At 55.4% G+C, this 115343-nt stretch carries 106 protein-coding genes (2 of these 106 cut by a window edge); 63 read left to right on the top strand and 43 right to left on the bottom strand.

Features of this window, described 5'->3' with window-relative positions; translation table 11 throughout:
* The 5 genes from PZBJ_RS10905 to PZBJ_RS10885 all read right to left on the bottom strand — a co-directional run.
* Positions 1 to 889 carry the 5' portion of an ABC transporter ATP-binding protein gene (locus PZBJ_RS10905; protein WP_101762506.1) on the bottom strand. It extends 182 nt beyond the left edge of the window, so the window shows 889 of its 1071 coding nt (coding positions 1-889); it begins with the start codon at positions 887 to 889; its stop codon lies beyond the left edge, outside the window.
* Positions 882 to 2651, bottom strand: coding sequence for an ABC transporter permease (locus PZBJ_RS10900; RefSeq protein WP_101762505.1), 1770 nt, complete (start codon positions 2649 to 2651; stop codon positions 882 to 884). Before PZBJ_RS10900 ends, PZBJ_RS10905 begins: the two co-directional genes overlap by 8 nt.
* 73 nt (positions 2652 to 2724) lie before the next feature.
* On the bottom strand, positions 2725 to 3813 hold the full coding sequence (locus PZBJ_RS10895; RefSeq protein ID WP_101762504.1) for an ABC transporter substrate-binding protein: 1089 nt from the start codon (positions 3811 to 3813) through the stop codon (positions 2725 to 2727).
* A 170-nt stretch (positions 3814 to 3983) separates the two neighbouring features.
* A complete protein-coding gene (locus PZBJ_RS10890; RefSeq protein ID WP_101762503.1) occupies positions 3984 to 4676 on the bottom strand; it encodes a response regulator in 693 nt (230 codons plus the stop codon).
* On the bottom strand, positions 4669 to 6309 hold the full coding sequence (locus PZBJ_RS10885) for an ATP-binding protein (protein ID WP_101762502.1): 1641 nt from the start codon (positions 6307 to 6309) through the stop codon (positions 4669 to 4671). The genes PZBJ_RS10890 and PZBJ_RS10885 overlap by 8 nt, the downstream gene beginning before the upstream one ends.
* Before the next feature lie 1022 nt (positions 6310 to 7331).
* Here PZBJ_RS10885 and PZBJ_RS10880 point away from each other — a divergent pair.
* From PZBJ_RS10880 to PZBJ_RS10865, 4 genes are all read left to right on the top strand, one after another.
* Positions 7332 to 8309 carry a glycosyltransferase family 2 protein gene (locus PZBJ_RS10880; protein ID WP_101762501.1) on the top strand — a complete coding sequence of 326 codons (978 nt, stop codon included), beginning with the start codon at positions 7332 to 7334 and terminating at the stop codon, positions 8307 to 8309.
* Positions 8310 to 8325: 16 nt separating this feature from the next.
* Complete coding sequence (locus tag PZBJ_RS10875; protein ID WP_101762500.1) at positions 8326 to 9633, top strand: oligosaccharide flippase family protein; 1308 nt, start codon at positions 8326 to 8328, stop codon at positions 9631 to 9633.
* Positions 9630 to 10625, top strand: coding sequence for a glycosyltransferase family 2 protein (locus PZBJ_RS10870; RefSeq protein WP_101762499.1), 996 nt, complete (start codon positions 9630 to 9632; stop codon positions 10623 to 10625). The genes PZBJ_RS10875 and PZBJ_RS10870 overlap by 4 nt, the downstream gene beginning before the upstream one ends.
* A 380-nt stretch (positions 10626 to 11005) precedes the next feature.
* Complete coding sequence (locus PZBJ_RS10865; RefSeq protein ID WP_101762498.1) at positions 11006 to 12295, top strand: HAAAP family serine/threonine permease; 1290 nt, start codon at positions 11006 to 11008, stop codon at positions 12293 to 12295.
* A gap of 45 nt (positions 12296 to 12340) precedes the next feature.
* Here the strand turns inward: PZBJ_RS10865 and PZBJ_RS10860 are convergent, their stop codons facing one another.
* From PZBJ_RS10860 to dbpA, 3 genes are all read right to left on the bottom strand, one after another.
* Positions 12341 to 13897, bottom strand: a complete 1557-nt coding sequence (locus tag PZBJ_RS10860; RefSeq protein WP_101762497.1) for a methyl-accepting chemotaxis protein — start codon at positions 13895 to 13897, stop codon at positions 12341 to 12343.
* A 441-nt stretch (positions 13898 to 14338) separates the two neighbouring features.
* Entirely contained in the window at positions 14339 to 15301 is a 963-nt protein-coding gene (locus PZBJ_RS10855) for a chemotaxis protein (protein WP_008105989.1), read from the bottom strand.
* Positions 15302 to 15442: 141 nt separating this feature from the next.
* Entirely contained in the window at positions 15443 to 16822 is a 1380-nt protein-coding gene (dbpA, locus tag PZBJ_RS10850) for an ATP-dependent RNA helicase DbpA (RefSeq protein ID WP_101762496.1), read from the bottom strand.
* A gap of 402 nt (positions 16823 to 17224) precedes the next feature.
* Between dbpA and PZBJ_RS10845 the strand changes: the two genes are divergently transcribed.
* The gene (locus PZBJ_RS10845) at positions 17225 to 17422 is read left to right on the top strand and encodes a hypothetical protein (RefSeq protein WP_039333073.1); all 198 of its coding nucleotides are present in this window, start codon (positions 17225 to 17227) and stop codon (positions 17420 to 17422) included.
* A gap of 123 nt (positions 17423 to 17545) precedes the next feature.
* On the opposite strand, the gene PZBJ_RS10840 is transcribed toward PZBJ_RS10845, so the two are convergent.
* Positions 17546 to 18907 (bottom strand): amidohydrolase family protein, encoded by a 1362-nt coding sequence (locus tag PZBJ_RS10840; protein ID WP_101762495.1) that lies wholly within the window; start codon positions 18905 to 18907, stop codon positions 17546 to 17548.
* An 88-nt stretch (positions 18908 to 18995) separates the two neighbouring features.
* Complete coding sequence (locus PZBJ_RS10835) at positions 18996 to 19856, bottom strand: LysR family transcriptional regulator (protein WP_101762494.1); 861 nt, start codon at positions 19854 to 19856, stop codon at positions 18996 to 18998.
* 87 nt (positions 19857 to 19943) lie between these two features.
* Between PZBJ_RS10835 and PZBJ_RS10830 the strand changes: the two genes are divergently transcribed.
* From PZBJ_RS10830 to yniD, 5 genes are all read left to right on the top strand, one after another.
* Positions 19944 to 21116, top strand: a complete 1173-nt coding sequence (locus PZBJ_RS10830; RefSeq protein WP_101762493.1) for a cyanate transporter — start codon at positions 19944 to 19946, stop codon at positions 21114 to 21116.
* A 176-nt stretch (positions 21117 to 21292) separates the two neighbouring features.
* Positions 21293 to 22060 carry a transcriptional regulator LldR gene (gene lldR, locus PZBJ_RS10825; protein WP_101762492.1) on the top strand — a complete coding sequence of 256 codons (768 nt, stop codon included), beginning with the start codon at positions 21293 to 21295 and terminating at the stop codon, positions 22058 to 22060.
* Positions 22057 to 23247 (top strand): FMN-dependent L-lactate dehydrogenase LldD, encoded by a 1191-nt coding sequence (gene lldD, locus PZBJ_RS10820; RefSeq protein WP_101762491.1) that lies wholly within the window; start codon positions 22057 to 22059, stop codon positions 23245 to 23247. The genes lldR and lldD overlap by 4 nt, the downstream gene beginning before the upstream one ends.
* Before the next feature lie 62 nt (positions 23248 to 23309).
* Positions 23310 to 23738 (top strand): OsmC family protein, encoded by a 429-nt coding sequence (locus PZBJ_RS10815; RefSeq protein WP_101762490.1) that lies wholly within the window; start codon positions 23310 to 23312, stop codon positions 23736 to 23738.
* Positions 23739 to 23817: 79 nt separating this feature from the next.
* Positions 23818 to 23925 (top strand): small membrane protein YniD, encoded by a 108-nt coding sequence (yniD, locus tag PZBJ_RS24360; protein ID WP_021507251.1) that lies wholly within the window; start codon positions 23818 to 23820, stop codon positions 23923 to 23925.
* Between the two features lie 114 nt (positions 23926 to 24039).
* Here yniD and PZBJ_RS10810 read toward each other — a convergent pair whose 3' ends face one another.
* Both PZBJ_RS10810 and PZBJ_RS24220 read right to left on the bottom strand, forming a co-directional pair.
* Positions 24040 to 24273, bottom strand: a complete 234-nt coding sequence (locus PZBJ_RS10810) for a hypothetical protein (RefSeq protein WP_101762489.1) — start codon at positions 24271 to 24273, stop codon at positions 24040 to 24042.
* A gap of 111 nt (positions 24274 to 24384) precedes the next feature.
* Positions 24385 to 24555 carry a hypothetical protein gene (locus tag PZBJ_RS24220; RefSeq protein WP_007887091.1) on the bottom strand — a complete coding sequence of 57 codons (171 nt, stop codon included), beginning with the start codon at positions 24553 to 24555 and terminating at the stop codon, positions 24385 to 24387.
* Between the two features lie 212 nt (positions 24556 to 24767).
* Between PZBJ_RS24220 and PZBJ_RS24215 the strand changes: the two genes are divergently transcribed.
* Positions 24768 to 24935, top strand: coding sequence for a hypothetical protein (locus PZBJ_RS24215; RefSeq protein WP_167391189.1), 168 nt, complete (start codon positions 24768 to 24770; stop codon positions 24933 to 24935).
* A 59-nt stretch (positions 24936 to 24994) separates the two neighbouring features.
* Here PZBJ_RS24215 and PZBJ_RS10805 read toward each other — a convergent pair whose 3' ends face one another.
* Both PZBJ_RS10805 and PZBJ_RS10800 read right to left on the bottom strand, forming a co-directional pair.
* Positions 24995 to 25801 carry a GIY-YIG nuclease family protein gene (locus PZBJ_RS10805; RefSeq protein ID WP_101762488.1) on the bottom strand — a complete coding sequence of 269 codons (807 nt, stop codon included), beginning with the start codon at positions 25799 to 25801 and terminating at the stop codon, positions 24995 to 24997.
* A 109-nt stretch (positions 25802 to 25910) separates the two neighbouring features.
* A complete protein-coding gene (locus PZBJ_RS10800) occupies positions 25911 to 26558 on the bottom strand; it encodes a CPBP family intramembrane glutamic endopeptidase (protein ID WP_101762487.1) in 648 nt (215 codons plus the stop codon).
* A 219-nt stretch (positions 26559 to 26777) separates the two neighbouring features.
* Here PZBJ_RS10800 and PZBJ_RS10795 point away from each other — a divergent pair, with 219 nt between their 5' ends.
* The 3 genes from PZBJ_RS10795 (at position 26778) to PZBJ_RS10785 (ending at position 30502) form a co-directional block, all read left to right on the top strand.
* Positions 26778 to 29366, top strand: a complete 2589-nt coding sequence (locus tag PZBJ_RS10795; RefSeq protein WP_101762486.1) for a bifunctional diguanylate cyclase/phosphodiesterase — start codon at positions 26778 to 26780, stop codon at positions 29364 to 29366.
* A gap of 347 nt (positions 29367 to 29713) precedes the next feature.
* Complete coding sequence (locus tag PZBJ_RS10790; RefSeq protein ID WP_101762485.1) at positions 29714 to 30013, top strand: I78 family peptidase inhibitor; 300 nt, start codon at positions 29714 to 29716, stop codon at positions 30011 to 30013.
* A gap of 171 nt (positions 30014 to 30184) precedes the next feature.
* Positions 30185 to 30502, top strand: coding sequence for a hypothetical protein (locus PZBJ_RS10785; RefSeq protein ID WP_101762484.1), 318 nt, complete (start codon positions 30185 to 30187; stop codon positions 30500 to 30502).
* A 12-nt stretch (positions 30503 to 30514) separates the two neighbouring features.
* Here the strand turns inward: PZBJ_RS10785 and PZBJ_RS10780 are convergent, their stop codons facing one another.
* Complete coding sequence (locus PZBJ_RS10780) at positions 30515 to 30766, bottom strand: biofilm development regulator YmgB/AriR family protein (RefSeq protein WP_101762483.1); 252 nt, start codon at positions 30764 to 30766, stop codon at positions 30515 to 30517.
* Between the two features lie 392 nt (positions 30767 to 31158).
* Between PZBJ_RS10780 and PZBJ_RS10775 the strand changes: the two genes are divergently transcribed.
* The gene (locus PZBJ_RS10775) at positions 31159 to 32463 is read left to right on the top strand and encodes a multidrug efflux MFS transporter (protein WP_101762482.1); all 1305 of its coding nucleotides are present in this window, start codon (positions 31159 to 31161) and stop codon (positions 32461 to 32463) included.
* On the opposite strand, the gene PZBJ_RS10770 is transcribed toward PZBJ_RS10775, so the two are convergent.
* A complete protein-coding gene (locus tag PZBJ_RS10770) occupies positions 32402 to 35482 on the bottom strand; it encodes a beta-galactosidase (protein WP_101762481.1) in 3081 nt (1026 codons plus the stop codon). The two genes, PZBJ_RS10775 and PZBJ_RS10770, sit on opposite strands and share 62 nt — an antisense overlap.
* A gap of 253 nt (positions 35483 to 35735) precedes the next feature.
* On the opposite strand from PZBJ_RS10770, the gene PZBJ_RS24210 reads away from it, so the two are divergent.
* The 7 genes from PZBJ_RS24210 to PZBJ_RS10740 all read left to right on the top strand — a co-directional run bounded on the left by PZBJ_RS24210 (position 35736) and on the right by PZBJ_RS10740 (position 42253).
* The gene (locus PZBJ_RS24210) at positions 35736 to 35876 is read left to right on the top strand and encodes a hypothetical protein (protein WP_167391187.1); all 141 of its coding nucleotides are present in this window, start codon (positions 35736 to 35738) and stop codon (positions 35874 to 35876) included.
* A 313-nt stretch (positions 35877 to 36189) separates the two neighbouring features.
* Positions 36190 to 36444 (top strand): anti-adapter protein IraP, encoded by a 255-nt coding sequence (gene iraP / locus PZBJ_RS10765; RefSeq protein WP_101762480.1) that lies wholly within the window; start codon positions 36190 to 36192, stop codon positions 36442 to 36444.
* Between the two features lie 102 nt (positions 36445 to 36546).
* Positions 36547 to 36849 carry a PsiF family protein gene (locus PZBJ_RS10760; protein WP_101762479.1) on the top strand — a complete coding sequence of 101 codons (303 nt, stop codon included), beginning with the start codon at positions 36547 to 36549 and terminating at the stop codon, positions 36847 to 36849.
* Between the two features lie 288 nt (positions 36850 to 37137).
* Positions 37138 to 38661 carry a sodium:solute symporter family protein gene (locus PZBJ_RS10755; RefSeq protein WP_101762478.1) on the top strand — a complete coding sequence of 508 codons (1524 nt, stop codon included), beginning with the start codon at positions 37138 to 37140 and terminating at the stop codon, positions 38659 to 38661.
* 1 nt (position 38662) lies between these two features.
* Entirely contained in the window at positions 38663 to 39436 is a 774-nt protein-coding gene (locus PZBJ_RS10750; protein ID WP_101762477.1) for a glucosamine-6-phosphate deaminase, read from the top strand.
* Positions 39429 to 40598 (top strand): N-acetylglucosamine-6-phosphate deacetylase, encoded by a 1170-nt coding sequence (locus PZBJ_RS10745; RefSeq protein ID WP_101762476.1) that lies wholly within the window; start codon positions 39429 to 39431, stop codon positions 40596 to 40598. Before PZBJ_RS10750 ends, PZBJ_RS10745 begins: the two co-directional genes overlap by 8 nt.
* Positions 40599 to 40723: 125 nt before the next feature.
* Complete coding sequence (locus PZBJ_RS10740) at positions 40724 to 42253, top strand: FAD-dependent oxidoreductase (RefSeq protein ID WP_101762475.1); 1530 nt, start codon at positions 40724 to 40726, stop codon at positions 42251 to 42253.
* Positions 42254 to 42406: 153 nt separating this feature from the next.
* Here the strand turns inward: PZBJ_RS10740 and proC are convergent, their stop codons facing one another.
* Positions 42407 to 43219, bottom strand: coding sequence for a pyrroline-5-carboxylate reductase (gene proC, locus PZBJ_RS10735; RefSeq protein ID WP_101762474.1), 813 nt, complete (start codon positions 43217 to 43219; stop codon positions 42407 to 42409).
* Positions 43220 to 43366: 147 nt separating this feature from the next.
* Between proC and PZBJ_RS10730 the strand changes: the two genes are divergently transcribed.
* On the top strand, positions 43367 to 43810 hold the full coding sequence (locus PZBJ_RS10730; protein WP_008106050.1) for a YaiI/YqxD family protein: 444 nt from the start codon (positions 43367 to 43369) through the stop codon (positions 43808 to 43810).
* Here PZBJ_RS10730 and PZBJ_RS10725 read toward each other — a convergent pair whose 3' ends face one another.
* Positions 43811 to 44503 carry a DUF2076 domain-containing protein gene (locus PZBJ_RS10725; protein ID WP_101762473.1) on the bottom strand — a complete coding sequence of 231 codons (693 nt, stop codon included), beginning with the start codon at positions 44501 to 44503 and terminating at the stop codon, positions 43811 to 43813. It abuts the gene before it with no gap.
* A 283-nt stretch (positions 44504 to 44786) separates the two neighbouring features.
* Here PZBJ_RS10725 and aroL point away from each other — a divergent pair, with 283 nt between their 5' ends.
* The 7 genes from aroL (at position 44787) to ppnP (ending at position 50484) form a co-directional block, all read left to right on the top strand.
* Positions 44787 to 45311, top strand: coding sequence for a shikimate kinase AroL (gene aroL / locus PZBJ_RS10720; protein ID WP_101762472.1), 525 nt, complete (start codon positions 44787 to 44789; stop codon positions 45309 to 45311).
* Positions 45312 to 45419: 108 nt separating this feature from the next.
* Positions 45420 to 45611 carry a YaiA family protein gene (locus tag PZBJ_RS10715; RefSeq protein ID WP_101762471.1) on the top strand — a complete coding sequence of 64 codons (192 nt, stop codon included), beginning with the start codon at positions 45420 to 45422 and terminating at the stop codon, positions 45609 to 45611.
* A 357-nt stretch (positions 45612 to 45968) separates the two neighbouring features.
* Positions 45969 to 46721, top strand: a complete 753-nt coding sequence (locus PZBJ_RS10710; protein WP_101762470.1) for an IclR family transcriptional regulator — start codon at positions 45969 to 45971, stop codon at positions 46719 to 46721.
* Between the two features lie 189 nt (positions 46722 to 46910).
* Positions 46911 to 48470, top strand: coding sequence for an OPT/YSL family transporter (locus PZBJ_RS10705; RefSeq protein ID WP_101762469.1), 1560 nt, complete (start codon positions 46911 to 46913; stop codon positions 48468 to 48470).
* Between the two features lie 15 nt (positions 48471 to 48485).
* Positions 48486 to 49418 carry a DUF1177 domain-containing protein gene (locus tag PZBJ_RS10700; RefSeq protein ID WP_101762468.1) on the top strand — a complete coding sequence of 311 codons (933 nt, stop codon included), beginning with the start codon at positions 48486 to 48488 and terminating at the stop codon, positions 49416 to 49418.
* Positions 49418 to 50095, top strand: coding sequence for an AroM family protein (locus tag PZBJ_RS10695; RefSeq protein WP_101762467.1), 678 nt, complete (start codon positions 49418 to 49420; stop codon positions 50093 to 50095). Before PZBJ_RS10700 ends, PZBJ_RS10695 begins: the two co-directional genes overlap by 1 nt.
* A gap of 104 nt (positions 50096 to 50199) precedes the next feature.
* Positions 50200 to 50484, top strand: coding sequence for a pyrimidine/purine nucleoside phosphorylase (ppnP, locus tag PZBJ_RS10690; protein ID WP_101762466.1), 285 nt, complete (start codon positions 50200 to 50202; stop codon positions 50482 to 50484).
* 127 nt (positions 50485 to 50611) lie between these two features.
* Here the strand turns inward: ppnP and rdgC are convergent, their stop codons facing one another.
* Positions 50612 to 51523 carry a recombination-associated protein RdgC gene (rdgC, locus tag PZBJ_RS10685; protein ID WP_101762465.1) on the bottom strand — a complete coding sequence of 304 codons (912 nt, stop codon included), beginning with the start codon at positions 51521 to 51523 and terminating at the stop codon, positions 50612 to 50614.
* Between the two features lie 145 nt (positions 51524 to 51668).
* Between rdgC and mak the strand changes: the two genes are divergently transcribed.
* A complete protein-coding gene (mak, locus tag PZBJ_RS10680) occupies positions 51669 to 52580 on the top strand; it encodes a fructokinase (RefSeq protein ID WP_101762464.1) in 912 nt (303 codons plus the stop codon).
* Between the two features lie 282 nt (positions 52581 to 52862).
* Here mak and eat read toward each other — a convergent pair whose 3' ends face one another.
* Positions 52863 to 54227 carry an ethanolamine permease gene (gene eat / locus PZBJ_RS10665; RefSeq protein WP_101762463.1) on the bottom strand — a complete coding sequence of 455 codons (1365 nt, stop codon included), beginning with the start codon at positions 54225 to 54227 and terminating at the stop codon, positions 52863 to 52865.
* Positions 54228 to 54486: 259 nt separating this feature from the next.
* On the opposite strand from eat, the gene PZBJ_RS10660 reads away from it, so the two are divergent.
* Positions 54487 to 55491, top strand: a complete 1005-nt coding sequence (locus PZBJ_RS10660) for a phosphotransferase enzyme family protein (RefSeq protein ID WP_101762462.1) — start codon at positions 54487 to 54489, stop codon at positions 55489 to 55491.
* A 151-nt stretch (positions 55492 to 55642) separates the two neighbouring features.
* Positions 55643 to 56734 (top strand): AraC-like transcriptional regulator QhpR, encoded by a 1092-nt coding sequence (qhpR, locus tag PZBJ_RS10655; protein ID WP_101762461.1) that lies wholly within the window; start codon positions 55643 to 55645, stop codon positions 56732 to 56734.
* On the opposite strand, the gene PZBJ_RS10650 is transcribed toward qhpR, so the two are convergent.
* The gene (locus PZBJ_RS10650; RefSeq protein ID WP_101762460.1) at positions 56664 to 57083 is read right to left on the bottom strand and encodes a cell envelope integrity TolA C-terminal domain-containing protein; all 420 of its coding nucleotides are present in this window, start codon (positions 57081 to 57083) and stop codon (positions 56664 to 56666) included. The two genes, qhpR and PZBJ_RS10650, sit on opposite strands and share 71 nt — an antisense overlap.
* A gap of 154 nt (positions 57084 to 57237) precedes the next feature.
* Between PZBJ_RS10650 and PZBJ_RS10645 the strand changes: the two genes are divergently transcribed.
* Genes PZBJ_RS10645 through PZBJ_RS10635 form a run of 3 tightly spaced genes read left to right on the top strand, consistent with a single transcriptional unit; the run spans position 57238 to position 58936 of the window.
* Positions 57238 to 57915: a CsgG/HfaB family protein gene (locus PZBJ_RS10645; RefSeq protein WP_101762459.1), complete on the top strand. Its 678-nt coding sequence runs from the start codon at positions 57238 to 57240 to the stop codon at positions 57913 to 57915.
* An 11-nt stretch (positions 57916 to 57926) separates the two neighbouring features.
* Positions 57927 to 58286, top strand: a complete 360-nt coding sequence (locus PZBJ_RS10640) for a DUF4810 domain-containing protein (protein WP_101762458.1) — start codon at positions 57927 to 57929, stop codon at positions 58284 to 58286.
* On the top strand, positions 58283 to 58936 hold the full coding sequence (locus tag PZBJ_RS10635; protein WP_101762457.1) for a DUF799 domain-containing protein: 654 nt from the start codon (positions 58283 to 58285) through the stop codon (positions 58934 to 58936). Before PZBJ_RS10640 ends, PZBJ_RS10635 begins: the two co-directional genes overlap by 4 nt.
* Positions 58937 to 59037: 101 nt before the next feature.
* Here the strand turns inward: PZBJ_RS10635 and PZBJ_RS10630 are convergent, their stop codons facing one another.
* Positions 59038 to 62721 carry an AAA family ATPase gene (locus PZBJ_RS10630; protein WP_101762456.1) on the bottom strand — a complete coding sequence of 1228 codons (3684 nt, stop codon included), beginning with the start codon at positions 62719 to 62721 and terminating at the stop codon, positions 59038 to 59040.
* Positions 62718 to 63935: an exonuclease subunit SbcD gene (gene sbcD / locus PZBJ_RS10625; RefSeq protein ID WP_101762455.1), complete on the bottom strand. Its 1218-nt coding sequence runs from the start codon at positions 63933 to 63935 to the stop codon at positions 62718 to 62720. The genes PZBJ_RS10630 and sbcD overlap by 4 nt, the downstream gene beginning before the upstream one ends.
* Before the next feature lie 197 nt (positions 63936 to 64132).
* On the opposite strand from sbcD, the gene phoB reads away from it, so the two are divergent.
* The 6 genes from phoB (at position 64133) to proY (ending at position 72152) form a co-directional block, all read left to right on the top strand.
* Positions 64133 to 64822 carry a phosphate response regulator transcription factor PhoB gene (phoB, locus tag PZBJ_RS10620; RefSeq protein ID WP_007887040.1) on the top strand — a complete coding sequence of 230 codons (690 nt, stop codon included), beginning with the start codon at positions 64133 to 64135 and terminating at the stop codon, positions 64820 to 64822.
* Positions 64823 to 64842: 20 nt separating this feature from the next.
* The gene (phoR, locus tag PZBJ_RS10615) at positions 64843 to 66153 is read left to right on the top strand and encodes a phosphate regulon sensor histidine kinase PhoR (RefSeq protein WP_101762454.1); all 1311 of its coding nucleotides are present in this window, start codon (positions 64843 to 64845) and stop codon (positions 66151 to 66153) included.
* 657 nt (positions 66154 to 66810) lie between these two features.
* Positions 66811 to 67737 carry a PstS family phosphate ABC transporter substrate-binding protein gene (locus PZBJ_RS10605; protein WP_101762453.1) on the top strand — a complete coding sequence of 309 codons (927 nt, stop codon included), beginning with the start codon at positions 66811 to 66813 and terminating at the stop codon, positions 67735 to 67737.
* 166 nt (positions 67738 to 67903) lie between these two features.
* A complete protein-coding gene (locus PZBJ_RS10600) occupies positions 67904 to 69007 on the top strand; it encodes a cobalamin-independent methionine synthase II family protein (protein WP_101762452.1) in 1104 nt (367 codons plus the stop codon).
* Positions 69008 to 69409: 402 nt separating this feature from the next.
* Entirely contained in the window at positions 69410 to 70729 is a 1320-nt protein-coding gene (brnQ, locus tag PZBJ_RS10595) for a branched-chain amino acid transporter carrier protein BrnQ (RefSeq protein WP_101762451.1), read from the top strand.
* 67 nt (positions 70730 to 70796) lie between these two features.
* A complete protein-coding gene (gene proY / locus PZBJ_RS10590; protein WP_101762450.1) occupies positions 70797 to 72152 on the top strand; it encodes a proline-specific permease ProY in 1356 nt (451 codons plus the stop codon).
* 333 nt (positions 72153 to 72485) lie between these two features.
* Here the strand turns inward: proY and PZBJ_RS10585 are convergent, their stop codons facing one another.
* The 3 genes from PZBJ_RS10585 to PZBJ_RS10575 all read right to left on the bottom strand — a co-directional run bounded on the left by PZBJ_RS10585 (position 72486) and on the right by PZBJ_RS10575 (position 75410).
* Positions 72486 to 73295 carry an inositol monophosphatase family protein gene (locus tag PZBJ_RS10585; RefSeq protein ID WP_101762449.1) on the bottom strand — a complete coding sequence of 270 codons (810 nt, stop codon included), beginning with the start codon at positions 73293 to 73295 and terminating at the stop codon, positions 72486 to 72488.
* Between the two features lie 190 nt (positions 73296 to 73485).
* Positions 73486 to 74736, bottom strand: a complete 1251-nt coding sequence (locus PZBJ_RS10580) for a mechanosensitive ion channel family protein (RefSeq protein ID WP_101762448.1) — start codon at positions 74734 to 74736, stop codon at positions 73486 to 73488.
* Positions 74737 to 74828: 92 nt separating this feature from the next.
* The gene (locus PZBJ_RS10575) at positions 74829 to 75410 is read right to left on the bottom strand and encodes an ACP phosphodiesterase (protein ID WP_101762447.1); all 582 of its coding nucleotides are present in this window, start codon (positions 75408 to 75410) and stop codon (positions 74829 to 74831) included.
* A gap of 183 nt (positions 75411 to 75593) precedes the next feature.
* On the opposite strand from PZBJ_RS10575, the gene queA reads away from it, so the two are divergent.
* The 5 genes from queA to secF are packed head-to-tail and all read left to right on the top strand — an operon-like array spanning position 75594 to position 81032.
* Entirely contained in the window at positions 75594 to 76664 is a 1071-nt protein-coding gene (gene queA / locus PZBJ_RS10570; RefSeq protein WP_101762446.1) for a tRNA preQ1(34) S-adenosylmethionine ribosyltransferase-isomerase QueA, read from the top strand.
* A 34-nt stretch (positions 76665 to 76698) separates the two neighbouring features.
* Positions 76699 to 77823, top strand: a complete 1125-nt coding sequence (gene tgt / locus PZBJ_RS10565; protein WP_061717469.1) for a tRNA guanosine(34) transglycosylase Tgt — start codon at positions 76699 to 76701, stop codon at positions 77821 to 77823.
* Between the two features lie 24 nt (positions 77824 to 77847).
* Positions 77848 to 78180: a preprotein translocase subunit YajC gene (gene yajC, locus PZBJ_RS10560; protein ID WP_008103990.1), complete on the top strand. Its 333-nt coding sequence runs from the start codon at positions 77848 to 77850 to the stop codon at positions 78178 to 78180.
* A 25-nt stretch (positions 78181 to 78205) separates the two neighbouring features.
* Positions 78206 to 80053 (top strand): protein translocase subunit SecD, encoded by a 1848-nt coding sequence (secD, locus tag PZBJ_RS10555; RefSeq protein ID WP_101762445.1) that lies wholly within the window; start codon positions 78206 to 78208, stop codon positions 80051 to 80053.
* Between the two features lie 10 nt (positions 80054 to 80063).
* The gene (gene secF / locus PZBJ_RS10550) at positions 80064 to 81032 is read left to right on the top strand and encodes a protein translocase subunit SecF (protein WP_101762444.1); all 969 of its coding nucleotides are present in this window, start codon (positions 80064 to 80066) and stop codon (positions 81030 to 81032) included.
* A 58-nt stretch (positions 81033 to 81090) separates the two neighbouring features.
* On the opposite strand, the gene PZBJ_RS10545 is transcribed toward secF, so the two are convergent.
* The gene (locus PZBJ_RS10545; protein ID WP_101762443.1) at positions 81091 to 81651 is read right to left on the bottom strand and encodes a SadB/YajI family lipoprotein; all 561 of its coding nucleotides are present in this window, start codon (positions 81649 to 81651) and stop codon (positions 81091 to 81093) included.
* A gap of 14 nt (positions 81652 to 81665) precedes the next feature.
* Complete coding sequence (gene lysM / locus PZBJ_RS10540; RefSeq protein ID WP_101762442.1) at positions 81666 to 82106, bottom strand: peptidoglycan-binding protein LysM; 441 nt, start codon at positions 82104 to 82106, stop codon at positions 81666 to 81668.
* Positions 82107 to 82311: 205 nt separating this feature from the next.
* Between lysM and nrdR the strand changes: the two genes are divergently transcribed.
* The 5 genes from nrdR to thiL all read left to right on the top strand — a co-directional run bounded on the left by nrdR (position 82312) and on the right by thiL (position 85892).
* The gene (gene nrdR / locus PZBJ_RS10535; protein WP_008103978.1) at positions 82312 to 82761 is read left to right on the top strand and encodes a transcriptional regulator NrdR; all 450 of its coding nucleotides are present in this window, start codon (positions 82312 to 82314) and stop codon (positions 82759 to 82761) included.
* Positions 82762 to 82764: 3 nt separating this feature from the next.
* Positions 82765 to 83868: a bifunctional diaminohydroxyphosphoribosylaminopyrimidine deaminase/5-amino-6-(5-phosphoribosylamino)uracil reductase RibD gene (ribD, locus tag PZBJ_RS10530; RefSeq protein ID WP_101762441.1), complete on the top strand. Its 1104-nt coding sequence runs from the start codon at positions 82765 to 82767 to the stop codon at positions 83866 to 83868.
* 90 nt (positions 83869 to 83958) lie between these two features.
* Positions 83959 to 84429: a 6,7-dimethyl-8-ribityllumazine synthase gene (gene ribH, locus PZBJ_RS10525; RefSeq protein WP_007887008.1), complete on the top strand. Its 471-nt coding sequence runs from the start codon at positions 83959 to 83961 to the stop codon at positions 84427 to 84429.
* Between the two features lie 19 nt (positions 84430 to 84448).
* Positions 84449 to 84868, top strand: coding sequence for a transcription antitermination factor NusB (gene nusB, locus PZBJ_RS10520; protein ID WP_007887007.1), 420 nt, complete (start codon positions 84449 to 84451; stop codon positions 84866 to 84868).
* A gap of 46 nt (positions 84869 to 84914) precedes the next feature.
* A complete protein-coding gene (thiL, locus tag PZBJ_RS10515; protein WP_101762440.1) occupies positions 84915 to 85892 on the top strand; it encodes a thiamine-phosphate kinase in 978 nt (325 codons plus the stop codon).
* Positions 85893 to 86058: 166 nt separating this feature from the next.
* On the opposite strand, the gene PZBJ_RS10510 is transcribed toward thiL, so the two are convergent.
* The 4 genes from PZBJ_RS10510 to xseB form a co-directional block, all read right to left on the bottom strand.
* Complete coding sequence (locus tag PZBJ_RS10510) at positions 86059 to 87033, bottom strand: aldo/keto reductase (RefSeq protein ID WP_101762439.1); 975 nt, start codon at positions 87031 to 87033, stop codon at positions 86059 to 86061.
* Between the two features lie 91 nt (positions 87034 to 87124).
* Positions 87125 to 88990 carry a 1-deoxy-D-xylulose-5-phosphate synthase gene (gene dxs, locus PZBJ_RS10505; protein ID WP_101762438.1) on the bottom strand — a complete coding sequence of 622 codons (1866 nt, stop codon included), beginning with the start codon at positions 88988 to 88990 and terminating at the stop codon, positions 87125 to 87127.
* A 19-nt stretch (positions 88991 to 89009) separates the two neighbouring features.
* Positions 89010 to 89909 carry a (2E,6E)-farnesyl diphosphate synthase gene (gene ispA, locus PZBJ_RS10500; protein WP_101762437.1) on the bottom strand — a complete coding sequence of 300 codons (900 nt, stop codon included), beginning with the start codon at positions 89907 to 89909 and terminating at the stop codon, positions 89010 to 89012.
* Positions 89909 to 90151 carry an exodeoxyribonuclease VII small subunit gene (xseB, locus tag PZBJ_RS10495; RefSeq protein ID WP_101762436.1) on the bottom strand — a complete coding sequence of 81 codons (243 nt, stop codon included), beginning with the start codon at positions 90149 to 90151 and terminating at the stop codon, positions 89909 to 89911. The genes ispA and xseB overlap by 1 nt, the downstream gene beginning before the upstream one ends.
* A 237-nt stretch (positions 90152 to 90388) precedes the next feature.
* Between xseB and thiI the strand changes: the two genes are divergently transcribed.
* Complete coding sequence (thiI, locus tag PZBJ_RS10490; protein ID WP_101762435.1) at positions 90389 to 91837, top strand: tRNA uracil 4-sulfurtransferase ThiI; 1449 nt, start codon at positions 90389 to 90391, stop codon at positions 91835 to 91837.
* 114 nt (positions 91838 to 91951) lie between these two features.
* Here the strand turns inward: thiI and yajL are convergent, their stop codons facing one another.
* Positions 91952 to 92560, bottom strand: a complete 609-nt coding sequence (yajL, locus tag PZBJ_RS10485) for a protein deglycase YajL (RefSeq protein WP_101762434.1) — start codon at positions 92558 to 92560, stop codon at positions 91952 to 91954.
* Positions 92514 to 93434 (bottom strand): 2-dehydropantoate 2-reductase, encoded by a 921-nt coding sequence (gene panE, locus PZBJ_RS10480; RefSeq protein WP_101762433.1) that lies wholly within the window; start codon positions 93432 to 93434, stop codon positions 92514 to 92516. Before panE ends, yajL begins: the two co-directional genes overlap by 47 nt.
* 125 nt (positions 93435 to 93559) lie before the next feature.
* Between panE and PZBJ_RS10475 the strand changes: the two genes are divergently transcribed.
* Positions 93560 to 94051 carry a YajQ family cyclic di-GMP-binding protein gene (locus PZBJ_RS10475; protein ID WP_101762432.1) on the top strand — a complete coding sequence of 164 codons (492 nt, stop codon included), beginning with the start codon at positions 93560 to 93562 and terminating at the stop codon, positions 94049 to 94051.
* Here PZBJ_RS10475 and PZBJ_RS10470 read toward each other — a convergent pair.
* Positions 94048 to 95820: a sigma-54-dependent Fis family transcriptional regulator gene (locus PZBJ_RS10470; RefSeq protein ID WP_101762431.1), complete on the bottom strand. Its 1773-nt coding sequence runs from the start codon at positions 95818 to 95820 to the stop codon at positions 94048 to 94050. The genes PZBJ_RS10475 and PZBJ_RS10470 overlap by 4 nt on opposite strands.
* 275 nt (positions 95821 to 96095) lie before the next feature.
* Here PZBJ_RS10470 and exaC point away from each other — a divergent pair, with 275 nt between their 5' ends.
* The gene (gene exaC / locus PZBJ_RS10465) at positions 96096 to 97616 is read left to right on the top strand and encodes an acetaldehyde dehydrogenase ExaC (protein ID WP_101762430.1); all 1521 of its coding nucleotides are present in this window, start codon (positions 96096 to 96098) and stop codon (positions 97614 to 97616) included.
* Positions 97617 to 97646: 30 nt separating this feature from the next.
* A complete protein-coding gene (gene adhP / locus PZBJ_RS10460; protein WP_101762429.1) occupies positions 97647 to 98687 on the top strand; it encodes an alcohol dehydrogenase AdhP in 1041 nt (346 codons plus the stop codon).
* Positions 98688 to 98720: 33 nt separating this feature from the next.
* On the opposite strand, the gene PZBJ_RS10455 is transcribed toward adhP, so the two are convergent.
* The 8 genes from PZBJ_RS10455 to PZBJ_RS10420 all read right to left on the bottom strand — a co-directional run bounded on the left by PZBJ_RS10455 (position 98721) and on the right by PZBJ_RS10420 (position 107525).
* Entirely contained in the window at positions 98721 to 100085 is a 1365-nt protein-coding gene (locus PZBJ_RS10455; RefSeq protein WP_101762428.1) for an MFS transporter, read from the bottom strand.
* A 130-nt stretch (positions 100086 to 100215) separates the two neighbouring features.
* A complete protein-coding gene (gene cyoE, locus PZBJ_RS10450) occupies positions 100216 to 101103 on the bottom strand; it encodes a heme o synthase (protein ID WP_008103945.1) in 888 nt (295 codons plus the stop codon).
* An 11-nt stretch (positions 101104 to 101114) separates the two neighbouring features.
* Positions 101115 to 101444: a cytochrome o ubiquinol oxidase subunit IV gene (locus PZBJ_RS10445; RefSeq protein ID WP_007886986.1), complete on the bottom strand. Its 330-nt coding sequence runs from the start codon at positions 101442 to 101444 to the stop codon at positions 101115 to 101117.
* Positions 101444 to 102058 (bottom strand): cytochrome o ubiquinol oxidase subunit III, encoded by a 615-nt coding sequence (locus tag PZBJ_RS10440; protein WP_007886985.1) that lies wholly within the window; start codon positions 102056 to 102058, stop codon positions 101444 to 101446. Before PZBJ_RS10440 ends, PZBJ_RS10445 begins: the two co-directional genes overlap by 1 nt.
* Positions 102058 to 104040: a cytochrome o ubiquinol oxidase subunit I gene (gene cyoB / locus PZBJ_RS10435; protein ID WP_101762427.1), complete on the bottom strand. Its 1983-nt coding sequence runs from the start codon at positions 104038 to 104040 to the stop codon at positions 102058 to 102060. The genes PZBJ_RS10440 and cyoB overlap by 1 nt, the downstream gene beginning before the upstream one ends.
* Positions 104041 to 104044: 4 nt before the next feature.
* On the bottom strand, positions 104045 to 104971 hold the full coding sequence (cyoA, locus tag PZBJ_RS10430; RefSeq protein WP_101762426.1) for a cytochrome o ubiquinol oxidase subunit II: 927 nt from the start codon (positions 104969 to 104971) through the stop codon (positions 104045 to 104047).
* 433 nt (positions 104972 to 105404) lie between these two features.
* Positions 105405 to 106892: a muropeptide MFS transporter AmpG gene (gene ampG, locus PZBJ_RS10425; protein WP_101762425.1), complete on the bottom strand. Its 1488-nt coding sequence runs from the start codon at positions 106890 to 106892 to the stop codon at positions 105405 to 105407.
* Between the two features lie 54 nt (positions 106893 to 106946).
* On the bottom strand, positions 106947 to 107525 hold the full coding sequence (locus tag PZBJ_RS10420; RefSeq protein ID WP_101762424.1) for a lipoprotein: 579 nt from the start codon (positions 107523 to 107525) through the stop codon (positions 106947 to 106949).
* A gap of 267 nt (positions 107526 to 107792) precedes the next feature.
* On the opposite strand from PZBJ_RS10420, the gene bolA reads away from it, so the two are divergent.
* The 7 genes from bolA to ppiD form a co-directional block, all read left to right on the top strand.
* A complete protein-coding gene (bolA, locus tag PZBJ_RS10415) occupies positions 107793 to 108107 on the top strand; it encodes a transcriptional regulator BolA (RefSeq protein WP_008103937.1) in 315 nt (104 codons plus the stop codon).
* 302 nt (positions 108108 to 108409) lie between these two features.
* Positions 108410 to 109714, top strand: coding sequence for a trigger factor (gene tig / locus PZBJ_RS10410; RefSeq protein ID WP_101762423.1), 1305 nt, complete (start codon positions 108410 to 108412; stop codon positions 109712 to 109714).
* A gap of 335 nt (positions 109715 to 110049) precedes the next feature.
* Complete coding sequence (gene clpP / locus PZBJ_RS10405; protein WP_007886971.1) at positions 110050 to 110673, top strand: ATP-dependent Clp endopeptidase proteolytic subunit ClpP; 624 nt, start codon at positions 110050 to 110052, stop codon at positions 110671 to 110673.
* 129 nt (positions 110674 to 110802) lie between these two features.
* A complete protein-coding gene (clpX, locus tag PZBJ_RS10400) occupies positions 110803 to 112074 on the top strand; it encodes an ATP-dependent protease ATP-binding subunit ClpX (protein ID WP_008103932.1) in 1272 nt (423 codons plus the stop codon).
* A 188-nt stretch (positions 112075 to 112262) separates the two neighbouring features.
* Complete coding sequence (lon, locus tag PZBJ_RS10395; RefSeq protein ID WP_101762422.1) at positions 112263 to 114617, top strand: endopeptidase La; 2355 nt, start codon at positions 112263 to 112265, stop codon at positions 114615 to 114617.
* A gap of 213 nt (positions 114618 to 114830) precedes the next feature.
* The gene (gene hupB, locus PZBJ_RS10390; RefSeq protein ID WP_036648244.1) at positions 114831 to 115103 is read left to right on the top strand and encodes a nucleoid-associated protein HU-beta; all 273 of its coding nucleotides are present in this window, start codon (positions 114831 to 114833) and stop codon (positions 115101 to 115103) included.
* A 237-nt stretch (positions 115104 to 115340) separates the two neighbouring features.
* Positions 115341 to 115343, top strand: the 5' portion of a protein-coding gene (gene ppiD, locus PZBJ_RS10385) for a peptidylprolyl isomerase (protein ID WP_101762560.1). 1866 nt of this gene lie beyond the right edge of the window; only the first 3 of its 1869 coding nucleotides appear in the window; the start codon lies at positions 115341 to 115343; the stop codon falls past the right edge of the window.

The following is a 115343-nucleotide window of genomic DNA, read 5'->3' as shown; positions in this document are numbered from 1 at the left end:
CCGGCCCCTCGACCAGTTTCACCCGCTCGACGCGGATCACCGCCGTGGCTTCCTGGCCGTTTTGCACGCCTGCGCCCGCCAATCCCCACAACGCCCAGCCTTTGCCCTCGATGCGCGCTTTGCCGTCGCGCAGCTCGGTGATTTTGCCGTGCAGCCGATTGTTGCTGCCCATAAACTCGGCGGTGAACAGGGTTTTCGGTGAGCCGTACATCTCCTGCGGTGTGCCTTGCTGTTCGATTTTGCCGTTATTGAGCAGCAAAATACGGTCGGAAATCGCCATCGCCTCATTCTGGTCGTGTGTCACCATCAGCGCCGACAAGCCCAGTTTGATGATCAGCTCACGCAGGAACACGCGCGCCTCTTCGCGCAGCTTGGCATCCAGATTCGACAACGGCTCATCCAGCAGGATCACCGGCGGGTTGTAGACCAGCGCACGACCAATTGCCACGCGCTGCTGCTGACCGCCAGAAAGCTGGTGCGGATGGCGTTTACCAAGGTGGCCTAACCCCAACTGCACCAACACATCCTGCACGCGTTGGGTGATCTCCGCCGTCGCCACTTTGCGCAGTTTTAACGGATACGCCACGTTCTCGAACACGGTTTTGTGCGGCCACAAGGCGTAGGACTGGAACACCAACCCCAGATTACGTTCTTCCGCTGGGATCTCACTGCGCGGCGTGCCGGCGTAAACCGTGTTGTTGCCAATCACAATCGTGCCTTGCGTTGGCTTCTCCAGCCCGGCGACCGCGCGCAGCAGCGTGGTTTTGCCGCTGCCGGACGGACCAAGCAGAGAAACCACTTCGCCGCGCTGCAAATTCATCGACACGCCTTTCAGCACCGGATTGTCGCCGTATGTTAAGTGCAGGTTCTCGACCGATAATTCAATCATGTAATTTGACTCCAAATCGCAAGGCAATACCCAAACCGACCACGACCAGCAGGATGTTAATAAACGAGAGTGCGGCGACGATATCTATCGCGCCCGCCGCCCACAGGGAAACCAGCATGGAGCCGATGGTTTCCGTGCCGGGCGAAAGCAGGTACACGCCGGTGGAATATTCGCGCTCGAAAATCAGGAACATCAGCAGCCATGAGCCAATCAGGCCGTAACGGGATAACGGAATAGTGACGTGACGCGTGATCTGTCCGCGCGTGGCGCCGGTGCTGCGCGCCGCCTCTTCCAGTTCCGGCCCGACCTGCAGCAGCGTGGACGAGATCAGACGCAGGCCATACGCCATCCACACCACGGTATACGCCAGCCAGACGCTGAAGATGGTGCTGCGCAGTGACCGCAGCCAGACGATCAGGTTATCGCGCAGCCACTGCGACCAGACGAAATCAGACAGCCAGCCCGATTTGAGCGAGTTATCCAGCCACATCGGCAGGAACAGGAACACCCAGAGAAACGCCAGGCCGGCTAGCAAGCCCGGCACCGCACGCGGTACCAGCACGCTGTAGTCGAGAAAGCGCGTGGTGTTATCGGGTTTGCGGTGCATGGCGATGCCGATAAACAGGTAACACACCACCGCCAGCGCGCCGCCAATTACCCCAATCGCCATCGAGTTGACGATGGCGCGCAGCAGGTTAGGCTGCGCCCAGATGGTCTGGAAAGTTTTGATCGACAGCTCATCCCAGATTGAGACGCCAACGCCCCAGTTTGAGATAAACGCACGCAGCACCACGCCCAGCAGCGGCACGCCAATGGTCACCGTCAGCCAGAAGGCGACAACCGCGCCCGCCACCCAACGCCATTTGCCCAGCGGCAGCGCACGCGCCTGCGAGGCTTTGCCTTTTACGGTGACAAAGCGATTGGCGGTGCGCATCAGGCGGCGTTGCAGCATCACCAGCGGGATGGTGATACAGATCAGCACCACCGCCACGGCAGCCATCAGATGATAAGAAGGCGTGCCGAGTTTGTTAGTCAGCTGATAGAGATAGGTGGCCAACACCATGTTGCCTTCGGGATCGCCCAGCACCAGCATCAGGCCGAACACCTCCAGCCCGAGGAAGAACAGCAGCACGGTGGCATACAGCATTGAAGGACGCACCATCGGCAAGCTCACCGCCGTCATCACCTGCAGCGGTGTCGCGCCCGCAATACGCGCCGCTTCTTCCACATCCGATCCCACGCTGCGCAGCGCAGAAGAGATATACAGATAGGCGTGCGGGACGTGCGTTAGCCCGGCGATCACTACGATGCTCGACATGTCGTAGATATTCCACGGCACAAAACCGAACAGCGATTGTGCCCACAGCGAGAAGAATCCCACCGGGCCCGCCGCCACCACGTAACCAAAGCCGAGTACCATCGGCGAGACAAAAATTGGCACGAGGATCAGCGGCTCAATGATGCGTCGGCCGGGCAGATCGGTGCGCACCATCAGAAACGCCAGAATACCGCCCAGCGGAATGGCGATGATCACCAGCCCGAAGGCGAGAATAAATCCGCTGCGCAGCGCTTTATAGAAGTCGGGATCGGTGAAAATAAATTCAAACGACTCGAGGCTCCACGCTTTCGACGGCGAAAAGAACGGGGCGGACAAGAAACTTTGTATGACGATAAACGACAGCGGAACGTAGATAACCAGCGCGGTTATCAGCACCACAACGCCGCGCGGCAGGCTTTGCCACTTTCTCTGCAATGCACGCATATTGAGACCCTGAATGGCGAATCAGATAACAGAAAGAGAAGCGCGACGCAGCGGCCGCGCTTCGGTACTGCCGTTATTTACCGGCGGCTGTGCGCCACTGTTTGATGTAATCCAGACGTTTTTTCGGTTGCAGATATTCCAGCAGGCTTTCATCAACCGGGATCGGTTTCAGCGCGTTACCTAACATTTTGGTCAGGCCATCAATGTCATTTTTGCCTTCAATATCGTTGCGCAGGGAAGGGATGTCGGCCTGATTGGCCAAAATGCTTTGCCCTTTTTCAGACAGCACGTAATCGAGCCACAGCTTAGCCGCATGGCTGTGTTGCGCTTGCTGGCTGATGAACGAGACGCGTGACAGCACCAGCGTGTAATCCTTCGGATAAGCGATGCCCAGCGACGGATCGGTTTTGGCGCGCGCTTCGGCGTAAGAACCCAAAATGTTAAAGCCAATCAGGTTTTCGCCGGATGAAACCCTTTCCATCATGGTGCCGGTGGAAGACTGCACGGCTAAACCGCCTTTCGCCACGTCGGCCAGGGTTTTGAAGTAGTTGGGGTCGGCTTTGGCATCCTGTACTGAGAGCATGAAGCCGAGGCCCGATTTCTCAATATCGTAGGTGGTGACTTTGCTCTTGAATTTGTCGGTCTGGCTGGCGATCAGCTTGGCTAACGCAGCGTGCGAATCGGGCACGTCACCGGCCGGGATCATGCGCTTGTTGTAGATAAAGACCACCGGTTCGTAGGTGGTGCCGTACGCCTTGTTATTCCACACCGCCCACGTCGGCAGCTGCGCCAGTTCAGGAGATTTGTACTCCTGCGCGTAGTCGGTCGCCAGCTTCAGGCCGGTATCCATTGAGGAGCTCCACACCACATCGCCGCTGGTGCCACCCGAGGCTTGTTCACTGATAAAACGGTTGTACAGCTCGGTGCTGTTCATATCGTTATATTCAACTTTGATGCCGGGATAAGTGGCCTCAAAGCCTTTGACCAGCGGTCCGGCGGCTTTGATGTCGGTGGTGGAGTAGACCACCACTTTGCCCTCTTTGGTGGCGGCATCAATCACGCTTTGGTAGTCCGAAGGGTAACCTTGCGGCGGAGCCGCTACGGCTGACATGGAAACAAACACAGTGGCGGCAATCAGAGACAGAGGGAAAATGTTCGACATTATAGTTAACCTTTTAGTTACATTTGAGGAACTAAAGGTCAACATAGCCGATCGCCTTTTCCACACAAGAGGTGACGGATTGTTATCTTCACGAAGTGTGATTGTTGGCGTCGTTTAGGCAATTAACACCATAAAAACCGCAAGTGGCCGCGCGCGGGATTTGCGCAAGATCACAGGATTTTGCGGTACAGCCGTCGCGGGTGGCCGATGTTGCCGTACTGCATCTCGACGCCAATAAATCCGATCTCCACGCAATATTCGAGGTAGCGGCGGCCGGTGGTTTTGCTGATGCCGATGTTTTCTACCACCTGTTCAACCGACCAGCTGCTGTGCGGTGCTGCGTCAAAAAAGCCTTTCACCCGTTCCAGCGTAATCGACTCAATGCCTTTGGTGGATGGCGCGGCAGGCGCGTCACTGGCTGGCAGGTTGAACAGCTTATCCAGCGCCTGTTGATCGACATTCTTCATCTGGCGCAGGGTCTGCACCAGCAGCATGAAGCGCTCCAGCGACGCGCGCAGGCGATGGAAAAACACCGGTTTCAGCAGGTAGTCAAAGGCGCCGCTGCGCATCGCGTGGCTACAGGTTTGCATGTCGCTGGCGGCGGTGATGAAAATCACTGAGCACTCAAAACGCTTCAGCAGCGGATCGTCAATCAAGGTTACGCCCTGACCATCCGGCAAATAGTTGTCGAGCAGCAGCAGGCGTGGCTGATGCGCGGCAATCAGCGCGCGCGCCTGCGCTAGCGTGGCGGCAATGCCGACCACGCGCAGATGAAAGTTCTGCTCAATATATTCACGATGCAGATCGGCCAGATGCGGCTCATCTTCCACAATCACCACATCAAGCGGCTTAGCATTATTCATGGGAAAGTCCTGTTAATGCGGCGGGCTGGAACGGAATAAACACCGAGAAGATGGTGCCCTGCGGTGAGTTGTCGCTGATCTCAATGCTGCCGCCCGCCTGCTGTACATAACCTGCCGCCAGATAGAGGCCGATGCCGTGCTCAGTACCGAACATATCGTCGTTGCTGGACGGCTTGCTGGTGACGCCTTGCTCAAACAGATGCGGTTTAATGCTGTCATCGATGCCGCAACCCTGATCGGCCACTTCGATTAACAGCTCCTGATTACGGCCAGAAATATACAATTCTATCGGGGCGGCGGGCGTTGTGACATTGAGCGTGGCGTCGACGGCGTTATCCAGCAGATTACCGATCACCGACATCAACGCCGTTTCACTCAGCGCGGCAGGAATGCGGCTCAGCTGGCAGGCCGGATCAAATTTCAGCTCCACGCCTTTTTCCCGCGCACTGACATATTTCCCCAGCAGCAGCCCACAGAGCGCGGGTGAGGTGAAGCGCGCCGAGACAAAATCCAGCACCTGCTGCGCGCCAGCTGATTGCGCGTGGATGTAGCGCATCGCGTCGTCGTAACGCTGCATCTGTAACAGGCCGACCAGCGTGGCGGTCCAGTTCAGCTGTTCATGACGCATGATGCGTAAATTATCCGCATAGCGTTTCACCTGGCTCAGCTGGCTGCTCAACGTATTGATGTCGTTTTTATCACGGAAGCTGCATACCCAGCCGCCAGGCTCGCCGGGTTCCAGCTCGATTGCCACCCGGTTAACGATCACCTGACGCTGATTGAGCACGGTAACGTGATCGTGGGTTTTCACCTCATGCTGGCGCAAAAACGCCGCAGGAATCTGCAACACTGCATCCAGCGGTTTTCCCAGCAGTTCACTCTCACTCTGCTGAATATCCAGCAACTCGCGTGCGGCGCGGTTGATGAGAATCAGCTGCCGCTCCGCGTTGACCGCAAACACGCCTTCATACATCGCTTCCAGCAGCGCTTTTTGTTGCAGCACCAGCAGGGCGATATCCTTCGGCTCCAGCCAGAACATCTGTTTTTTCAGGTTGCGACTAAACATCCAGGAAAAAATAAACAGCAGCAACAGCAGCGCCACGCCATACAAACTGGCCTGCCACAGCAGGCTAACGTTGATATTGGCAATATAGGAAGTGAGATAACCCACCGAGACAATGCCAATCACCTGATGCTGGGCATTTAAGATTGGCGCCTTGCTGCGCAGCGACACGCCGATGCCGCCTTTGCGCACCGAAATAATGGTTTTGCCCTGCAGCACCTCGGCATTGTCGCCGCCAATCATCGGTAAATTGAGGCGCTCCGGTGATTCCGAGTGGTAGAGATGGTGTTCTTGCGTGTCGCCAATCACGATATAGCTGGCATCGCTTTGGTTGCGCAGCGGCTGAATCAGCGCGGCGATGCCAGCGATATCACGGCGCGCTACTTTCTCCGCCAGGCCGGGCATCAGCGCAATTTCACTGGCCTGCACCCGCGCGCGCTGTCCCAAATCGTGATGCAGTTGGCGATCGATAAAATGAAACAGAATGGTGCCCAGCAGGGCGAGTAGCAGGCAGGAAAACAGCACCAGCGACAGGAAGAGTTTTACCTGGAAAGATAATCTGCGTTTCATACAACCTGCAGTAAAGAGAAACTGGAGAGAGGCATGGCTGGAGACTAGCACGCGAAAATGCGTGCCGTGACACGCTATCTTCAGAGTTGTGAGCTGGCTTCAATCCCGGCGCGGCTTAGGCGCTGGTTACTGTTGGCACCATGTCAGCGATATTCCCATCTTATTCCTGGTATTCGCCTGCTGTGGCGCTAATCAATCAGCAAAAAATCAATTCACCACGGCTAATCTATGCGCCATTATTTAATCCAGCCTTTCTCTGAGTAAATTCCGGTTTGGCCTGGCAACCATTGACCTTATAACCCGGAGTGGTGAGAATGCCGGGAAAAGTTTTGAATTAGATCGCAAATTTTGGGCATTAAGCCCGTTGCAGTGCGACCGCAAACGCCGCACTGAATTAACGCCACTTGCACTCATCGGAACGCAAAAGACGCGCCGAAGTAATAAAAGTGCAGGGCACACAGCAAATATCGTTAATGTCGTGACGTTCGTTGAGAAGGCCCGTCTGTTGATGCACCTACTCAGCCCCGGTCGGCATTTCTTTTTTTGGTGATGAGCGCGATAAAAACGTCAGCGTTTTTTTCGCTCATTACCAGACAGATAAAAATTTAATTTAAGTACGCCGTGAATGACGTGGTGACGCCATTAAGCCAAATCACCGCAAGATAAAACGTAACTGGCTGAAAATTAACTGAACTCTCGCGAGCGCAGCGCAGCCTTTTTATGCCTGAAAAGTGGGTTTATGCGTAGTCAGTAAACAGGTAGCTGCAAGCCTGGGGCGGTAGCCTGCCTGTTTTACCTGACGAAAGCAGAATAAATCTGCACGGTTTATTTGGCGATTATCTTATTTAGCGATCTTTTTACAGAGAATTAAAGGCCAGTTTTATTTGACCTGAGGAAACTCTGAAATAGACAGGCAATAAATGTTAAGCCGGGCGCAAGCAACGTGCACTGTTAATCACTGCAATGTTCAGCGAATACTTTTTCCGTCCGCAACTTTTACTCCGACAGAGTCCAGAGGTTATATGCAAAATCCCGTTAACGACGTTTTGATCAGCGTCATCGTGCCGGTGTATAACGCCGCGGCGTATCTGGAGCGATGCATTGACAGCCTGCTACAGCAGGAAGAAAGCCGTTTTGAAGCGATATTTATTAATGACGGCTCCAGCGATAACTCGCTCGCGATATTACAGAATTACGCCCACTACCCACATTTTCACATTATCGACAAAACCAACGGCGGCGTTTCGTCGGCGCGCAATCAGGGCATTCGCGCCTCGCGCGGCAAACTGCTGTGCTTTTTAGACGCCGATGATTTTCTGCCGGCCAGCGCGTTTGCCACCTATGTGCGGCTGATGCAAAACAACATCGCCATGGTGGGTGGGGAATCGCAGCACTTCACGCCGCAAGGCGATCCGCTCGATTTCCCGGCCAACAGCAGTGACGCGCGCCAGCTGACCGCTTCGGCGGCGATTAACGATCTGCTCTATTTCAATCCGCGTCACGGCATCTGCGACAAGGTGTTTCGTGGTGATGTGATTCGTCAGCATCAGCTCACCTTCAACGAGGAGATTTATAACTTCGAAGATCTGCTGTTTGTGGTCAATTACCTGCACCTGCAACAGGATCGTCAGGTGATCTTCACCCAGCAGGTGGTTTATTACTATGTGGAATCCACCAACTCCGCCACGCGATCGGCGTTACGCGAAAAGCATTTCTCCTTTGCGCGTTCGTTTAATGGCATGCAGGCGTTTTTATCCGCGCAGCATAGCCGCTGTTATTACCATCTCTATTTAAAAGTGACCTCGTCTTATATCTATAAAGCGCTGCACAGCGACGGATTCAGCCGCGCCTTTATTGATGAATATATTTCGCTCTACCGTCGCAGCTTCAAGTCCTATTTCACATCAGGATTGATGCTCAATCCGTGGAGCCTGTACTTTGCGCTGTTTTTTGTCAGTCCACGACTGGTATCGCGTCTGCGCCGCCTGGCACAGAAATAAACGCTGAGGTTGAGTTGTGAAAGATAAATTAAAAAATTCCCTATGGATGATCGCTGAAAAGCTGATTGCGGTGTTCGGCCTGATATTTGTCACCTCTTATGTGGCGAAATATGTGGGGCCCACCACCTTCGGCATTATCTCGATTTCGATGCTGGTATTTCAGTTCATCCAAAGCATCGCGCTGATGGGCAGCGATGTGATTCTGCTGAAACGCTTATCGCAAAATCATCACTCCGGCATGCGCTTAATGATGGCGACCTTTTTGCTGGTGTTAGTGATTTACGGCGTTCTGGCAGCCAGCGGCATGCTGATTATGGGCGAAGAGTGGAGTGCTGAAGCGCGGGTATTTGTCTGCGCAGCGGCGATTGCCTGTCTGTTTTCTTCGCTTGATCTGGTCAATATCTACAACGAGGCGATGCTTAATGCGCGCCTGAATGTCATCGCCAATCTGGCGGGGCTGGCGATCAGTTTAACCGTGCGCTTCTTTATTTCGTATTACGGTTTGGATCCGCAACTGTTGTCGATTCCGATCGTACTGGCGACCTTTATTCCTTTTGCCATCAAACTGACGATATTCCTGAAATACCATCGTCAGGTACCGATTCCGGCACTGCGCCAGATGAAGAAATATTCCCGCTATATGGTGGCGTCCGGTATTTCTCTGGTGTTTTCCGTGATTGCGGTGGCGATTTATACCCGCGTTAACCAAATCAGCGTGTCGTATTTCCTTGGCGTGAAAGAGGCGGGGATTTTCTCTGTCGCGCTGACGCTCGCCACCGCGTGGGTATTTTTACCCAATGCCTTGCTGGCTTCCTTTTTCCCGGCGTTCTTTGCCGAACGTGACGATCGGCAATCGATTATCAAAGCGCAGAAATTACATCTGCTGGTGATAGGTGTCTCGTCGTTGGTGATTCTGGCGATTTGGTTATTGTCCGGATGGTTTATCCGTGACTTTTACGGTGCGGAGTATCTCGATGCGGTAGCGCCAACGCTGTTACTCAGCGTGGGTGCGATGTGCGCGGTGCTAAGCAGCGTGATGGATCGTTTCATTATTAAGTACAACGGATATCGCTATTTAGTGAAGAAAACCTTCGTGGTGTTATTAATTTGCGTGGCCTCCTCTTTATTGTTGGTTCCTTATTTCGGTTTAAATGGCGCGGCCATGAGCGTGGTATTAACCGAGTTTTTATCTTTCTCCCTGCTTAATTACTTTTTCCCTGCTCAACCCGTAATGCGTATTCATCAAATTTTTATCAATCCCAGGAAACTATGGCTGTTATTTAACAATATCAAAACCTCAGACAGTAAAGAGAGTTTATCATGAATGAAAAACCCCTGTTTAGTCTTATCATTCCCGTCTATAACTCACAAAAAACCATTAAACGTACCTTACTGAGCGTGCTTAAACAGACGTTCAGCAGTTACGAAGTGATTGTGGTTAATGATGGCAGCAGCGATTCAACCGCGAATATTCTGCAGGAGTTTAGTGCTTATTCGCAGGTCACGGTAATTCACCAAATTAATGCCGGTGTCAGCGCCGCTCGAAATAGCGGAATGCAGCAAGCCAGCGGTGAATATGTGTTATTCCTCGATGCGGATGATTGGGTGGATGATAACTTCCTGATGATCTTCAAACAGAATCTCGATGCCTGGCCAGCGGAATCTGTCGATTTGATGGTGGGCAACCTCAACGACAACCGCGTGGGCAAAGTGTCGCAGGCGGGCTTCTTCAGTCAGGAGGACATTCCTTATGTGCTCGGTGAGCTGGAGATGAGTGATAACATCGGTTATCTGCATAACAAATGTTATCGCCGTCAGATTATTGAGGAGTTGAACCTGCGCTTTTTGGAAGGTATCTCGATGAGCGAGGATTTGCTATTTAACCTTAAATTCTTCAGCTGCATTAGCAATTTTCTGGTCACACCGGGTGCGGCTTATCATTATGAAGATGTGGCGGGTTCATTATCGAAGCGTAAAGTGCAATACAGTGAACTGAAAGTACGTAAACAGTTTCTCACCGCACTGTATGATTCGATTATCAGTAAATATCAGGCCAGCGATCTCGACTATTTCCTTAAAGGCATCTCCAAACGTGTGCTGGCGCTGGATATGCAAATCGTGACCGCAATGTATCACTCATCGTTTTCACCTGCGGATATTGCCCAGGAAATTGATCAAATAAAGCGGGGTAAATACTCAAAAGGTATTTTCATCCTGCTGAATAAAAATGAAAAATTGAAGTACATGATTATGAATTTGAATACACTCACAGCGTACTATTTTCTTTATGCACTCTACAGAATGCGCGCATTCTAATTAAATTCTCCCGGCGTTAGCCTCTGGACGCATTTGCTGTATCAGAGGCTAGTGGCCGGGGGAGTTGCTCTTAATGTCATCTGCACCACCCGTGGTAACAGCCCAGCGTTGCCACACCTTTCCACTTTCCTCACGCCTTTCTGCTGACTCCCCGTTACTCCTTCTTGCACTCATTCCGCGTCTCATGTCAAATAGCGCCCCATGCAATCGATTGCGCGCATATTTCGTGCATTTACTGCGGCACAAAACATCAGGATGCGTGAATTTCATCTCATGAAGCGTCATCCTTTGCGTTCCGGCCGGGCGGAGCAGCCCACGCCATGATTGGTAGCCATCTTTGTGGCTGCATGTTGATAAAGCTTGAAATTCTGGAGAGACAGATGGACAACTCACAAACCGGTACGCTTGGCACCGTAGAAACGGCGGCTAAGGGCTGGCGTAAGAGTGATACCGTGTGGATGCTGGGTCTGTACGGTACGGCGATTGGTGCGGGTGTGCTTTTCCTGCCGATTAACGCCGGTGCAGGCGGGCTGATTCCGCTGATTATCATGGCGATTCTTGCCTTCCCGATGACCTATTACGCGCACCGCGCGTTAACGCGCTTTGTGCTCTCCGGTAAAAATCCCGGCGAAGACATTACCGAAGTGGTGGAAGAGCACTTTGGCGTGGGCGCTGGCAAGATCATCACCTTGCTCTACTTCTTTGCTATCTATCCGATCCTGCTGATGTACAGCGTGGCGATCACCAACACCGTGGATAGCTTTATCGTGCATCAGCTGGGGCTGGTTTCGCCGCCGCGTGCGCTGCTGTCGCTGATTCTGATCATCGGCATGATGACGGTGGTGCGCTTTGGCGAGCAGATGATTGTGAAAGCGATGAGCATACTGGTGTTCCCGTTTGTGGCGGTGCTGATGCTGCTGGCGGCTTATCTGGTACCGCACTGGCATGGTGCAGCGCTGGAAACCTTGTCGTTAGATGCAAATGTAAGCGGCCACGGCATTCTGATGACGCTGTGGCTGGCTATTCCGGTGATGGTGTTCTCCTTTAATCATTCGCCGATTATCTCCTCTTTTGCTGTTGCCAAGCGCGATGAGTACGGCGCAGGCGCGGAGAAGAAATGTTCGCGCATCCTGGCGAACGCCCATCTGCTTATGGTCGTGACGGTGATGTTCTTTGTGTTCAGCTGCGTGCTGAGCCTGTCGCCCGCCGATCTGCAGGCGGCGAAAGATCAGAACATCACCATTCTCTCCTATTTAGCCAACCACTTTAATGTGCCGATGATTGCGTGGATGGGCCCGATTGTGGCAATGGTGGCGATCACGAAGTCGTTTCTCGGGCATTATCTGGGGGCGCGCGAAGGGTTTAACGGCATGGTGGTGAAGTCGCTGCGCAGCCGCGGTAAAACCGTCACGCCGCAGCGTCTGAATCGCCTGACCACCGCGTTTATGCTACTGACCACCTGGCTGGTGGCGACGCTGAACCCCAGTATTCTGGGCATGATTGAAACGCTGGGTGGGCCGATTATTGCGATGATTCTGTTCCTGATGCCGATGTATGCCATTCAGAAAGTGCCGGCGATGCGTCAGTACAGCGGAAAAATCAGTAACGTGTTTGTGGTGATCGTTGGCGTGCTGGCGATTTCGTCGATTGCTTATTCGCTGGTCAGTTAAGCATACATATTAGAAAGGTCGCCAGGCATGGCGACCTTGTCATCATTACACCGCAGCCGTTTTAAACACACTCATCGACTGCGCCAGGCGATCCGCCTGTTCCTGCAACGCCTGCGACGCCGCTGAGGCTTCCTGCACCAACGCGGCGTTCTGCTGCGTCACCGCCTCCATCTGCGTAATCGCTGAGTTGATCTCGCTAATCCCGCTGCTTTGCTCGCTGCTGGCAATGGTGATTTCGCTCATAATATCCGCCACGCTCTTCACGCTGTTGACCACTTCACCAATCGTTGAACCGGCGTGCGTCACCAGACGGCTACCTTCATCCACCTGCGCGACCGAATCCTCAATCAACACCTTGATCTCTTTCGCGGCAGATGCCGAACGCGCCGCCAGATTACGTACTTCGGTGGCCACCACGGCGAAACCACGGCCTTGCTCACCGGCGCGTGCGGCTTCGACCGCGGCGTTAAGGGAAAGTATGTTGGTCTGGAAGGCGATGGAATCGATCACGCTGATAATATCGACGATCTTCTTCGAAGAGAGCGTTATGGCTTCCATCTTCTCGATCACCTGTTCCATCACCACACCGCCTTGCTTCGCCACGTTGGAGGTGTTGGCCACCAGCTGATTGGCTTCCCGCGCGTTTTCGGCGTTGTGCTTGACGGTGGCGGTCATCTGTTCCATCGCCGATGCAGTCTCTTCCAGCGAGCTGGCCTGCTGTTCGGTGCGTGATGAGAGATCGATGTTACCGCTGGAGATTTGATTCGAGGCGACAGCGATGGTATCGGAACCGGCGCGCACATCGGAAACGATAGTGAGCAGATTGTCGTTCATCGCCTGCAGCGCCTGCATCAGCACGGCGGTTTCATCTTTACCGCTGATTTCAATGTGCGAGCTGAGATCGCCTGCCGCGACTTTCCCGGCGATTTCCACCGCTTCATTCAGCGGACGCACAATTGAACGCGTCAGCATAAAGCCTAATACGATGGAGGCTGCAATGGCGAGAGCAGAGAAGATTAGCGTCATCTCAATAGCGGACGATCCGTTATCAATAATCTTCGCGCCTTCTTGCTGTAACTGCTGCGATTGCGAATCGGCAAACGCCACCGCGCTCGCCAGGAAAGCGTTTTGCGTAGCGGTAATGGATTTCAGTACATAGGTGCTGGCGGCGTCTGCATCGCCAGCGCGTACCAGCTCAATCAGCTGATGTTTCTCGGCCTCGAATTTGTCACTGGCCGCCAGCAGCCCGGCGATTTTCTTTTTACCCACTTCGGTAACCTGTATCGCTTTGATTTTGTTCATCGCGTTGTTGGTATGCTCAGTGGCTTCGGCGAGTTGCTGATAACGTTTAACGTTATTTTCCGGACGCGTGGTATCAATCACGATGCCACGCAGATATTTAATTTGATCGTTAACACCGTCACGGACGTCAAAACCAAGACGCACTTTCACGTAACGGTCTTCCACAATCGACGTAATACCGGTTTTGATGTTGTTAATTTTGGTAATCGACGTGATGCCGACAATGACTAACAGTGCCACCACTAAACCAAAGGCGATGCCCAAACGGACGCCGACCTTCATATTCTTTAAGCTCAACATTGGTTCTCCCCGTAATGCCAAAAATTGATGTTTTCAAGACGGAAAAGCAGGCAAGGCGCCCGCGTCAGGTTGATGTTTTCTAAGGTAAAAATGGTTACGCAGCGTGACAAATCTGGTATGGCAGCACCAGCGCAAGCGCTATCTGTTATCGGTTGTTAATGTTTTAACTTTAATTTTTTAGAGATGCGTCACGGTTTGGTTAATGACGTTAACCTTGATTTTTGACTGGATGGGAAAGTTAGGCGGGAGGATCCTGGTTGAAGGGTCGCCAGGAATGGCGTAATGCCGATCAGTTAAGCACCTTATCAAATCACCGCACATTCCGTAGCGGCGCGATTTATCGCGCAATGAATTGCGCCGCTACAAGGTGTGCTCTGGTAATTAAGGGTTTTCAGGTCTTAACTGACAAGCATTACGCTATGAACGGTGGCGTTACGATCATTAACGCGGCTTTTTCAGCACGCCGTGGATCACATTCGACAGCTCGTTGATTTCGAACTTCGCCACGTAACCATCGGCACCGACTTTGCGCACGTGATCTTCGTTGGCGCTGCCGGAGAGTGAAGAGTGGATCACCACCGGAATCTGGCGCAGGTTGTTATCGCGTTTGATGTTGCGCGTTAAGGTAAAGCCATCCATTTCCGGCATTTCGAGATCGGTCAGCACCAGCGCGATCTTATCGTGGATCGACTCACCGTTTGCAGCCGCTTCTTTCTGCATTTCGTTAATTTTGATCCAGGCTTCCAGACCGGTGTTGTGCATAATCGCCGGGATGCCCATGCTTTTCAGGCCTTGCTCCAGCAGCTGACGCGCCACTTTGGAATCTTCCGCCACAATCGCCACCTGGCCAGGCTTCAGATTGAAGTCTTTGGCGGTCTCTGCGCTTGGCTCAACGCCGCGCACTGAAGGAATGATGTCATACAGAATCTGCTCAACGTCCAGCACCATCGCCAGATTATTGCTTTGGCCGTCGGTATCCAGACAGGCGATGCTGGTGATGTTGCGGCTACCGATGCCCGCTTCCGCCGTGTGCACCTGGCTCCAGTCGAGACGCACAATGTTCTCCACCGATTCCACGGCAAACGCCTGAGTGCTGCGTGCATATTCGGTCACCAGCAGCAGGTTAAGGCCGGTTTCTGGTTTGCAGCCGGTGACGGCGGGCAGATCGATAACCGGAATAAACTGGCCGCGAATACTCGCCATGCCAAGCAGCGGCGATTGCATGCCAGCGGCGCGGGTGATGGTGGGCATCGGCACGATTTCACGCAGTTTAAACACGTTGATGCCGTACAGCTCAGATTTGCCTTTCAGCTGATCGGAACCCAGTCGGAACAATAGCAGTTCGAATTTATTGGAAAGCGCAAGGTTGGCGCGTTCATCGATCTCTTTCTGAAAATTATCCATCATGGCCTCGGAGCAGATCTGGGCTGAGTAAAGGGCAGGGCAATATCGCCATGATTAACTTATCGGCAGAAGAGAAAAAAAATGAAGGGGGAGATAACGGAAATTTTAGCGTGAGAGCGATCGCCCTCACGCGGGTACCCTTTACTTCAGCAGAATGGCGCGCACGCTTTTGCCTTTGATCTTGCCCTCTTTCAGCTTGATCAGCGCTTTCTTCGCCTGAGCGGCGTCGATGGCAACATAGGCGTGGGTGGCGGTCATATCGATCTTGCCGATCTGATCGCCGCTGAATCCGGCTTCACCGGTCAGCGCGCCGAGAATATCGCCCGGACGGATTTTGGCTTTGCGGCCGCCATCAATGCACAGCGTCATTTTGGTCGCCGGCAGCGATTTGGCGCTGGTGCCTTTCAGCGAGCTGGAGGAAACCCAATTGAGCTTCTGCTGCAGATACTCTTCCAGCGCATTGGCGCGCACCATTTCGTCGGGGGCGACAAAGCTTACCGCCAACCCTTTCTCACCAGCGCGACCGGTACGGCCGATGCGATGAATGTGCACTTCCGGATCCCACGCCAGCTGGAAATTCACCACCAGCGCCAGCGATTTAATATCCAGACCGCGTGCAGCGACGTCGGTGGCGATCAACACGCGGATGCTGCCGTTGGCGAAGCGAATCAGCACGCGCTCACGATCGCGCTGCTCCAGATCGCCATGCAGCGCTAACGCACTGATATCACGCTCGTTCAGCGCGGCGGCAACGTCGTCACACTCGCGCTTGGTGTTACAGAACACCACGCAGGAGGCCGGTTGTTGCTGGCTGAGCAACGCGCCGAGCAGGCTGTGGCGCTCTTTGGCGCTGGCTTCAATAAACTGCTGCTCGATGGTCGGTAACTCGGTTTTATCTTCGGTGGCGACCGCCAGCGCATCGCGCTGAAAACGCTGGCTGAGACTGGCGATGGTATCCGGCCAGGTGGCAGAAAACAGCAGCGTCTGGCGTGTTTCTGGCGTAAAGCCGATGATCGCTTCCATATCGTCGCGGAAGCCCATCTCCAGCATGCGATCGGCTTCATCCAGCACCAGCGTTTGCAGCTGGCTGAGATCAAGGTTGTCGCGCTTCAGGTGATCGAGCAAACGGCCCGGCGTGCCCACCACGATATGTGGCGCATGCACTAAGGAATCACGTTGCGCGCTCATCGGCTGGCCGCCGCACAGCGTCAGAATTTTGATGTTGCGGGTAAAACGCGCCAGCTGACGCAGCACGTTGCTGACCTGATCGGCCAGTTCACGCGTCGGGCACAGAATCAGCGCCTGGGTGTGGAACTGGCTGTTATCGATGCGGTTCAGCAAACCTACGCCAAAGGCGGCGGTTTTGCCACTGCCGGTTTTCGCCTGCGCACGCACGTCGCGCCCTTCCAAAATCGCGGGCAGGGAAGCGGCCTGAATCGGCGTCATGGCGTCGAAACCCATCTCGCGCAGGTTATCGAGTTGGCTGGCGGGCAGTTGCGTCAGGGTAGAAAAAGCAGTCACGGGAAAGTCTCTAATTGCGGGTAGGATGGCGGCGGTCAGTCTGGCAGAAAGGGGCGTGATCGGCAATGGCAAAAGCGCTTCTGCTGCCTGCCTGAAAACCGTTAGCGTTATAGCAGGCTGGTCTCGTTTTTATACGCATACTGTTGCGAATTTCTAATGCTTTTGAGGTTGATTTTATTCTGCAATGAAGGCGCTAAACCTCGACATATTCAACGAAAAAGGAGAATTAGCGTTATTAAACAAGCATTATCAGGGTTTGTTAATGCTTACTTATAAGTATTGTGCTAATGAATGGCTTCGCTTAGGTAAAATTCTGATTAAAACGAATAGCCGATTTGCTTTATATTTACCCCGCCGTTTGGCTAATCAGTAAATACCCATAATATTTCAGAGGTCATTTCATTGAGTCATTATGTCCAGGGACAAAACGAAGACATTCTGAAAATCGTCGGCCGCGCCGTGTTAACGCTGCATCTGCATGGAGAAACCTTATCTTCGGATAAAGTCAGCTCTATGATTGCCTGTTACGCGGAAGAAGAGCCTGTCAGCGACGATGAAAACCAGCGGCTGTATGCGCTGGCGATTCAGATGCTTTCGTAAAATCCAGCACTCACCGGGTGTGCGCATGCCGCCTGTTTATGTCGTACGTAAAGCCTCCTTGCGGAGGCTTTTTTGTTGGGTGCCTTCAGCCACGCGCCGCTACGGCAATGTGCGATTTTCGGCTTACGCACTGAACACTGGCAATCCGCGGTGGAAGGTGGCGCGGACCGGGGAGATGCGGGCGACGGCTTCGGCGGAGCAGCTGGCCTCGACCAGCATCATGCTGGCTTCATCGTCGACCTTCGGCCACTGACGTTCGCCCTGATTCGACAGCGGCAAAATCCCGCCGGTGGCGATATGCAGCGCGCGGCTCAAACCGAACTCATCGGAACCGCGATACAGCTGCGCGTACAAATTGGCTTTCTCCAGCATGCTGCCGGTGCCAAACGGTGACCAGTGATCGATCACGCTGTCCGTGCCGGTCATCACCGTGATGCCCGCCGCCTGCAACTGCGGCAGCGGCATGGTCAGCTTGCCAATCGGAATGGTCGACGCCACGCTCATCTGCTGCTCGGCCATGCCCGCAATCATCTGATCCAGCGCTTTGCCTTCCAGCGTGCCGAGCGCAAAACCGTGACTCAGCGTCACTTTACCCTTCAGCTGCGGGTTTTTCGCGATGGTATCGATCATGTACTGAATGGCCGCCACGCCGGATGGCGAGGTTTCGTGCAGATGGATATCCACGCCGCGCTGGAAATCGAGGGCGATCTGGAACATCGCATCCAGCGACGCCTGCATCGCGCCATCCACGTTGGTGGGATCGAGCCCGCCGACAAACTGCACGCCCATCTGCATCGCTTCGCGCATCAAGCCATCAACCTTCGAATGCAGCAAACCATGCTGCGGGAAGGCAACGATTTCACACGGGAATTCCGGATGATTCGCCAGCGCCAGCTTGAGATGCTCAAGGCTTTTCAGGCCGCTCACCGGATCGATATTGCAGTGGCTGCGCGCTTCGGTGGTGCCTTTGCTGTGCAGCAAACCAATGATCGCTTCGGCACGCGCCTGCGACGTTGGCAGCAGTTGCGGGATCAGCACCTGTTCGCGCGCAATCATATCCATGATGGTTTTGCCCTGACGCGGACGCGGCGCTTCCCACGGACCACCGTAAAAGGTTTTGTCGAGATGGATATGCATATCACGGGTGCGCGGCAGCAGCAGGGCGCCGTGGGCATCCCACTGTGGCAGGGCGGCGTTGCGCGCTTTGCCTGCGGCATCAATCGCCGCGAAAGTGCCGTCTTTGATAGTGATGTCGTACAGCGCGGTGCGCGTGGCGATCACCTCTTTACCGTCGCGCTCAAAGCCCTCTTCGAGGCGGACATTGAGCAGCTGGTAGTGCGCAACGCGCGGTGGCGGCGTGTGCGGCTGTGTGCTGTTAGCGAGCAGCGGTGAAGCGGGTGCAGCGTAGCTGATGCCGGCGGCCAGCAGGCTTCCGGCGGCGGTCAGACTAAGAAATTCACGACGGCTGGGAGAGGTCAGTTGCATCAGCGGTTCCATCAAATGAGAAACGCTTAATCTGGCAAAACTCAACGCAGCGCGCTGCGATATTTGCCACTGGTTAGCAGTGGAAAAATCACTGCCACTGCAGCTGACAAAAGGTCACCAGCGCGGCGGCCAGCGCCTGCTGCAGTTCGTCCTGCGGCGCACGGCAAAATAGCGCCAGTTCAAAATGGTTGATGGTGGGTAAACCAGCGGCTTCCCCTAATACGCGATGCTCAGGCAAGCGGCAGCTGGCGGGCAGCAGCGTTAAGCCCAATCCGGCGGCGCTGGCGCTGGCGAGCGCCACTAAACTGGCGCTACTGTAGCTGATGCGCCAGCTGCGGCCGAGGCTATCCAGCGTCTGCGCCATCTCTTCGCGATACAAACCGAGCTGCGGGAACACCACCAGCGGCACCGGCGTTTGCTCAAAGCAGGGATGTGCGGCGCTGTCCAGCCACAGTAGCGGCTCGGGGCGCGCAGCCAGCGGACGTTCACCGCCCGGCTGTTTGATCAGCATGATATCCAGCTCCTCACGCTGCCAGGCGCGATGCAAATCGACATACATGCCGCTCATCACATCAAGGCGCAGTTGCGGATGATCGCGGCTGAACTCCGCCAGCAAACCGGCGGTCGGCGCGGCGAAATCTTCCGGCACGCCAAGGCGCAGCACGCCGTCGCGCCATTTATCGCTCAGCACGTCGTGCGCTTCGCCGTTTAGCGCGATGATGCGGCGCGCATAGCCCAGCAGCTTCTCGCCCTCTTCGGTGAGCGCCACCTGATGCGATGTGCGCTGTAGCAGCGGTTTACCGATCATCTCTTCCAGCCGACGCACCTGCTGGCTCACGGTGGATTGCGACAGATGCACGCGATCGGCGGCGCGGGTGAAGCTGGCGGTTTCGCACACCGCGACAAAACTCAGCAGTTGCTGCGGGGTAAACATCGGCTGACGATTCATTTTTCCACTGGTCGTTATGGTGTTATTTCATTTCCAAATAGTAACGACTGCTGCGATGCTGACAACCTCTTTGCAGCTGGATTGTGTATGAATCGACATTTCAACGGATTAACGCTCGCCGCTTTGGTATTGGCTGGGCTGAATATGCGACCGTTACTCACTTCTCTTAGTCCATTACTCGGCCAGCTTCGGCAGACGATGGGACTCTCTTCACTGGCGGCTTCGCTGCTGCCTGCGGTACCGATGGTGATGATGGGCGCGGTCGCGCTACTGAGCGCTTCGCTGATGCAGCGCGTGCCGCTGCAACGCTTGCTGCTGGCCGGATTGACGCTGCTGCTGCTGGCGCTGGCGGCGCGTGGCGTGATCCACGACGGCAGTTGGCTGGTGGTCAGCGCGCTGTTTGGCGGCCTTGGCGTGGGCGTGGTACAGATGGCGATGCCGGGCCTGATTCGTCAGCGCTTTGCGCAGCGCAGCGCGCCGGTCACCGGATTGTGGGCCGGTGCGCTGATGGGCGGCGGCGGTTTGGGGGCGGCGTTATCGCCGTGGCTCAGCGATCATTTGGGCGAGCCGCTGGCGCTGAGCGGCTGGGCGCTGCCGGTGCTGCTGGCGATTGGATTGTGGTTATATGTGCGGGTGCCAACCGCCGCCAGTACGGAAAAGGTTGCGCTGCCGTCGCTGTGGCGCACGCCGCGCGCCTGGACGCTGGCAATCAGTTTTGGACTGGTGAACGGTGGTTACGCTACCTGTGTTGCGTGGCTACCGGATGCCTATCATCATCTTGGCTGGTCGGCGCAAGCCGGCGGATCGCTGCTCGGCGCAATGATTCTCTGTCAGGTTGCGGGCGCGCTATTGATGCCGCTGCTGGCGCGTAAGGCGGATCGGCGTCCGCAGCTGATTATCAGCCTGGTTTGTCAGCTGATCGGCATGAGCGGCTTTCTGTTTGCCCCGCTGTTCGCGCCGTGGCTGTGGGCGGCGATTGCCGGATTTGGACTGGGCGCGGCGTTCCCGCTGGCGATGGTGCTGGCGCTTGATCACCTGCCGCATCCGCAGGCCGGTGCACGGCTGGTGGCGTTTATGCAGGGCGCGGGCTTTATCATCGCCGGCTGCATGCCGTTTATCGCCGGTCAGCTGCAGGCATTAACCCACAGTTTTTCCAGCGTCTGGCTGATGCAGGCGGCGGTGACGGTCGGGCTGATTTTGCTGAACCTGCGCTTTCATCCGCGCAGTTATGGTCGGGCCTTTGGCCGGACTGTGGCGTAATTGGTCCTACCAAAAGATTCAAATGTGGCCGCCTCGTCACATAACATGAAAAATCCCGCCTGTTTCGTTGCATCGAAATAACAAAGCATTAACCATTCTCCTCCATCAAGCCCGCCCTGCTGCATTTTGGTCCTACCAATGCAGCAGGGCGGTGGGGCCTTTCTCAGGATAATGCGATGACCGAAAATACGCTGCGGGCGCGGCTCTGCGCCTGGATTACCGAGCATCAGCTGGAGCCGGGCATGCGGCTGCCGTCCGAACGCGCGCTGGCGGCCGAGTTCGGTTCATCGCGATCGTCACTGCGCGAGGCGATCCAGCAACTGATCAGCAGCGGCGTGTTGATCAGTAAACGCGGTGGAGGCACCTGGCTACGTCAGCCGCAGCAACCGTGGTCGGAACAGCGCATCGTAGAGCCGATTCGCCAACTGCTGGCTGAAGATCCCGATTATCGCTACGACATCCTTGAAGCGCGTCACGCAATAGAGGCCAGCACGGCATGGCACGCGGCGTTGCGCGCCACCGAAGCCGATAAAGAGCGGCTGGCTTACGCCTTTGATGCGCTGCTGAAGATTAAGCAGAGCGACGATGCCGATCTCGCGGCGCAGGCCGATCTGCGTTTTCATCTCGCCATCGCCGAAGCCTCGCACAACGTAGTGCTGCTGCAGACCATGCGCGGCTTTTTCGATCTGTTGCAATCCTCGGTGCTGCACAGCCGTCAGCGCATGTATACCCATCCGGTGATTTTTAATCGTCTTAACGAACAGCATCAGGCGATGTTTGATGCGGTGATGGCCGGTGATGCGGAAACGGCGCGCCAGGCTGCGATGGATCATCTCGGCTTTGTTCACACCACTATGAAAACCCTGCATGAAGATGAGGCGCGCCAGGCGCGTATTACGCGTCTGCCGGGCCACCAACCTCAGCACAAGGAAAATAACGGATGATCATTTCTGCTGCCAGTGACTATCGCGCCGCGGCGCAACGCATCTTGCCACCGTTCTTGTTTCACTATCTGGATGGCGGCGCTTACGCCGAGCACACGCTGAAGCGCAATGTCGCCGATCTCTCCGACGTGGCGCTGCGCCAGCGCGTGCTGAAAAACATGTCGGCGTTGAGCCTCGAAACGAAGCTGTTCAACGAAACCCTGTCGATGCCGGTGGCGCTTGCGCCGGTCGGCTTGTGTGGCATGTATGCGCGACGCGGTGAAGTGCAGGCGGCGCGCGCGGCGGCGCTGAAAGGCATTCCGTTTACGCTCTCAACCGTGTCGGTTTGCCCCATTGAAGAAGTGGCGCCGGCCATAAATCGTCCGATGTGGTTCCAGCTCTATGTGCTGCGCGATCGCGGCTTTATGCGCAACGCGCTGGAGCGCGCCAAAGCCGCCGGCTGTACCACGCTGGTGTTCACTGTCGATATGCCGACGCCGGGCGCACGTTACCGTGATGCGCACTCCGGCATGAGCGGCCCCAATGCGCCGCTGCGTCGTTACTGGCAGGCGGCAACCCATCCGCAATGGGCGTGGGATGTCGGTTTACATGGCCGTCCGCACGATCTCGGCAACATCTCCACTTATCTTGGTAAACCGACCGGGCTGGAAGATTACATCGGCTGGCTGGCGAACAATTTCGATCCGTCGATTTCCTGGAAAGATCTGGAGTGGATTCGTGAATTCTGGGATGGCCCGATGGTGATTAAAGGCATTCTCGACGCGGAAGATGCGCGCGATGCGGTGCGATTTGGTGCCGATGGCATTGTGGTGTCGAATCACGGCGGGCGTCAGCTGGACGGCGTGCTGTCGTCGGCGCGCGCGTTGCCGGCAATTGCCGATGCGGTGAAAGGCGATATTACCCTTCTCGCCGACAGCGGGATTCGCAGCGGGTTGGATGTGGTGCGGATGATCGCCCTCGGTGCCGACAGCGTGCTGCTGGGACGCGCGTTTGTCTATGCGCTGGCAACGCACGGTCAGCGCGGCGTTGAAAATCTGCTCAACCTGATTGAGAAAGAGATGAAAGTGGCGATGACGCTGACCGGCGCGAAATCGATCAAAGAGATTACGCAGGCTTCGCTGGTGCAGGCTAACGCGCTGTTGAGCGAGGCGGGCTTGAGTCCGGCGCGTCCACGCGCGGTGAGCTAATCCAGCAGAATGAGTCATGTTGTCTATACTCAATAGCTGTCGAACACAACAGGAGGAATGACATGACCATTCATAAGAAAGGATCGGCCCATTGGGAAGGCGACATTAAAGGCAAAGGTACGGTAAGTACCGAAAGCGGCGTGTTGAGCAATCAACCGTACGGTTTCAATACCCGTTTTGAAGGCCAGAAGGGCACTAACCCGGAAGAACTGATTGGTGCTGCGCACGCCGCTTGCTTCTCAATGGCGTTGTCATTGATGTTGGGCAATGAAGGGCATCCGCCAACAAGCATTGATACCACCGCGGATGTGTCGCTGGATAAAAAGGGCGACGGTTTTGCCATCACCAAAATCGCGCTGACCAGCGCCATCGTCTTACCGGGCATTGATGACGCGAAGTTTGATGAGATCATCCAGAAAGCCAAAGCGGGCTGCCCGGTTTCTCAGGTACTGAATGCTGAAATCACGCTCGACTACACGCTGAATAAATAATCGCCCAAATGGGTGACCAGCGTTAGAATCAACGGTGCGCCTTAGGGCGCATCGTTGCTTTCTGTCGTCTGGAGGATGCGTGGCAAAAAAACTGGCTGCAACCAAACACTGGAAAATGATCGTGGTGCTGTTGTGCATCTGCGGGGCGCTGATGCTGATTCGCTGGGCGGCGATGATATGGGGATGAAAGAGTGGATCAGCAGCCACAAGCTTGGCGTATTGGTGATGGTGATTTTGGTGCTGGAGTTACTGCACTACCTGCTCACGGCGTCATGGTTCCCATGGCAGATTGGCTAATCAATCAGGCGAACTCACCGTCTGTCTGGCGTACGTTACGCGCACTGCTGCGCGCAATGCGATACGCCTTGCGTGGATCGCCCGCCACGAACTCAAAAGTGGGCGAGAAATAGAATGGCAGCCAGCCGCCGAAGCCGCTTTCCCATTCCCAACGTACGGGGCAGGGCCAGAGAATGCCATCATACAAAATGTAATAAACCCAGCGTCCGTTTGGACGACGGGGGCGAGATGTTTTCATTGGATTCACAACGATGATAGTGAAAAGCAGCTTATATTTTGAACGCTACAACCCATTCTTGCAATGCCGTTTGGCTACTATTTGCGCAACTTTATTCAAGCTGGCACCGAATTAACGGTGCACTTCGCCACAAAGTAAGACCACATTTGGCCGCACTTTATGGATGCGATCGGCCATCTGCTCACAGGCCACTTTGGTCGGATAGATACGCTCCGAAACCGGTAAGGCATCACAGGCATCATGCCCACATGCGCTCACTAATAAAACAAAACCAATCAGCATAATCAGACTCCTTTAACACCTTCTCGCTGGTACGGAATGTGTGGCTGGTCGTTCCCTTTTTTGATCCAGTATAGCTAAACGCGTTGAGAGTCAATTATCACCCTGAGCGGCTTTCTTGTCCGGCTCGCAAGATTATACGCATCGCAGTGCGCAACCGTAGCTCAATCTGGGCTAAACTATGCGGCCCTGATAAAAACGATGAGTGAGTTAACATGTCGAACGAAATTGCCCAACCAGCCAGCAGCCCAAAACAAGCCGCCTTGCAACTGGTGATTGAACTGGTGCGCGCGGGAAAACTGAGCCCGCTGCACGGTGATGCTTCCAACATGATTTCAATCTACGAACAGTTCAAAAACCATTTCGAAGCGGAAAAAGAGTAGCGCAAAAAATTATTTACGGCGCGTTGATAGCGCCGTAAAATTTGAGATAGAGCTGTTAGCTAATTTAAATTATAACCATAATTATTCGAGCATAGCACGCGCTTCCAAAATTGTTCTCTATCAATAATTAGCTGATCATCCGTTCTCATTGAATAGAATTCCAATAAAGAAAATTGGAAGTTCTTTCTGGCATAATCGATGCCAGCCAAAGAAATTATCTCCGTGAGTCCTTCATTCAAACCATGTCCGGTGTGAACATAACATTCCCAGCGTGACCAAATGCCTGAATCACCATATGCGGAACCAACATATTTCTTTCCATTGGATTTATCTACAATAAGATAGACACCTTTGACGTTTAGCAATGCGGTTTTCCAATCTAAACGTTGGTTTTTGATGATGTGCTCGATTTTATCAAATGAATGTTCGATTTTGTCAAAGCCGCAGAATGTCTCGCCTGAGTATTGCTCTTCAAGTATCTGAGATATTTGCATTTTTGTGTAGTGATTTTCAAACAAGAAAGATCGTCCACGAGCTCCTGGGCCCGGATATTTTATAAGAAGTCGACCTATAAATTCTTTGTGCAAATCGAGCAGTTTAACAGTATATTTTTCCTGGTTTCTTTCTAATACTTCATAGATGCCACCAAATAACCACCGTTCTTGTTGAGGGTAAAACTTTATCAAACTGAAGATGTATTTTCTGTTGAAGTCATCTCTATGTCCTCTCCATTCGTTCCATGCTTGCCATTCATCTTTACTACGAACAAAAGCATCCAGTGGCTGTTCTTCATAGTTATAAACTGCAAAGTGAACCTTATAATCAAATTCATTCTCAATGTGTAAAACTGAACTCAGAGATATCATCCGTTGACCTCATCTTTAATGGTGATTTAATGAAATATTTTAACTCTGTAATGATTGTAAATTTAATTTTTAGCCTAATTTTTATGCGTATAAAACGTGATCTTTTTTATTAAGCGAAATACCAGGCGGGCAGGATAGCGATTAAATTGTTCAGCGTGTGCAGGAAAATCGGTAGCGCCAGGCTGTTGCTGCGCAGGCGCGCGTAGCACAGCAGCATGGAAAACAGCGTTAAGGCAACCAGCGTTTCCCAGTGCACATATTGGGTATGCATCGCGGCGAACAGCAGGGAGGTGAGCAGCATGCAGGCAAAACGGCTTCTCGGCGCCCACAACAGAAAACCTTGCAGTAAAAATCCCCGGAACAGCACTTCTTCAAACACCGGCGCCAGCAGCACGGCGGTGAGCAGCAGAATCAACATCGAGCTGCGTCCCTGCTGCGATTGCGCAATCAGCCAGCCTTCGGGTTGCAGAAACTGCGTCTGCGCCACCATCAAAGCAAACAGTAAACCAATAAACAGCAGCGCCTGCATCGGCCGCACAAAGCCCAGCGGAATGTCGCTGCGACGCTGACAGTAAAAACGGTACAGCGGATAAATCACCGCAAACTCCACCAGGCAAAGCACCGGCATCAGCAAGCCGTTGGTACGCAGCATCCCGTAATTGGGAAACAGCGTAACCAGCATGGTCACAAGGTAATAGACCACAAAGCTACCCACGTAGAACAGCGTTAACGTAACTTTGTCGGATTGGGTGTCCATAGGCGACTCAGCGAGCAGAGGAGAGCGCATAGTAGCAACGCCGATCATCCCTGTCGAGGTGGCGTGCTGCACATTTGCGCTGCTCAAATATTCCACCAACAAGACTAAATCTGCGGCGCTCGGGGCCGATAACCGATCAAACCCTTACAGGGTGGAGATGTGCGCAGTCTGCGTTGTCATCCGCCTTTTTTTGCTGCCTGTATTCTACGAGCAATGCGCATGAATTCTGAGTTTCACCGGCACACGGCACTGGCCGCCAGGACCAATATGGAAGCACATACGGTAAGGCTGACGCGGCGCATTCTGCGCACCTTATCCTCGCTGCTGTTTGGCGTGCTACTTCTCTCTGTGGTGATGGTGCTGGTTATCGCCCATCGACAAAACATCGACTCAATCCAGCAGGATGCCAATCTGATGCGTCAGGCGTGGCAGCAACAGCAGCAACAGATGCTCGTCGATGCGCGCGATTATGCTAACTGGGGCGAAGGCTGGAAGAACCTGCATCTGACGGTCAATAAGGTTTGGGCGTGGGACGAAGAGAACTTTGGTCCGGGGCTTTACAAGGAGTATCACTACGACGGCGTGTTCGTGGTAGATGGCAATGGGAAAACCCGCTATGCGGTGATTAACGGTGAATTATCGGATGCTTCGATTGAGAGCTTGTTAGGCGCACAAAGCAACGTACTGCTAAGCGCGGCGCGCTCACGGCATGACGCCGTTGCAGGCAATGCGCTGGTGGAGATTAACCCGGCGATTGTCGTGGCCGCGCCGATTACGCCGGGCAAAGGACAGGATTTGCCGACGATGCCCGGCCCCGCTTCGGTCATGGTGTTCGTTAACACTTTCACGCCACAAAAACTGCAAACGCTGGGCAAAGCCCTGAATGTGATTGAACCGCGCATCGCTAGCGATTTAAACGATGCGCGGTTTGAGCCACGGCTGGTGGAGCCGGTGCTGCAGGGCGAACCCCTGGTGCTGCGCTGGCAGCCGAAAAATCCCGGCTTCGGCGTGATGTGGCTGATGATGCCGCTGCTGCTGTTCACCGCGCTGGCGGTGGCGATGGTGACGCGTCGCGTGCTGCGGCATGCACTGCACAACGCGGTGATCTCCGATCGTCGCTTTGAAATGCTGGCGATCAGTCAGCGTGAGTTGGCCAACAGCGAAGAGCGTTTTCGCGATCTGGCGGAAGCCGCGTCGGACTGGATTTGGGAAGTCGACGCACAGGGCCGCCTCTGTTATCTCTCGTCGCGCTTTGCTGCGGTGACCGGCCATGAAGTGAAAAGCTGGATTGGACGTCCGCTCGATCAACTGCTGAGCCATCCCAGCCATTCGCTGGTCTCCTGGCTGATGCGTCAAGGCGAAGAGGTGAAACATGTGCCGCTGCGCTGCCAGTTTATGTCGGCCAACGGCGAGCGCCGCATTGGGCAGTTAATGGCGAAAGCCATTCGGCGTAATGGCTTGCGCTCGGGTTTTCGCGGCACGGTGTCGGATATCACTCATGAAGTGGACGCCGAAGCGCGCATTCAGTTTCTGTCACGTCATGACATGCTGACCGGCCTCGCGAACCGCATGCAGCTGCAGGAGTATTTAACCGCGTATCTGGAGTGCGTCAGCGCGGATGATCCGCTATTTGTCATCAGTTTCGATCTCGATCAGTTCAAACCGATCAACGACACGTGGGGCCACGCGGTCGGTGATGACGTTCTGAATGAGATCTCGACACGGCTGAAAAGCTTGCTGGCGCCGAATGAACTGGCGGCCCGGCTCGGCGGCGATGCCTTTATTTTGCTGCTGCGCGAAAGCACGCGGGCGGGTGTGGAATATCGCTGTCGTGCGCTGCAGCGCATGGTGCATCAACCGATCATCAGCGGATCGCATCAAATCAGCCTCACCGCCAGCATGGGCATCGTATCAGCACCGCAGGATGCGGCTCAGCCGGAAGCGCTGTTACGCCTGGCCGATATTGCGCTGGCTCAGGCGCGCAGTGCCGGACGCGATCGGTGGGTTTGGTACTCCACCGATATGGCGAACCATCTGCAGTCAAAACGCGACATGGTGCAGGCGATTGAGGGCGCGCTGCACAATCACGCCTTCACGCTGCATTATCAGCCGCGCTATCAGCTGCAAAGCGGGCAGCTGGCTGGCGCTGAAGCGCTGATTCGCTGGCAGATAGCCGACGATCAATGGATCACGCCCGATCGCTTTATTCCGTTAGCGGAAGAGAACGGCCTGATCGCTGCGATCAGCGATTGGGTGCTGATGCGCGCATGCGTGGACGCCCGCGACTGGGGCGAACAGCGCTATGTTTCTGTGAATATTTCGCCGGTGGAGTTTCGTAATAACGATCTGGTGCAGCGCGTGGCGCATGCGCTGGAGGTGAGTGGATTACCGGGCACACGGCTGGAGCTGGAGATCACCGAAAACGTCACTTTTGAGAATCCGGATCGCGCATTGGAGATCATGCAAGGCCTGCGCGCGCTCGGCGTGCGGCTGACGGTGGATGATTTTGGTACTGGCTATGCGGCGTTGGGCTATCTGAAAACTTTCCCGTTCAACGGTTTGAAGATCGATCGTTCATGGATGAAGGAGTTCCCGGAATCGCAGCAGGCGCAATCGGTGGTGGCGGGGATTGTCGGTCTGGCTCGCGCGTTTGCGCTGACCATTACCGCTGAAGGGATTGAAACCGAAGCACAGCTAAAGGCGCTGAAAGCGCTGTCGTGTGAAGAAGGGCAGGGATATGTCCTTGGCCGACCCATGTCGCTGGCCGCCTTCAATGCGCGGTTACAGGAAGAGGAAACCGTCAATTGATTTTGCACACATTGTAGCGGCGCAATGCATTGCGTGAAAAATCGCGCCGCTACGAAATGTGTGCGGCTTTTTAACGCACTCTGATCGCAACAAACGTCATCAGAGCGGCGAAGCCAACAAAAATCACCAGTTCCATCATTGTCTCCTCGCTAAGAAAATTCTTAGTTAATTGTAGTGGCTGGCGGATTGATTTTTAGACAGTGCGTGCGATTAATCCTAACTTTTGAGAGGAAGATCGCCCTTTTGAGCTGATTAGTGCGACCAATCTGCTGTAAAAATTTCCGTTTCACGGTCACGCTTTGCTACTCTCAGAAACCGGTTGTCTATTTATCCAGGAGGAGAAACTTGTGACCCATTATGGAAAAGCGCTACTGGTAACGGCCTTTTTTGCCCTGACCGCTTGCCAGTCAGCCAGCAAACCTGACGCCAGCGCGGCTGCCAGCCACGATCCGGAAACCGATCAGTGCGGCGCATCGCAATACCAAAATTACGTTGGTCAGCCATTATCGACGCTCGACAACAAACGCTTCGCGGTGCCCGTGCGTGCTATTCCGTGGAATTCAGCGGTAACGATGGATTTCAATCTGCGTCGGATAAATTTCGCGGCGGATCAAAGCGGTAAAATTTCCCGGGTGTACTGCGGATAACAAAAAAACGACATTGCATTGTCATCTGGCTGTCACAGCGCCGGGCGAGGATAACTGCGCACTACGGAGATTTCCTCGTCACTCTCGAATATGCAATGTTCGTCTTATTTCTTCCCGCTGCGGCGGGAATTTTTTTATCTTTCGGCCTGCAAGGCTGATGGAGGAGTGATGATGAGAACGCGTGGAAAATTGCTGCTGTTAACGCTGTTGTTGAGTCCGCTGGCGCAGGCGTCGAGCGAAGCCGCATGGCAGCAGAACGACAAAAATATGCAGCAAAGCTGTCTCAAGGCCAGCGGCCTCAAGACAGCGAAAGTGGTGGGTAAGCCGATTCAGTATGATGACAGCGTGGGCTTTGATGCGCTGCTGCTGGAAGGTCGCTATCCGCAAAAGCACATGAAAAATCAGGTCGGACGCGAACTCTGCCTGTACCAGCGTCAAAGCGGCAAGGCATTTGTCAGCGAAGCCGACCATCTGCGTGCGGTAAAATAGTGGCGTGGGCCGCTATTTCTGCGGCCCCGATTCCAGCAGTTTTGCCAGTAAGTTGCGGTAGCTCTGCAGCTGCTGTTCATCCCCTTCAAATTCCAGCTTATCAATCACGCGCGCAATAATCGCTTTGCTGGTGGCAGGCTGTCCGTCATCCATCAGTTCGCGCATGATCGCCGCTAGCATGTCGCTCTCATGCGGTGCATGCCAGGCTGGGCTATTAAAATAGTCGGTAATCGCCCGACTGGCGCTGTTTGGCTGGGTTCTCATAGCTGACCTCCGCAGAGACAACGATGCCCACCGCCGGATAATGGCAGCATGGGGAAATTGGGTTTAATCATGCGGACTGCCCAGAACAGACAGCGCGTCGCCAGTGATAACTGGTGGTTTTTTAAACATAGATGCGGTGTGGAATATTGTCAGTAACGTGTAGACATATTTTTTCACGTTTGCCTGCCATTGCGATGCGCTTATCTTGCGGCAGGCAGGGTTTCAGCACATAAAGACACTAAAAAACGGCTTTCAGACATGATTTGCTGTGAGCAGAATCACGCTCGACAGTGTAAAACTGCGTTTTTTCGCCCATGCCATGTTTTGCCGTCCGGTAATGTTATGAGATTGTTAGACTGAACTCTTGTTTCATTCTGCTGATGCCCACGCCCATGTTACGCTCCATCGAGTCCTGGAAAGTTAATCTGATATCTGTTTGGTTTGGCTGCTTTTTTACCGGCCTTGCTATCAGTCAGATCATTCCCTTCCTGCCGCTGTATGTGGAAGAACTCGGGATTCGTGGCGGTAACGCGCTCAGCGTCTGGTCTGGACTCACCTTCAGCGTCACCTTCATTGTTTCTGCCGCCGTCGCGCCGTTGTGGGGCAGCCTTGCTGACCGTAAAGGGCGCAAGCTAATGCTGCTGCGCGCCTCTTTCGGCATGGGCGCGGTGATTCTGCTGCAGGCGTTTGTCACTCAGGCCTGGCAGCTGTTGCTGCTGCGCGCGCTGATGGGCCTTACGTCCGGCTACATTCCCAATGCGATGGCGCTGGTGGCGGCGCAGGTACCGCGCGAACGCAGCGGCTGGGCGCTAAGCTGTGTTTCCACCGGGCAAATCAGCGGCGTCATTCTCGGGCCGATGATTGGCGGTTTGCTGGCGGACTGGCTCGGTTTACGCATGGTGTTTATCGTCACCGCCGTGCTGCTGATGGTGAGCTTTCTCGTCACCTTATTTCTGATAAAAGAGACCGGTTATACGCCGGTTAGCAAGCAGGATAAGCTGAGCGGGCGCGACGTGTTTCGCACCCTCGATAATCCGCGCTTAATGATCTGCCTGTTCTTCACCACCATGGTGATTCAGATGTGCAACGGCTCGGTGAACCCCATCCTGACGCTGTTCGTGCGCGAGCTGGCACCGAATGCGCAGAACATCGCGTTTCTCAGCGGGGTGATCGCCGCGCTGCCGGGCGTATCGGCGCTGATCTCCGCGCCACGGCTGGGTAAACTCGGCGATCGTATTGGCACGCAACGCATTCTGCTCGCCACTATGATGGTTTCATTATTGCTGCTGGTGGCGATGTCGTTCGTCACCAGCGCGACGCAGTTGGGCGTGTTGCGTTTCCTGTTGGGGTTTGCCGATGGTGCCATGATGCCGGCGGTGCAAACGCTGCTGGTGCGGCATTCACGCGATAACGTCACCGGGCGCATTTTCGGCTACAACCAATCTTTTATGTATCTGGGTAACGTGGCGGGTCCGCTGCTGGGCGCGGCGGTATCGGCGGCAACCGGCTATCGCTGGGTGTTCTTCGCCACGGCGATGGTGGTGATGGTTAACGTGATCTTCCTGCGCCGCTTCTATCGTCGGCCGAAAACCACGCTGACTCCACCTTTGAGCCAGCGTGAAACCGCAGAAAAACCTACTGACGCAACGTCAGCGCGTAGTGCCAGCGCTGCTGAGAAAGCAAAAACTCCGGGCTAACGCTGGGGCTCCATGAATCATCACCGCCGACGCCCATGTGGAAGCCATCGAGGTGCAGCCAGCACCCATCCTCTTGCTGCAATAAGTGGCGATGCGAGGTGGCACGCAGCTGTTCAAGGCTGAAGCGACTGAGCGAAAAGGCGAAGTCGCCGCTCACCTGCAAGCCATTGCTCTGTAACTGACGCGTGCCGCAGCGCAAACCATTTTCACCGGGGAACACATACGCGGTGCTGAGCGCTGCCAGCGGCAGCTGCCAGCGCGAGAACTGCGCCGCCAGTTGGCGATCCGGATAGTTCTCGTGCGGGCCCAAACCGAGCCAGCTTACCTGCTGCGGCGACTTCGCCAGTTGGCAGCGCAGCCCGATGCGTGCCGGCAGCGGCAGACCGGGCGCCTGTTCCACATTGACGCTAATGGACAACTCACCGTTAGCATTAATTTGATAGCGTTTGTGGCTGGTGAAAGCCAGCTGACCGTTGGCCAGCCACTGATGCCAGGTTTCAATCAGCACGCTGTGTTTCAGACTATCGACCTGCATATCCACCAGCACCGCTTGCAACTCATCGTAGCCCGCACGTTTCCAGCGCTCGACCCACGCATTGGGATCAACATTGGCAGCTTCGCTGGTGCCGATATCGTTATCAATCGGCGCACGAATAAAGCACTCCTGCAGCGGCGTGAGCAGCGTTTCTTCATCATCGACAAACCATTGCACCAGCTCGCCGCTGCGGCGCGAGAAGTGCCAGCGCTGCTGCGGCACAACCACCGCCACCAGATCGTGATTGGCAATCAGTTCCGGCGCGGTGGCACCGAGCTCTGCAACGCGCACTGGCAGCGCAGCGGGTAGCGGCCACTGATCCCAGGCGACGCGCGCATCCGCTTCGGACCACGGCGTGGCGTTGATTTGATGCACCGCCAGATTAAGCCACGCGTTGCCCTGCAAATCTTCACTGGCGGGCAGCGTAAAGGTCTGGCTGCCTTGAGCGGCGAGATCGAGCGGCAATTCACCGCTGGCGATGGCAACGCCATCCTGCTCGATTGACCAGCGCAGCACTTCGTTATCGCTGCGGCGGAACAGATATTCGCTGCTGACGGTAAAGCGATACGGCTCGTTAGCGTCCCGCTGAAACTGGAAGTACTGCTGCGCGCGCTGGGCTTCAAACAGCGCCGGATGCGGTGAGCGGTCGGCAAAAACCAGCCCGTTCATGCAGAACTGGCGATCGTTCGGCGTATCGCCAAAATCTCCGCCGTAGGCTTGCCAGGCTTCACCGTTGTCGTCGTAGCGCGTCAGGCTTTGATCGACCCAATCCCAGACAAAGCCGCCCTGCAAGCGCGGGAACTGGCGGAAGGCTTGCCAGTATTTAGCGAAACCGCCAAAGCTGTTGCCCATCGCGTGGGCGTATTCACACAGAATCAATGGCCGCGTCTCGCCCGGCAAACCAATCCACTTTTTCAGCGACCACTTTGGCACCGCCGGAAAAGGCTGATCCTGATCGACGCGCGCGTACATCGGGCAGACGATATCGGTGGCGGCGGTGTTGGCGCCGCCGCCTTCGTACTGCACCGGACGCGTCGGATCGCTGCTTTTCACCCAGTGATAGAGCGCATCGTGCGTGCTGCCGTGACCTGATTCGTTGCCCAGCGACCAGATAATAATGCAGGCATGATTGCGGTCGCGCTGCACCATGCGCGTGACGCGCTCGCTGTAGGCGGCGAACCAGCGCGGATCGCTGGAGAGGCGATTCATGGGCTGCATACCGTGCGTTTCGATATTCGCCTCATCCACCACATACAAACCGTATTGATCGCACAGGCGATACCACAGCGGATGATTGGGATAGTGCGCGCAGCGTACCGCGTTGAAGTTGTGGCGCTTCATCAGCTCGATATCGCGGCGCATGCTGGCTTCATCCACCACCTGACCGTGTTCCGGGTGATGTTCATGGCGGTTCACACCACGAATCAGCAGCGGCTTGCCGTTGAGGCACAATTGGCCCTGTTCAATGCTGACGCGGCGGAAACCGACGTCGTAAGCTTCGGCTTCGAGCACGGCACCGTTTTCATCCAGCAGCGTCACCACCGCGCGATAGAGATGCGGCGTTTCGGCGCTCCACAGTTGCGGCTGGTTGACCGGCAAAATCAGCAGGGCGCGTTCGGGATAATGACCGCGCTCGTCGATAATCGCACTGCCGGGTGCCTGTTCCTGCTCACCAATGCAGCTGTCGCCGCGCCACAAACTGACGCGCAATCGGCACTGCGCGGGCTGACGATCGCCGGCGTGGATCTTGACGCTGACACGCAGATCGCCGCGCAGGTATTCCGGGCTCAGCGCGGTTTCAATCTGCACATCGGCCAGCTGCGTCTCCGGCTTATGCAGCAAGCTGACATCACGGAAGATGCCGCTCATGCGCCACATATCCTGATCTTCCAGATAGCTGCCATCGCACCAGCGCAGCACCATCACGGCTAAGCGGTTCTGGCCGGGCTGCAAAGCGTGAGTGAGATCAAACTCGGCGGGCAGGCGGCTGTCCTGCGAATAGCCGATCCACTGGCCGTTACACCACAGGAAGAAGGCCGAATTTACGCCGTCGAAGATAATGCGCGTTTGGCCCTGTTGCAGCCAGCTAGCATCCACTTTGAATGTGAGCGAGTAGCATCCAGTAGGATTCTGTTGCGGCACCAAAGGTGGCGTTACCGGAATTGGATACTGCACGTTGGTATAAATTGGCGCGTCAAAGCCGTGCAGCTGCCAGTTTGCAGGCACCGGCAGCGCATGTGCGCCAGGCAAATCCTGTAGTAGCCAGCTTTGCGGTACCGCTTCCGGCTGCGTGAAGTAGCTGAAGCTCCATTGGCCGTTCAATAGCTGGCGCGAAGGCGAAGGGCGGTCATCGCGCGCGCTGATTTCGTCGCGCCAGCTGGCAAACGGCGGATGCGCATCCAGTCGATTAAGGCTGGTGATCACCGGATTTTCCCAGTCACGGCGCGCCAGAATTTCACTCAGGGAGACAGCAGATAAGCTCATGATGAGATCTCATTTATTGTAATGCGCTCACATTGCGTGAAATCGCACCGGCTGTAAAGCGATCAACCACGATTTTGCGCAGCGCGTTGGCAGCAATTTATGCCAGCCGTGCAATGTTTTTGCCGCTTTAGTGCCAGTAAATTGTTAAGCGTGGTGAGCAGAGATGAATAGCGCCGGGTTGCGGAGAATTCTGTATTGTCGTGCCCGATGCGGCCTCATACACTCAGCCCGATTTCACCATTCCGAGGTAATTATGGTCCGTATGATTAAAATGGCCGCAGTTGTGGCATTGGTCACCGCGTTGAGCGGTTGTATTTTCCCACCTCCGGGTGGCGGCGGTTGGGGCGGCGGCCATGGTGGCGGTCCGGGACGCGGCTTTATGGGGCCGCATTAATACCCATCATAATTCAGGCTGCAGTTGCGTTGGCTACGTGCATTCACCTTCAGTCACTTAGTGAAGTAAGCTCCTGAGGATGATTGCACTTGCCGCCTTCCTGCACCTCGAATTATTCAGGGCATAGGTGAGCGAAACGTTTCAATAAATCTTTGAACGTCCAGTGAAACGTTTCGCTATTACCTGTTGAAATCTAGCCGGTTTTTTTATTCTGCCGTTTGGCTGTTTTTTCTCTAAAACGGCTTAAAAATCCTTGTTGTTTTATTCAGCGCAATGCTAACGTCTGTTTTTCTTCTCTCATTGAGCTTGTCGCATGAAAAACCTGATTGCGGAACTCCTTCTAAAGCTGGCTGAAAAAGAAGAAGAGTCTAAAGAATTAGTGGCTCAGGTTGAGGCATTAGAGATCGTGTTAACCGCGATGCTGCGCAAACTGAATCCCGATCAATTCCACGACATTGAGGCCGCTATTAAATTAGCCATGCCGCCCGTCGCTCCCGCGGCTGAAACGCCCGATACCACCATGCTGCGTAATTACGTAGAGAAGTTGCTGCATCATCCGCGCGTATAATGGCTATCGCCTGTTTTTGCAGGCAATTGTTATTATCGATTTCTCGTATTTGCTTATTCCGTGCCATGCTTAGAGAGCAATAATGCTACGGAGAATCCGGTAATGAAATCGTGTCTTTTGGCAATAATGACAGCAGGCTTGCTGATTGCAGGCGGAGCGAGTGCGGCAGAGAAAACCGCACAGCAGGAAAAAATGACCCAGTGTAACCAGAGCGCCGGTACACAAAATCTGAAAGGCGATGCGCGTAAAAGCTTTATGAGTGACTGTCTGAAAAAAGACAGCAAAATAGGCAGTATGACGCCGCAACAAATGAAGATGAAAACCTGTAATGCTGATGCGAGCGATAAAAAGCTCACCGGCGATGCACGTAAAACGTTTATGAGTTCGTGCCTGAAGAAAAGCTGATTTAATTAGCGATAAATCGTCGCCGTTTTTAAATCACTCATGCGTGAAAAGGAATAAGGGTTCATGTTTAGCGTGAACCCTTTTTTTATTGCTGTAAGCTGCGGCGCAGACATATTCAATTTTACTTATCACGTCAGAGGAAAAACTCATATCAGGATCCTCATCACAAAACCGCATCGGTAACGCTGCCAGGATGCTTTAGTCCTAAATGATGACTAATTATTCCATCCGCTCAATCCCCGCGAAGCCAGAGCGTTCGTTGGGCAGCCTTTACCTGTGGAGTCTGCTATGAATGTGCTTGATTATGCTGTGATGGCGCTTTATGCGCTGATGATTGTGGCTATAACCTTGTGGGCGATGCGCAAGGTGGGCAGCACGCGTGATTTCTTCGCGGCTGGCGGCAAAATGCCGTGGTGGCTGTCGGGCGTGTCGCATCATATGTCAGGATACAGCGCGGCGGTGTTTGTCGCCTATGCGGCGGTGGCTTACAACATGGGCATCACCATCTATTTTTGGTGGGCGTTTCCCATCGCGATCGCGGTGTTGATAGGTTCACGCCTGTTTGCGCCGCGCTGGGCGCGCTTGCGCATCTATATGAACATCGAATCGCCGATGGAATATCTCGCCACGCGCTATAACCTGCCAACGCAAATGGTGCTGGCGTGGAGCGGGGTGCTGCTGAAAACTTTTGACGTCGGCGCGAAGTGGGCGGCAATTGCGGTGATCATCAACGTCTTCACCGGACTCGATCCGCTGATTGGCATCTGTGTATCTGGCGCGCTGAGTTTGTTTTACACCGTGATGGGCGGATTGTGGGCGGATGCCTGCAACGACTTCGGCCAGTTCGTGGTGCAATTTGTGGCCGCGATTGTGATGGTGGTGGCGGTGGCGGTGCATCTCGGCGGCTTTGCTGAGCTGTTCACCATCTGGCAGCGTTTGCCGCCAACCCATACCCAGATTATTCAGGAGCCGTACAGCATCGGCTTTATTCTCGCCTATTTCGTCATCTACACGCTGAGCTACAACGGCGGCACCTGGAATCTGGCGCAGCGCTTTATAGCCGCGCCCGCCGGCCGCGATGCACGCAAAGCGGCGCGCCTCTCCGCCGCGCTCTATCTCATCTGGCCGCTGATTCTGTTCTGGCCGATGTGGGCAGCGCCGCTGCTGTTTCCCAATCTCAGCGATCCGTCGCGCTCTTATTCGATGATGGCGATGGAGTTGCTGCCGAATGGTTTAGTGGGTTTGGTGCTGGTGGCGATGTTTACCCACACGCTGTCGATGACCTCGTCGGATGCCAACGCCATTACGGCGGTGGTGACGCGCGATATCCTGCCCGGCATGCTGCCGAAACACTTTCAGCGCGGTAAAAGCTCGCTGCTGGTGGCGCGGCTCACCGCTTTTATCTTCATTATCACCACGCTGGTGATTGCCATGAACGCCAGCCACTTCGGCGGCGTGCTGTCGCTGCTGATCATCTGGTTTGGCGGCTTAGTCGGCCCGATCTCCATTCCCATGCTGCTGGGTTTGCTGCCGGCATTTCGTCGCAGCGGCAGCGCTGCCGCGCTGGTGAGTTGGGCGATCGGCGTCGGCACTTTCTTCTGCGTGAAATTTGTCTTTACCGATGTCAGCACCGCCACCGTGGTGGCTGCGCCGGTGATGTCCTCGCTGGTGCTGTTTGTGGTGATGGGCTGGTTACGCCGCGCGCCGGTGCGTCCGGAAGTGGATCAATTGCTAAACGCACTCAATCAGGATCAGGATGCGCCTGCCGCACAGCGCTGGGCGCATAAAAGCAACGTCTCTCAGGAGGGATAACATGACGCTATTACAACAGGGAACCCGAGATCGCTTACGGATCAAACGCTTCGCCAGCCGCGCGGCATTAGGTGCTGCTGCTGCGCAGGATGTGGCCGCGTTTCTGCGTCAACGGCTGAGTGAACAGCATGTGGTGCGCATGGTGTTTGCCGCCGCGCCCTCGCAAAACGAGTTTCTCGCCGCGCTGGTTGCGGCCGCGGATATCGACTGGTCGCGTATTCACGCTTTCCATATGGACGAGTACATCGGGCTGGAGACGGATGCGCCGCAGCGTTTCAGCCACTTTTTACGCCAGAAGCTGTTTGATGTGGTGCAGCCTGGCGAAGTTCACTTGATCCCATCTTGCGGCGATCCTGCCGCGATCTGTGCGGATTACGCGGCAAAACTTACCGCTGCACCGATTGATGCGGTGTGTCTGGGGATTGGCGAGAACGGCCATTTAGCCTTCAACGATCCGCCAGTGGCCGACTTCAACGATCCTATCACCGTTAAGGTGGTGCAACTGGATAATACCTGCCGCCAGCAGCAGGTCAACGATGGCTGTTTCGCCACTGTCGAGGCGGTACCGACGCATGCCGTAACGCTAACGATTCCCGCCTTGATGAGTGGTGCGCGGCTGTTCTGCATGGTGCCGGGTGCCAGCAAACGCGCGGCGGTGCGCGCAACGCTTGAGGATGCGATCTCCACCGCGTGTCCGGCGACGTGTCTGCGCCAGCATGCCGATTGCACGCTCTATACCGACAGCGATGCCTGCCCGGAGGTGACCTTTGACTAACCTCATTTTGCGCGGTCGCGATTACCGCACGCTGCGACCGATTGAGCTGGAGATTGAGCACGGCACCATCAGTGATGTGCGCGCGCTGAATAAACTGGAAGAGGAGATTATCCTCGCGCCGGGCTTGGTCGATCTGCAGGTTAACGGTTTTCAGGGCGTCGATTTTAACCATTTTCCTTTTAGCGAAGAGGATGTGCTGCACGCCACGCGCGCGCTGTGGCAGCAGGGCGTCACCAGCTTTCTGCCGACGGTGATCACCGCCATGCCGGAGGAAATTGCGCAGGCGATGCAGCGACTCGCCAGCGCCCGCCAGCAGCATCCTGACGTGGCACGCGCCGTTTCGGGGTTTCATCTGGAAGGACCTTTTTTGTCGCCTGAAGATGGGCCGCGCGGTGCGCATCCGCGCGAGGCGATTCGCGCACCGGATATCGCACTGTTCGACAGCTGGCAGCAAGCCGCGCAGCAGCAAATTCGCCTGCTCACGCTGTCACCGGAATGGCCGCACAGCGATGCGCTGATCAAACATTGTGTGGCGCAGCAGGTGCGCGTCGCCATTGGGCATACGTCCGCCACGCCAGCGCAAATTCACGCGGCGGTTGACGCGGGCGCCACGCTCTCCACCCATCTCGGCAACGGCGCGCATCTGCAACTGCCGCGTCATCCCAATTACATCTGGCAGCAGCTGGCGGAAGATGCGCTGACGGCCACGTTGATTGCCGATGGCGATCACCTGCCGGCGGACGTGTTGAAAGTGTTCCTGCGTGCCAAAGGCGAGCAGGCGCTGCTGGTCAGTGACGTCACCTCGTTCGCCGGGCAGCCGCCGGGCATCTACGACACCGCGATTGGCGGCCGCGTGCAGCTTAGTGCCAGCGGACGCCTGAGCATCGCCGATGCGCCGCAGCTGCTGGCGGGATCGGCGCGTGGTTTGCTGGAGGGCGTGAACTTCCTGCTGCGCCATCAGCTGGCGACGCTGGCGCAGGCGATTGAGATGGCGTCTGTTCGTCCGGCGCGGCAGCTCAATCTGCCGCAGCAACAAGGTTTGGCCTGCGGCGCACCCGCCGATGTGCTGCTGCTGGCTGCTCAGGCGGACGGCGGCGTGGCTTTACGCGGCTGTGTGAAGCAAGGCGCTGTCGTGTGGCGGGATGGTGAAGATTATCTTTAGCGAATAAACAATAACTTACCTACCGTAGCGCGTTGTCGATGCGGACAAATCACCATGCTTTGCCAGGCTTACTCTTTGTAGGGATTTACTGATTACCTCAAAAACCACAAGAAAGGAGGCCTAACGTGAGCTATCAAACTGTCGTGGAACTCAAGTCGCTGGCACAGCGCAAACCCACCAAATTTACCGTCGGCGACACCGATGTGGTACTGATTCGTGACGATGAGCGGGTGCAGGCGTTTCAGGCCAAATGCCCGCACGCCGGGGCGCCGTTAGAGCAGGGCGCGGTGTGTGGCGACAAGCTGATCTGTCCGTGGCACAAAGCGGTGTTTCAGCTGCAGGATGGGCAGATGTGCGAGCCGCTGGCGCTGGCGAATCTCAAGCGTTATCCGGTGCGCATCGAACAAGGCAAAGTGCTGGTCAGCCCGCAGGCGATGTCACCCGCCAGTGCGCCCTCCGCACAAGGTGAGTCACCGGTATGCGTGATTCTCGGTTCGGGCGCGGCGGGAAGTGCGGCGATCTGGACGCTGCGCGATGAAGGTTTTAAAGGGCATATTGTGTTGATCGAGCGGGAATCGGCCGCACCTTACGATCGCACCGCACTGAGCAAATTCGTGCCGTCCGGCAAAATGGCGATTGAGGATGTACCCAGGCTGCTGCAGCAGGATGTGCTGGGCACGGTGGAGCGGATTCAGGGCGATGTCGAGCAGCTCAAAGCGCTTGAGCAAACGCTGATCCTCAAAGGCGGTCAGCAAGTGAAGTTTGACCAACTGCTCATTGCCAGCGGCGGCGTGCCGCAACCGCTCGATATACCGGGTAAAGATCTCGACGGCGTGCATCTGCTGCGATCGCTTAATCAGGCCGATGAGTTACTCAAAGAGGTGGATAAAACCGAGCAGCTGGTGATTATCGGCAACAGTTTTATCGGTATGGAGATGGCAGGTTCGCTGCGTAATCGTGATGTTGATGTCACGGTGATTGCGCGCCAGCCGCTGCCGTTTGCTAAACAGTTTGGCGAAGAGATTGGCCGCCACTTTTACGATCTGCATCGCAGCAACGGCGTGAAGTTTGTCGAAGGCGATCCCGTGGCGCTGGAAGGCGAGGGCAAAGTCACTGCCGTGCGCCTGAAGAGTGGCAAAAAAGTTGATGCCAGCCTGGTGCTGTTTGGCACGGGCGTGGTGCCGGCGACCTCATTCATCCACGACCTGCCGCTGGAGGACGATGGCAGCTTGCTTACCGACAGCCAGCTGCGCGTGGCCGATAACATCTGGGTGGCCGGTGATATCGCCAGTTATCCGTCGGTGCAGGGCCCACAACGCATTGAGCACTATCGCGTGGCGCACCAGCAAGGGCGCATCGCGGCGCTGAATATGTTAGGGAAACAGAACCTGTATGACCGCGTGCCGTTCTTCTGGACCGCGCATTACGGTACCCGCTATGAGTATCTGGGGCATGCGGAAGAGTGGGACAATTACCGGCTGCTGGGATCGCTACAGAATAAGCAGTTTATCGCTTTCTATTGTCAGGAGGGGATGATTGCGGCGGTGTGTTCTGCCGGGTTATATACGCTGACGGCAGCGCTGGTGCAGGAGATGCAGCAGCCCATGACGCTGGCGCAAGGTATTGCGCTGTATGAGGCGTACGCAGCGGCCTGATGCCCTCACCCCGGCCCTCTCCCACAGGAAGAGGGAGACGCAGCCACATGCCCGATCGGACCCCTCTCCCGCATGCGCGAGTTTGCCACATGCTCGATCAGTTCCCTCTCCCGCTTGCGGGAGAGGGTTAGGGTGAGGGGCAAAGCGCACCGATCACTGCTTACTCAACGCCTCTGATTTCGCCATACACTGCTGCATCGCATTAATCACCGCGGCGCGGAAGCCTTTCTCTTCCAGCACTTTCACCGCTTCGATGGTGGTGCCGCCTGGCGAGCACACCATATCTTTCAGCTCGCCGGGATGCTTGCCGGTTTCCAGCACCATCTGCGCCGAACCTTTGACCGCCTGCGCCGCAAACTGATATGCCTGCGCACGCGGCATGCCGCCGAGCACCGCCGCATCGGCCATCGCTTCGATAAACATAAACACATAGGCTGGCGCTGAGCCGCTCACGCCAACCACCGCGTGAATCAGGTATTCATTTACCACCGCCGCTTTGCCGAAGCTTTCAAAAATCCCCACCACTTCATCCACTTCATGCGCTTCCACCAGCACGTTTGGCGTCACCGAGGTCATACCTTCGTTCACCAGTGATGGCGTATTGGGCATCACGCGGATGATTTTGCGATCGTGGCCGAGAACCGATGCCAGAGAATCCAGCGTCACGCCTGCGGCAATCGAGACCACCAGCACATCTTTCTTCAGCTGGCCGGCAAGATCTTTCAGCACTTTGAGAATCACATTGGGTTTCACCGCGCCAAACAGAATATCCACTTCGCGCGCCAGACTTTCCACGCTGTCCGCGGCGGTGACGCCATATTGCTGCGCCACCGCCTGATTGGTGGCGGGCTTACGGTCGAACACCCAGATATTGGCGGGGGCGATCTGCCCGCTGTTGACCAGTCCGCTAATGATGGCTTTCGCCATATTGCCGCAGCCGACAAACCCGATTTTTTTATCCAGCATCGCTTTATCCTCTAAGTGGTTCATTTTCTATGGGAGTAAGCTTACGTCAGCGAGGATTAATAACAAGGCGGGCGGCCAGCAAAAACAGTTGCCATTCTGCCGCAGCACGGCAAGATCAGCCTCATTGTCTGTGAAAAAGGAGTCATCATGTCGATTTGGGTTGATGCCGATGCCTGTCCCAATGTCATCAAAGAAGTGCTGTACCGCGCGGCTGAGCGCACCAAAGTTACCGTGACCTTTGTCGCCAACCAACCGCTGCGCGTGCCGCCGTCGCCGTGGCTGAAAACGCTGCAGGTTGCTGCCGGGTTTGACGTGGCGGATAACGAGATTGTGAAACGGGTGCAACCCGGCGAGCTGGTGATTACCGGCGATATTCCGCTGGCGGCAGAAGTACTGGAGAAGGGCGCTGCGGCGCTGAATCCGCGCGGAGAGCGTTATTCGACAGACACCATTCGTCAGCGCTTAACCATGCGTGACTTTATGGAAACGATGCGCGCCAGCGGGATTCAGAGTGGCGGCCCGTCGACCTTAAGCCAACGCGACCGCCAACTGTTCGCCAATGAACTGGATAAGTGGTTACGTCAGCGCTGATCAGACGAAGCTATCATCGTCATCAAAGTCGCCGCCGCTGCCAAAGTCACCGAAATCATTGTTGTCCGCCAGGTTGTTATCCCAGCCCGAGTTATCATTCAGGAACGCATTGTTGCTGTCGTTGCCGTTAAAGGTGTCGAGGCTGTTATCGACCTGCGGCAGCGCCGGTTCGTTGATGATGTTAACGATCTCTTCCGGCTGCGAATGGTGGAACATGCTGGTCAGCATATCCGCCATCACCACGCCGCCCGCCACGCCAACGGCCGTCTGCAATGCGCCGCCGAGGAAGCCGGTGCCGCGTGCCGCAGGCGCAGCAGATTGCTGCTGTGGTGGCGCATATTGCTGTTGTGGCTGCGGCGGTGGATTCCCCCACGCTGGCTGTTGTTGCGCCGCCGGGCGCGATCCGCCACCAAACAGGCTGGAAAGAAAACCGCCGCTGCTCTGCTGCGGTGCCTGTTGCTGCTGCGCCTGCGCCAGACGATTTTCCAGATCCGTAACCTGCGCATTAAGCTTTTTCAGCGCCGCTTCCTGAATAAGGATCGCCTGTGACATGTAGTAAGGCGCGCCGGGCTGATTCTGTAAATGCTGTTTGATTAACTGCTCTGCGCCAGCATCACGCGGGCCGCTTTGCGTCTCAGCCTGTTTCAGTCGGCTGAACAGGTTTTCAATAAGTTGTTGTTCTTCGCTTTGCATGGGGAACCCTCCGTTAAGGTATGCCTCATATATGAGGGCGCGACCAGAGAAAGTAAATCAGCGGCCTGGTAAGGAAATGTTGGCCGCTGTTACATTTGGCCCGATGCACGATTCATGCATTGTTTTTTGCAGCTTAATCAAACGACTAGCTTAGGATGTGACTGAAATACGCGTAAATCGTGCCTCGCGGGTGGCTGATAAAATAAAATCCAGGTATTATGCGACGCATTATTGACCTGATGACGTTGCCCGTGCGGCACATTACGGCGGAGGATGAGCCCGGATGTCATTACCCATCTATCTGATCGGCGCACGCGGTTGCGGTAAAACCACGGTTGGCCAGGCGCTGTCGCAAGCGCTGGGCTATGTCTTCAACGATACCGATCACTATTTGCAACTCACTACGCAACGCAGCGTGGCGGAGATTGTCGCATCTGAAGGGTGGGATAGCTTCCGCGCCCGCGAAACGGAATCGCTGCGCGCGGTCACCGCTCCGAATACGGTCATCGCCACCGGCGGCGGCATGGTGTTGGCGGAAGTGAATTGTCGCTTTATGCGCGAACACGGCCAGGTGATTTGGCTGAACGCGCCTGCAGACGTGCTGGCCGATCGTCTGGAACATCAGCCGGAAGCCGCGCAGCGTCCCACCTTAACCGGCCGCCCGATTGCCGAAGAGATGGGCGATATTTTGCGTGAGCGTGCTCATTTGTATCGCCAAACCGCGCATCATGAAGTCAACGCGATGCAATCGCCCGATCGCGTAGTAGAGCAAATTCTGCAATCGCTCTCTTTAGCGCGCGCCAGCTAAACCCTCAGATTTCTCTCTGTTTCTTTGCAGCGATCCTCAGTTGTCTATACTTAGCGTTAGGCAGAGGATCACCGCTGTCTGTGGACAACTGATAGAAGAGGGAAAACAATGCCAACGAAACCACCCTATCCGCGCGTCGCGCGTATTGTCGCCGTTGAAAAAGGTTCGGCGGATCAAACCGTCACCTGGTATGAATTGCGTGCCGACCATCCCAAACCCGATACATTAATAAGCGAACACAAAAGCGAAACCGAAGCGCAAGATGCCAAAGAGCGCTACGAAGACGCTGAAAAAGATTAAGTTTACCCGTCATATTTCAAGCTGCAGGTGCGTTGGCTGCATGTGTTCACCCCAGTCACTTACCTAAGTAAGCTCCTGGGGGATTCACCCATTTGCCGCCTCCCTGCAACTTGAACTCTATAGGGTAAAGAATTCAGCCGAAAAACTGCAATATTCCAAAAAAGTTACACACTTTCCTGCGGAATATTTAACTCACCTGATTACGTCATTTATTTCCCACTTCACGCCGTATTTTATTCTGCCTTAAATTCCCTCAGAAACGTCCGGCTTAAAATTTGCGCTTGACCGTCAAAGCGTCGCGCTTTACTTTCTGGTTATTGAAAGAGGAACTGTGTTCCATATAGTGAAACCAACGCCATGACCACACTCGAAAATGCCTCCGCTGTACTGAAGCTGTTTCAGCGCTTTGGCGTGACGCAGGGCCATCCCGGCTTGACCTTTACCGAGGTGGTGGATGCGTTAGGCATGCCGAAAAGCACGGTCTCGCGCCTGTTAGCGACCATGGAGAGTGAAGGCTTACTTGAGCGTGACACTGAAAGTCGCTGCTTCCAGATTGGTCGCGTGCTGTTGTCGGTGGCGGGTCACTATCTGTCGACGCCGCTAGTGGATAGCGCGTCGGCGCCGATGGCGCGCCTGGCGGCCAGCAGCGGTTGCATGGGTTATATCTCGGTGTTGGATGGCGACGATGTGCTGGTGATGCGCATGTATCACGGCCGCTTCTTCACCCAGTTGGTGACGCCGCCGGGCTCGCGCGTTTCATTAACCGGCACTTCGACCGGACGCGTGCTACTGGCGCAGCTCAGTGATGACGAGGTTCGCGAACGTTTTGCCAGCAACTGGCAGGCGGCTTCGATGAACTCGCCGCTGAGCGTCGATGCGTTATGCAAAGAGTTAGCGGTAATTCGCCAGCAAGGCTGGGCACTGGCGCGCAATGAGACGCTGCCGGGCATCAGTTCGCTGGCGGTCGCGGTAACCAATAAACATCGCGGTGAAAGTGCTGCGCTCTGTCTCTCGTTTTTATCGCAAGAAGCGGCGCCCGGATATCCGGAGAGGCTGCTCAGCGAACTACGCGCAACGGCTGCACTGATGGCCGAAAAATACGGCGCATAATCCTGTCCAAAACAGGAAACCCTATTTTAGTTTTGAAGGCGTTTATTCGCGCCACACCAGGGAAATAGCAGGTCTTCGGACCTGCTTATTTCAATAATCAGGGAACGATTAATATAAAAACGTTGATGTCCCGCGTGTCGGGCACTTCGAATTAAAGCGTTTTCTACAGGGTGAAAATACGGGGATCTCATGCGTCAAAATAATCCAATAAAAAGCGTTGGCGTTGCCTTAATGCTGGTTCTGCTGTCCGTTGCCGGCGCCATCATTGGGGTTCAGCTTATTACCACCATTGGGGTAACACCCAATACCTCTATTATCGGCGCGCTGTTTGCCATGCTGCTGGCGCGTATTCCGCTGCAATGGTTTCGTCGCTATCACTCCATTGAAGTACAAAACCTCGCGCAAACCGCCATCTCCTCGGCCACCTTCGGTGCGGCCAACAGCCTGTTGATGCCGATTGCGGTGCCGTGGGCGCTGGGTGAGCCGCAGCTGGTGCTGCCGCTGTTTGTTGGCGTCAGCGCGGCGATGCTGCTCGATGCTTATTTACTCTATCGTCTATTTGATACCCGCGTCTTCCCGGCCAGCAATGCGTGGCCGCCGGGCGTGGCGGCAGCCGAAGCGATCAAAGCCGGTGACAAAGGCGGTCGTCAGGCTTGGCTGCTGGTGGTGGGGATTGTTGGCGGCATCGTGGGTTCGATGCTGAAGATCCCGATGTCGGCATTTGGTACCGCGTTTATCGGTAATATCTGGGCGCTCAGCATGCTCGGTATGGGTTTCCTGCTGCGCGCCTACGCGCAACCGGTTGCTGGCATTGATATCAACGCACTCTATATTCCGCACGGCGTGATGGTCGGTGCCGGTTTGGTGGCGTTAATTCAGGTGGTGCAGGTGATTCGCAGCCGCCGCAATGATCAGGTCAACGTCAGCCGTAGCGACAGCGAAGTCAAACGTTCGCTGGGTTTCGGCACCGTCGGTTACATCGTCATCTCCACGCTGCTGGCGCTGGCGGGCGGTCTGTGGAGCCAGATGGGCCTGCCGATGCTGGTGCTGTTTATCCTTTACGCCGCCTTTGCTGCCTTCGTGCATGAATTGATTGTTGGTATCGCCGCCATGCACTCTGGCTGGTTCCCGGCCTTTGCGGTGGCGCTGATTACCCTGATTCTCGGTATTCTGCTCGGCTTCCCGCCGTTGGCGTTGTGCCTGCTGTGTGGTTTTACCGCCGCTACCGGTCCGGCGTTTGCCGATATGGGTTATGACCTGAAAGCCGGCTTTATCCTGCGCGGTAACGGTGCCGATGTGCAGCAAGAGCTGTGGGGTCGCCGTATCCAGCTGATCGCCGCGATGATTGCCTTTGTGATCTGTATTCCCGTGGTGTGGTACGCGCACACCATTTTCTTTGCCGAGAATCTGCTGCCGCCGGTGGCGCGCGTCTATGCCAAAACCATTCAGGCCGGCGCCGAACCGGGGATAGCCGGCAACCTGCTGATGTGGGCGATTCCGGGCGCGATTATTCAGTTGATCGGCGGACCAAAACGTCAGCTTGGCGTCCTGCTGGCGACCGGCTTGTTAATCAACAACGCCGCGGCAGGTTGGGCGGTGATGGTGGGCATCGCGCTGCGCATTATCATCCTGCGCGTGTGGGGCGAGCGTGGACGTTCACGGATGGAGGTGATGGCCGCCGGATTTATCGCGGGCGACGCGCTCTACAGCTTCTTCCATTCACTTTTTGCCAGCGGCAGCAAAAAATAATCCAGGAAATTCATGATGAGTTTACAGCAGACACTGCAGGTCTTTGAGTTACTCGATAGCGCTTACATTGATGGCCAACAGGTGGTCGATCTGTTCGCGGCCTATCCGGGCGTCACCGCCAGCACGAAACGCGTTAGCGGGCCAAAAGGGCGGACCGATTTCGTCCGCATCGATATCCCCGGTGCGCAGGGCAAAAGCAACGGCGGCAGTGCGCCAACACTCGGCATCATTGGCCGTCTCGGCGGTATTGGTGCGCGTCCAACGCGCATTGGTATGGTATCGGATGCCGATGGCGCCGTCGCGGCGGTGAGCAGCGCGTTGAAGCTGGCGCAGATGCAGACCAAAGGCGACGTGCTGGCCGGTGATGTGATTATCACCACCCACATCTGCCCGGATGCGCCAACCCGTTCGCACGAGCCAGTCGATTTCATGGATTCGCCGTGCGACGACATCACCATGAATGACAACGAAGTGATCGCTGGTGTTGATGCGATTCTGTCGATCGATACCACCAAAGGTAACCGTATTCTCAATCACAAAGGCTACGCGCTGTCGCCGACGGTGAAAGAGGGCTACATCCTGCGCGTGTCAGAAGATCTGTTACGCATCATGGAGATGACCAGCGGCAAACCGGCGGTTACCTTCCCGATCACCACGCAGGACATCACGCCATACGGCAACGGGGTTTATCACCTCAACAGTATTTTGCAACCTTCCACCGCGACGGATGTACCGGTAGTCGGCGTGGCGATCTGTGCCGAATCGGTGGTGCCGGGCTGCGGTACCGGCGCCAGCCATGAAGTGGATATCGCCTTAGCGGTGAAGTTTGCGGTGGAAGTTGCGAAAGAGTTCGGGCGTGAAACCTGTCACTTCTACGACCCGCAAGAGTACGCTCTGCTGCTCTCTTTGTATGGTAGTCTCAGCCATCTGCGTACCCGGAAAGCCTGATGAACATCTCCCTGGTCACACTGACGATTGGTCAATCACCGCGTAGCGACATTCTGCCGCTGCTGCTGGAACATCTGCCCGCCGATCAGGTGGCGCATGCCGGTTTACTCGACGGCCTGACGCTAGCCGAAGTTGAGCTGCAGTATGCGCCCGCGCCGGGTGACAAGGTGCTGGTATCGCGTATGACCAGCGGCGAGCAGGTGCGCCTGTCCGTAGCAAAAGTGGAGCTGGGACTGCAACGTAAGATCAACGCGCTGGAGCAGCAGGGCTATGACACCATTTTGCTGCTGTGCACCGGCGAGTTTGGCGCGCTGAAAACCCAATCCGCTCTGCTGCTGGAGCCCGATCGCATCATCCCACCGCTGGTACGCGCGATTGTGCAAGATCATAAAGTCGGGATTGTGGTGCCGGTGGAAGAGCAGATTGCCGAGCAGGCCAACAAGTGGCGCAACTTGATCACTCCGCCGTGTTTTGCCGTTGCCAGCCCGTATCTGGCGGAGCAGGCCGATTTGGTGGAAGCGGGATTGTCGCTGCAGGAGCAGGGCGCGGATGTGGTGGTGCTGGATTGCATCGGCTATCACCAGCAGCACCGCGATTTCCTGCAGAAAATGCTGGGCATTCCGGTACTGCTGTCGAACGTGCTGGTGGCCAAGCTGGCGGCAGAATTAATCGTCTAACGCAGGGAGATCACAAGTTGCGATCTGTGGCGCTAATTCGCGTGACAGATCAGCGAGTTCCTTAGTAATCTGCCAGTCACGATAATGTGCTGTGAGGAAGTAATATGCTCAATACAAGTGAGTATTTCGACGGAAAAGTGAAATCCATTGGTTTCGACAGCGTGACCATTGGCCGTGCCAGCGTTGGCGTGATGGCGGAAGGTGAATACACCTTCGGCACCAATCAACCGGAAGAGATGACGGTGGTGAGCGGCGCGCTGAAAGTGCTGCTGCCGGGCGAAACCGAGTGGAAATGGTACGAAGCCGGCACCAGCTTCAACGTGCCAGGCCAAAGCGAATTCCATCTGCAGGTGGCAGAGCCTTCTTCTTATCTGTGCCGCTACCTCTAAACTCAAGCTTTAGAACATCTTAAACCTGCGACTTCTGTTGAAGCGCAGGTTTTTTTATTGCTCGACCCACGAAAATCCTGCTGGTTTGTCGTAGGGTCACCCTTAATGGCGATCAGGATCGAGAGGATTAACGCTTCGCTTCGCCGCCTAACGCTTCGACCAGATTGCCGATCAGCGCGGCCAGTTCGCTGGTCATAAGAATAAAATCGGCATCGAAACGCTGGGCGAAATCATCGCGGTCGATGTCATCATTCTGCTCACGCAGCGTGTCGCTGAACTTCAAACGCTTCACTGAAGCATCATCGGCAATAACGAACTGAATGCGTTCCTGCCAGTCAAGCGCTAGCTTGGTGACCACTTTACCGGCTTCAATGTGTGTAGCGATTTCGTCGGAAATCAGATCCTGCTTCTTACAGCGGATCACGCCGCCATCTTCCAGCATGGCTTTCAGCTCGGCTTCATCCATCAGGGCAAAACCTGCTGGCAGCTCACCTGAGCGCACCCATTCGGTCAGCGTCAGCTCGATCGGATTCTCCAGCGTCAGCGGTACCACCGGCAGCGAACCGAGGCTTTTACGCAGCAGCGCCAGCGTGTCTTCGGCTTTTTTGGCGCTGGCACAGTCGACGATGATCAGATTGTTAACGGTGTCGATCCACATATACGTCTGGCTGAAACGGCTAAACGCGCGTGGCAGCAAGCTGTGCAGCACTTCATCTTTCAGCGAATCTTTCTCGGTCTTCTTCAGCTTGCGGCTCTGTTCCGCCTCCAGCTTGTCGATTTTGGCTTCCAGCGCCTGCTTCACCACCGGCGACGGCAGAATCTTCTGCTCGGTGCGTGCACAAATCACCATCTGACCGTTGATTTCGTGCGTCAGCGCTTCGCTGCGGTTGCCCATCGGTGAAACCCAGCCGGTTTTCGCCATATCCTGGCTGCCACACGGCGAAAAGGTAAAGGCGTCGAGCTGTTTTTCCAGATCGTCTGCGGACAGCGGAATGTCACGATTCAGACGATAAACCATCATATTTTTAAACCACAACATCGGGATTCCTTACCGTGGGTGCGATCGGGCGCACAAGTCTCAAAGTCAGCGCGCATGATAGCGAAACATCGGATTGGTTTCATTGCCTTTCCCGATTCAGCCTTCTACTGTATTTGTCACCAGAACGAATAATGAGGAATAAATCGTGCGTATCGGGATTGATTTAGGCGGAACCAAAATTGAAGTGATTGCACTGTCTGATCAGGGTCAGGAGCTGTTCCGTCATCGCGTTAACACCCCGCGTGACGACTACGCTGCCACGGTTCAGGCGATTGTCGAATTAGTGCTGCTGGCGGAGGAGAAAACCGGCCAGCAGGGCACGGTTGGCATTGGCATTCCCGGCACGATTTCGCCTTACACGCAGCGGGTGAAGAATGCGAATTCCACCTGGCTGAACGGTCAGCCGCTGGATAAGGATTTAGCGCAGGCGCTGAATCGTGACGTGCGCATCGCCAACGACGCGAATTGTCTGGCGGTTTCCGAAGCGGTGGATGGGGCCGGCGCGGGTCAGCCGCTGGTGTTTGCGGTGATTATCGGCACCGGATCGGGCGCGGGTGTAGCGATTGGCGGTGAGTCGCGCATTGGCGGTAACGGCAATGCCGGTGAGTGGGGCCACAATCCGCTGCCGTGGATGGATGAAGATGAACTGCGCCACCGCGCGGAAGTGCCCTGTTACTGTGGCTTGCAGGGCTGCATTGAGACCTTTGTATCGGGTACCGGCTTCGCTATCGATTATCAGCGTCTGAGCGGTAAAGCGCTGAAAGGCGCGGAGATCATCAAGCTGATTGAGCAGCAGGATCCGGTGGCGGAACTGGCGATGAATCGCTACGAAATGCGTCTGGCGAAATCACTGGCGCAGGTCGTGAATCTGCTGGATCCCGATGTGATTGTGTTGGGCGGCGGCATGAGTAACAACGATCGCCTGTACCAAACCGTGCCGGCGCTGATGAAGCAGTGGGTGTTTGGCCGCGAGTGTGAAACGCCAGTGCTGAAGGCGGTACATGGCGATTCGAGCGGCGTGCGCGGGGCGGCGTGGTTGTGGCCGTTGAAAGGGTAGTTTCTGGCACGCACCTCGGTTAGTGCTTGCTGTCCCCCTCCTCGGTCCTCCCCCATCAATGGGGGAGGAAGATGCTGCTATATGTGAGTTTGGATGCTGCATGTGGCAGCGTCTCCTTCCCCCGCTTGCGGGGGAAGGCCGGGATGGGGGACAGCGTGCACACTTCCACCAATGGGGGAGGAAGATGCTGCCACATGTCAGTGAGGAAGCTGCATGTGGCAGCGTCTCCTTCCCCCGCTTGCGGGGGAAGGCCGGGATGGGGGACAGCCAGCACTAACCCACTCACTCACCCACTAACATCGAATCCTGCGGCGCGTTATCGCGCTGGGCTTTCGTCGCCAGGAAGTAGACATATCCCACCGCCATAATCGCCACAAACAAGCCGCCAATCACCGGGTTGAACCACAGCATCGCCACCAGACACACCAGCGACAGCACCAGCGCAATGCCCGGCACAATCGGATAGCCAGGCGCACGGAAGCTGCGTTCCATCTCTGGCGCAGTGCGACGCAGTTTAAACAGGCTCAGCATACTCATCAGATACATCACAATCGCGCCGAACACCGCCATGGTGATCATCGCAGCGGTCAGCGTCATGCCTTGCAGATTAATGAAACCATCGCTATAGATCGCGGCGATGCCAATCAAACCGCCGGCGATAATCGCGCGGTGCGGCGTCTGAAAGCGCGACAGCTTCGCCAGACTTTGCGGCAGATAACCGGCGCGGGCGAGGGCGAAGAACTGGCGCGAATAGCCGAGAATAATGCCGTGGAAGCTGGCAATCAGGCCAAACAGACCGATCCACACCAGCATGTGCATCCAGTTGGAGTTTTCATCGACAATCATCTTCATTGCCTGCGGCAGCGGATCGTTGATGTCCGACAGCTTGCGCCAGTCGCCAGCGCCACCGGCCAGCAGCATCACGCCAATCGCCAACACCACCAGCGTCAAAATGCCGGTGATATAGGCTTTGGGAATAGTGCGTTTGGGATCTTTGGCCTCTTCGGCCGCCATCGCCGCGCCTTCAATCGCCAGGAAGAACCAGATGGCGAACGGAATCGCGGCAAAGATGCCAGACATCGCCGGCATGCCGAAGTGATCGCTGCCCGCCCAGCCGTTAGCGGCAAAGTTGGCGATGCTGAAGCCCGGCGACACCACGCCCATAAACACCAGCAGCTCCAGAACCGCCAGCACCGTGACCACAAATTCGAACATCGCCGCCAGCTTAACGCCGAGAATGTTCAGCGTCATGAAGACGATATAGGCGCCGACCGCGGCGGTTTTCGGATTGAGATCGGGATATTGCACGTTGAGGTAAGCGCCAATCGCCATGGCGATCGCCGGCGGTGCGAACACGAACTCAATCAGCGTGGCGAGGCCCGCGATCAAGCCGCCGGTTTCACCGAACGCGCGGCGGCTATAGGCAAACGGACCGCCCGCATGCGGTATCGCGGTGGTCAGTTCGGTAAAGCTGAAAATGAAGCAGGTATACATGGTGGCGATCATCGCGGTGGTGATCAGAAACCCTAGCGTGCCCGCCACGCCCCAGCCGTAACTCCAGCCAAAATATTCCCCGGAAATCACCAGTCCAACCGCAATGCCCCACAAATGCAGGGTGCCCAGCGTGGGTTTGAGCTTATTCGTCATCATCTTCTCCCCGTCGTCATTGTTGGTGCGGCAGCTTCACCGCGCTTTTTTATCTTTGCGCTACAGTGAAGTGATAATGCCGCTGCCGGGCGCGGGAAAACTTGACGCGGGCGCAGTGAGTTTTGTCCTCCACGGTCAACTCTGAGGCAAGAAAAGTGCCAGATGCACGCTGCGGTCAACTTTGGGTTGTCTGCGGTCAAGCAGTCAGGACGACGTCATCCCATGCTGATACCACTTGCTTGATGCTGGAGATTGATGAATGAGTGCCGAACAGTCCGATACCTTAACCGATACTGAAATCACCCTGCTGGCGCATCAGGCGCTGGCCCGTTATCCCGCGGCACTGCGCGGCGAACTCAAGCTGCTGTGCCGCTCGGAAAATGCCACCTTCCTGTTGCAGGCGGCGGGCAAACGCTACGCGCTGCGTCTGCATCGTCCTAACTATCACAGCAAAGCGGACATTCAGAGCGAGCTGCTGTGGCTGGATGCGCTGCGTGACATTGGCATCATGGTGCCGCAGGCGATCCCGGCCAGTGAGGGTGAGACCGTGCTGACGCTGCCGATGGCAAACGGCGCTGAGCGCTACGCCGTGTTGTTCCACTGGATTGAGGGTGACATGCCCACCACCGATGTCGATCCCAAAGCGTTTCAGCAGCTGGGTCACATCACCGCGCGCCTGCATCAGCACAGCCGCAGCTGGCAGAGACCGGCCGGTTTTCAGCGCATCATCTGGGATCATCACACTATGGTTAGCGATCATAGCCATTGGGGACGCTGGCAGGACGCGCCGAACCTCAATCCGGCCGATCACGGCATCGTCGCCGAAGCGGTAGCGCGCGTCGGGCAGGAGCTGCAGGGCTTTGGCAAAGGGGCGGATCGTTATGGTTTGATCCACGCCGATCTGCGTCTGACCAACCTGCTGCTGCATAAAGGCGAAACGCGGGTGATCGACTTTGATGACTGCGGACTCGGCTGGTATCTGCACGATCTGGCGGCGGCGATCAGTTTTGTAGAGCACCACCCTCGCGCCGCCGAATGGGTGGATAACTGGATCCTCGGTTACGAAAAAGTGGCGCACATCAGTGATGACGAGATGGCGCTGGTGCCGACGCTGCTGATCCAGCGCCGCATTCAGATGACGGCGTGGATGGGATCACACGCGGAAACGGAAATGGCATTGAGCCTTGGGCCGCGCTGGGCCGATCACTCGGTGCGCCTCTGCCGACGTTATCTGGAAACCAATCAGCTGCCAGTTGGCGTCTGATGCACCAGCAGTGAGCAGCTTTGCGCTGTCGCGGCGCAGCAAAGGTCGCCATTCATGGCGACCCTGCGACAAAATCCGCAAATCATCCGCCTGGTACGAATATTGCTGGAATCCTCAACCTGTTTCACTCGCGCCACACGCAGAGGTTCCGATGCAATCACTCATAACACCCACTGAAGCCTTGAGCGCCTTGTCCGTCAGCGCCAGCAACCGCGGCGTTTTGGCGGCGGCGGCCACCGGACTGAGCGGGTTTATCACTGACAAAGGCGGCGATGTCGATCGTATTTTTGGCATCAGCGGCATCAACTCCGAACTGCTGGCGAGCCCCACGCTAAGCCTGGGTTTGGTGAACTACTGCCGCGTGATGGAAGAGGCAGCGCGTCATTCCGGTTTTGATAACTTCGGTTTGCATTACGGCAAGCAGTTCAAACCGCAGTCATTAGGCTTGATTGGGTATATCGGCCTCTGTTCGCCCACGCTTGAGCAGGCGCTGCACAACGTGGTGAATGCCTTTCCGTGGCATCAGCACGACACGCTGACGCGGCTGGTGGATAAAGGCGAGTGCTGGCGGCTCGATTATCAGGTGCGCCACGGTGCGATCCTCTCCAGACGTCAGGATGCGGAGCTGACGCTCGGCATGTTCCTCAACTTGATCCGCCACGTTGCCGGCAAAAACTGGGCACCGCGTGAAGTGCACTTCGAACATCCGCGCCCGGAGCAGTGGCACGAGCACTGCAAAGTATTTGATGCGCCGGTGTGGTTTGATCAACCGTTCAACTCATTACTGATCCCGAAACGCGATCTGCTGCGCAGCATGCCGGAACAAGATCCGATGTTGCTGATGGTGATGCAGGATGCTATCCGCCGCCTGAACAGTTGTGCCAGCCTGCAAAGCGTGGTGGAGCAGGCGCGATCGCAGGTCAATCTTTCACTGATGCAGGGCGAACCGGTGCTGGAAGAGATTGCCGAAAAAATGGGCTTGTCGAGCTGGTCGCTGCAACGGCGGCTGCGTGAAGAAGGCATCAGTTTCACGGCGCTGGTGGACAAGGTGCGCTGCGAGATGGCGACGCACTATCTGCAACAGAAGCAGCTGCCGATCTCAGAGATGGCGCTGCTGCTCGGCTATTCCGAAGTCAGCGCCTTCTCCCGCGCCTTCCGCCGCTGGTTTGGCATCAGCCCGCGCCAGTGGCGCCAGGATGGCTCGGCGTTGCCGGGGCAAAACCGAACCACGCTGGCTGGCTAGCGTCCGGCGGCGGCGGTAAATCTTTGCTTTGACCAATCAACTGCCAGGCGCGCAGGCACAGCGTTTCGTCGCCTTGCGTCTGCGTCACCGCGTAGCGCCCGCTGTTTTGCCACTCAAGCCGCACCAGACATTGCTGACCGGCATAACGGCGCGCATCGCGGAAATGCTGGTTGAGCTGATGCTGCATCTCATCAGTCCATTTGCAGGATGCGCTGCCCGGTGCGCTCTGCGGCTGACACAGGTTGGCGATGCTATCCTGTTGCTTTGGCTGAGAATGCTGACAAGCGCTGAGCGTCGCAATAATCATTAACCCGCCCAATAATCCCGCCATTCGATTAATTAAATTCATTAATATGCCTGTGTTTTCACTAAAGTTCCTCTCCCTCACTGCCGACAGTCTACAGACCGACTCAACCAATGCTATGGCATTACTCTGACTATCGGCAGAACCAGAATTTGCCGCAGCCTCGCGGCTTTATCTCCTTTTGATTCATGGATTAGAAATGCAGAAAAAATATGCCCTTGCGGCACTCTCCTTGTTAAGCGCCACGCTGCTCAGCGGCTGCGCGACCGAATCGTCACGCGCCATTGAAGCGCCACAGGTACGTGCGGCCAGCCAGCCCGCGTATCAGGGCGTGCGCAGCCCGATTGCGGTTGGCCAGTTTGATAATCGCTCCTCGTACATGAACGGCATCTTCTCCGATGGCGTGGATCGTCTTGGCAATCAGTCGAAAACCATTTTGGTCACGCACCTGCAGCAGACCAATCGCTTCAACGTGCTGGATCGCAGCAACCTGAAAGAGTTGCAGCAGGAAGCCGGCTTTAAGAAGAGCGAGCAGAACATCAAAGGTGCAACTTACATCATCACCGGCGATATCACCGAATTTGGTCGCAAAGAAGTGGGCGATCAGCAGCTGTGGGGCATTTTGGGGCGCGGTAAGAACCAGATCGCCTATGCCAAAGTCAACCTGAATGTGGTGGATGTCACCACCTCAGAAGTGGTGTACAGCGCGCAGGGCGCGGGTGAATTCAAGCTGTCAGCGCGTGAGATCGTCGGTTTCGGCGGCACCGCCAGCTATGACTCCACTCTCAACGGCAAAGTGATGGATCTGGCGATTCGTGAAGCGGTAGATCATTTAGTGGATGGCATTAACAGTGGCGCATGGCGTCCGGCGAAATAAGGATATTGAGCATGAAAGGGTTGCAACTGAGTGCGGCGCTGATCGCTGCGGGTGTGCTGGCAGGCTGTGCGCCAAAAGGGCCGGAACCGATCTATTACTGGGGCGATTACCAGCAGCAGATCTACAGCTATTACAAAAAAGATAGCGATCCGCAGAAGCAGATCGAAGCACTGAATCTGGATATTGAAAAAGCCAAATCGGTCAACAAACCGGTTGCGCCGGGCCTGCACGCGCAGCTCGGCCTGCTGTACGCCAAAACCGGTGCTACCGATAAAGCCTTCGGCCAGTTTGCCACCGAGAAGCAGCTGTTCCCGGAATCGGCGCCCTATATGGACTTTCTGATGAAGAAAAAACAAGGAGTTGCCCAGTGAACAAGCTGATTGTGTCTTTGGGCGTGCTGGCCACGTTGCTATTGACCGGCTGCGCGCATAAAAAACCGTACGATTACAGCGCCTTCCGCGCCAGCAAGCCGGCCTCAATTCTGGTGTTGCCTGCGGATAACCGCGCGCCGGATGTGAACGCGGCGAACAGCTTCACCTCGCTGGTGACACGTCCGCTGGCGGAAGCGGGCTATTACGTGTTCCCGGTGGCGGTGGTGGATGAAACCTTCCAGCAGAACGGATTGACCAACGGCCATGAAATTCAGGCTGTCAGCCCGCAGCGTCTGCATGACATCTTCCACGCCGACAGCGCGCTGTACATTTCAGTGACCGATTACGGCAGCAGCTATCAGGTGATCCAGAGCGTGACCAGGGTGTCGGCGACGGCGCGTCTGGTGGATTTGCGCAGCGGTAAAGAGCTGTGGCAAGGCATTGCCACCGCCAGCGACGCGGAAGATGGCAACAACAATAATGGCGGTATCATTGGCATGTTGGTGTCAGCGGCAATCAAGCAGATTGCCAGCAATGTGTCGGATAAGGCACACACCATCGCCGGTGTGACCAGCGCCCGTCTGTTGGCGCAGAACGAGCAGGGCGGTTTGCTGGCCGGCCCCCGTTATAAGTTGGTGAGTACGCGATAAAAGAATGCAGTGAATCGTAGCGGCGCGATTTATCGCGCTCTTTTCGGATGGGCACCGCCTTAACAAGCGCAATAAATTGCGCCGCTACGAATTGTGCGTTTTTAAGCGAGATCGCCCGGCAACTCCAGCTTGCTGTAACCCAGGCCATTCATCTTACGGACACGGATCTGCACCGGAATACGCTCCTTCATCGCTTCGACATGGCTGATCACGCCGATGGTTTTGCCGCTGGCGTTGAGGGCATCGAGCGCATCCAGCGCGGTATCCAGCGTCTCGGCATCCAGCGTGCCGAAGCCTTCGTCGAGGAACAGCGATTCGATGCGCGTTTTATGACTCACCAAATCGGACAGCGCTAACGCCAGCGCCAGGCTGACGAGAAAACTCTCGCCGCCCGATAGCGTGCGCGTATCGCGCGTGGCGTCGGCTTGCCAGGTATCAACCACTTCCAGCTCCAGTTCTTCACTGATGCGGCGCTGCAGCAGATAGCGACCGTGCAGGCGATCGAGCTGACGGTTCGCCAGCCACACCAGATGGTCGAGCGTCAGACCTTGTGCGAAGCGGCGGAATTTATCGCCTTTGGCCGAACCCACCAGATCGTTCAGACGCCCCAGTTGCGCCAGTTCCACTTCATCGGTGGCGATTTGCGTCAGCAACGATTGCTGCTGCAAACGCTGTTGTGCATCGCTGTGTAACTGCTGCTGCGCTTCGCCCTGTTGACGGGCATTGTCACGTAACGTCACGCGCAGCTGTTCCAGCTGCTGCTGAATCGTGGCGGCGATCTCGTCGCTAAGATCCAAAGGCCGCTGCTGCTGATGCGCCGTCCAGCGCTGCATAAGCTGTTCGCTGAGGGTGAGCTGCTGCTGGCGCTGCTGATCGAGCGTTTGCAACTGCTGGCGCAGCTGCTGCACCTCGCGCTCCTCCAGCAGAGCGGCACGCAGCGCGCTTTCATCCGCAAAATCACTCTGCTGCAGCGCGGCGAGGAATGCGCTTTCTGCTGCGGCAGCGCGCTCACGTAAGGTGTGTTGCTGCGCCGCGATCTGCTCGCACTGGCCATGCAGGCCGTGCAGCAAGCTTTGCGCCTGTTGCCACTGCTGAAGCTGCTGCGCCAGCGCCTGTTCACACTGTTGCAGCGCAACATGCTGCTGCTGCCGGGCTTCTGTCACCCGACGATCGCCAAACAGCTGTTGACGCTGTTGCTGCTGCTGCTGGCGCTGCTGCTGCAAAGCGCTGAGCGTCTGCTGCAGCTCATCCAGCCGCTGCTGTTCACGCGCCAGATTCTGCTGCAGGCTGCTGCGCTCGCTTTCGGCTTTCGCCAGCTGTGGCTGCAACTCGCCGTGTAACCGTTCATTTTCCTGCCATGCGATCCAGCGTTGTTGTAAGGTGCGCAGCCAGCTTTCCCGCTCAGCGACATCTGGCAGGACGAGCTGATGCTGCGTCAGCTGCTGTTCCAGCTGCTGCGCCAGTTGCTGCATGGCGCTGCGTTCGCTGGCCTCGCGCTGGCTGATTTCATCCAGCGTCTGCTGCGTGCTGGCGATCTGCTGCTGCGCCATCTGCTGCTGATTCTGATGCTGCTGCCACAGCTGCTGCTGTTGCAGATGCGCATCCTTTGCCTGCTGCAGCGCACGCGCGGCGTTTTCCCGCGTCTGCAGCTGCTGTTGCTGCAGCTGTTCCTGCGCATCCTGCTGCTGTTGCCACTGCGCAAAATCGTCCTGCTGCTCTAGCGTGCAGGTAAGTGCCAGCTCACCGCTCAGCGCTTGCCATTGGGTGTTCACCGTCGCCAGTTGCTGATCGTAATCGCTGATCTCCTGCTGCAACGCCTGCTGCTGTTGCAGCGACAGTTTCTGCTGCTCGCCTTTGGCGGTGCCGGACTCTTTTAACTGCGCCACGCGTGTTTCCAGCGCGGTTAAACGCTGCTGATTGGCACCGGGCTCAAGCTGCTGATATTGCGCAATCGCCGGATGCTGGCACGAGCCGCACAGCGGGCAGGGCTGATCCGGCTGCAGTTTGGCGCGCTCGTCGGCCAGCTGGGCGATGGTGCGCTCCAGCTCGCAGATTTTGCGCACATCGAGCAGCGCCTGATGTTCCCGTTTGTACTCCTCGCGCAGCGCTTGCAACGTCTTTTCCGCGTCCTGATGCTGCTGCTGGAGCTGCGCCAGTTTCTGCTGACGCTGCAACCGCTGCGGTTGCAGCGCGCGCCACTGCGCGGCGAGCAGGTTAAGCTGCTGGCGCGCAGGGCGTTGGGTTTGATGCTGCGTCAGGGCGTCGCGCAGTTGCGCGCTGCCGATCTCCGCCTCAAGTGAAGTCAGTGCTTGCTCCGCTTGCATACGCTGCTGCGCGGCCTGCGCTTCGGCTTGCTGCAACGGTTGCGCCGCCTGTTCACGCTGAGCCTGCGCCTGTTGATGCTGCTCCAGCTGGCTGCGCTGCTGTTGGTGCTGTGCGATCAGCTGCGTCAGCGTCTGCTCGCGCTCATCCAGCCGGGCAATCTCCGCCTGCCAGCGCGTTAATTCCGCGCCCCAATGGGCGACAGCGGCTTCGCGGACACGGAATTCCTGCTGCTGCGCCAGCTGTTGTTGTAAACGTTCACTTACCTGCTGTTGCTGGCTGAGTGCGGTTTGGCTGGATTGCAGCGCCTGTTGCTGCTGCAGATGCAATCGCTGCTGTTCATCCAGCTGCTGCGCGAGGGTGGTGATGCGTTGATCGAGCGGGATAACCTGCTCGGTGAGCAGCGTTTCAAGCTGCTGCTGTTGCTGTAACGCCTGTTCGCGCGCCTGCTGCGCGGCCTGATAATGGTTTTCGCCCTGTTGCAGCGCGGTTTTGGCTTGCTGCCGTTGCGCCTGCAGCTGCTGCGATTGCTGTTCCAGCACGCGCAGATCGCCCTGCAACTGTTCGCGCTGCTGCAACTTCTCGCGCAGTTTTTCTGCCGGTTCGGCGCGCGCCAGCCGCTGACGATCGCCATCCGCCTGCTGCCAGGCCTGTTGCGCGGCAAGCAGCGTCTGTTCGGCCTGCTGCTGCTCTTGGGTTAGCTGTTGCTGCTGCACCAGCCATTGCTGCTGATGCTGCGCCAGCGTTAGCTGTTCGCTGAGAATTTTCTCCTGCGCACCAAGTTCCGCCAGCTGCTGCGTCAATTCTGCCCGGCGTGCTTCATCCAGCAGCGACATGCCACCGGCGCGGGCGCGCAGCGTATCCAGCTCGCTGCGCGCGGTGCGCCAGCGCTCGTAGATCTGCACCGAGATTTGTCCGTAGATTTCGGTGCCGGTCAGCTCTTCCAGCAGCTCGGCGCGTTCGCCGGGTTTGGCATTCAGGAAGGCGGCAAACTGGCCTTGCGACAGCATCATCGAGCGGGTAAAACGGGCGAAATCGAGCCCCGACAGGGTCTCAATCGCTTTCAGCTTGTCGCCAACTTTATCGGCGATGATCTGATTATCGGCCACACGCGCCAGCTCGACGCGCGGTGCCTGCAGCTTACCGTCGGCTTGGCCGCGCGCGCGGTTCTGGCTCCAGAAGGCGCGCCAGGCTTCGCCTTTGATCTCAAACTCCACTTCCGCCAGACACTCGGCGGTGTCGCGGGTGATCAGCTCGTTCTGGGTTTGCGACAGCGTGCCGAGGCGCGGCGTCTGATGATAGAGCGCCAGGCAAATCGCATCGAGTAAGGTGGTTTTGCCCGCGCCGGTGGCGCCGGTAATGGCAAATAAGCCGTTGCTGGCAAAGGGCTCGCGACGGAAATCGATAAACCATTCGCCGCGCAGCGCATTGAGGTTTTTAAAGCGTAGCGTCAAAATTTTCATGCGGATGGATTCTCCAGCGCGGCAAGCTGGGAGCGGAACAGCTGCGTTAACTGCTCGGCCTGCCCGGCATCCAGCTGATCTTCCTGCGCCAGTCGGCGAGCAAACACGTCTTCCACTTTTAGTTCGCTCAGGGTTTCGTTCTCCAGCCGTTCGAGGCTGCGCTGCCGCTGTTCGCGGCTGCGGCGCACCAGCAGCACTTCGACCGGCAGATTTTCGGTGAGCGCTTCAATGCGACGTTGCAGATCGCTGAGATATTCCTGCGTGGTGATCTCAATATCCAGCCAGACTGGCTGTTCGCTGGCGCTCGCGCTGAACTGCGCCAGCTGATGTTCAATCTCCGCCATCGAGCCTTTCAGCATCTGCATCGGCTGGAAGTGCGGGATGGTTAGCGGCGTAACGGTATTGAGCGTGGTGCTGAATTCCAGCAGGAAGACGCTTTTCTCGCGGCCAAGCTCATCAAAACTGAGCGGAATCGGCGAGCCGCTGTAACGAATGTGCTCGCTGTTGGCGATGCGCTGGGCGCGATGGATGTGACCGAGCGCGATGTAATCGGCGGGCGGAAACGCCTGCGCCGGGAAGGCATCCAGCGTGCCGATATAGATGTCGCGCACCGAATCGCTTTTAGTCACGCCAACAGTGGTGAGATGACCGGTGGCGATGATCGGCAGCGTAACGTCCTGCGCATCGCGCTGCGCCTGCGCGGCAGCAAAGCAGTGCTGATAATGCTGCTCGATCGCCTCCAGCAGCGAGATCTGCTTTTCGCGGCCGGATTGGCCGGCCTGGCTGCGCAGAATGTCGCGCGGACGCAGATAAGGAATGGCGCACAGCAGCGCGCCCGGCGCGCCATCGCGCTGCTTCAGGGTTAATACCTGCTGTTCGCCCTGCGGCGTGGCGCTGGTGATCACCTGCGTATTCAGGCAGGCCAGCAGCTCGCGCGATTCATTCAGCGTCGCCACCGAGTCGTGATTGCCCGCCAGCACCACCAATTGACAGCCGCTTGGCTGCAGCGCCACCACAAAACGGTTAAACATTTCACGCGCGTAGCTCGGCGGCGAACCGGTATCAAACAGGTCGCCGGCGATAATCAGCGCATCCACCTGATGCTGCACAATCTGATCCAGCAGCCAGTCGAGAAACGCCTGATGTTCCCGCGCGCGACTTTTGCTGTAAAAGAACTGACCGAGATGCCAGTCAGCGGTGTGAATGATGCGCATGTTTGCTCCGTGCTCTGTTTAGCGAAGGCGAATTATAACCACTTAAGATCACAAAGAAAAAAAGCAGAATTTTATTGTGACATTTCTGTTTTTTATCTATCTATCTTAGGGCGGTGTTTTCATAAAAGTGTCACAAAACTGACGCATAATGGCGCCGCAAATCCCAGTGACACGGTGTCACACTAGCAGGAGTTACAATGGCTAAGCGCATTTTGGTTGTGGAAGACGAAGCTCCCATCCGTGAAATGTTATGTTTCGTGCTGGAACAGAATGATTACCAGCCTATTGAGGCGGAAGATTATGACAGCGCGATTGGTAAGCTGATCGAACCCTGGCCTGATTTGATTCTGCTGGACTGGATGTTGCCCGGCGGCAGCGGGATTCAGTTTATTAAGCATTTGAAGCGCGAAGCCATGACGCGCGACATTCCGGTGATGATGCTGACGGCGCGCGGTGAAGAGGAAGATCGCGTGCGCGGTCTGGAAGTGGGCGCGGATGATTACATCACCAAGCCATTCTCACCGAAAGAGCTGATGGCGCGTATCAAAGCGGTGATGCGCCGTATTTCACCGATGGCGGTGGAAGAGGTGATTGAGATGCAGGGCCTGAGCCTTGATCCTTCCTCACATCGTGTGATGTCGGAAACCACGCCGCTGGAGATGGGACCGACCGAGTACAAACTGCTGCACTTCTTTATGACCCACCCGGAACGCGTGTACAGCCGCGAACAGCTGCTGAACCATGTTTGGGGCACCAATGTGTATGTCGAAGATCGCACCGTCGATGTGCATATTCGCCGTTTACGTAAAGCACTGGAATTAACCGGCCACGATCGCATGGTTCAAACCGTGCGCGGAACAGGGTATCGTTTCTCTGCCCGCTATTAAACGTAAACGGAGTGTTTACCGTGCTGGAACGACTCTCCTGGAAGAGATTGTTGACCGAGCTGGCGCTGGTCTGTTTACCTGCGCTGGTGTTGGGTCTGTTGTTCGGATATCTGCCGTGGCTGCTGCTGATTGCGGTGACCGGCGTGATGTTCTGGCACTTCAGAAATCTGATGCGTCTGTCGCACTGGCTGTGGGTCGATCGTTCAATGACGCCGCCCACCGGACGCGGCAGCTGGGAACCGCTGTTTTATGGCCTGTACCAGATGCAATTGCGCAACCGGCGGCGGCGGCGCGAGCTGGGCAATCTGATCAAACGTTTCCGCAGCGGAGCAGAATCGCTGCCGGATGCGGTGGTGCTGACCACCGAAGAGGGCACTATTTTCTGGTGCAACGGCCTGGCGCAGCAGCACCTTGGCTTGCGCTGGCCGGAAGATAACGGCCAGAACATCCTCAATTTGCTGCGTTATCCTGAATTTTCCCGCTATATCCGCCAGCGCAAGTTCGACATGCCGCTGACCCAGATCCTCAATAATCAGCGTCATATGGAATTCCGCGTGATGCCTTACAGCGAAGGTCAGTGGCTGATGGTGGCGCGTGATGTCACCCAGATGCATCAGCTGGAAGGCGCGCGACGCAACTTCTTTGCTAACGTCAGTCATGAACTGCGCACGCCGTTAACGGTATTGCAGGGTTATCTGGAAATGATGGACGACTCGGTGATGAACGAGCGCACGCGCAGCAAGGCGTTGCATACCATGCAAGAGCAGACGCGCCGCATGGACAGCCTGGTGAAGCAGTTGCTGACCTTGTCGCGTATCGAAGCGGCGCCGGCCATCGATCTCAAAGAGACGGTGGATGTGCCGGGCATGTTGATGCTGTTGCAGCGTGAAGCGGAAACGCTGAGTCAGGGACGTCACACCATCCATTTCCATACCGATCCGCATCTGAAAGTGTTCGGCAATGATGAGCAGCTACGTAGCGCCATTTCCAATCTGGTCTATAACGCGGTGAATCACACGCCCGATGGCACGCGCATCGACATCAGCTGGCTGCGCACCAAACAAGGCGCGCAGTTTAAGGTGTGTGATGACGGGCCGGGCATTAGCGAGCAGCATCTGCCACGCCTCACCGAGCGTTTCTATCGCGTGGATAAAGCGCGTTCGCGCGCCACCGGCGGAAGCGGATTGGGGCTGGCGATCGTGAAGCATGCGTTGGGACATCACAACGCGCGGCTGGAGATCACCAGCGTGCCGCATCAGGAAACCTGTTTCAGCTTCCTGCTGCCGCCACGCTTGATTGTGGCTAACGTGATGCAAGAGCGGGTTAATTAAGGTCGTAGGATCGCTATTCATGGCGCCATACTTATCAGTTAATAAAGCCTTTTTGGTGCGGGCGCTGACACATCTGCTGCGTCACGGGCCGTCCTCGCGCCGCTAGCGCGGTACCTTCGGCTTCCACGTTGTGCCGACGGACCGTTCGCGGATCGGCCTTCCCTGGCCGACCCCGAACTGCCTCGCGCATCCATGCGCGAGGCTCCTGGCCCAACGTAAAAGCCTCAGCGCTGCGAATGGCCCTTTTGCCGCAGCAGACGCGCCAGCGCCTGAAGCGAATGAGTCCTTTTCAACAACACGCACTGAAGCTTATGAGCAGGCCGGGGGCACTTTTGGCCCGGCAATCCGCAGCGCTGAACGAAGCGAGGAAGCCAGGAGAGCCCGCAGGACGCGGGCGAAAGGCGGAGCCGGGACAAGGAAGTCCCGTCTCCGCCGGTCCGTCAGGCAGACGAGCGAAGTGAAGGTACCGCGTAAGCGGCGCGAGGACCGCCGGACCAAAAGTGACACCGGCCTGCGCACTCGTCGTTGGTTTAACTGACAAGCATTACGCCATTCATGGAGACCAATTCCCGCCTCATTAACAACCCATACGCAATGTATTGCGTGATAAATCGCGCCGCTCCAGAATAGGCGTCTTACTGAATTGCGGAATCGCCAATGAAATCGCTGTTGATCTCCCTCTTGCTGCTTTGCTCTGCTTTGGCACACGGCCAACAAACCATGCTAACCGGCAATCTGAGCAGCGTTGGATCGGATACGCTGGGTTATCTGATGACATTATGGGGCGAGGATTTCAGCCGCCAGTCGCCGGGCGTCAACGTTCAGGTGCAGGCGGCGGGATCTTCTACTGCGCCGACGGCGCTGGCGGCAGGTGCTGCCCAGCTGGGCGCGATGAGCCGGCCGATGCAGATCGACGAACGTCAACTTTTTAGCGCGCGCTACGGCTATCCGCCGCTGGCGGTGCCGGTGGCGATGGATGCGCTGGTGGTAGTGGTTAATCAGGACAATCCACTGCCGCGCATCGCGCCGCAACAACTCGATGCGCTGTTCTCCATCACGCGTCTGTGCGGCGGGCAGCAAGTGCCGCAGCGCTGGGGCGATCTCGGCCTGAGCGAAGGCCAGTGGGCCACGCGCAGCATCCAGCGCTATGGCCGCAACTCGGCGTCGGGAACATGGGGCTTCTTTAAGCAGCAGGCGCTGTGCAAAGGTGATTTTCGTGCTGATGTCGCTGAATTCCCCGGCTCTGCGGCGGTGGTGCAAGCCGTTGCCGCCACGCCCAACAGCATCGGTTATGCCAGTTTTGGCTTTCATCTCAGCGGCGTGAAAATGCTACCGGTGGTCACGGCGAACGGCGACAGCGTGATGCCGGATGCCGAATCGATTCGCAACGGCCGCTATCCGTGGTCGCGCCCGCTTTATATCTACGTCAACAAAGCACCCGGCAAACCGCTGCCGCCGCTGGTGAATGCCTTTCTGCATCAGGTGTTATCGCCACAAGGTCAGCGTCGGGTGAGCGAAGCGGGTTATCTGCCGTTGTCAGATAGCCAGATGGCGCAAGCGCGAGCGGCAATTGAGGGAAATTGAAGAACGTGCATCTGAACATGAAATAGTTTCATGTAAGCTGAATTTTCTTCCGTTGCCGAAAGGGTAACAGCGTGGCATTCTTTGTGGACATATAGCCGTCCAGATGGCTGAAATAACCCAGCGAAATTATACCCTGACGCAACTATGCGCTCAGCCAGGAGATAAAATGCCACGTCATAACCCGTTCCGCGCCGATACCGTCGGCAGTTTTCTGCGTCCCGCAGCCATCAAGCAGGCGCGTGTGCAGTTTGCCAATGGCGAAATCAACGCTGATCAACTGCGTCAGGTTGAAGATCGCGAAATCCGCCATGTTGTGGAGCAGCAGCGTGCCAATGGCCTGCAGATCGTTACCGATGGTGAATTCCGTCGCGCTTGGTGGCACTTCGATTTCTTTGGCGATTTGCACGGCGTCGAGCTGTTCGAAGCGGAGCAAGGCATTCAGTTCAACGGCGTGCAGACCAAAGCGCACGGCGTGAAAGTCACCGGTAAAGTGGCTTTTAATCCTCAACACCCGATGCTGGATCACTTCCGCTTCCTGCAAAGCGTGGCGGGCGATGCGGTTGCCAAGATGACCATTCCCAGCCCAAGCGTGCTGCACTTCCGCGGTGGCCGTAAGGTGATCGATGCCACGGTGTATCCCGATCTGAAAGAGTACTTCGCCGATCTGGCGCAGACCTACAAAGACGCCATCACAGCGTTTTATGCGGCTGGCTGCCGTTATCTGCAGCTGGATGACACGGTGTGGGCCTATCTGTGTTCAACCGAACAGCAGCAGCAGATCCGCGAGCGTGGTGAAGATCCACAGGAACTGGCGCGCATCTATGCTGAAGTGCTGAATACTGCACTGGAAGGTAAGCCAGAGGATCTGACCGTTGGGCTGCATGTGTGTCGCGGCAACTTCCGCTCAACCTGGATTTCCGAAGGTGGCTATGAGCCGGTCGCCGAAGTGCTGTTTGGCGGCGTAAATATCGATGCTTTCTACCTTGAGTATGACAACGAACGTTCAGGTGGTTTTGAGCCGCTGCGCTTCCTCAAGCCGGGTCATCAGCAAGTGGTGCTGGGTTTGATCACCACCAAAACCGGCGAGCTGGAGGATGCGCAGCAGGTGAAAGCGCGTCTGCAGGAAGCAGCACAGTTCGTGAGTCTTGATCAAATCTGCCTTAGCCCGCAGTGTGGCTTTGCCTCAACCGAAGAGGGCAACAGCCTGAGCGAAGAGCAGCAGTGGCAGAAGATTCGTCTGGTGGTCGATATAGCAAGAACAGTCTGGTAATGCTGTAAAGTTAGCCAAACAGGCGCGTAAATCGCGCCTTTTGTGCATCTGCAGGCTGATTTATGCAAAGAGATCTCTCGCATCGAGGAAACATTTAGCAAATCATCTGAGGTGTTTTGCCGCTATTCCACCGCGATTCACTGCTTTCTTCCACTATCTTGTTATATCCTTCTGGTTTTTCGATCCTGTATTGCCTTTCTTCGCTATAAACGTTCTAATTTGCGCCGTTGTCGATTTATCCCTCTGCGAACAGAAGAAAAGTAGATTAAATCACCTGCGCTTTAACGATTAGTCCCGCATAACACGCTGGTCTTGCCTGATAAGCCCTTGTTTTAGCGCATCCAGAGGACAACACGAACTCAACTTCCACCGCAACATCAGCTACAGGCAGTACAGAAGTTTATGACACATCGTTTAACCTCCAAGGATATCCTGGCGCTGGGCTTCATGACGTTTGCCCTGTTCGTTGGCGCAGGAAATATCATCTTCCCACCGATGGTGGGGATTCAGTCTGGCGAACACGTTTGGATTGCGGCTTTCGGCTTCCTGATTACGGCTGTTGGCTTACCGGTGATCACCGTCATCGCGCTGGCGCGTGTGGGCGGCGGCATTGATGCGCTGAGCTCGCCGATTGGTAAAGCCGCAGGCTTGCTGCTGGCGACCGTGTGTTACCTGGCTGTTGGCCCGCTGTTTGCCACGCCGCGTACCGCCACCGTTTCCTTTGCCGTAGGTATTGCACCGCTGACCGGCGACGGCACGCTGCCGCTGTTCATTTACAGCCTGATTTACTTCGCGCTGGTGATTGGCATCTCACTGTATCCGGGCAAACTGCTGGATACCGTCGGCCACTTCCTCGCTCCGCTGAAAATTCTGGCGCTGATTGTGCTCGGCGTTGCCGTGCTGATCTGGCCGGCCGGTGGCGTTTCGCCGGGCACCGAAGAGTATCAGCGTGCCGCCTTCTCCAGCGGTTTCGTTAATGGTTATCTGACCATGGATACGCTGGGAGCGCTGGTGTTCGGTATCGTCATCGTCAATGCGGCGCGCTCACGCGGTGTGGAAGATGCCAAACTGCTGACGCGCTACACCATGCTGGCGGGCATCATCGCCGGTATCGGTTTGACGCTGATTTACCTGACGCTGTTCAAACTCGGTAACGATAGCGGCGCATTAGTGGCGCAAAGCGCGAACGGTGCTGAAATTCTGCATGCTTATGTGCAGCAGACCTTCGGCGGCATGGGCAGCTTCTTCCTTGCGGCACTGATCTTCGTCGCTTGCATGGTGACGGCGGTGGGCCTGACGTGCGCCTGTGCAGAATTCTTTGCGCAATATGTTCCGCTGTCGTATAAAACGCTGGTATTTATTCTGGGTCTGTTCTCGATGGTGGTGTCGAATCTCGGTCTGAGCCATCTGATTCAGATTTCGATTCCGGTGCTGACGGCGATTTATCCGCCATGCATCGTGCTGGTGGTGCTGAGCTTCACGCTGAAGTTCTGGAACAAAAGTTCGCGTATTATCGCGCCGACCATGCTGGTAAGCCTGCTGTTCGGTATCGTTGATGCCATCAAAACCACCAGCTTTAAAGATGTGTTGCCGCTGTTCAGTCAGCATTTGCCGCTGGCCGATCAGGGACTTTCCTGGTTGCCGCCATCGCTGGCGATGCTGGTGATTGCCGCGGTGGTTGATCGGGCAAAAGGACGTGAGCAGGTCGCGGTTCATCAGTAAGCGACATTGCTGTTAATTCCAACCACGGGCTTGCCCGTGGTTTTTCATTTTCAAGGTACTGAGTGTTATGCAAGAAACCAATAAGCTCAAACGCGGACTGAGCACGCGCCACATTCGCTTTATGGCGCTGGGATCGGCGATTGGCACCGGGCTGTTTTACGGCTCGGCAGATGCTATCAAAATGGCGGGCCCAAGCGTGCTGCTGGCGTACATCATCGGCGGTGCGGTGGCGTACATCATCATGCGTGCGTTGGGGGAAATGTCGGTCAACAACCCGCAGGCCAGCTCATTCTCGCGCTATGCGCAGGATTATCTCGGCCCGCTGGCCGGATACATCACCGGCTGGACCTACTGTTTTGAAATCCTGATTGTGGCGATTGCCGACGTAACGGCTTTTGGTATCTACATGGGCGTGTGGTTCCCCGATGTGCCGCACTGGATTTGGGTGCTGAGCGTGGTGCTGATTATCGGCGCCATCAACCTGATGAGCGTGAAAGTCTTTGGCGAAGTGGAGTTCTGGTTCTCCTTTTTCAAAGTCGCCACCATCATCATCATGATTCTCGCCGGCTTCGGCATGATTTTCTGGGGCATCGGCAACGGCGGCCAGCCGACCGGCATTCACAATCTGTGGACCAACGGCGGCTTCTTCGCGCACGGCATTGTCGGCATGCTGCTTTCACTGCAGATGGTGATGTTTGCCTACGGCGGCATTGAGATTATCGGGATTACTGCCGGTGAAGCGGAAGATCCGAAGACCTCGATTCCACGCGCCATCAACTCCGTACCGATGCGTATTCTGGTGTTCTACGTTGGTACGCTGTTCGTCATCATGTCGATTTATCCGTGGAATCAGGTGGGCACTTCTGGCAGTCCGTTCGTGCTGACCTTCCAGCATTTGGGTATTGCGGCGGCGGCATCAATTCTTAACTTCGTGGTGCTGACGGCGTCGCTGTCGGCGATTAACAGCGATGTGTTTGGCGTGGGGCGTATGCTGCACGGCATGGCGCAACAGGGCCACGCACCGAAGGTATTCCAGAAGGTTTCGAATCGAGGAATTCCGTGGGTGACCGTTTTGGTGATGATGCTGGCGATGCTGATTGCGGTGTATCTCAACTACCTGATGCCAGAGAAAGTGTTCCTGGTGATCGCCTCGCTGGCGACCTTTGCTACCGTTTGGGTGTGGATCATGATTCTGCTGTCGCAGATCGCCTTCCGCCGCAAGATTGGCAAAGAGCAAGCCGGTAAGCTGGATTTTGCCATGCCGGGCGGTAGCGCTACCGCATGGTTCGGCGTGCTATTCCTGGCCTTCATTATTGGGCTGATTGGTTACTTCCCGGATACGCGCGTGTCGCTGTACGTTGGTTTTGCGTGGATTGCGCTGCTATTACTGGCGTGGCCGCTAGTGAAAAAGCGTAAAAGCTGATGATATTGTAAGGTCGCCATTGATGGCGACCTTTATTATCGATGACGATTAAAAATAATAAAAAAAAATAATCACGCTATCCCGAAATAATAAAATGCCAAAAAATATCTCGGCGCATCCTGGCGCCGAAAAGAACAACAAAAAAGGAGAAAATAAGTATTACTAAGGGATGTTTGACTTGCGCAGCATATCGTATTTTTATTGATGCCGGGATGTTTAAGAAAAAAAGAGAAAATTCTCACTTCGGAATAGAATATTACTAACAGCGCGCTTAAGTAATTTTGCATGAAGGTTAAGTTCGCATAAATTAACGAACTTAACCGATTACGGAAATTATAACGATAAATGCCCAGGCAGCAGCGCTTTCAGCTGCGGATAAATCACCGCATTAGCCAGCAGCACCGGATTGCCGTTCTGCAAGCCGTGATTAGCCAGATAATCGTTGGTAATGCCGCCCGCTTCGCGCATCAGCACAATGCCCGGCAAGCCATCCCACGGATTCATATGCGCTTCGTAGTAACCAATTAAGCGACCGGCCGCCGCCCATGCGCTCATCAACGCCCCCGAGCCGTTGCGGATAAACATGCCGCCCTGCGCCAGTAATGCGCTGATAAAAGTGGTCAGCGGTTCAATCGGTTGGCTGTTGGAGCTGCTCAGACCAAGCAATCCCTGATCGAGCTGCTGCGCGCTGTGCGCCTGAATGCGCTTATCATTAACCCAAGCACCTTTGCCGCGGCAGGCGTGAAAGGTTTCATGATGATTGGGATCGCACACCACACCAATCACCGCTTCGTTTTCACAAACGATCGCCAGCGATACGCACCAGTTGTGCAAGCCGTTAAGAAAGCTGCTGGTGCCATCAATCGGATCGAGCACCCAGATAAAGCGTGCGCCAGCAGTATTGCCGCCGCTCTCTTCACCCAACACCGCATCGTCAGGAAAGCGTTCGTGGATCAAATGCTTGACCAATGCCTCAACGTTGCGATCGGCTTCGCTGACCACATCCTGCAGATCTTTCTTATGCTCAACCACTAATTGATGACGTTGCTGATACCAGGATAGAGCCCGGCTGGCGGCGGTTTTGGCAACATCACAGGCGAAATGATAACGTGCGTCGAGTTCGGTAAGCGAAGCTGATGACATCTTTCCCTCTTATGATTTTCAGGCTGGCGAAGCAACAACAGACGCCAAAAATGGCGTATTGGCTGTGTGACGAAGTTAACAAAAGTTAAGAAAGGCTTCATTAAGCCGCAGATGGCTGCGCGTGACAAGAGGGGGAAAAGCCCGCCAGTGAAATTTTTCTTCTTACTGGCGGGTAATACGGGATGAAGCCTTAGTGGCGGGTTCTTACGCCAATTTGACGCATGTCATTACCGGTTGGCGATTGATGGACGCGCAGACCGAAAGTAGGTAGCACTGCGTAAATATGGTCAAAGATATCCGCTTGAATATTCTCGTACTCTTTCCACACCGTGGTGTTGGTGAACACATACACTTCCAGCGGCAGACCGTTTTCACCTGGCGCTAACTGCCGCACCATTAACGTCATCTCTTTGTGAATACGCGGATGCTGCTCCAGCCAGCTCTGCAGCCAGACGCGGAAGGTACCGATATTCGTCAGGCGGCGACCGTTGAGTGGCGAATCTAAATCACAGCCCAGTTGCGCATTCCATGCGGCCACTTCTTCGCTTTTGCTATCCAGATACGGTGCCAGCAGATGCGCACTTTTCAGCTGCTGCATCATGGCATCATCAAGGAAGCCAATACTGGTGGTATCAATATGAATGCTGCGCTTAATGCGACGCCCACCGGATTCCGACATGCCGCGCCAGTTTTTAAAGGAGTCGGAAATTAAGGCGTAAGCGGGAATGGTAACAATGGTGTTATCCCAGTTGCGCACTTTTACCGTGGTTAAAGAAATATCGATGACCGCACCGTCCGCGCCATATTTCGGCATTTCCAGCCAGTCATTCATTTTCAGCATATTATTGGCCGCTAACTGAATACCGGCCACCAGACCCAGAATTGGATCTTTAAATACCAGCATCAGCACCGCGGTCATGGCACCGAGTCCGGTGATCAATACGCCGGGCGATTTACCCAACAGCAGCGAAATAATCATGATTACCATTAAAATGGCGGCGATCAATTTCACGCTCTGGATAATACCGCGCAGCGGTAATTGCTGCGCCAGCATGCTGTTCGCGCTGAGCTGCTGCAGTAAATCCAGCAAGGAGAACAACATCAGCAGGGCGAAGACCATCATCCACAGCTGGGCGAAAATCAGCAGCGCTGCATAGATCTGAGCACTGTCGTGCAGGAAGAGTTCAGTCTGTAATTTGAATAGCACACCTTGCATCAGCCAGACGCTGCGGCTAAACAGGCGACTGTTAATCAGCGCTTTTGGCCACTGACGGCTACTTTTCTCGGTGTATCGACGCAGCAGCGGCAAGATAGCGCGGTGCAGAATGGCGTGAGTAAGCAGTGAGATGGCAAAGATAATGGCAATCACTATCCCCAATGCCAGGATGTGCGTGTAGCTAAGACCGGCTTCTGCGAGCCGGTTGGCAATAAGATGCTGCATGAGATTTCCCTGAGTGTGACGAAGATTAAGGTCACGCAGGGTAGGTGATGGGAAATTTCCCGTCCAACAGACGGGTCTTGAATTACCTAATATTACAATTCCTGCGCGCGCGCGGCGGCCATTAAGCGCGGATAAAACTGGAAGAACAGCGGCTCAAGTTGCTCGTAGTGATCAACAAAATCCTGATAGGAGTCGCGCAGCGCGGCTAAGCGCGGACGGCGATGCGCCATGCCGTTGAGCACGCGTGCCAGCCGCGTTGGTTCGGCATAGTGCTCAAACCAGCGTTCGCGCCACATCACTGCGTTCAGCTCAATGAAACCTTCCGGCGTGCCCGCCAGCTGCGGCACGATGTTTTGTTCAGCCGCCGCGGTAAATGCCACCAGCGACTGCGTTGGGTGGAATTTATCCCAGTGCAGCGCGAGGAAATGGTCCCAAATCACGTCGAGCGTGATGGGGGCCACGCGGCGCGTTTCCGGACGAAACAGCGCACGCGCAATCCGCACTTCGGGCAGGTTATCGGTCAGGACGTCGAGGCGACGATGCATGGCAATGCCATCCACCACCGGTGCAGGCCATTGTGATTGCACGTTGCCGCGCACGAAATCGGCCATGAGATTGCCCAGCAGAGAGCTGTTAGCCAGCTGCGCCAGGTGAAGGTGAGCGAGAAAGTTCATGGCGCATTATATACACGTCATACATCAAGTTACAGGTGCGTGGGCTGCTCTCGTTTGCCGCCTGCCTGCACCTCGAATTATTTTGTGTATTCGCAGAATCACAGAAGCGCAGCCAGTTGTTCAGAATTTGCCGCTTTTCCGCTAGACTATGCCGCCTGATTTTAAGTCCTGAAGAAGTGAAGCATGCGCGTAGCCGATTTTACCTTTGAGTTGCCAGAATCCTTAATCGCCCACTATCCGCAGGCGCAGCGAAGCGGTTGCCGCTTGCTGTCGCTGGATGGTCCAAGCGGCGCGTTAAGCCACGGCGTATTTACAGACGTGATGGATAAGCTCAATCCGGGCGATCTGCTGGTGTTCAACAACACCCGCGTGATTCCGGCGCGCGTCTTTGGGCGTAAAGCCAGCGGCGGCAAAATCGAGATGCTGGTTGAGCGCATGCTGGACGATAAGCGCGTGCTGGCGCACGTGCGCGCCTCCAAAGCGCCCAAGCCGGGCGCAGCGCTGCTGCTGGGCGATGACGAAAGTGTCAAAGCCACGATGGTGGCGCGCCATGACACACTGTTTGAGATCGCCTTCGAAGACGATCGCGCGGTGCTGGATATTCTCAACAGCGTCGGCCATATGCCGCTGCCGCCGTATATTGATCGTCCGGATGAAGATGCTGACCGTGAGCTGTACCAGACCGTGTACGGCGTGCGTCCCGGCGCCGTCGCCGCACCGACCGCCGGTTTGCACTTTGACGAGCCGCTGCTGGAAGCGCTGAAAGCTAAAGGCGTCGAGATGGCGTTTGTCACGCTGCACGTCGGTGCCGGGACTTTCCAGCCGGTGCGCGTTGAAACCATCGAGGATCACATCATGCATGCCGAATACGCGGAAGTGCCGCAGGATGTGGTGGATGCGGTGCTGGCGTGTAAAGCACGCGGCAACAAAGTGGTCGCCGTGGGCACCACCTCAGTACGTTCGCTGGAGAGCGCCGCGAAGGCCAGCCAGAATGCGCTGATTGCACCCTTCTTCGATGACACACAGATTTTCATCTATCCCGGCTATCACTATCAGGTGATCGATGCGCTGATCACCAACTTCCATCTGCCGGAATCGACCCTGATTATGCTGGTTTCGGCCTTTGCTGGTTATCAGCACACCATGGCGGCTTATCACAGCGCGGTGGCAGAGCAGTACCGTTTCTTTAGCTACGGGGATGCGATGTACATCACCCGTAATCCACAAGCGCCTGACGAAAGCGTCGGCGCATAATTGAATCAGACTGTTTCTCTGATCAGAGGTTAATGTGAAATTTGAATTAGATACTACCGACGGGCGCGCGCGCCGTGGCCGTCTGGTTTTTGATCGTGGCGTTGTTGAAACCCCAGCATTTATGCCCGTGGGCACTTACGGCACGGTGAAAGGCATGACGCCGGAAGAAGTGAAAGAGACCGGCGCGCAGATCCTGCTCGGCAACACCTTCCACCTGTGGCTGCGCCCAGGTCAGGAGATCATGAAACTGCACGGCGACCTGCACGATTTCATGAACTGGCAAGGACCGATCCTTACCGATTCCGGCGGCTTCCAGGTGTTCAGCCTTGGCGATATCCGTAAGATCACCGAAGCGGGCGTGCACTTCCGTAACCCGATCAACGGCGATCCGATTTTCCTCGATCCGGAAAAGTCGATGGAAATTCAGTTCGATCTCGGTTCTGACGTGGTGATGATCTTCGACGAATGTACGCCATATCCGGCGGATTGGGATTACGCCAAACGTTCGATGGAGATGTCGTTGCGCTGGGCACAACGCAGCCGCGATCGCTTCGATTCACTCGGCAATAAAAATGCATTATTCGGTATTATTCAGGGCGGTGTTTACGAAGATTTACGAGATGTCTCGGTTAAAGGTCTGGTAGAGATTGGCTTTGATGGGTACGCTGTGGGCGGCCTGGCGGTGGGTGAACCTAAAGAGGACATGCACCGAATCCTGGAGCACGTCTGTCCGCAAATTCCGCAAGACAAACCGCGTTATTTGATGGGCGTCGGCAAGCCAGAAGATCTGGTGGAAGGCGTTCGCCGCGGTATCGATATGTTTGACTGCGTTATGCCAACGCGCAATGCGCGCAATGGTCATCTGTTTGTTACCGATGGCGTGGTGAAAATTCGTAATGCCCGGTATAAAGATGACACCGCAACGCTGGATGCAGAGTGTGATTGTTACACCTGTCGCAATTATAGCCGCGCCTACTTGCATCATCTTGATCGCTGTAACGAAATACTGGGCGCACGCCTGAATACGATTCACAATCTGCGCTATTACCAGCGTTTGATGGCCGGTTTACGTAAGGCTATCGAAGAGGGTAAATTAGAGCACTTTGTTAGCGAGTTCTACCAACGGACGGGGAAGGCGGTTCCTCCGCTGAACGTCTGATAATTCATCAATGAGGGAAATTTAATGAGCTTTTTCATTTCTGACGCCGTAGCCGCAGCAGGCGCACCGTCTCAGGGAAGTCCGTATTCTCTGGTGATCATGCTGGTGGTATTTGGTCTGATCTTCTACTTCATGATTCTGCGTCCGCAGCAGAAGCGTACTAAAGATCACAAGAAACTGATGGATTCCATCTCTAAAGGTGATGAAGTGCTGACCAGCGGTGGTTTAGTTGGCCGTGTGACCAAAGTGGCAGAAACTGGCTATGTTTCTATTGCCCTGAACGACACCACTGAAGTAGTTGTTAAACGTGATTTCGTGGCCGCCGTTCTGCCGAAAGGTACTTTGAAGGCGCTGTAATTTTTTCTTCCCGAAGGGAACTGCCGTGTTAAACCGTTATCCTTTGTGGAAGTACATCATGCTGGTCGTCGTGATTCTCGTCGGCCTGCTCTATGCGCTTCCTAACCTTTATGGTGAGGATCCGGCCGTTCAGATCACTGGTGCGCGCGGTGGCGCCGCCAGTGAGCAAACGTTGGATCAGATCCAGACCGTATTAAAACAAGATAATATCGAGAGCAAATCCCTCGCTCTGGAAAATGGTGCCATTCTGGCCCGCTTTGCAACGCAGGATGGACAGCTGCGCGCGCGTGATGCACTCACCAGCGCGCTGGGCGAAGACTACATTGTGGCCCTTAACCTTGCGCCGGCAACGCCTCGCTGGCTGAGCATGCTGTCCGCGGAACCGATGAAACTCGGTCTTGATCTGCGCGGCGGCGTTCACTTCCTGATGGAAGTGGATATGGATACGGCTCTGGGCAAACTGCAAGAGCAGAACGCCGACAGCCTGCGCAGCGATCTGCGCGACAAAAGCATTCCGTATACCACCGTTAATAAAATCGCGAACTATGGCGTAGAAGTGCGTTTCCGTGACGGCGCCAGCCGTGATGCGGCAATCAGCTACTTGTCTACTCGCCACCGTGATCTGGTGATCTCAAGCCAGGGCAGCGATGCGCTGCGTGCGGTGATGAGTGATGCGCGTCTGAGCGAAGCGCGTGAATATGCGGTGCAGCAAAACATCACCATTCTGCGTAACCGTGTGAACCAGCTCGGCGTTGCCGAACCGCTGGTGCAGCGTCAGGGTTCTGACCGCATCGTGGTGGAACTGCCGGGTATTCAAGACACCGCGCGCGCGAAAGAGATTCTGGGCGCAACTGCCACGCTGGAATTCCGTCTGGTGAACACCAGCGTGGATCCAACCGCAGCGGCCAGCGGCCGTGTGCCAGGCGATTCGGAAGTGAAGAAAACCCGCGACGGGCAGCCAGTGGTGCTGTACAAGCGTGTGATTCTGACCGGTGATCACATCACCGATTCCACGTCGAGCATGGATGAGTATAACCAGCCGCAGGTGAACATTTCACTGGATGGCGCGGGCGGCAACATGATGTCCAACTTCACCAAGGACAACATCGGTAAGCCGATGGCGACCCTGTTTGTGGAGTACAAAGACAGCGGTAAGAAAGATGCCAACGGCCGGTCGATTCTGGTGAAACAGGAAGAGGTGATTAACGTGGCGAACATCCAGTCGCGCCTCGGTAACAGCTTCCGTATCACCGGTATCAATAATGCAAACGAAGCACGTCAGCTGTCGCTGCTGCTGCGCGCGGGTGCGTTGATTGCGCCAATCCAGATTGTAGAAGAGCGTACTATCGGCCCAACCATGGGGCAGCAGAACATCACACAAGGCCTCGAAGCCTGCCTGTGGGGTTTGATTGCGTCAATCCTGTTCATGGTGGTGTTCTACAAGAAGTTTGGTCTCATCGCTACCAGCGCGCTGCTGTGTAACCTGGTGCTGATTGTCGGCATCATGTCACTGCTGCCAGGCGCGACGCTCACCATGCCGGGTATTGCCGGTATCGTGCTGACGCTGGCGGTTGCGGTCGATGCTAACGTGTTGATTAACGAACGTATTAAAGAAGAGTTGCGTAACGGACGCTCGGTACAGCAGGCGATTCATGAAGGCTATAAAGGCGCCTTCTCCAGTATCGTCGATGCCAACGTCACTACGCTTATCAAAGTGATCATTCTTTATGCGGTCGGTACCGGTTCAATCAAAGGCTTTGCGATTACTACGGCTATCGGTATCGCAACCTCAATGTTTACCGCTATCGTCGGCACCCGTGCCATCGTTAACCTGGTGTACGGCGGCAAACGCATCAACAAGCTGTCTATCTGAGGAGTGCGTTGTGGCACAGGAATATAGTATTGAGCAGCTAAACCACGGGCGTAAAGTCGTCGACTTTATGCGCTGGGATAAGCTGGCTTTCATCATCTCCGGTCTGCTGATTGTGGCATCTATCGTCATTGTCGGTGTGCGAGGCTTCAACTGGGGCCTCGACTTTACCGGCGGAACGGTGATTGAGATTAACCTGGAAAAACCGGCGGATCTCGACGCGCTGCGTGAAGGTTTGGTGAAAGCGGGCTTTGAAGAGCCGCTGGTGCAGAACTTTGGTAGCAGCCGTGATGTGATGGTGCGTATGCCTCCGGCCACCGGCAATGCCGGCACCGAACTGGGCAATAAAGTGCTGGCTTCCATTAGCCAGACCACGCAGCAGAACGCTACCGTGAAACGCATCGAGTTCGTTGGCCCAAGCGTGGGTAGCGATCTGGCGCAGGCCGGTGCGATGGCGCTTCTGTCAGCGCTGATTGCGATTTTGATCTACATCGGCTTCCGCTTTGAGTGGCGTTTAGCGCTCGGCACCGTACTGGCGCTGGCGCACGATGTGATCATCACCTGTGGCATTTTGTCGCTGGCGCACGTCGAAATCGACCTGACGATTGTCGCCTCATTGATGTCGGTAATTGGCTACTCGCTTAACGATAAGATCGTGGTATCCGACCGTATTCGTGAGAACTTCCGCAAGATCCGCCGCGGTTCTTCTTACGACATCACTAACGTGTCGCTGACCCAGACGCTGAGCCGTACCTTGATCACCTCCATCACCACGCTGGCGATGATCATGATCCTGTTCGTGTTTGGTGGTGCGTTGCTGAAAGGTTTCTCACTGACCATGCTGATCGGTGTCACCATTGGTACCATTTCATCGATTTATGTCTCTTCAGCGCTGGCGCTGAAACTCGGCATGAAGCGTGAACATATGCTGGTACAGAAAGTGGAAAAAGAGGGCGCAGATCAGCCTTCGATTCTGCCGTAACGCGGAGTCAGAAAGTAAACGGGCTGCCATTGGCAGCCCGTTTTTTTATGCCTGTCGATCAGGGCGTGGTTTTCGTCGCTGGAGGCTCAACATCGTGCACGCGCACGTAGCCGAGTTGCTCCGGAGTTAACCCGCTGAGTCGCAGCGGTACGCTAACGGAACTGCGCGGCATTAACTGTGCAGGAACCTCGATGGTCTGGCTCAGGCTGCCCGCGTTAAGCGGTTTGCCGCTGGCCGGATCCATTTCGCCCCATACCACGGTCGCGCGCAGTGCCGGAATCGGCTGATCATCGGTTGAGCGGATATTCAGATTGGCGCGACTGCCGCTGGCTTCACCCGCCACCTGCGAGAGTGACAAACGCAATTTACCTAGCTGCGTCTGTAACTCCACCGGCGTATTGGCTTGCGGTAACAGCCACGCGCCCTGGGTGGATTGGCTGTTCAGCTGTCCCTGAATCTCCAGCGCCGTTGCCTGATTGGTCAGCTTGCGCATCTGCTGATTAAGCTGACTCACCTCCTGATGCAACTCTTTGACCTGCGGTGAAACCGGCGTTGAACTGCAACCACTGAGAACCAGCAAAGAGAGTGCTGCCGGAGCCCAAAACGTCCTGATCGTCATGCAATGTCCTTTCTTTATTCGGGAATTCGTAAAACCTGGCCAGGGTAGATCTTATCAGGATGCGTCAGCATTGGCTTGTTCGCTTCGAAAATCTTGTTGTATTCATTAGGATTTCCGTAGACCTCTTTCGATACCGCACTCAAGGTATCGCCTTTTTTCACGGTATAGAATTTCGCGGGCGTAGCGGCATCGCTGGCGGTGACCTTGTCATCCACCTTTGTGATGCCCGCGACGTTGCCGGCGGCCACCAGAATCTTCTCTTTCAACTCCTGAGAGATGCCATCACCAGTCACAGTAACGGTATCGCCTTTGACATCCACCTTGACCTTATCGCTGTCGGGCAAACCGAGTTTGTTGATGTGATCCTGCAATTTCTTGCTGGCATCGTCGCCGCCGCCACTGACGGCATCCCACAGTTTTTCTCCAGCATCTTTCACGAAATCAAACAGACCCATACATCCTCCAGATTTTTATGATGTTGGCCGCCTTGCTGGCGGCTCTTTAAGCGTAGTGGTTTTTTGCCTGAGGTCATGTAGGTGATGTCTTGCATTTGGCTTAACGTCACAAACGGGGATTCACACATTATGTGCCACACACATACATTTTGTGGCGCGATCGCGCTACACTGTGTGGCCTATTTATCTCGCATCAGGAAGCCTCATGCATTGCCCATTCTGCTCCGCTGTGGACACCAAAGTGATTGATTCTCGTCTGGTTAGTGAAGGATCGTCGGTGCGTCGCCGTCGTCAGTGTCTGGTGTGTCATGAGCGTTTTACCACCTTTGAAGTGGCAGAGTTGGTGATGCCGCGCGTGGTAAAAAGCAACGATGTGCGTGAACCCTTCAATGAAGACAAGCTCAGCAGCGGCATGATTAAGGCGCTGGAAAAACGCCCCGTCAGCGCCGATGCGGTTGAAAGCGCGGTCAATCATATTAAAACTCAGCTGCGTGCCACCGGTGAACGCGAAGTGCCAAGCGCACTGATCGGCAATCTGGTGATGGATGAGCTGAAAAAGCTCGATAAAGTGGCCTACATTCGCTTTGCCTCGGTCTATCGCAGCTTCGAAGATATTCGCGATTTTGGTGAAGAGATCGCCCGTCTACAGGACTAATCCATGACTGACGAACGCTATATGGCGCGCGCGCTGGAACTGGCGCGGCGCGGACGCTTTACCACCACACCTAACCCCAACGTTGGCTGCGTGATTGTGCGCGAGGGCGAGATTGTCGGCGAAGGCTGGCATCAGCGCGCCGGCGAACCGCATGCCGAAGTGCATGCGCTGCGTATGGCGGGCGAACGAGCTGCTGGCGCAACCGCGTATGTCACGCTGGAACCTTGTAGCCACCATGGACGCACGCCGCCGTGCTGCGATGCGCTGATTGCCGCAGGCGTGACGCGCGTGGTCGCCGCGATGCAGGATCCCAATCCGCAGGTGGCAGGACGTGGACTCTACCGTTTACAGCAGGCGGGCATCGACGTCAGTCATGGCCTGATGATGAACGAAGCGGAAGCGCTGAACCGGGGTTTTCTCAAACGTATGCGGACCGGATTCCCGTGGATCCAGCTGAAACTCGGCGCATCCCTTGATGGCCGCACCGCCATGGCGAGTGGCGAAAGTCAGTGGATCACCTCTGCGGCCGCAAGGCGCGATGTGCAACGTTTACGCGCCCAGAGTTCAGCTATTCTTAGCACCAGCGCCACGGTGTTGGCTGACAATCCGTCGCTCACGGTACGCTGGAGGGAATTGAATGAAGAGGTGCGTGCGCAGCTTGATGAAAGCCAGCTGCGTCAGCCGGTGCGCGTGGTGATTGACAGCCAACAGCGCGTCACGCCGCAACACCGACTGATTGACCAGCCAGGCGAAACCTGGCTGATGCGCTGCGAGCCCGATCAACACGAGTGGCCCGCCAGCGTGACCCAGATTGTGGTGCCGCAGCGTGGTGAACAGCTTGATTTGGTCGCGATGATGATGTTGCTCGGCCAGCGCCAGATCAACAGCGTGTGGGTGGAAGCGGGTGCCGGATTAGCGGGTGCTTTGCTGCAAGCGGGCTTGGTGGATGAGCTGATTGTTTACATGGCGCCAAAGCTGTTAGGGAATGCCGCACGCGGCCTGTGCACGCTGCCCGGACTGGAACAGCTGGCCGATGCGCCGGCCCTGAATTTTAGCGATGTGCGCCTGGTTGGCGAGGACCTGCGCCTGACGCTGACGCCGCGCTGAAAGCGCGCGGAAAAGCCTGAGCGCGTCGCCAAAGAGTATGATAGAATCCGCCCCCTTCTGCGGGGCCATAAAACAACCCAAAGGATATGTATGAAAGTTATCGAAGCTCCTGTTGCCACGCCTGATGCAAACATTGCCATCGTAATTGCGCGTTTTAACAACTTCATTAATGACAGCCTGCTGGACGGCGCGATTGACGCACTTAAGCGCATCGGCCAGGTGAAAGCAGATAACATCACCGTTGTCTGGGTTCCAGGTGCATACGAACTGCCGCTGGCAGCACGCGCACTGGCGAAAGCCGGTAAGCACGACGCCATTGTTGCGTTGGGCACTGTCATCCGTGGCGGCACCGCACATTTCGAATATGTGGCCGGTGAAGCCAGCTCGGGCATTGCGCACGTCGCGATGACCAGTGAAATCCCGGTGACCTTCGGCGTGTTGACCACTGAAAATATCGAGCAGGCGATTGAACGCGCCGGCACGAAAGCAGGTAATAAAGGTGCCGAAGCGGCCCTGACTGCACTCGAAATGATCAACGTATTGAAAGCCATCAAAGCCTGATTTTTGTAAGGGGAATTTTGTGAAACCTGCTGCTCGTCGTCGCGCCCGTGAGTGCGCTGTCCAGGCGCTTTACTCCTGGCAGCTGTCTAAGAACGACATTGCCGATGTGGAATACCAGTTTCTGGCGGAACAAGACGTCAAAGACGTCGATATTAGCTATTTCCGCGAATTGCTGGCCGGTGTGGCGACTAACAGCGCGTACCTGGACGGTCTGATGAAGCCTTACCTGTCGCGTCAGCTGGAAGAGCTGGGCCAGGTAGAAAAAGCCATCCTGCGTATTTCGCTGTATGAGCTGAGCAAGCGTTCTGATGTGCCGTATAAAGTGGCCATCAACGAAGGCATCGAGTTGGCAAAAGTGTTTGGTGCTGAAGACAGCCACAAATTCGTCAACGGTGTGCTCGACAAAGCTGCCCCGCAAATTCGACCAAACAAAAAATAGCGTTAAAGGCCGGTTATCCGGCCTTTTTCTCATTGAGACCTGACTTATGTCCTGTGGTGAATTCGAACTGATTGCACGTTACTTTAACCGCGTCACCAGCTCCCGCCGCGATGTGGAGAAAGGAATTGGTGACGACTGCGCGTTACTTAACGTGCCAGAAAAACAGACACTTGCCATCAGCACCGACACGCTGGTTGCAGGCGTCCACTTCTTACGTGATATCCATCCCGCCGATCTCGGCTACAAAGCCGTCGCCGTTAATCTCAGTGATTTAGCCGCCATGGGCGCCGATCCGGCCTGGCTGACGCTGGCATTAACGCTGCCTGAAATCGATGAACCGTGGGTGGCGGCCTTTAGCGACAGCCTGTTTGAGCTGCTGGATTATTACGATATGCAGCTGATTGGTGGCGATACCACGCGCGGACCGCTGAGCATGACGCTCGGCATTCACGGTTTAGTGCCAGTGGGAAGGGCGCTGAAACGTTCGGGCGCGAAGCCAGGCGACTGGATCTTTGTCACCGGCACCTTGGGTGACAGCGCGGCCGGTTTATCGTTGCTGCAGCATCGCCATCGCCTGAACGATCCGGCGGTGCACGAAGCGTTGATCAAACGCCATTTGCGTCCAATGCCGCGCGTGCTGCAAGGCCAGGCGCTGCGCGGTCTGGCAACCTCGGCGATCGATATCTCTGATGGCCTGATTTCCGATCTCGGCCATGTGCTGACCGCCAGCCGCGTTGGCGCTCGCATCAATCTCGACGCGTTACCGCTTTCAGCGGCCCTGCGCGATCACTTCGAGCCTGAACTGGTGCTGAAATGGGCGTTGAGCGGCGGCGAAGATTACGAGCTGTGCTTTACCGTGCCAGAAGTGAACCGTGGCGCGATTGACGTGGCGCTCGGCCATTTTGGTGTGCCTTATACCTGTATTGGGCAGATTGCACCCGAATCGGAAGGGCTGAGTTTGCTGGAGAACGGCAAGCCGCGCAGTGTAGATGTGAAAGGGTTTGATCACTTCGGCGCGAAGTAAATTGCCCTCACCCTAACCCTCTCCCACAAGTGGGAGAGGGGACAATTAGGTAGGGACTGCTCGTTCTGCTCCAACAAGTGAGAGAAGGAACGATTAGGTGGGTACTGCACGTTCTGCTCCCTCGCCCGCTTGCGGGAGAGGGCTGGGGTGAGGGGAATGGTCTACCTTACTCAAACCCTACCACCGGATGCGGTTGATATACCGTTTCCAGCTCGGCAATCTCATTCTCACTTAATTCAACATCCACCGCTTTCACCAGCTCGGCGAACTGTTGCTCGCGCGAAGCGCCAATGATCGGCGCGGTGACCGCCGGTTTATGTAATAGCCACGCCAGCGCCACCTGCGCGCGCGTCACGCCTTTGTCGGCGGCTACGTTAGCCAGACGCTCAGCAATTGCCGCATCGTTCTCTTCGGTGCCGGTATACAGCTTCTCCATCACATTATCCGATACCGAACGTGCGGTGGTTTCGCCCCATGGACGCGTGAGTTTACCGCGCGCCAGCGGGCTCCACGGCAGCACCGCGATCCCTTCGCGCTGACACAGCGGATGCATGTCATTCTCTTCCTCACGCTGAATCAGGTTGTACTGATCCTGCATGCTGACAAAGCGCGCCCAGTTATTTTGCTTTTGCAGTTCCAGCGCCTGAGCAAACTGCGATGCGTGCATTGATGATGCGCCGATGTAACGCGCCTTGCCGGATTTCACCACTTCATGCAGCGCTTCCAGCGTCTCTTCAATCGGCGTGGCGTAATCCCAGCGGTGAATCTGCAGCAGATCGACATATTCCATACCAAGGCGCGTCAGGCTGTCATCAATCGATTGCAGGATATTCTGACGCGACAAGCCTTGTGACAGATTACTCAGCGGGAAATAGACCTTGGTGGCGACCACAACCTGATCGCGGCGGGCAAAATCTTTCAGCGCCCGGCCCACGATCTCTTCACTGCTGCCATCGGAATAGCTGTTAGCGGTATCGAAGAAGTTGATGCCAGCTTCCAGCGCCTGCTTGATCAACGGTCGGCTGCTCTCTTCGGGCAGCGTCCACGCGTGATTGCCGCGCGTGGGATCGCCGTAAGTCATGCAGCCTAAACAGAGACGTGAAACCTGTAAGTCGGTTTGGCCTAGGGGAATGGTTTTCATCTATTAGGGCTCCTGCTCTTATGCTTGAGGGAAATCGTTCCCTAAGCATAGCAGCAGGCTCGCTCACCGGGCGGTGAGCGAGTCGCGCAGATTACTGGGCGAGCCAGTCAGTGATTTGCTGCTGAATACCGGCGGCATCCAGCTGATAATCCTGACGTACTTCTTCCTGCGTGCCTTGTGGGATGAACTCATCCGGCAGGCCGAGGTTGAGCACCGGCACGCGCAGGCGTTTTGCCATCACGTACTCATTGACGCCGCTGCCGGCGCCGCCTTTGATGGCGCCTTCTTCCAGCGTAACCAGCGAATCGTGGCTGGCCGCCAGCTCGGCAATCAGTGCTTCATCGAGTGGCTTCACAAAACGCATATCCACCAGCGTGGCATTCAGCGCTTCCGCAGCGGCAGCGGCTTCTGGCAGCAAAGTACCGAAGTTAAGGATCGCCAGCTTTTCGCCGCGACGCTTCACGATACCTTTGCCCAGCGGCAAGCTAGCCAGCGGTTCCAGCGTTGCGCCGGTGCCGGTACCGCGCGGGTAACGCACCGCACTTGGGCCATCCTGATAGTGATATCCGGTGTAAAGCATCAGACGACATTCGTTTTCATCGCTTGGCGTCATGATCACCATCTCTGGCACGCAGCGTAAGAACGCGATATCAAATGCGCCCTGATGAGTTTGACCATCCGCGCCGACAATGCCGCCGCGATCGATAGCAAACAGCACCGGCAATTTCTGGATGGCGACATCGTGGATCAGCTGATCGTAGGCGCGCTGCAGGAAGGTCGAGTAGATCGCCACAACCGGTTTGTAACCACCAATCGCCATACCCGCCGCGAACGTTACCGCGTGCTGCTCGGCAATCGCCACATCAAAATATTGCTGCGGATAGTCGCGTGAGTAGCTCACCATGCCCGAGCCTTCGCGCATCGCTGGCGTGACCGCCATCAGGCGCGGATCGTCAGCCGCCATTTCGCTCAGCCAGTTGCCGAAAATCTTCGAGTAGCTTGGTAAGCCCGGCACGCTTTTCGGCAGCGCCAGGCTGGCGGGATCGAACTTCGGTACCGCATGCCAGGTAATCGGATCTTCTTCCGCCGGGGCATAACCTTTGCCCTTTTTGGTCATGATGTGCAGGAACTGCGGACCTTTCAGATCGCGCATGTTCTTCAGCGTGCTCACCAGCGTCAGCACGTCGTGACCATCTACCGGGCCGATGTAGTTAAAGCCCAGCTCTTCAAACAGCGTACCCGGCACCACCATGCCTTTCAGGTGCTCTTCTGTGCGCTTCACCAGCTCTTTGATCGGCGGCAAACCGCCCAATACACGCTTGCCGCCTTCGCGCAGGCGTGAATAGGTTTTCCCGGAGAGAATCTGTGCCAGACGATTGTTGAGTGCGCCCACGTTCTCGGAGATCGACATCTCATTGTCGTTGAGGATCACCAGCATATCCGGCTTGATGTCACCGGCGTGGTTCATGGCTTCAAACGCCATGCCGGCGGTGATCGCGCCATCGCCAATAATACAGGCGGTGCGGCGGCCTTTGCCTTCACGTTCGGCGGCAACCGCCATGCCGAGCCCGGCGCTGATCGAGGTGGAGGAGTGACCTACGCTCAGCACGTCGTACTCACTCTCACCGCGCCACGGGAACGGATGCAGGCCATTTTTCTGGCGGATGGTGCCGATGCGATCGCGGCGTCCGGTCAGAATTTTGTGCGGATAGGCCTGATGGCCCACGTCCCACACCAGATGATCAAAGGGGGTGTTATAAACATAATGCAGCGCCACTGTTAGCTCGACGACGCCCAGACCCGATGCAAAGTGGCCGGAAGATCGGCTCACGCTATCCAGCAGATACTGACGCAGTTCGTCACACAGCTCCGGAAGTTTTTCTTTCGGTAATAAACGTAATTCCTGAACCGTGTTGGCTAACGCCAGTGTCGGGTATTTTGCAATATCAAAACTCATCAGAGACTCATTATGAAAGTTATTTATCGCGTTCAATTATGAAGCTTGCCAGCGCTTGTAAGGCGAGTGTGTTGTAAGACTGTGCCGCCAGAATATCGAGCGCGCCGAGCGCCTCTTGATAAAGATCCCAGGCTTTACTGCGGGCATTTTCCAGCCCCATCAATGAAGGATAGGTGCTTTTACCCAATGCCTGATCCGCGCCCTGTGTTTTTCCTAACACGGCGGTATCGCCGACCACATCGAGGATGTCATCCTGCACCTGAAACGCCAGTCCGATGGCATTGGCGTAGGTATCCAGTAGCGGCATCGCGGCGCGGCCACGATCGCCGGCGGCTAATGCGCCAAGACGTACCGCGGCGCGAATTAACGCGCCGGTTTTATGGCGGTGAATCTGTTCCAGCTGCGCCAGATCGATGCTTTTGCCTTCCGCCGCCAAATCCAGTGCCTGACCGCCGCACATGCCTGCCACGCCGCTGGCCTGCGCCAGTTCGGAAATCATCGCAATACGCGCGTCGGCGCTGACGCCGGGCATCGGCTGATCGGCCAGAATCGAAAAGGCCAAAGTTTGCAGAGCATCGCCGGCGAGAATCGCCGTGTCTTCACCATATTTAATATGGCAGGTTGGCTGCCCGCGGCGTAACGCATCGTCGTCCATCGCCGGCAGATCGTCATGAATCAGGGAATAAGCATGGATGCATTCCACGGCCGCAGCCGGCACATCGAGGCTGGCGGCATCGGCCTTTAGCATTTCGCCTGTTGCGTACACCAGAAAGGGACGCAGACGCTTACCGCCTAATAATGCCCCATACTCCATGGCATTCACCAGAGGAGAACTCTGAAAAGGAAGTGGATCTATTAAGCGCGTCAATGCCTGATTAACGCGTTGATGGTAAGCGCTCAGCAGTTTAGCGAAATCCATTACTCATTTTCCGGGGTAAAAGGGGCGAGGGCGGCATCTTTCTCATCGCTAAGCAGAATTTGCACACGCTGCTCTGCCTGCTGCAGGGTTTGCTGACCGGTACGTGCCAATTGTACGCCGCGTTCAAATTCGTTCAGCGCCTGCTCTAACGGCAGCTCGCCACTTTCCAGGCGGCTGACAATCTGTTCCAGCTGCTCTAATGCGCTTTCAAAACTGGCAGGCGCTTCGGCTTTTTTCGGCATAATCAGTGTCGACTCACAGGTTAGGAGATCATCTTGCAATCGGTCATGGTAGCTGACGAGGATTAATTAGCAAAATAATGAATGTGATGAAGGTTGCTTAAAGCAGTCACCCGGCAAAGGTGATATACTTTTGCGCCTCGGATGCGGGGGCTCCTGAATTAACCCGCAATTATATGATTTTAACAGTTAAGTGCCGATGCTTTTAGCACTTATTTGTCCAAACGAACCCCTGTCGCCATGAAGTTTATCGTCAAGCTGTTTCCAGAAATCACCATCAAAAGTCAGTCGGTACGTCTGCGCTTTATCAAAATTCTCTCCAGTAGCATTCGTAATATTCTGCGCACCGTGGATGAAGAGATTAAAGTCGTGCGCCATTGGGACCACATTGAAGTGCGTTCTAAGAATGAGTCGCTGCGCGAGACCCTTGTCACCGAACTGACGCGCATTCCGGGCATTCACCATGTGCTGGCGGTGGAAGATCGCGCCTACACCGATATGCACGACATCTTCGAGCAGACGCTGGTGCTCAACCGCGAGCGTCTGGAAGGCAAAAGCTTCTGCGTGCGCGTCAAGCGTCGCGGCAAGCACAGCTTCAGCTCGCAGGACGTGGAACGCTACGTTGGCGGCGGCCTTAACCAACACATCGCCAGCGCGCGCGTGCAGCTCAATCGTCCGGATGAAACGGTGAATCTGGAGATCGACGACGATCGCCTGTTGCTGATCACCGCACGCTATGAAGGCTTAGGCGGATTCCCGATTGGTACCCAGGAAGATGTTCTGTCACTGATTTCCGGCGGTTTTGATTCTGGCGTGTCGAGCTACATGCTGATGCGTCGCGGCTGCCGCGTGCATTACTGCTTCTTCAACCTTGGCGGTGCGGCACACGAGATTGGCGTGCGCCAGGTTGCACACTACCTGTGGCAGCGCTTTGGTCGCTCACACCGCGTACGTTTCGTAGCGATCAACTTCGAGCCGGTAGTCGGTGAGATTCTGGAGAAAGTGGACGACGGCCAAATGGGCGTGGTGCTGAAGCGTATGATGGTGCGTGCGGCGTCGATGGTAGCAGAACGTTACGGCGTGCAGGCGCTGGTGACCGGCGAAGCGCTGGGCCAGGTTTCCAGCCAGACGCTGACCAACCTGCGTTTGATCGATAACGCCTCCGATACGCTGATCCTGCGTCCGCTGATCTCCCATGACAAAGAGCATATCATTGATGTGGCGCGTAAGATCGGCACCGAAGATTTTGCCCGCACCATGCCAGAATATTGCGGCGTGATTTCGAAAAGCCCAACCGTTAAAGCGGTGAAGGGCAAGATCGAAGCGGAAGAGCAAAACTTCGATTTCGAGATCCTTCATCGCGTGGTGCAGGAAGCCAGCAACGTCGATATCCGTGAAATCGCCGAGCAGACGGAAGAAGAAGTGGTGGAAGTTGAAACCGTTGACTCCTTCATCAGCAACGACGTGGTGCTGGATATCCGTTCGGCCGATGAGCAGGAGGCGAATCCGCTGATCGTTGAAGGCGTTGAAGTGAAGACTCTGGCGTTCTATAAACTCAGCACCCAGTTTGGCGACCTGGACCAGAGTAAAACCTGGCTGCTGTATTGCGATCGCGGTGTGATGAGTCGCTTGCAGGCGCTCTATCTGCATGAGCAGGGCTTCAAAAACGTGAAGGTTTATCGTCCATAAGCGATAAACCGTAGCGGCGCGATGAATCACGCGTATTTCATGCGGCATCAGCGTTGCAGTGAAATGCGCAATTAATTGCGCCGCTACAATCATGTGCAGCTTGTTGTAACAACGTTACCGCTCTTCAAACTCCTGATAATTATAAATCCCTGCTGCTAACACCAGCTGTGAAGCCACTTCACGCGCGGTCTCTTTATTCACCAGCAAATCAATCAGCTTCAACGCAAAATCCATTGCGGTGCCCGGTCCCTGGCTGGTCAGCAGATTAACGCGCGGATCCCACACCACGCGGCGCTCCATCCATTTGCTGTCGGGAATGGTGTCACGCAGGCCGGGAAAACCGGTCATATTGCCGACGGGAAACAGATCGTGCGCGACCAAAACCGTGCCCGGCGCGGCGCAAATCGCCGCCACAATCTTGCTGGAGAGATGGAACTGGCGCACGGTTTCCACCAGTAACGGGCTGTCGCGGAAGGTCTGCGCGCCTTTCAAACCGCCGGGCAGCACAATCGCATCGTAGTCGTTATCTGCCACCTCAACCAAAGGCGCATCCGCCAGCAGCCGCACGCCGCGCGAACAGACGATCTCACGCGTGCCATCGCTCTCCACGCTGGCGGTGGTGACGCTTAAACCGCCGCGTACCAGCAAATCGATAGTAGTGACCGCTTCGGTCTCTTCACTTCCATGTGCCAGGCAAACCAGAACCGATGCGTTCGCGCTCATAGTGGGACTCCTTACGTTTAATCAGATCGTACAAACGGGTGTTTTCCGGCAGTGAAATGCCCTGCGCGCGGGCGCGACGCAACAGGTAGCCGGTGATGTAATCAATTTCGGTCAGACGCTGCGCGCGCACATCCTGCAACATTGATGAGGTATTGGCGGCGGTGCTATCGATCACGTCGTAAATGATGTCGCGCAGATTATCCACCGCCATGTGCTGGCCTTCGCGCTCCATCACCCAGGCGATCTCTTCGCACAGCAGCGCAACCTGTTCCGGCCAGGCGCGCAGCGCACCGTTTTGGCAATCGTGCTCGACGGTCATCGGATTGATCACGCAGTTGATTGCCAGCTTGCGCCAACTGGCGGCGGCGATATTGTCATGCCAGGCCACATCCGGCAGCGCCTGATGCAGAATATCAGCGATATCGCTCAGTGCGGCGCTCTCACGATTAGCAGGGCCGATATGGGTGATGCCGTGCGCAATATGCTTAATCACCGTGCCGTCGCGCATTGCCGCGTGCGTGGTGATGCCGCGCAACAGCGGCTGACGCAAATCTTTCAGCTCTTCCAACGTTCCCATGCCGTTATGCAGCAGCAGAATTGGCGCGTGCGTCGGCAGCACGCTTTGCAGATTTTTCACCGCAGGTGAAACCTGTGGCGCTTTGAGCGTCACCAGTAACAGCTGGCTTTCGGTGAGGAACAGCGGATCATTGGCAATAAAGGTGTGATTGCTCACCTCGCCTTGCGGATCGACTACGTTGGCTGAGCAATAGGGCTGCGGTACACGTAACCAGCCCTGCACCTCATGTCCCTGACGGGCGAGAGCGGCGAGCCAAATTTGACCTAAGGCGCCACACCCCAACACGGTAATTTTCATTTTGCCTCCCGTGGGCGGGTTCCTGTTTTCACGTTACGGGTAAGTATAGCTTTCCGCGTATCGTGTTTTATTAGCGCCACAAGACGCGTATTATGCATGTCACTTTAGTATCAGGAGAAGAAAAGATGCCATCTTTCGATATCGTTTCCGAAGTCGAATTGTCGGAAGTGCGAAATGCCGTGGAGAATGCGAACCGCGAGATCTCAACTCGTTTCGATTTCCGTAACGTGAGTGCAACCATTGAGCTCAACGAAAAGAACGAGACCATCAAACTCAGCAGCGAATCTGATTTCCAGGTCAAGCAGCTGGTGGATATTCTGCGCGAAAAGCTGCTGAAGCGTGGCATTGAAGGCGCGGCGATTGAAGTGCCAGAAGAGATCGTGCACAGCGGTAAAAGCTGGTCTGTGGAAGCTAAGCTGAAGAAAGGTATCGAAAGCGATATCGCGAAAAAGCTGGTGAAGCTGATTAAAGACAGCAAGCTGAAAGTGCAGACGCAGATTCAGGGTGAAGAACTGCGCGTAACCGGTAAGTCACGCGACGACCTGCAAGGTGCGATGGCGCTGGTGCGCGGTGGCAACCTCGGACAGCCTTTCCAGTTCAAAAACTTCCGCGACTAATCGCGTTTGTCGCGCGCCGCACGACGATAAAGCGTGCTGCGCGCGACGCCTAAGGCTTCCGCCGTTTTACTGATATTACCATTGAAGCGCTGCAGCGTTTCGCTGATCAACCGCCTATCATGACTCTGCCGATCGGACTGTGGCTGCACCGTCGCACGCCGATACTCTGCCGGTAAATGGACCTCTGTCACTTCTTCACCTTCATCCGCCAGTGCCAACAGCACGCGTAACAAGCTGCGCAATTGCCGCACGTTACCCGGCCACGGCAGCTGCGCCAGAGCCGTCAACAGCGCAGGTGAGAGCTGAATATCGCGATCCGCGCCGCCCAGCTCCAGCCATAATCGACGGATAAAACCTTCCACATCCGGCCAGGCGCGCAGCGGCGGAATGGTCATCGAGAATTCCTGCAGGCGATAGAGCAAATCTTCGCGGAATTCGCCTTCGGCCACGCGCTGTGCCAAATCGCGGTGCGTGGCGCTGATCACCGCGAAATTCACCGGCCAGCTGCGGCTGGATCCGAGCGGCGCCACCTCTTTCTCCTGCAACACGCGTAGCAAGCGGGTTTGTAGTGCCAGCGGCATATCGCCAATTTCATCAAGGAACAGCACGCCGCCATCCGCTTCACGGATTTTGCCGATGTAACCATTCTTGCTCGCGCCGGTGAACGCGCCGGGTTGATAGCCAAACAGCTCAGATTCAATCAGCGCTTCGGGGATGGCCGCGCAGTTAATGGCAACGAATTTGCCTTCGCGCCAGCGGCTTTGCTGATGCAGTGCGCGGCTGACATACTCTTTGCCGCTGCCGGTTTCGCCGTGAATGCACAGTGAAACGCCGGCATTGAGCAGTCGCACCATCTTCTCGCCATCGCGCCCCAGCGAGAAAGGCAGCTCGCTGGCGGGTTCGCTCGGCGTGGCAAAATGGCTGCGCTGCGGCGCCCGCAGGCGAAAATAGTAGCGCTGCGTGGCGTAATCGAGCGGGGCGGGAATGCTGTTGGCGTGCTGCTGCTGTTGCGGGAACAGTTGTTGAAAGGTCACGCTGCCGAGTTGCCCGACGCTCAGCGCCAGCTCGCGCATCGCCAGCCTGTTGGCGGCGGTCAGGACGTTATCCGAGAACACCAGCAGCAGTTCATCGCTGGTATCGATGCCCTGCGGCTGCAGATGCAGGCTCATCAACCATTGCTGCGGATGCAGGCTCTGCTTCACCCATAGATATTCGATCTGTTTCGCCGCCGCTTTCACCCAGCTAAAGGTCTGCGGATGCGGGAAGTGCGCCGGGCCGGAAATATCCAGCACGCCAGCAATCTGACCGTTGGGCATTTGCAGCGGCATCGCCGCACAGTACAAACCTTGATTGAGCGTCAGGAAGTGCTGATGACCTTGAATCTCGCAGCCATCATCAATCGCCAGCGCGGTGCCAATCGCATTGGTGCCACGCCCGCATTCACTCCATAAATTACCCGGCGCCAGCGCATAACGTTGGGCTTTTTCCAGCGAGGGCATATCGCCAAAGGTATTGAGCACCAAACCGGTGGCATCCGACAAAATCACCACCGATTGCTTCTCGGCCAGCTTCTGCGCCAGCTGTTTGATCACCGGCTGCGCGAATTGCTGCAGCCCGGCATTGCTGGCAAGCACATCGGCCAGTTCACCCTGGCGAACACGCGGAAAATCATCGGCGGTGCGATCGAGACCATACAGCTGGCTACGGAACCAGGAGTCGCTTAATAGCGGATTGGCGTTAACGGCAGACGCGGATGGATGTCCCTGCATTGATGACCTCATGCCCAAGCGAAAGTGTTGCGACATTGTAGCGGGTCGGTTTCTGTACTGTTGCGATACGCAACACAGATGGTGAACTTTTCTGCACAACATAGCCAAGTCATGTTGTGCGGCGGCTCTTAACTTAATGATGATATTGGTTTTTTAATGAAATATCGGCTGATGAAAAAAGCTGGCACGCCCGCTGCAATAGCTCCTCTGACAGCACGTTTTCTGGAAGGCGACTGAGCCTTCAGAATATCTGACCCTACATAAAGGAGTTTGCGATGCGTTATGCACATCCCGGTACGCCCGGCGCTTTGGTTTCATTCCAGGCGATTTACGGCAACTACATTGCGGGCAAATTCGTCGAGCCGCTCAGCGGCCAATACTTCACTAACACCTCGCCAGTGAATGGCAGCGATATCGCGCAGTTCCCGCGTTCGGATGCGCGCGATATCGATTTAGCGTTGGATGCGGCGCATCAGGCGGCCGATGCCTGGGGAAAAACCAGCGTGCAGCATCGCGCCAACATCCTGTTGCAGGTGGCGGATCGCATTGAGGCCAATCTCGAAAAACTGGCGGTAGCGGAGAGCTGGGATAACGGTAAACCGATTCGCGAAACCCTGAACGCCGATCTTCCGCTGGCGGTGGATCACTTCCGTTACTTCGCCGGTTGCCTGCGTGCGCAAGAGGGCAGCACCGCGGAGATCGATGAAACCACCGTGGCATATCACTTTCATGAACCGCTCGGCGTGGTTGGGCAAATCATTCCGTGGAACTTCCCGCTGTTAATGGCGGCGTGGAAACTGGCGCCAGCGCTGGCGGCGGGCAACTGTGTCGTGCTGAAACCGGCGGAACAGACGCCGCTGGGCATTACGCTGCTGATGGAGGTGATTGGCGATCTCTTCCCGGCTGGCGTGTTGAATGTGGTGCAGGGCTTTGGTCGTGAAGCGGGTGAAGCGCTGGCGACCAGCAAACGCATCGCCAAAATCGCCTTTACCGGTTCAACGCCGGTGGGGCGCCACATTATGGCCTGCGCTGCTGAAAACATCATTCCCTGTACCGTCGAGCTGGGCGGCAAGTCGCCGAATATCTACTTCGCTGATGTGATGGATGGTGAGGACGAGTTTATTGAGAAGGCGGTGGAAGGTTTAGTACTCGGTTTCTTCAATCAGGGTGAAGTCTGTACCTGTCCATCGCGCGCCTTGATTCATGAATCGATCTATCAACCCTTTATGGATCGCGTGATGGCCAAGGTGGCGAACATCCGTCGCGGCGATCCGCTCGATAGCGACACCATGATTGGTGCACAGGCTTCACGCCAGCAATTCGATAAAATCCTGTCGTATATCAACATCGCACGCGACGAAGGCGGGCGAATTCTCACCGGTGGCGATCGCGCCAGCATGGCCACCGAGCTGAATGATGGATTCTACATTCAGCCGACCTTAATCAAAGGAACCAACCAGATGCGCTGTTTCCAGGAGGAGATTTTTGGGCCGGTGATTGGTGTTACCACCTTTAAGGATGAGGCAGAAGCGCTCGCCATCGCCAACGAAACCCAGTTCGGTCTTGGTGCGGGCGTGTGGACGCGCGATACCAATCTGGCTTATCGCATGGGACGCGGCATCAAAGCCGGGCGCGTCTGGACCAACTGTTATCACATCTATCCCGCTCACGCGGCATTCGGCGGTTACAAGCAGTCGGGTGTAGGCCGTGAGACGCACAAAATGGCGCTCAGCGCCTATCAACAAACCAAAAATCTGCTGGTTAGCTATGGCACCGCGCCTTTGGGCCTGTTCTAAGTCCGCATCCGTTCAAATGGAGAGTGAAAGATGAATATGCAAATCAAAACCACCATGAAAGCCGCTGTTGTGAAGGCTTTTGGTGAACCGTTAGTGATTGAGCAGGTGCCGGTGCCGCAGGTCGGGCCGGGGCAGATTTTAGTGAAAATTGCGGCTACCGGCGTGTGCCATACCGATCTTCACGCGGCCGAAGGCGACTGGCCGATTAAACCCAATCCGCCGTTTATTCCGGGCCACGAAGGTGTGGGCCAGGTTGTGGCGCTCGGCGAGGGCGTTAAGCACCTGAAAATGGGCGATCGCGTCGGTGTGCCATGGCTCTATTCGGCGTGCGGTCACTGCGAACACTGTCTCGATAGCTGGGAAACGCTGTGTCTGTCGCAGCAAAATGCCGGTTACTCAGTGAATGGCAGCTTCGCGGAATACTGCCTCGCCGATGCCAACTATGTCGGCATCATTCCAGATAACGTCGATTACAACGAAATCGCGCCGATCCTCTGTGCCGGCGTCACCGTGTATAAAGGGCTGAAAATGACCGACTCCAAACCCGGCGATTGGGTGGTGATTTCCGGTATTGGCGGTTTAGGGCATATGGCGGTGCAGTACGCGGTTGCCATGGGTCTGAACGTGGCGGCGGTGGATATTGATGATGAGAAACTGGCGTTCGCTAAACGTCTCGGTGCCAGCGTGGTGGCGAATGCGAAAAATGTCGATCCGGCCAAGGTGTTCCAGGAGAGTTTTGGCGGTGCGCATGGCGTGCTGGTCACGGCGGTTTCACCAAAAGCGTTCGAACAGGCGATTGGTACGCTGCGTCGTGGCGGCACCATGGTGCTGAACGGTTTGCCGCCGGGCAAATTCGATCTGTCGATTTTCGATATGGTGTTGGACGGCATTACGGTGCGCGGTTCCATCGTCGGGACGCGCAAAGATCTGCAGGAAGCGCTGGATTTCGCCGGTCGTCACAAGGTGAAAGCCACCGTAGCGGTAGAACCGCTGACTAACATCAACGATATCTTCGCGCGGATGCACGCTGGCAAGATTGAAGGGCGCATCGTGGTGGATATGTCGCTGTAACAAAAAGCCCGACGCAATGGTCGGGCTGGTCATTTAGCAGCTGGCGAGCAGCGCTTCGAGTTCGACGCGGCTCGTCACTTTACTGTCGATTTTGATGTAAGCACTTTTCTCTTCTGGCACGATAAACACCGACGCCACGCCGGGCTGCGCTTTCAAACGCTTCTCCAGATTCGGCACCGCCAGCACCGCATCGCTGAGCATAATGCGCAGGCTGCTGACGTAAGGCGGTTCCTGCATCGACATCGCCACAAACAGCCAGGCAGCCGCGACAATCGCACCGACCAGGAACACGGTTTGAGCATCAACATGACCGAAGATCCAACCGCCCATGCTGCCGCCAATCGCCACACCAATGAACTGGCTGGTGGAGTAGATGCCCATCGCGGTGCCTTTGTAGCCCGGCGGCGACTCTTTGCTGATCAGTGATGGCAGAATCGCTTCCATCAGGTTGAAGGCGAGGAAGAACAGCTGCACGCCAATCACCAGCGTCCAGAAGTGGCCTGCCGCGCCCCACAATACGATTTCTGCAATGATGATGATCGCCACGCAGCCGACAAACACGCGCTTCATGCGGCGCTTCACTTCGGCATAGATAATGAAAGGCACCACGGCAACAAAGGCCACCAACATCGTCACCAGATAGACTTTCCAGTGCTCGGCCGCCGATAAACCGGCTTGTTCAAACTGTCCCGGCAGCGCCACGAAGCTCGACATCAGCAGAATGTGCAGGCAGAGAATGCCGATATTCAGTTTTAACAGTTTTGGATTGGTCAACACCGCGCGGATACTGCCTTTCACCATGCCGGATTCGCGGTTCAATACGTGGTTTGGTGCGTTCGGCACCACTAATAAGGTGATGACGATGCCCAGCGTCGCGAGGATGGCGATCATCCAGAACAGCGCGTGCAAGCCGAGTGCGTGGGTGACAATCGGGCCAACTACCATCGCAATAGCAAAAGTTACGCCAAAGCTGATGCCGATAAACGCCATCGCCTTGGTGCGGTTTTGTTCACGGGTTAAATCTGACAGCAACGCCATTACCGCGGCGGCAATCGCGCCGGAGCCTTGTAACGCGCGGCCTAAAATCACGCCCCAAATGGTGTCGGAGGTGGCGGCGATAACGCTGCCGAAAACGAACAGCAGCAGCCCGCCAACGATTAGCGGCTTTCGGCCGACGCGATCGGAGAGCAGACCAAAAGGAATCTGGAAGATGGCTTGTGCCAAACCATAGATACCGATTGCGAACCCAATCAGTGTTTCACTGGCGCCCTGTAACGCCATGCCGTACGTGGTGAGTACCGGCAAGACCATAAACATTCCCAGCATGCGCAGGGAAAAAACGGTACCTAAACCCCATGTAGCACGAAGCTCTACTGGCGTCATTTTATTGTCGTTCATGTTTACCTCAAAATTATACTGCGCCCATTTTAGGCAGCAGGGCAGGGCGGGTAAAACATTTGTTCTTAAGCAGTGGTAACAAAAAGAAAGGGCGCGAAATTCGCGCCCTTTCTGGTTTTGCGGAGCTGAATTACCAGACGTAAGTCAGTAAATCTTTCGACGCTGGCGTCATGAAATCAACGGACATCATCACGCTCAGAGCGGTGATAGCGACAATCGAGAACACAAACAGTTTACGCGCCCAAACTTTATCGTTTGAGGTTTTGTAACCTGAAAGCGCCATGCCGAGCCACCACACGCTAACGGCCGCAGCCACCACCAGATATTTGTAGCCCGCGTAACCGCCAAGGGTCAGCATCAGCGTGGCAATCATGAACGCCAGGATATATAGCGTAATATGATTTTTTGCCACCGAAATGCCTTTCACCACTGGCAGAACCGGGATGTTGGCAGCCTGGTAATCTTTAAAGCGGAAGATGGCAATCGCATAGGAGTGCGGCATCTGCCACAGGCTAAAGATAGCCAGTAAAATCAACGCGCCAGCATCAAACTGGTTGGTCACTGCGCAGTAGCCAATCACCGGCGGCGCAGCGCCAGAGAGACTACCAATTAGCGTGCCGTAGACAGAGTTACGCTTCATATAGAGGCTATAAACGCCTACGTAAACCACGAAGCCCATCACCGCCAGCCACATGGCCAGCGGGTTAGCGCCAAAATACAGCAACGCAAAGCCAGCAATACCCAATGCGGTTGCATAAACCAGGCTTACTTTCGCCGAGATCAGGCCTTTGACCAGAACACGGTTCCGCGTTCTCTCCATTTTGATGTCGATATCGCGGTCAATCACGTTGTTGAAAACACAACCTGATGCGACAACCAGCGATACGCCAACCAGCGAGGCGAGAAACAGGGTGTAATCAATGCTGCCTTTCGAAGCCAGCAGGAATCCACCGATCACAGAAATTAAATTGCCGAAAATAATTCCTGGTTTTGTTACTTGCAGGTATTGCTTAATCATTACGCGACTCTTTAGTGGGCCATCATGTTGTAGTTGAGGTTCCACATAATCCACAGTGAGCCTACGACAACAATCAAGATGATGAGTGCTGAGAAGACAATGGCCACCATGTTCCAGCCACCTTCTGATTTGCTGTCTAAGTGCAGGAAGTAGACCAGGTGAACCAGCACCTGAACTACCGCACACACCAGAACCACACCCAGAATAGTGCCGTGTGAAGCGCCGCCATCCATGACCATCCAGAACGGAATACCGGTCAGGATGATGGAGAGGACGAAGCCGATCATGTAAGACTTCACGCTACCGTGAGAAGCGCCATGTTCGTTAACAGAATGACTCATTACATGGCTCCCATCAGGTAGACAACGGTGAATACGCAGATCCAAACCACATCCAGGAAGTGCCAGAACAAGCTCAGGCACATGATACGGGTGCGGTTGGTTGCAGTCAGACCACGTTTAGAAATCTGGAACATCATCACTGCCATCCAGATCAGGCCAGAGGTCACGTGCAGACCGTGCGTGCCGACCAGCGTAAAGAACGCTGACAGGAAGCCGCTGCGATCAGGACCGAAGCCTTCTTTGATCAGGTGATGGAATTCATAGATTTCCATGCCGATAAAGCCAGCACCGAACAGGAAGGTCAACGCTAACCAGCTGATGACCGAGCCCTTGTTCTGGTTGTTCATCGCAATCACTGCCATACCATAGGTAATGGAGCTGAGCAGCAGCAGCGCGGTTTCGACCAGAACGAACGGCAGTTCGAAGATGTCTTTACCTGCCGGGCCACCGGCAGTGTTATTGACCATAACTGCATAGGTCGCAAACAGGGTTGCGAAGATAATGCAGTCACTCATCAGGTAGATCCAGAAGCCAAAGACTTTATTGGCTCCTGCATCGTGATGCCCATGCTCCGCATGGGCGTCGTGGTGGTGTTTTGCAGTTTCAGTTGACATTATTTCAGACCTGCTTTGCTGATTTCGTCAAAGTGCTTCTTCTCGATCTGCTCGACTTCAGCAACCGGTACGTAGTAATCCACGTCTTCATCGAAGCTCTTCACAATCCAGGTGATGATGGTGCCCACGAAGGTGAGGCCAGCCAGCCACCAGATATGCCAGATCATGGCGAAACCGAATACAGTCATCAGAGCCGCGATAACAACAGCTGCGCCACTGTTTTTCGGCATATGAATTTCTTCATATTTTTCTGGCTGCTTGTACGCTTCGCCTTTCTCTTTCATTTCCCAGAACGCATCGCGCTCATGGATATGCGGGATAACAGCAAAGTTGTAGAACGGCGGCGGTGAAGAGGTTGCCCACTCCAGCGTACGTCCACCCCACGGGTCACCGGTCAGATCACGGTTCTGGTCGCGGTCACGCACAGAAACGTAGAACTGGGTAACCTGGCACAGGATACCGCAAGCGATCAGCGCCGCACCGCCTGCTGCAACCACCAGCAGTGAGTGGAACTGAGGATCGATATCCTGGCTGATACGACGCGTCATGCCCATGAAGCCCAGCGCATACAGCGGCATGAATGCCACGAAGAAGCCGATGATCCAGAACCAGAACGCGCGGATACCCCATTTTTCATTCAGCGTGAAGCCGAACGCTTTCGGGAACCAGTAGGTCACGCCAGCCATACAACCGAACACCACACCACCGATAATCACGTTATGGAAGTGCGCGATCAGGAACAGGCTGTTGTGCAGAATGAAGTCCGCACCTGGAACCGCCAGCAGAACACCTGTCATACCACCAATAGAGAAGGTAACCAGGAAGCCGATGGTCCACAGCATCGCTGAGTGGAACTCAACGCGACCCTGATACATGGTGAACAGCCAGTTGAAGATTTTCACGCCGGTCGGGATAGCGATGATCATCGTCATGATACCGAAGAAGGCGTTTACGTTCGCGCCCGCACCCATGGTGAAGAAGTGGTGCAGCCAAACAATGAACGACAGAACGGTAATCGCGATGGTCGCCCACACCAGAGAGGTGTAACCGAACAGACGCTTTTTAGAGAAGGTCGCCGTGACTTCAGCGAAGACACCAAACACCGGCAGAACCAGGATGTACACTTCCGGGTGACCCCAGACCCAAATCAGGTTGACGTACATCATCATGTTACCGCCCATTTCATTGGTGAAGAAATGGAAGCCAAGGTAACGGTCAAGCGTCAACAGTGCCAGCGTAACGGTCAGTACCGGGAACGCAGCGATGATCAGGACGTTAGTACACAGTGATGCCCAGGTGAATACCGGCATTTTGAACAGGTCCATGCCCGGCGCACGCATCTTCAGAATGGTAACGAAGAAGTTGATACCGGTCAGTGTCGTACCGATACCGGACAGCTGGAGACTCCAGATCCAGTAATCGACCCCGACGCCAGGACTGTACTCCGCACCCGAAAGCGGCGGATAAGCCAACCAGCCGGTCTGTGCGAACTCGCCCACACCCAGAGAGATGTTCACCAGGATCACACCGATCGCGGTAAACCAGAAGCTCAGGTTGTTCAGGAACGGGAAGGCAACGTCACGAGCACCGATTTGCAGCGGTACCGCGATGTTCATCAGACCTACCACGAACGGCATCGCCACGAAGAAGATCATGATCACGCCGTGAGCGGTGAAGATCTGGTCGTAGTGGTGCGGCGGTAGTATGCCGGCTTCCCCAGCGGAAGCCATCACTTGTTGGGTACGCATCATTACCGCATCGGCAAAGCCGCGCAGCAACATGACGAAAGCCATGATGATGTACATGATACCCAGTTTTTTGTGGTCAATGGAGGTGAACCATTCTGACCACAGGTACTGCCACTTACCAAAGTAGGTAATCGCAGCAACCAGCGCCAGACCACCTAAGATGATAGCGGCGACCGTAACCACGATAATGGGTTCGTGGTATGGCACTGCATCCAGTGTTAATTTTCCGAACATCGTATTATTCCTCGGCTCCCGCGGAAGCGGCGTGACTCATGTCCATGCCTTTATGTTCTGGCATGTCCATCTTCCCGTGGCTCATCATGAACTTATCAATTACTTGCTTGAACAGTTCTGGATTTGCCGTTGAGAAATATTCCACCGGGTGATTTTCGCTTGGCGTAGCCAGTTTCTCGAAATCATCCATGGTGTTCAGCGCGTTAGGTGCCGCTTTAACTTTGGCAACCCACTGCTGGAATTCCGCATCGTCTTTAGTTGCAATGGCTTTGAACTTCATGCCAGAGAAACCACGACCACTGAAGTTCGCAGAGATACCGTCAAATGTTCCTGGCTCGTTGGCGATCAGATGCAATTTGGTCTGCATACCGGCCATCGCATAAATCTGGCTGCCGAGAGTAGGAATAAAGAAGGAGTTCATCACGGAGTTGGAGGTGATCTTGAAGTTCACCGGAGTGTTTGCCGGGAAGGCAATCTGGTTGACGGTTGCAATACCCTGTTCCGGGTAAATGAACAGCCATTTCCAGTCCAGTGCCACTACGTCGATCTCAACCGGTTTAACGTCAGAAACCAGCGGTTTGCTCGGCTCCAGCGCGTGGGTTGATTTCCAGGTCAAAACGCCGAGGAAGATAATGATCAGGATCGGAATGGTCCAGACCACGGCTTCCACTTTGTTTGAGTGTGACCAGTTAGGGCTATATGTTGCGTTAGTATTGGTTGCCCGATATTTCCAGGCAAAGAATACTGCCATGAAGACTGCCGGGATAACTACGATCATCATCAAGCCGAAAGCTGTCAGAATCAACGAACGTTGCTCCAGTGCAATCTGTCCTTTGGGATTTAACAACGCACTATCGCAGCCACTGAGTAATACAGCGCCTGCAATTAATGACAAAATCCCCAAACTTTTATTGTATTTACTGAGTCTCATTTAACGACCTCAATGACAAAGGGCTCTATTGTCGTTTAAGTGTGCGCGCATTTTACGGGAAGGTTTATGCAGTGTAAACCAGCTTAAGGATGTGTCAGAAGGCTGTTGACACCTTTTGCTAAGGGTGTCACAGATGTTACGCAGGGTGACAAATTATTAACTGCGACAAGCAGTTGGCATCAATATAACAAAAACCAATGGTAGAAACCGCAGAAAAATCAGGGAAAGTATAAACCGTACTCTTAATACTCATTTATTTAACATTTCTGCATCATTTCGGCGATGACTTTTATACAAAGTAATTGCGCACCGGATTTAAATATCCGCTCGCAGTTGTTAATTTAATGTTTCTAATTCGCTTTAAAAAAATGCTATTGGGAAAATGAGCAACTGATATTTTTACCCCATTATTTCGTTATGAAAATTGGCTTACTCAACCCAGATTTTCCCGCGCCGCTTTTTTTAATGCCAAACTATCCAAAATAACACCGAGTGCGACCGCCAACAGCGCAAATGCCATGCCGGCTTCAAACATTGGCGTAAGTAGCGCATCAATCTGCACAACGCCGCTGGCGTTAAGGGCTAAAGCCAGTAACCACAAGGCCAGTAAGCCGCAGCCGATGCTAAACAGACGCACCGTCCAGCGGTAACCTTGCGGCCACAAGCTGCGCATCACAAACTCTCCGCTTTGCTGCATGCTATGCAAAGTGCCGCGACACAGCCATAACAGCAGTAATCCCGGTACGCCAGCAAACACGGTGAAAGCATAGAAGGTGGGCCAGCCCCACATTTCGACCAGCCAACCTGCGGCGGGACCGACGTAAACGCGGCCCACGGCGGAGAGGGCAGAGAGCAGTGCGAACTGCGTCGCCGAGAAGGATTTGTTGCACAATGTCATCAGCAACGCGACAAAGGCCGCGGTGCCCATGCCGCCGCACAGGTTTTCAATGAAGACCGCGCTAGCCATGCTCCACAAGTGCGGTGGCGTTACCGCCAGCAACCAGTAAGCAAAATTCGACACCGCTTGCAGCACGCCAAAAATCATCAGGGCGCGGAACAAACTCAGGCGCTGCATCAGCACGCCGCCATACAGCGCACCAATAATGGTGGCCAACAAACCCAGCGTTTTGTTCACCAGACCGACATCGCCCGCGCTAAAGCCGACGCCGCGAATCAGGAAGGTGGTGGTGAGCGAGGCGGCAAATGCATCGCCAAGCTTGTAAAGGATAATCAGTGTGATCAGCAGCCAGGCATTGTTACGCTGGAAGAAGTCTTTCAGCGGGAATGTCACGGCCTGGCGTAGCGAGTGTGGTTCGCTCGCCGGCGCCACCGGTTCTTTCGCCAGCAACGTGGCGATCAGGCCCGGCACCATCAGCAACGCCATCAGCCAGTAAGTGGCTTGCCAGCCGAGATAGCGATCCGCAATCCACAGCGCCAGTCCGCCTGAAATCAACATCGCCAGACGATAGCCCAGCACGGTGATTGCCGCGCCGCTGCCACGCTCCTCCGGCGGCAGCACATCGGTTTTCCAGGCATCGAACACGATATCCTGCGAAGCCGAACAGAAGGCAACCAGCACCGCCAGCGCGGCCAGCAGCGTTAAGTCACGCGGAGGCTGCATAAAGCCCATGGCAATAATGCCACCTATCAGCGCCAGCTGCGTGACCAGCAGCCAGCCGCGACGGCGGCCAAGAAACGGTGGCGTATAGCGATCCATCATCGGTGACCACAGGAACTTAAACACGTAAGCCTGACCGACAAGGGAGAAGAAACCGATGGTTTTCAGGTCAACATTCTCTACCGTCATCCACGCTTGTAACGTCCCGGCGGTTAACGCCAGCGGTAAGCCTGAGGCAAAACCCAGCAGCAGCAATACCGCCGCATTACGTTGGGTAAAAATACGCAGATAGTGAGATGTCATAGCCAACCTGAAATGAAGCCCGGCTGAGAGTCGCCGGGCAAATTACTGCGGAAATTAGCGGGCGTTCTGCTTAATGAAGTTGTGAACGCTGGTGTCCTGCGCCATATCAGCAATCACGTCACTCAGGGTTGAGTTAACCGCGTTGGTGATCTTCGCGTTGGTGGCGGTAAACGCGCCTTCTACGCTGTAAGTCTGGCGATAGTTTTTCACCTGCTTGTTACCGTTTTTCGCGGTGGCGATGATGGAAATATCCGCCTTGGTGGTAATGCTGTAGCGCACGTTGCCTTGGGTCACATCCGCATACAGACCATTCACCACGATCTGCAGATCAACGGCACCGCTCGGGCCGATCATGTAGCCGCGTGACGTCATCTGCTTCTCTAACACTTCCTGCAGCAGGAAGCGCAAATCGCGTGATGGTGTCAGCGTGATCAACTGACCGTCGCGGTTTACTTTGGCCAGCGCCTGATCGGAACGTTGATCGGCACCGTTAACGCTGATGGTGACGCCCATCAGGCTTGGATCTTGCTGCGGTAATTGAATCTTCGGCTGAATATCCAATGTGGTGTTGTTGCTGGCACAGCCGGCCAAAATAAATGCAGCCAGCAGAGGGTATAACAGTTTTTTCAACATACTCATTCTCGTTAGCATATGGGTTGGTTTGCAAAACTGCGGCCATCATAGCATTGCGCAGCGGTGAAAAAAGCCCCGGGCCAATGGAAATTGATTGTAAAGGCTTTTTTCGGACAGGATGAAACGCCAGCCGGTTGACCTGAGAGATAAGCAAGTTACTATGCGCAGCGCTGGCGGATTTATTTACGGCCAACCTGCGGAAGCGGTGAAAAACCTACTAATATTTAAACAGATGGGCACAGCGCTCGCCGGAAAGGAGTGTTAATCATGATTCGCGAACAAATAGAAGAAAAGTTGCGTAACGCTTTCGAGCCTGCACATCTTGAAGTGCATGATGAAAGCTACCGTCATAACGTGCCCGCCGGTTCTGAAAGTCACTTTAAAGTGGTGATTGTCAGCGATCGATTTACCGGTCAGCGCTTTCTGCAACGTCATCGCGCTATTTATGGCGAATTGGCAACCGAATTAGCGGGCAGCGTACACGCGCTGGCACTGCATACCTACACGCAAAAAGAGTGGGATGGATTACAGGATACGGTTTTGGCCTCGCCGAATTGTCGCGGCGCGGGAACGCTCGCCTGAATTCCCTTTTTACTCATCCTTAAAAACGGCCTGCGGGCCGTTTTCTTTTCATTTATTACACTCAAACGCGATCTACGGCGCAAAAAAGCAGCAAAACCGCTAAAAAGTGGTGAGTTTGCAGCCTCGACTCATTCCAGCGATGCCGCTATAATGCTGCGTCTATTTTTCCGGAATGTCTTCGGGACGCTTCTGGTGACAGGGATTTGGTTCTGCCTGCAGAGGCCGTCCCGGTTGTTGGATACGGCGCATTTTATGTGTGGTGTCTGAAGTTGACCGAGCACGTGATTTTTTGAGGTAACAAGATGACAGTTTCAGTAGAAACCACTCAGGGTCTGGGCCGTCGCATTTCGATTACTGTTGCAGCTGACAGCATCGAAAGCGCAGTGAAGAAAGAACTGGTGGAAGTGGCTAAGAAAGTCCGTATCGACGGTTTCCGTAAAGGCAAAGTGCCGGCACACATCATTTCTCAGCGCTACGGTGCTTCTGTTCGCCAGGACGTGCTGGGCGAGCTGATGACGCGCAACTTCGTTGACGCCATCATCAAAGAGAAAATCAATCCGGCTGGCGCACCAAACTATGTGCCGGGCGAATATAAAGAAGGCGAAGACTTCACCTACGCGGTTGAGTTCGAAGTGTATCCAGAAGTTGAGCTGAAAGGCCTGGATGCAATCGAAGTTGAGAAGCCAGTGGTAGAAGTGACAGACGCTGACGTTGATACCATGCTGGAAACCCTGCAGAAGCAGCAGGCGACCTGGAAAGAGAGCGATGCCGCAGCGACAGCTGAAGATCGCGCGACCATCGACTTCAGCGGTTCTGTTGACGGCGAAGAGTTTGAAGGCGGCAAAGCCTCTGACTTCGTGCTGGCAATGGGCCAGGGCCGTATGATCCCAGGCTTCGAAGAGGGCGTTGTTGGCCACAAAGCCGGCGAAACCTTCACTATCGACGTGAAATTCCCAGACGATTACCATGCAGAAAACCTGAAAGGGAAAGATGCGAAGTTCGAAATCGTGCTGAAGAAAGTTGAAACTCGCGAACTGCCAGAGCTGACTGAAGAGTTCATCAAGCGCTTTGGCGTAGAAGATGGTTCAGTTGCCGGTCTGCGTGCTGAAGTGCGTAAGAACATGGATCGCGAGCTGAAAGGTGCTATCCGTAACCGCGTCAAGACGCAGGCAATCGACGGTCTGGTTAACGCCAACGACATCGATGTTCCGGTTGCGCTGATCGACAGCGAAATTGACGTTCTGCGTCGTCAGGCTGCACAGCGTTTTGGTGGCAACGAGAAGCAAGCGCTGGAACTGCCACGCGAACTGTTCGAAGAGCAGGCTAAACGTCGCGTCGTTGTGGGTCTGCTGTTGGGCGAAGTGATTCGTATCAACGAACTGCAGGCTGACGAAGAACGCGTTAAAACGCTGATCGAAGAGATGGCCTCTGCGTACGAAGATCCGCAAGAAGTGATCGAGTTCTACAGCAAGAACAGCGAGCTGATGAACAACATGCGCAACGTGGCTCTGGAAGAGCAAGCGGTTGAAGCGGTACTGGCGAAAGCGAAAGTGACCGATAAAGCCACTAACTTCCAGGAACTGATGAACCAGACCTCTGCGGCCTGATTCATTCGTTAACCGTTAGTGCTAAGCCCGTGACTGAAAAGTCGCGGGCTTTTTCGTTTCTGGCGCCAAATACACCGATTTGCCCTCTATTTGCTTAATTAATCGGCAAATTATCCGCTAAGCTCTTTTTCCGTGTTAGCGAATGGGCAAAAGGTTGTTATGCTTGAAACAACTGGGCAGCATCCCCAGATACAGGGAGAATGCATGAAAACAGTGAGACTGACTGATTAACCGTCTTGTTACTGCGGAGTGAGACTGCAGCGCATAGTTTTCCCGGCGCGCCTCACGTAAAATCGGTACACAATGTTGCCAATGAAATTTATCAGGAGACGGTAATGTCATACAGTGGCGATCGTGAATTTACTGCACCGCACATGGCGCTGGTGCCAATGGTGGTCGAACAAACCTCGCGCGGCGAGCGTTCTTACGACATCTACTCTCGCCTGCTCAAAGAGCGTGTGATCTTCCTGACTGGTCAGGTTGAAGATCATATGGCTAACCTGATCGTGGCGCAGATGCTGTTTCTGGAAGCTGAGAATCCTGAAAAAGACATTTATCTCTACATTAACTCGCCAGGCGGCGTGATTACTGCTGGGATGTCGATTTATGACACAATGAAGTTTATCAAGCCGGATGTCAGCACCATCTGTATGGGGCAGGCTTGTTCAATGGGTGCGTTCCTGCTGACAGCAGGCACCAAAGGTAAACGCTTCTGCCTGCCTAATTCACGTGTGATGATTCATCAGCCGTTGGGCGGCTATCAGGGTCAGGCGACGGATATTGAAATCCATGCGCGCGAAATCCTGAAAGTGAAGCAGCGCATGAATGAGCTGATGGCTGAGCACACTGGCAAATCGCTGGAAGAGATTGAACGCGACACTGAGCGCGATCGTTTCCTCTCTGCGGGCGAAGCGGTTGAGTACGGTTTGGTTGACTCAATCCTGACGCATCGCCAATAAGACACATCTGTCTGCCCCTTACGCTATAGTTAACGGGTAGCAGGCAGATGGGTTGAATGCATATCGGCCGTTGATGTACGGCCAGCGCCGTACAACAAATTTGGTCTGAGAAAGAAAAGAGGTTAGCTGATGACAGATAAGCGCAAAGACGGTTCAGGTAAGTTGCTGTACTGCTCTTTCTGCGGCAAAAGCCAGCATGAAGTCCGTAAGCTAATTGCCGGGCCGTCAGTGTACATTTGCGATGAGTGCGTTGATCTTTGCAACGACATCATTCGCGAAGAGATTAAGGAAGTTGCGCCGCATCGCGAGCGTAGCTCACTGCCGACGCCGCATGAAATCCGCCATCACCTTGATGACTATGTTATTGGTCAGGAAAGGGCGAAGAAAGTGCTGGCAGTAGCGGTGTATAACCACTACAAACGCCTGCGCAATGGCGATACCAGCAACGGTATTGAACTGGGCAAAAGTAACATTTTGCTTATCGGTCCAACCGGTAGCGGTAAAACACTGTTGGCCGAAACGCTGGCGCGCTTGCTGGATGTGCCCTTCACGATGGCGGATGCCACCACGCTGACCGAAGCGGGTTATGTGGGTGAAGACGTTGAAAACATCATCCAGAAGCTGCTGCAGAAGTGTGATTACGACGTGCAGAAAGCGCAGCGCGGCATTGTCTACATCGATGAAATCGACAAGATTTCTCGTAAGTCTGACAACCCGTCGATCACCCGTGACGTCTCGGGCGAAGGCGTACAGCAAGCGCTGTTGAAACTGATTGAAGGCACCGTGGCTGCCGTACCGCCGCAGGGCGGACGTAAACATCCGCAGCAGGAGTTCTTGCAGGTTGATACCTCCAAGATTCTGTTTATCTGTGGTGGCGCATTCGCCGGTCTCGACAAGGTGATCTCCCAGCGTGTTGAAACCGGGTCCGGCATCGGCTTCGGCGCAACCGTGAAGGGCAAATCCCAGAAGGCTAGTGAAGGCGAATTGCTGTCTCAGGTTGAGCCAGAAGATTTGATCAAGTTTGGCCTGATTCCTGAGTTCATCGGTCGTTTGCCGGTTGTGGCAACGCTAAGCGAACTTAGTGAAGAAGCGCTAATTCAGATCCTGCGTGAGCCGAAGAATGCGCTGACCAAACAGTATCAGGCGCTGTTCAATCTGGAAGGCGTAGAACTGGAATTCCGCGACGAAGCCTTAACGGCAATCGCTAAAAAAGCGATGTCACGTAAAACCGGTGCGCGTGGTCTGCGTTCTATCGTTGAAGGTGCGTTACTTGAAACTATGTACGACCTGCCTTCGATGGATGACGTTGAAAAAGTGGTGATTGATGAATCAGTCATTGAAGGTCAATCCGAGCCGATGTTGATTTATGGAAAGCATGAAGCCCAGGCTTCTGGTGAATAAATAAACAATTGCACCACGTTGTTATCTTAAAAAAGGGGAAAAATCTTTCCCCTTTTGTTTTTCTCTCGCCAGTGACATTGAATGTCGTATAAGCATCCCCATATACTCAATATCCTGTGGGTTTAACTGCAAAACCTCTATTGCGCGGTACCCATCACCTGGCGGACATTAAACTAAGAGAGAGCTCTATGAATCCTGAGCGTTCTGAACGCATTGAAATCCCCGTGTTGCCGTTGCGCGACGTGGTGGTTTATCCGCACATGGTAATTCCGTTGTTTGTTGGCCGGGAAAAATCGATTCGGTGCCTCGAAGCCGCGATGGATCATGATAAAAAGATCATGCTGGTTGCACAGAAAGAGGCTTCAACGGATGAACCTGGCATTAACGATCTCTTCTCAGTAGGGACCGTCGCTTCTGTATTGCAGATGCTGAAACTTCCAGATGGCACGGTAAAAGTGCTGGTCGAAGGTTTACAGCGCGCGCACATCACCACGCTGGCTGATAATGGCGACCATTTTGTTGCCCAGGCCGAATACCTTGTCTCGCCAGAAATTGAAGAGCGCGAGCAGGAAGTGCTGGTGCGCACGGCCATCAACCAGTTTGAAGGCTACATCAAGCTCAATAAAAAAATCCCACCTGAGGTCTTAACCTCCCTCAACAGCATCGACGATGCGGCTCGTCTGGCCGATACCGTCGCAGCGCATATGCCGCTGAAACTGGCTGATAAACAGTCCGTGCTGGAGATGTCCGACGTCAATGAACGTCTGGAATATCTGATGGCGATGATGGAATCAGAAATCGATCTGCTGCAGGTTGAGAAGCGCATTCGCAACCGCGTTAAAAAGCAGATGGAAAAAAGCCAGCGTGAGTACTATCTGAATGAGCAAATGAAAGCCATTCAGAAAGAGCTGGGCGAAATGGATGATGCGCCGGATGAGTACGAGGCGCTGAAACGTAAGATTGAAGCGGCCAAAATGCCGACCGAAGCGCGTGAAAAAGCCGAAGCTGAGCTGCAGAAGCTGAAGATGATGTCGCCGATGTCTGCAGAAGCGACCGTGGTGCGTGGCTACATCGACTGGATGGTTCAGGTTCCGTGGGTGGCGCGCAGCAAGGTGAAAAAAGACCTGCGTAAAGCGCAGGAAACGCTGGATATCGACCATTACGGACTGGAGCGCGTCAAAGATCGCATCCTTGAGTATCTTGCGGTGCAAAGTCGCGTTAGCAAAATCAAAGGCCCAATTCTGTGCCTAGTTGGACCGCCGGGCGTGGGTAAAACCTCGCTGGGACAGTCGATTGCTAAGGCCACCGGACGTAAATACGTGCGTATGGCGCTGGGTGGCGTGCGTGATGAAGCGGAAATCCGCGGACATCGTCGTACCTACATCGGTTCTATGCCTGGCAAGCTGATCCAGAAAATGGCGAAAGTGGGCGTCAAAAACCCGCTGTTCCTGCTGGATGAGATCGACAAAATGTCTTCTGACATGCGTGGCGATCCGGCTTCAGCGCTGCTTGAGGTGCTGGATCCTGAGCAGAACATCGCGTTTAACGATCACTATCTGGAAGTGGATTACGATCTCTCTGACGTTATGTTCGTGGCGACCTCAAACTCCATGAACATCCCAGCACCGTTGCTTGACCGTATGGAAGTGATTCGTCTCTCCGGTTACACCGAAGATGAAAAGCTGAACATCGCGAAGCAACATTTGCTGCCGAAGCAGATTGAACGTAATGCGCTGAAAGAGAAAGAGATCACCGTCGACGACAGCGCGATTGTTGGCATCATCCGCTATTACACGCGTGAAGCGGGCGTGCGTAGTCTGGAGCGCGAACTCTCCAAGCTGTGCCGTAAAGCAGTGAAGGCGCTGCTGATGGATAAGTCGAAAAAGCACATCGTGATCAATGGCGATAATCTCAAGGATTTCCTTGGCGTGCAGCGCTTTGATTATGGTCGCGCAGAGAGCGAAAGCCGTGTGGGTCAGGTGACCGGTCTGGCGTGGACGGAAGTGGGCGGCGATCTGCTGACCATTGAAACCGCCTGCGTACCAGGTAAAGGCAAGCTGACGTACACCGGTTCGCTGGGCGAAGTGATGCAGGAATCGATTCAGGCCGCGCTGACTGTGGTGCGCGCGCGTGCAGAGAAACTGGGCATCAACGGTGATTTCTACGAGAAACGCGATATCCACGTGCACGTACCAGAAGGTGCGACACCGAAAGATGGCCCGAGCGCAGGTATCGCGATGTGCACCGCGCTGGTGTCATGCTTAACCGGTAACCCGGTGCGTTCTGATGTCGCAATGACCGGTGAAATCACCCTGCGTGGTCTGGTTCTGCCGATTGGTGGCCTGAAAGAGAAGTTGCTGGCGGCACACCGTGGCGGCATCAAAACCGTGCTGATCCCAGACGAAAACAAGCGCGATCTGGAGGATATTCCCCAGAACGTGATTGCCGATCTCGAGATTCATCCGGTGAAGCGTATTGAAGAAGTGCTGAACCTGGCACTGGAAAATGCGCCTTACGGCATGCAGGTTGCGACCGCAAAATAGTGATTAGCGGCATAAACCGCTAAAAAGCGAAGCTGGCAGGCAAAATGGTGCTTGCCAGCTTTTTTTTGTGCCGCTAACTTAGTGGGCTGCTGGATCAACGATTAAGATGAATACCGTTGTTTCAGCTCCACAGGCTTGATATAACTGGCTGCGCGTTCGCACCGGGCGGGAAGCACGGGTGCGATGTGAATAATAAAAGAGGGGATGAAGAGAGTGAATAAGTCACAGTTGATCGACAAAATTGCTGCAGATGCTGACATTTCTAAAGCGGCAGCGGGACGTGTTTTAGATGCATTCATGGACTCCGTTACCGAAGCTCTGAAGGGCGGTGATGAAGTGGCACTGGTTGGTTTCGGTACTTTCTCTGTACGTGAGCGTGCAGCTCGTACAGGCCGTAACCCACAAACGGGTAAAGAGCTCACCATTCCGGCTGGTAAAGTTCCGGGCTTCCGTGCTGGTAAAGCACTGAAAGATTCCGTCAATTAATGACCGCTGATACATCCATTGAAGCATTTTCTTCCGTGGATTGAGGACGCAAAAGCCGTTCTCATGTAACATACGGGCACATCATTTTTGATGTGCCTTTTTTATTCTTGATGCGCGGCGATAGCCTTTGGTTGTTGTCTCCGCATGGTTGCCAACTGCCAGCCTGAACAGCAGTTGCACGATGATGACATCGTGTTAGAGCTTTACATTCACACTACAGCGGAGTGTTGTCATACCATG

It is taken from the genome of Pantoea endophytica (genome assembly GCF_002858935.1).
GTDB classification, from domain to species: domain Bacteria; phylum Pseudomonadota; class Gammaproteobacteria; order Enterobacterales; family Enterobacteriaceae; genus Pantoea; species Pantoea leporis.
The sequence above is the reverse complement of the archived record's forward strand: the minus strand, read 5'-3'. Positions and strand labels throughout refer to the sequence as shown.

Bases quoted from the DNA above. Each gene is read 5' to 3' on its own strand.
- PZBJ_RS10900 (WP_101762505.1), bottom strand. From the start codon at position 2,651: ATGCGTGCATTGCAGAGAAAGTGGCAAAGCCTGCCGCGCGGCGTTGTG.
- PZBJ_RS10895 (WP_101762504.1), bottom strand. From the start codon at position 3,813: ATGTCGAACATTTTCCCTCTGTCTCTGATTGCCGCCACTGTGTTTGTT.
- PZBJ_RS10890 (WP_101762503.1), bottom strand. From the start codon at position 4,676: ATGAATAATGCTAAGCCGCTTGATGTGGTGATTGTGGAAGATGAGCCG.
- PZBJ_RS10885 (WP_101762502.1), bottom strand. From the start codon at position 6,309: ATGAAACGCAGATTATCTTTCCAGGTAAAACTCTTCCTGTCGCTGGTG.
- PZBJ_RS10880 (WP_101762501.1), top strand. From the start codon at position 7,332: ATGCAAAATCCCGTTAACGACGTTTTGATCAGCGTCATCGTGCCGGTG.
- PZBJ_RS10870 (WP_101762499.1), top strand. From the start codon at position 9,630: ATGAATGAAAAACCCCTGTTTAGTCTTATCATTCCCGTCTATAACTCA.
- PZBJ_RS10865 (WP_101762498.1), top strand. From the start codon at position 11,006: ATGGACAACTCACAAACCGGTACGCTTGGCACCGTAGAAACGGCGGCT.
- PZBJ_RS10860 (WP_101762497.1), bottom strand. From the start codon at position 13,897: ATGTTGAGCTTAAAGAATATGAAGGTCGGCGTCCGTTTGGGCATCGCC.
- PZBJ_RS10855 (WP_008105989.1), bottom strand. From the start codon at position 15,301: ATGGATAATTTTCAGAAAGAGATCGATGAACGCGCCAACCTTGCGCTT.
- PZBJ_RS10840 (WP_101762495.1), bottom strand. From the start codon at position 18,907: ATGCAACTGACCTCTCCCAGCCGTCGTGAATTTCTTAGTCTGACCGCC.
- PZBJ_RS10835 (WP_101762494.1), bottom strand. From the start codon at position 19,856: ATGAATCGTCAGCCGATGTTTACCCCGCAGCAACTGCTGAGTTTTGTC.
- PZBJ_RS10830 (WP_101762493.1), top strand. From the start codon at position 19,944: ATGAATCGACATTTCAACGGATTAACGCTCGCCGCTTTGGTATTGGCT.
- lldR (WP_101762492.1), top strand. From the start codon at position 21,293: ATGACCGAAAATACGCTGCGGGCGCGGCTCTGCGCCTGGATTACCGAG.
- lldD (WP_101762491.1), top strand. From the start codon at position 22,057: ATGATCATTTCTGCTGCCAGTGACTATCGCGCCGCGGCGCAACGCATC.
- PZBJ_RS10815 (WP_101762490.1), top strand. From the start codon at position 23,310: ATGACCATTCATAAGAAAGGATCGGCCCATTGGGAAGGCGACATTAAA.
- PZBJ_RS10810 (WP_101762489.1), bottom strand. From the start codon at position 24,273: ATGAAAACATCTCGCCCCCGTCGTCCAAACGGACGCTGGGTTTATTAC.
- PZBJ_RS24220 (WP_007887091.1), bottom strand. From the start codon at position 24,555: ATGCTGATTGGTTTTGTTTTATTAGTGAGCGCATGTGGGCATGATGCC.
- PZBJ_RS24215 (WP_167391189.1), top strand. From the start codon at position 24,768: ATGTCGAACGAAATTGCCCAACCAGCCAGCAGCCCAAAACAAGCCGCC.
- PZBJ_RS10805 (WP_101762488.1), bottom strand. From the start codon at position 25,801: ATGATATCTCTGAGTTCAGTTTTACACATTGAGAATGAATTTGATTAT.
- PZBJ_RS10800 (WP_101762487.1), bottom strand. From the start codon at position 26,558: ATGGACACCCAATCCGACAAAGTTACGTTAACGCTGTTCTACGTGGGT.
- PZBJ_RS10795 (WP_101762486.1), top strand. From the start codon at position 26,778: ATGAATTCTGAGTTTCACCGGCACACGGCACTGGCCGCCAGGACCAAT.
- PZBJ_RS10785 (WP_101762484.1), top strand. From the start codon at position 30,185: ATGAGAACGCGTGGAAAATTGCTGCTGTTAACGCTGTTGTTGAGTCCG.
- PZBJ_RS10780 (WP_101762483.1), bottom strand. From the start codon at position 30,766: ATGAGAACCCAGCCAAACAGCGCCAGTCGGGCGATTACCGACTATTTT.
- PZBJ_RS10775 (WP_101762482.1), top strand. From the start codon at position 31,159: ATGTTACGCTCCATCGAGTCCTGGAAAGTTAATCTGATATCTGTTTGG.
- PZBJ_RS10770 (WP_101762481.1), bottom strand. From the start codon at position 35,482: ATGAGCTTATCTGCTGTCTCCCTGAGTGAAATTCTGGCGCGCCGTGAC.
- PZBJ_RS24210 (WP_167391187.1), top strand. From the start codon at position 35,736: ATGGTCCGTATGATTAAAATGGCCGCAGTTGTGGCATTGGTCACCGCG.
- iraP (WP_101762480.1), top strand. From the start codon at position 36,190: ATGAAAAACCTGATTGCGGAACTCCTTCTAAAGCTGGCTGAAAAAGAA.
- PZBJ_RS10760 (WP_101762479.1), top strand. From the start codon at position 36,547: ATGAAATCGTGTCTTTTGGCAATAATGACAGCAGGCTTGCTGATTGCA.
- PZBJ_RS10755 (WP_101762478.1), top strand. From the start codon at position 37,138: ATGAATGTGCTTGATTATGCTGTGATGGCGCTTTATGCGCTGATGATT.
- PZBJ_RS10750 (WP_101762477.1), top strand. From the start codon at position 38,663: ATGACGCTATTACAACAGGGAACCCGAGATCGCTTACGGATCAAACGC.
- proC (WP_101762474.1), bottom strand. From the start codon at position 43,219: ATGCTGGATAAAAAAATCGGGTTTGTCGGCTGCGGCAATATGGCGAAA.
- PZBJ_RS10730 (WP_008106050.1), top strand. From the start codon at position 43,367: ATGTCGATTTGGGTTGATGCCGATGCCTGTCCCAATGTCATCAAAGAA.
- PZBJ_RS10725 (WP_101762473.1), bottom strand. From the start codon at position 44,503: ATGCAAAGCGAAGAACAACAACTTATTGAAAACCTGTTCAGCCGACTG.
- aroL (WP_101762472.1), top strand. From the start codon at position 44,787: ATGTCATTACCCATCTATCTGATCGGCGCACGCGGTTGCGGTAAAACC.
- PZBJ_RS10715 (WP_101762471.1), top strand. From the start codon at position 45,420: ATGCCAACGAAACCACCCTATCCGCGCGTCGCGCGTATTGTCGCCGTT.
- PZBJ_RS10710 (WP_101762470.1), top strand. From the start codon at position 45,969: ATGACCACACTCGAAAATGCCTCCGCTGTACTGAAGCTGTTTCAGCGC.
- PZBJ_RS10705 (WP_101762469.1), top strand. From the start codon at position 46,911: ATGCGTCAAAATAATCCAATAAAAAGCGTTGGCGTTGCCTTAATGCTG.
- PZBJ_RS10700 (WP_101762468.1), top strand. From the start codon at position 48,486: ATGAGTTTACAGCAGACACTGCAGGTCTTTGAGTTACTCGATAGCGCT.
- PZBJ_RS10695 (WP_101762467.1), top strand. From the start codon at position 49,418: ATGAACATCTCCCTGGTCACACTGACGATTGGTCAATCACCGCGTAGC.
- ppnP (WP_101762466.1), top strand. From the start codon at position 50,200: ATGCTCAATACAAGTGAGTATTTCGACGGAAAAGTGAAATCCATTGGT.
- rdgC (WP_101762465.1), bottom strand. From the start codon at position 51,523: ATGTTGTGGTTTAAAAATATGATGGTTTATCGTCTGAATCGTGACATT.
- eat (WP_101762463.1), bottom strand. From the start codon at position 54,227: ATGACGAATAAGCTCAAACCCACGCTGGGCACCCTGCATTTGTGGGGC.
- PZBJ_RS10660 (WP_101762462.1), top strand. From the start codon at position 54,487: ATGAGTGCCGAACAGTCCGATACCTTAACCGATACTGAAATCACCCTG.
- qhpR (WP_101762461.1), top strand. From the start codon at position 55,643: ATGCAATCACTCATAACACCCACTGAAGCCTTGAGCGCCTTGTCCGTC.
- PZBJ_RS10650 (WP_101762460.1), bottom strand. From the start codon at position 57,083: ATGAATTTAATTAATCGAATGGCGGGATTATTGGGCGGGTTAATGATT.
- PZBJ_RS10645 (WP_101762459.1), top strand. From the start codon at position 57,238: ATGCAGAAAAAATATGCCCTTGCGGCACTCTCCTTGTTAAGCGCCACG.
- PZBJ_RS10640 (WP_101762458.1), top strand. From the start codon at position 57,927: ATGAAAGGGTTGCAACTGAGTGCGGCGCTGATCGCTGCGGGTGTGCTG.
- PZBJ_RS10630 (WP_101762456.1), bottom strand. From the start codon at position 62,721: ATGAAAATTTTGACGCTACGCTTTAAAAACCTCAATGCGCTGCGCGGC.
- sbcD (WP_101762455.1), bottom strand. From the start codon at position 63,935: ATGCGCATCATTCACACCGCTGACTGGCATCTCGGTCAGTTCTTTTAC.
- phoB (WP_007887040.1), top strand. From the start codon at position 64,133: ATGGCTAAGCGCATTTTGGTTGTGGAAGACGAAGCTCCCATCCGTGAA.
- PZBJ_RS10605 (WP_101762453.1), top strand. From the start codon at position 66,811: ATGAAATCGCTGTTGATCTCCCTCTTGCTGCTTTGCTCTGCTTTGGCA.
- PZBJ_RS10600 (WP_101762452.1), top strand. From the start codon at position 67,904: ATGCCACGTCATAACCCGTTCCGCGCCGATACCGTCGGCAGTTTTCTG.
- brnQ (WP_101762451.1), top strand. From the start codon at position 69,410: ATGACACATCGTTTAACCTCCAAGGATATCCTGGCGCTGGGCTTCATG.
- proY (WP_101762450.1), top strand. From the start codon at position 70,797: ATGCAAGAAACCAATAAGCTCAAACGCGGACTGAGCACGCGCCACATT.
- PZBJ_RS10585 (WP_101762449.1), bottom strand. From the start codon at position 73,295: ATGTCATCAGCTTCGCTTACCGAACTCGACGCACGTTATCATTTCGCC.
- PZBJ_RS10580 (WP_101762448.1), bottom strand. From the start codon at position 74,736: ATGCAGCATCTTATTGCCAACCGGCTCGCAGAAGCCGGTCTTAGCTAC.
- PZBJ_RS10575 (WP_101762447.1), bottom strand. From the start codon at position 75,410: ATGAACTTTCTCGCTCACCTTCACCTGGCGCAGCTGGCTAACAGCTCT.
- queA (WP_101762446.1), top strand. From the start codon at position 75,594: ATGCGCGTAGCCGATTTTACCTTTGAGTTGCCAGAATCCTTAATCGCC.
- yajC (WP_008103990.1), top strand. From the start codon at position 77,848: ATGAGCTTTTTCATTTCTGACGCCGTAGCCGCAGCAGGCGCACCGTCT.
- PZBJ_RS10545 (WP_101762443.1), bottom strand. From the start codon at position 81,651: ATGACGATCAGGACGTTTTGGGCTCCGGCAGCACTCTCTTTGCTGGTT.
- lysM (WP_101762442.1), bottom strand. From the start codon at position 82,106: ATGGGTCTGTTTGATTTCGTGAAAGATGCTGGAGAAAAACTGTGGGAT.
- nrdR (WP_008103978.1), top strand. From the start codon at position 82,312: ATGCATTGCCCATTCTGCTCCGCTGTGGACACCAAAGTGATTGATTCT.
- ribD (WP_101762441.1), top strand. From the start codon at position 82,765: ATGACTGACGAACGCTATATGGCGCGCGCGCTGGAACTGGCGCGGCGC.
- ribH (WP_007887008.1), top strand. From the start codon at position 83,959: ATGAAAGTTATCGAAGCTCCTGTTGCCACGCCTGATGCAAACATTGCC.
- thiL (WP_101762440.1), top strand. From the start codon at position 84,915: ATGTCCTGTGGTGAATTCGAACTGATTGCACGTTACTTTAACCGCGTC.
- PZBJ_RS10510 (WP_101762439.1), bottom strand. From the start codon at position 87,033: ATGAAAACCATTCCCCTAGGCCAAACCGACTTACAGGTTTCACGTCTC.
- dxs (WP_101762438.1), bottom strand. From the start codon at position 88,990: ATGAGTTTTGATATTGCAAAATACCCGACACTGGCGTTAGCCAACACG.
- ispA (WP_101762437.1), bottom strand. From the start codon at position 89,909: ATGGATTTCGCTAAACTGCTGAGCGCTTACCATCAACGCGTTAATCAG.
- xseB (WP_101762436.1), bottom strand. From the start codon at position 90,151: ATGCCGAAAAAAGCCGAAGCGCCTGCCAGTTTTGAAAGCGCATTAGAG.
- thiI (WP_101762435.1), top strand. From the start codon at position 90,389: ATGAAGTTTATCGTCAAGCTGTTTCCAGAAATCACCATCAAAAGTCAG.
- yajL (WP_101762434.1), bottom strand. From the start codon at position 92,560: ATGAGCGCGAACGCATCGGTTCTGGTTTGCCTGGCACATGGAAGTGAA.
- panE (WP_101762433.1), bottom strand. From the start codon at position 93,434: ATGAAAATTACCGTGTTGGGGTGTGGCGCCTTAGGTCAAATTTGGCTC.
- PZBJ_RS10475 (WP_101762432.1), top strand. From the start codon at position 93,560: ATGCCATCTTTCGATATCGTTTCCGAAGTCGAATTGTCGGAAGTGCGA.
- PZBJ_RS10470 (WP_101762431.1), bottom strand. From the start codon at position 95,820: ATGCAGGGACATCCATCCGCGTCTGCCGTTAACGCCAATCCGCTATTA.
- exaC (WP_101762430.1), top strand. From the start codon at position 96,096: ATGCGTTATGCACATCCCGGTACGCCCGGCGCTTTGGTTTCATTCCAG.
- adhP (WP_101762429.1), top strand. From the start codon at position 97,647: ATGAATATGCAAATCAAAACCACCATGAAAGCCGCTGTTGTGAAGGCT.
- PZBJ_RS10455 (WP_101762428.1), bottom strand. From the start codon at position 100,085: ATGAACGACAATAAAATGACGCCAGTAGAGCTTCGTGCTACATGGGGT.
- cyoE (WP_008103945.1), bottom strand. From the start codon at position 101,103: ATGATTAAGCAATACCTGCAAGTAACAAAACCAGGAATTATTTTCGGC.
- PZBJ_RS10445 (WP_007886986.1), bottom strand. From the start codon at position 101,444: ATGAGTCATTCTGTTAACGAACATGGCGCTTCTCACGGTAGCGTGAAG.
- PZBJ_RS10440 (WP_007886985.1), bottom strand. From the start codon at position 102,058: ATGTCAACTGAAACTGCAAAACACCACCACGACGCCCATGCGGAGCAT.
- cyoB (WP_101762427.1), bottom strand. From the start codon at position 104,040: ATGTTCGGAAAATTAACACTGGATGCAGTGCCATACCACGAACCCATT.
- cyoA (WP_101762426.1), bottom strand. From the start codon at position 104,971: ATGAGACTCAGTAAATACAATAAAAGTTTGGGGATTTTGTCATTAATT.
- ampG (WP_101762425.1), bottom strand. From the start codon at position 106,892: ATGACATCTCACTATCTGCGTATTTTTACCCAACGTAATGCGGCGGTA.
- PZBJ_RS10420 (WP_101762424.1), bottom strand. From the start codon at position 107,525: ATGTTGAAAAAACTGTTATACCCTCTGCTGGCTGCATTTATTTTGGCC.
- bolA (WP_008103937.1), top strand. From the start codon at position 107,793: ATGATTCGCGAACAAATAGAAGAAAAGTTGCGTAACGCTTTCGAGCCT.
- tig (WP_101762423.1), top strand. From the start codon at position 108,410: ATGACAGTTTCAGTAGAAACCACTCAGGGTCTGGGCCGTCGCATTTCG.
- clpP (WP_007886971.1), top strand. From the start codon at position 110,050: ATGTCATACAGTGGCGATCGTGAATTTACTGCACCGCACATGGCGCTG.
- clpX (WP_008103932.1), top strand. From the start codon at position 110,803: ATGACAGATAAGCGCAAAGACGGTTCAGGTAAGTTGCTGTACTGCTCT.
- lon (WP_101762422.1), top strand. From the start codon at position 112,263: ATGAATCCTGAGCGTTCTGAACGCATTGAAATCCCCGTGTTGCCGTTG.